Consider the following 110,862-nt stretch of genomic DNA (forward strand, 5'->3'; position numbering starts at 1 on the left):
GGACCGGTGATCAGGAACGCATTCAGCGTGATGCGGGGATCCTGCGCGCGAAAGCCGGCGGCCTGAAGGGCGCCGGCCTCCGCACGCGCGATCCCGGTGACGAGATCCAGCGACCCTTGCAGGTAGCCGTCGTTCATCACCGTGATCGTCAGATCACCCAAGCTCCACCGCAGCACACCGGCAAGCGGATTCTGAGCATTCGACACGCGCGTCTCCGTGACAGGCCCCAAGGGTTCGCGAAGGCGTCCGCTCAGACGCGACGACGCTTGCGCGGACGGCAGCCGTTATGCGGGATCGACGTCACGTCGCGGATCGACGTCACGGTGAAGCCAGCGGCCTGCAGGGCGCGCAGCGCGGACTCACGACCCGAACCCGGACCCGAGACCTCGACCTCGAGGGTACGCATGCCATGCTCGGCGGCCTTGCGGGCAGCGTCCTCGGCGGCGACCTGGGCGGCGTAGGGGGTCGACTTGCGCGAGCCCTTGAAGCCCATGGCGCCGGCCGACGACCAGGAGATCGTGTTGCCCTGCGCGTCGGTGATGGTGACCATCGTGTTGTTGAACGAGGCGTTCACGTGCGCAACGCCCGAGACGATATTCTTGCGTTCGCGGCGACGAACGCGGGTTGCTTCCTTGGCCATCTGTACTCTCTCGTCCTTCAAGCGCGCCCGTCATTCCAGGCGCTCGGGATGTTTCTGCGGTGATGGCGGCGCGATCCGCGATGACCGAGCCGCCAAACGGGCTCCCGACTGCGGAACACCCGACGCGACGTGAGGAGGCCGAGCACCGCTCGGCCTCCCAATGCCAAAAAATTACTTCTTCTTGCCGGCGATCGGCTTGGACTTGCCCTTGCGGGTGCGCGCGTTGGTGTGCGTGCGCTGGCCGCGGACGGGCAGGTTGCGGCGGTGGCGCAGGCCACGGTAGCAGCCGAGATCCATCAGGCGCTTGATGTTCATCGAGACTTCGCGGCGCAGATCGCCCTCGACGAGGTAGTCGAGGTCGATGGTCTCGCGGATCGACAGCACTTCGGCGTCGGTCAGCTGGTTCACGCGGCGCTCGGCCGGGATGCCGACCTTGCCGGTGATCTCTTCGGCCTTCTTGGGGCCGATGCCGTGGATGTACTGAAGCGCGATGACGACGCGCTTGTTTGTCGGGATGTTAACGCCAGCGATACGAGCCAAGGTGTCTCTCCATGGGGCGCCGAAATCCATCGGTGCCGGGGTGTGACGCGCGTCCGGTGGAGACCGGCCCCTGCGCGCCGTCCAAAACGACAAATCGGCCCGCACCGGCCTCCTGAGAGGCGATCCGGACCCATTTCCCTGAACGAAGACCGGCCCACTAGCGCGGGCCGGCCGAACTGTCAATGCCAAGTCGCGACGATGCGGCCGTAACGGCCGGTGTGCCGCAGCTAGGAGGCGGACGTCGCCGCGTAGCGCTCGAGGATGTCGGTGAGGTCACCCGTCACCGACTCCACCGGCTTCATACCGTCGATCTTCTGCAGGAGGCCGGTGCCGGCATAGTAGTCGGACAGCGGCGCGGTCTGCTTCCGGTAGGCTTCGAGGCGCGTCTTGAAGACCTCGGGCGTATCGTCCTTGCGTACGGGCTGGCCACGGGCCGCCGTCTCCTCCGCACGCTTGGCGATGCGACCGACCAGGGCATTCTCGTCGACCACGAACTCCACCACGGCGTCGAGGGCGATGCCCTTCTGCGCCAGCATGGCATCGAGGGCCTTCGCCTGTTCGACGGTGCGGGGGAAGCCGTCGAGGATGAAGCCCGCCTTGGCATCGGCCTCCTCGATCCGGTCGGCGACGATACCGACCACGATGGCGTCCGAGACGAGGCCGCCCGACTCCATGACCGCCTTCGCCTCCAGGCCCACCGGCGTGCCGGCGGAAACGGCGGAGCGCAGCATGTCGCCCGTCGACAGCTGCGGGATGCCATAGCGTGCCACGATCCGCTCGGACTGCGTCCCCTTCCCCGCACCGGGGGGCCCAAGCAGGATGATGCGCATGGTGTCGTTTCCTCAGGTCTGAAGTTCTGGGATGCCCCGCAGCTTCCGCGCGACGCGGGGGTCCACAAGTGTCCGACAAAAGCGACGACCGGTGAGTGACCGGTCGTTGGGCACGCTCAACGACGCCGGGTCGCCCCGCGCAGCTTGGCCTTCTTCACGAGGCCCTCGTACTGGTGCGCCATCAGGTGCCCGTGGATCTGCGCCACCGTGTCCATCGTCACGGAGACGACGATGAGGAGCGAGGTGCCGCCGAATCCGATGCTGGCCGAGGAATACGACGCTAGGATCTCGGGGACCAGGCAGACGAAGGTCAGGTACAGCGCACCGATCAGGGTGATGCGCGTCAGCACCTTGTCGATGAAGGTCGCGGTACGCTCACCGGGCCGAATGCCCGGGATGAAGCCGCCATGCTTCTTCAGGTTGTCCGCCGTTTCCTGCGGATTGAACACCACGGCGGTGTAGAAGAACGCGAAGAAGATGATCAGGGCCGCGTAGAGCACCATGTAGAGCGGCCGCCCGTGGCCGATATACGTGGTGATCGTCGCGAGGATGCCGGTGCCGCCGTTATTGGCCGAGAAGCTGGCGACGGTAGCGGGCAGGAGCAGCAGCGAGGAGGCGAAGATCGGTGGGATCACACCGGCGGTGTTGAGCTTGAGGGGCAGGAACGAGGTCTGGCCCTCGTACATGCGGTTGCCGACCTGACGCTTTGGGTAGTTGATCAGGAGGCGGCGCTGAGCGCGCTCCATGAACACGATGAAGTAGACCAGCGCGATGGCGGCCACACCCATGCCGAGGATGACGGCCGACGAGAGCGCGCCGGTCCGGCTGAGTTCCAGGGCGCCGACGATGGCCACCGGGAGGTGGGCGACGATGCCCGCGAAGATGATCAGCGAAGAGCCGTTGCCGATACCGCGCGAGGTGATCTGCTCACCGATCCACATCAGGAACAGGGTGCCGCCGGTCAGCGTGATGACCGTGGAGAGGATGAAGAACGGACCGGGCTCGATGGCCGCGCTCGAACTCTGGAGGCCGAAGGCGATGCCCCAGCTCTGGACCAGGGCGAGCACCACCGTCAGATAGCGGGTGTACTGGTTGATGACCTTACGGCCGGACTCACCCTCCTTCTTCAGCGCTTCGAGGCTCGGGATCACCGAGGTGAGCAGCTGGATGATGATGGAGGCCGAGATGTACGGCATGATGTTCAGCGCGAAGATCGCCATGCGCTCGACGGCGCCGCCGGAGAACATGTTGAACAGGCCGAGCACGCCGCCCGCCTGTTGCTGGAAGTTCCGCGCGAACTGATCCGGGTCGATGCCGGGAATCGGGATGTACGTGCCCAGGCGGAACACGATGAGCGCACCCAGCGTGAACCAGATGCGCTTCTTGAGCTCGTCGGCCTTCGCGATGGCCCCGAAATTGAGGTTCGCGGCAAGCTGCTCGGCGGCTGAGGCCATGGCACCGGTTCCTGAAATCGATACTGACGGGAGCGGATCATCGTCTCGGGAGAGACGATCACGCTCCTTGAAAAAACGGGAACGGCGGCCGCGCGCGAGGTCGCACGGGCCGCCGCTCAGAGCTTCGACTTAAAGTCAGACGCGGGGCTACGCAACCACGCGGGCAGGCTTGCCGCGGGTCGAGACGCCGTCACCGTAGGTCACGGTGACCGTGCCGCCGGCCTTCTCGACACCCTCGATCGCCGACTTCGACGCGCGGGTGACCTCGAAGGTCAGCTTCGCGGTGAGCTCGCCGACGCCGAGGAGCTTCACGCCGTCACGGGCGCGGGCGCAGATGCCGGCGGCGATCAGGGTGTCGACGGTCACGGTGGCGCCCGCCTCGATGCGGCCGGCGTCGACAGCCTGCTGGACGCGACCGAGGTTCACCTCGTTCAGGTCAGTGGAGTACAGGTTGTTGAAGCCGCGCTTCGGAAGGCGACGATGCAGCGGCATCTGACCGCCCTCGAAGCCCTTGATGGAGACGCCGGTGCGGGCCTTCTGACCCTTCACGCCGCGTCCCGCGGTTTTGCCCTTGCCGGAGCCGATGCCCCGACCGACGCGCATCCGGTTCTTGGTGGCGCCGTCGTTGTCGCGGAGTTCGTTGAGTTTCATGATGCCCTCCCTCAGGCCGCGTCGCTGACGACGCGCACGAGGTGCTGCACCTTGCGGATCATGCCGCGCACGGAGGGCGTATCCTCCAGCTCGGAAACCCGGTGCAGCTTGTTCAGCTTCAGGCCGATCAGCGTCGCGCGCTGATCACCCTCGCGGCGGATGGGCGAGCCGATCTGCTCGACCCGGAGTGTCTTCTGTGCCATCGGACCCTCCCCTTACGCCACAGCTGCTTCGGACATGTCGGACGGATCGGCATCGCGACGACGGGCCTGGAGGGCCGACACCTTGAGACCGCGACGGGCCGCGACGGCGCGCGGGCTGTCTTCGTTCTTGAGCGCCTCGAAGGTGGCGCGCACGAGGTTGTAGGGGTTCGAAGAGCCGAGGCTCTTGGCCACCACGTCCTGCATGCCGAGCGTCTCGAAGACGGCGCGCATCGGGCCGCCGGCGATGATGCCGGTACCCTGGGGGGCGGCGCGCAGGATGACCTTGCCAGCGCCGTGACGACCGTAGACGTCGTGATGCAGCGTACGGCCCTCGCGAAGCGCCACACGGACGAGTCCTCGCTTGGCGGCTTCCGTCGCCTTGCGGATCGCCTCAGGCACTTCGCGTGCCTTACCGTGGCCGAAACCGACGCGGCCCTTCTGGTCGCCGACGACGACGAGGGCTGCGAAGCCGAAGCGACGGCCGCCCTTCACCACCTTGGCGACGCGGTTGATGTGGACAAGCTTGTCCACGAACTCGCTGTCGCGCTCTTCGCGCTCATCGCGGCGGCCGCGGCCCCCGCCTTCACGTTCACGTGCCATACTGAATGTCCATCTCACTGGCGCGGGTGGCGGACCCGCTCGCTTGAATCGTCTGGAACGGAGGGCGGATCAAACCGCCCTCCTCCGCCAATCTTAGAACTCGAGGCCACCCTCACGGGCGGCATCGGCGAGCGCCTTGACGCGCCCGTGATAGAGGTAGCCCGAGCGATCGAAGATCACCTGGGTGACGCCAGCAGCCTTGGCGCGCTCGGCGACGAGCTTGCCGACAGCCTGGGCGGCCGACACGTCGGCACCGGTCTTGAGGCCGCTGCGAAGATCCTTCTCGAGGCTCGAGGCCGCGGCGAGGGTCTTGCCCGCCGCGTCGTCGATGACCTGGACGTAGATCTGCTTGGAGGAACGGAACACCGAGAGCCGGGGCCGTCCATTGGCCGCCGCCCGCAGCGCGCGGCGCACACGCGCCTTGCGGCGGTCGAGTGCATCGATTTTGCGTGACATGTTCGGCGGCCCTTACTTCTTCTTGCCTTCCTTGCGGAAGATGAACTCGCCCGCGTACTTCACGCCCTTGCCCTTGTAGGGCTCCGGGCCGCGATAGTCGCGGATCTCGGCGGCCACCTGGCCGACCACCTGCCGGTCGATACCGGTGATGACGATTTCGGTGGGCTTCGGCACCGCGATCGTGATCCCGGCCGGGATCTCGTACTCGATGTCGTGGCTGTAGCCGAGCGAGAGCTTCAGTGCCTTGCCGGCCATCGCGGCGCGGTAACCCACGCCGGTGATCTCAAGCTTCTTCTCGAAGCCCTTGGAGACGCCCTCGACGAGGTTCGCAACTTGGGCCCGGGAGGTGCCCCACAGCGAGCGAGCCTCCTTGGTCTGGTTCTTGGGCTGCACCGAGACGGCGCCGTCCTCGAACTTCACGTCGACCACGTTGGGAACGACGTACTGGAGCTCGCCCTTGGAGCCCTTCATCTTCACCGTTTGACCGGTCACCGTGGCCGTCACACCGGACGGGACGGGAACGGGCTTCTTGCCTACGCGAGACATCGCCTTGATTCCTCCAGGTCCGAGATCAGAACACCTTGCAGAGCACTTCGCCGCCGACGTTGCGCTCGCGCGCCTCGTGGTCGGCCATGACGCCCTGCGGGGTGGACACGATGGTGACGCCGAGACCGTCGGCGACACGCGGCAGCTCGCCGACCGACGAGTAGACGCGGCGGCCGGGCTTCGACACGCGCTGGATCGAGCGGATGACGGGCTGGCCGTCGTAGTACTTCAGCTCGATCGCGAACTCGGTCCGGCCGTTGCCGTAATCCGTGGTCGCGTAGTCGCGGATGTAGCCCTCGGACTTGAGGACGTCGAGCACGCTGGCGCGCAGGCGGGAGCCGGGCGTCTGAACGACGTTGCGGCGACGCTGCTGACCGTTGCGGATGCGGGTGAGCATATCACCCACGGGATCGTTGACCATGGTGGTTGCTCCTTACCAGCTCGACTTGACGAGACCGGGGATCAGACCCTGGTTGCCGAGTTCGCGCAGCGCGATGCGCGAGATGCCCATCTTGCGATAGAAGGCGCGCGGACGGCCAGTCATGCCGCAACGGTTGCGGATGCGGGTGGACGACGAATTGCGGGGGAGTTCCGCGAGCTTGAGGCGCGCCTCGAAGCGCTCCTCCATTTCGAGGGACTCGTCGTTCGCCGTAGCGAGCAGCGCCTTGCGCTTGGGAGCGTAGAGCTTCACCAGCGCCTGGCGGTGCTTGTTCTTCTCGATCGAACTTTTCTTTGCCATTTCTCTCTCCGGTGTCCGCGTCTGAGACCCTAACGGGGGCTCACTGCCGGAACGGGAATCGGAACTGCGTGAGGAGCGCGCGCGCCTCAGCATCGGTGCGGGCCGTCGTCTGGATGACGATGTCCATGCCCCAGGTGGCCTCGGCCTTGTCGTACGAGATCTCCGGGAACACGAGGTGCTCCTTCAGGCCCAGGGCATAGTTGCCGTTGCCATCGAAGGAACGCGGGTTCAGGCCGCGGAAATCGCGGACGCGCGGGAGCGCGATCGTGATCAGGCGATCCATGAACTCGTACATGCGCTGCTTGCGCAGCGTCACCTTGCAGCCGATCGGCATCCCTTCGCGGACCTTGAAGGTCGCGATGGCCTTGCGGGCCTTGGTGATGACCGGCTTCTGGCCGGCGATGAGGGCCAGGTCGCCGGCGGCGACGGAGGCCTTCTTCGAATCGGCGGTCGACTCACCGACGCCCATGTTGATCACGATCTTTTCGATGACCGGGACCTGCATCGGGTTCTTGTAGCCGAACTCTTCGATCAGCTTCTGGCGCACCACTTCGTCGTAGTGCTTGCGCAGGCGCGGGACGTACCCGTCAACGTTCTTCTCAGCCATCGATCAGATCCCCCGAGCGCTTGGCGAACCGGACTTTGCGGCCGTCGTCGAGAATGCGGAAACCAACGCGCGTGGGCTGACCGTCCTTCGGGTCGGCCACAGCGATGTTGGACAGGTGAATCGCAGCTTCCTTGGAGACGATGCCGCCTTCCTGGTTCTGCGTCTGCTTCTGGTGCTTCTTGACCAAGTTGATACCGCGCACGAAAGCACGGTCTTCCTTGGGGAGAACCTGAATGACCTCGCCCGAACGACCCTTGTCGCGACCGGTGAGGACGACGACCTTGTCGCCTTTCTTGACCTTGGCGGCCATTACAGCACCTCCGGCGCGAGCGAGATGATCTTCATGTGGTTGCGGGCGCGCAGCTCGCGCGGAACCGGTCCGAAGATGCGGGTGCCGATCGGCTCCTTCTGATTGTTGATCAGAACGGCAGCGTTCTTGTCGAAGCGGATCACCGAACCGTCGGGACGCTTCACTTCCTTCGCCGTGCGAACGACGACCGCCTTCATGACGTCGCCCTTCTTCACGCGGCCCCGGGGAATCGCTTCCTTGACGGAGACCACGATGATGTCGCCGACACCGGCGTACTTACGCTTCGACCCGCCCAGAACCTTGATGCACATCACGCGGCGCGCACCAGAGTTGTCGGCGACGTCCAGATTCGTCTGCATCTGGATCACGGGCAGTGACCTTTCCATTGTTTCAGGCGGGTTTCCGCACGCGGACGGTATTGTCCGGCGGACGACGCCTGATGGGGATCTGATGTCCCCGGCTCATATGAAGCACCGCGCAATCGGTGTGGTGAAACACCGGCGCGGTCGCCGCGTACGAAGAGTGCGAACACCCTTCTCACATGTCGCGAAGGCATGGCCACTACACGAGTCGGCCGAGGCACGCAAGAACTTCCTCGCATACACCCCTTCGGAACCGGCAATGTTGGCCGGGCACGGGTCTCCCGTGATCCGGTGCTCCAAGAGCCGGGCGTATCCGGACGCCAGAGGCATTCGGACAAAAAAACGGGCGCAGAACTCTGCGCCCGCCTCATCGACCGTTCATGACGGTCAGGCTTCGGCGGCCACCGCTTCCGGGGCGGACGCACCCTCGACCAGTTTCCAGGTCTTCGTCTTGGAAAACGGGCGGCACTCCTCGATCGACACGGTCTGACCGACCTTGGCGACGTTGGCTTCGTCGTGGGCGTGGTAGTTCTTGGAGCGACGGACGGTCTTCTTCATCACCGGATGGGTGAAGCGGCGCTCCACCTTCACGACGATGGTCTTCTCGCCCTTGTCGCTGACGACGACGCCCTGCAATACGCGCTTCGGCATGGTGTACTCCTCAGGCCTGCGCGGACTTCAGCGTCTTCTGACGCTGAAGCGTACGGACGCGGGCGATATCGCGGCGGACTTCGCGGACCCGCGCGACGTTCTCGAGCTGGCCGGTGGCGCCCTGGAAGCGCAGGTTGAACTGCTCCTTCTTCAGGTTCAGCAGCTCATCGTTCAGCTGATCGGGCGACAGGGCGGCGAGATCCGACTGTCTCTGCGACGACTTCATGATCCCCTCCCTCAGTCAGCGATGCGCTGAACGACGCGCGTGCGGATCGGGAGTTTGGCCGCGCCGAGGCGCAGGGCCTCCTTCGCGACATCCTCGGCCACGCCGTCGACTTCGAACATGATACGTCCGGGATGCACGCGGGCAGCCCAGAACTCGGGTGCGCCCTTACCGGAGCCCATGCGGACTTCGGTGGGCTTTGCCGTGACCGGAACGTCCGGGAAGATCCGGATCCAGACACGGCCCTGGCGCTTCATCTCGCGGGTGATCGCGCGGCGGGCCGCCTCGATCTGGCGCGCGGTGATGCGCTCGGGCTCGACGGCCTTCAGGCCGAAGGTCCCGAAGTTGAGGTCGAAGCCGCCCTTGGCCGCACCGTGGATGCGACCCTTGAACTGCTTACGGAACCTGGTCTTCTTGGGTTGCAACATGGCAGCCTCTCAACACCTTTCTCAGGGTGACGGGGTCACGGGCACGCCGTTAGGCGTGCTCGCGCCGGCCGCGCTCGCGGCCACCCTCACCATCGCGCTCGCGACGGCCGCCCGAACGGCCACCCTCTTCCTGCGCCTTCTTATCCTGTGCCATCGGGTCGTGCTCGAGGATCTCGCCCTTGAACACCCACACCTTGATCCCGCACGTCCCGTAGGTCGTGAAAGCGGTGGCGACACCGTAATCGACGTCGGCGCGCAGCGTATGCAGCGGCACGCGACCCTCGCGGTACCATTCCTGGCGCGCGATCTCGGCGCCGCCGAGACGGCCCGAGCAGTTGATGCGGATGCCCTCGGCACCGAGACGCATCGCCGACTGCACGGCACGCTTCATGGCGCGACGGAAAGCGACGCGGCGCTCGAGCTGCTGCGCGATCGAGTCGGCCACCAGGGTGGCGTCGATCTCGGGCTTGCGCACCTCGACGATGTTGATCGTGACTTCCGCCTTGGTCAGGGTACCGACCAGCTTGCGGAGCTTCTCGATATCCGCGCCCTTCTTGCCGATGACCACGCCCGGACGACCCGAGTGAATGGTGACGCGGCACTTCCGGTGCGGTCGTTCGATGACGATCTTCGAGACGGCAGCCTGCTTGAGCTGCTTCATGAGGGCGGCGCGGATCGCGACGTCCTCGTGCATGAGCTTGGCGTATTCACCCTTCTGGGCGAACCAGCGGGAGTCCCAGGTCCGGTTGATACCGAGCCGCAGACCGATCGGATTGACTTTCTGGCCCATCAGGTCCTCCTCACGCCGCTTCGGCGGTCGGGACTTCGCGCACCACGATGGTGAGGTTCGCGAAGGGCTTCAGGATACGGGCGCCGCGGCCGCGGGCACGAGCGTGGAAGCGCTTGAGCACGAGAGCCTTGCCGACGAACGCCTGGGAGACGACGAGATCGTCGACGTCCAGGTTATGGTTGTTCTCGGCATTGGCGATGGCGCTCTCGAGGCACTTCTTGACCTCGCGGGCGATCCGCTTGCGGGAGAATTCGAGATCGGCCAGGGCCGACTCGACCTTCTTGCCGCGAATGAGCTGCGCGACGAGATTGAGCTTCTGCGGGCTGACGCGCAGCATGCGCGCGACGGCCTGGGCCTCGTTCTCGGGGAGCGCGCGGGGAGTGGCGGGCTTACCCATGATCAGCGCCTCTTCGACTTCTTGTCGGCTGCGTGACCGTGGAAGGTGCGGGTCGGCGAGAACTCACCGAACTTGTGGCCGACCATTTCCTCGGAGACGTAGACCGGGATGTGCTTCTGTCCGTTGTGCACACCGAAGGTGAGCCCGACGAACTGCGGCAGGATCGTGGAGCGGCGGCTCCAGATCTTGATGACTTCGTTACGGCTGGAACCGCGAGCGGCTTCGGCCTTCTTGAGGAGGTAGCCGTCGATGAACGGCCCCTTCCAGAGCGAGCGTGCCATGGGCGTTACTTCTTACGGTTATGACGGCTGGACAGGATGAAGACGTCGGTCCGCTTGTTCGAGCGGGTCTTCTTCCCCTTCGTGGGAACGCCCCACGGCGTGACCGGGTTACGGCCGCCGGAGGTCCGTCCCTCGCCGCCGCCGTGCGGGTGGTCGACCGGGTTCATGGCAACGCCGCGAACGTGCGGGCGCTTGCCGAGCCAGCGATTGCGGCCGGCCTTGCCGAGCGAGATGTTCATGTGGTCCGGGTTGGAGACCGCGCCGACGCTGGCGAAGCACTGACCGTGGACCAGACGCTGCTCACCCGAGTTCAGGCGGAGCGTGACGTAACCCTGATCGCGTCCGACGATCTGGGCATAGTTGCCGGCGGAGCGGGCGATCGCGCCGCCCTTGCCGATCTTGAGCTCGACGTTGTGGACGATCGTGCCCACCGGCATGTTGCCGACCGGACCGGCATTGCCGGGCTTGATGTCGACCTGCTCGGCCGCGATCACTTTGTCGCCCGGCGACAGGCGCTGCGGAGCCAGGATGTAGCTCTGCGTACCGTCGGGGAATGCGATCAGCGCGATGAACGCGGTGCGGTTGGGATCGTACTCGATCCGCTCGACCGTGGCGGCCACGCCCATCTGCTCGCGACGCTTGAAGTCCACGTTGCGAAGCGTGCGCTTGTGACCGCCGCCACGGAAGCGGACCGTGATGCGGCCGAGGTTGTTGCGGCCGCCGGACGACGACTTGCCCTCGGTGAGCTTCTTGACCGGCTTGCCCTTGTAGAGCTCACGGCGGTCGACGAGCACGAGCTGGCGAAGGCTCGGCGTGACCGGTTTGAATGTCTTCAAGGCCATCGGTGGTAATCCTTAACCCGACTTGTCTCAGAGGCCGGTCGTGACGTCGATCGTTTCACCCTCGGCGAGAGTCACGATCGCTTTCTTCACGTCCGAACGCTGTCCGCGAAGCCCGCGGAAAATTTTCTTCTTGCCCTTGGTAACGAGCGTGTTCACGCCCGTGACCTTGACGTCGAACAGCTTCTCGACCGCTTCCTTGATCTGCGGCTTCGTCGCCTTCGGGGCAACCCGGAAAACGACCTTGTTCTGCTCGGTGAGGTTCGTCGCCTTCTCGGTGATGACCGGGGAGACGATGATGTCGTAGTGGCGCGGATCGGCACTCATTGGAAACGCGCCTCCAGCGCATCGATCGCTGCGCGCGTCAGCACGAGCTTGTCGCGACGCAGGATGTCGTAGACGTTGATGCCCTGGATCGGCAGCACGTCGATCTGCGGGATGTTGCGGGCGGCGCGTGCAAAGTTCACGTCCACCTCGGCACCGCCGATGATCAGTGCGCTCGACAGGCCCATCTTCTCGAAGCGCTCGACGAGCGCCTTGGTCTTGCCCTCGGTCAGCTTCACGTCGTCGACGATGATGAGGGTCGAATCCTTCACCTTGGCCGAGAGCGCGTGCTTTAGGGCGAGCGCACGGACCTTCTTCGGAAGATCGTGAGCATGGCTGCGCACGACCGGACCGAAGGCACGTCCACCGCCGCGGAACTGCGGAGCGGAGGCGGCACCGTGACGGGCGTTACCCGTGCCCTTCTGCTTGTAGAGCTTCTTGCGGGTCCGGTTCACGTCCGAACGGTTCTTGACCGCATGGGTTCCGGCCTGACGCTTGGCGAGCTGCCAGCGCACCATGCGCTGAAGCAGGTCGACGCGGGGCTCGAGACCGAAGATGGTCTCGTTGAGGTCGACCGACCCGGCGCCCTCGCCGTCGAGGGTGGTGATATCGAGCTTCATCACGCGTTCTCCTCGGAAGCGGGAGCCTCGGGAGCCGGCGCTTCGGTGGCCGGGGCGGAAGCGCCAAGCTCACGGAACTTGCCAGGCTGCGGAACGTCGGCGGGGAGCTTGCGCTTCACCGCGTCGCGGATCTGGATCCAGCCGCCGGCGACACCGGGGACGGCGCCTTCGACGAGGATGAGGCCACGCTCCGGGTCCGTACGCACGACGCGCAGGTTCTGGGTGGTGACCCGGTCGACGCCCATGTGGCCGGGCATCTTCTTGTTCTTGAAGGTCTTGCCCGGATCCTGGCGGCCACCGGTCGAACCGATCGAGCGGTGCGAGATGGACACGCCGTGGGTGGCGCGCAGACCGCCGAAGTTCCAGCGCTTCATACCGCCGGCGAAACCCTTACCCGTGGTGGTGCCCGTCACGTCGACGAACTGGCCCGGGATGAAGTGATCGGCCGTGATCTCGGCGCCGACCGGGATCAGCTTGTCCTCGGACACGCGGAACTCGGCGAGCTTCTGCTTGGGCTCGACCTTGGCGACCGCGAACCGGCCGCGCTCGGCAGCCGACACGTTCTTCACCTTGGCCTTACCGACGCCGACCTGAAGGGCGACGTAGCCGTTCTTCTCGACGGTACGGTGGGCAACCACCTGGCATTGATCGATTTTGAGCACTGTGACGGGCACATGTTCCCCAGCATCTGTAAAGATGCGGGTCATGCCGACCTTCTGTGCGATGACGCCTGAGCGCATAGGTGTCTCCCTCGCGCGATTCTACGGTAAGCTCTAAATCCCCGCGGGGACTTAGAGCTTGATCTCCACGTCCACGCCGGCGGCGAGGTCGAGCTTCATCAGCGCGTCCACGGTCTGCGGCGTCGGATCGACGATATCGAGGACGCGCTTGTGGGTGCGCATCTCGAACTGCTCGCGCGACTTTTTGTCGATGTGCGGCGAGCGGTTGACGGTGAACTTCTCGATATGCGTCGGCAGCGGAATCGGACCACGGATGGTGGCGCCGGTGCGCTTAGCCGTCGAGACGATCTCGCGGGTCGACGCATCGAGAATGCGATGGTCGAACGCCTTGAGGCGGATGCGAATATTCTGACCGTTCATGACCTGAAACCTTGGCGGGACAATGGAGGGGCGGGCGCGAGGACCCGCCCCTCAATCGTTCCCTGCGGACGTGTTCGTTTGGGACGGACGCTTACTCGTTGATGGCGGCGACGACGCCTGCGCCGACGGTACGGCCGCCTTCACGGATGGCGAAGCGCAGCTTCTCTTCCATGGCGACCGGCACGATCAGGGTGACGTCCATGGTCACGCTGTCGCCGGGCATCACCATCTCGGTGCCCTCGGGGAGCACGCACACGCCGGTCACGTCCGTGGTGCGGAAGTAGAACTGCGGGCGGTAGTTGGTGAAGAACGGCGTGTGGCGGCCGCCCTCCTCCTTGGTGAGGATGTAGGCCTCGGCCTTGAACTTGGTGTGGGGCTTGACCGAGCCGGGCTTGCAGACGACCTGGCCGCGCTCGACGTCCTCGCGCTTGGTGCCGCGCAGGAGCACGCCGACGTTGTCGCCGGCCTGGCCCTGGTCGAGGAGCTTGCGGAACATCTCGACGCCCGTGACCGTCGTGGTCTGGGTGTCGCGGATGCCCACGATCTCCACGGTCTCGCCGACCTTGACGATGCCGCGCTCGACGCGACCCGTCACCACCGTGCCGCGGCCCGAGATCGAGAACACGTCCTCGATGGGCATCAGGAACGGCTTGTCGATCGGGCGCTCCGGCTGCGGGATGTAGGCGTCCACCGACGCCATCAGCGCCAGCACGGCGTCGTGGCCGACAGCCTTGTCGCCGTTGTCCAGCGCCACCTTGGCCGAACCCTTGGTGATCGGGATGTCGTCGCCGGGGAAGTCGTACTTCGAGAGGAGCTCGCGCACCTCCATCTCGACGAGCTCGAGGAGCTCGGCGTCGTCGACCAGATCCACCTTGTTGAGGAACACCACCAGCGCCGGCACGCCGACCTGGCGGGCGAGCAGGATGTGCTCGCGGGTCTGGGGCATCGGGCCGTCGGCCGCCGACACCACCAGGATCGCGCCGTCCATCTGCGCCGCGCCCGTGATCATGTTCTTCACGTAGTCGGCGTGGCCCGGGCAATCCACGTGCGCGTAGTGACGGTTGGCCGTCTCGTACTCCACGTGCGCCGTCGAGATCGTGATCCCGCGCGCCTTCTCCTCCGGCGCCTTGTCGATCTGGTCGTAGGCCGTGAACGTCGCCCCGCCCGACTCCGCCAGGACCTTCGTGATCGCCGCCGTCAGCGACGTCTTGCCGTGATCAACGTGACCAATCGTGCCGATGTTGCAGTGCGGCTTCGTACGCGCAAATTTCTCTTTGGCCATGATAGCCTCCGTCCAATCTGGTGTTGCAAGTGAAGCGGTGCGGGTGGCGCCCCAAAGGGCGCCGCCGTCTTAGGCGTACTTGGCGACGACCTTCTCGGCCTCGCCGCGCGGCACCTCTTCGTAATGGTCGAACTGCATCGTGAAGTTCGCGCGGCCCTGCGAAAAGGACCGGAGCTGGTTCACGTAGCCGAACATGTTGGCCAGCGGCACCATCGCGTTGATGACGTTCGCATTGCCGCGCATGTCCTGGCCCTGGATCTGGCCACGGCGGGAGTTGAGATCGCCGATTACCGAACCGGTGTATTCCTCCGGCGAGACGACTTCGACCTTCATCACCGGCTCGAGGAGCACCGAACCGCCCTTCTGGAGGGCTTCACGGAGCGCCGCGCGGGAGGCGATTTCGAAGGCCAGGGCCGACGAGTCGACGTCGTGGTAGGCGCCGTCGATCAGCTCGACCTTGATGTCGACGACCGGGAAGCCCGCCAGGATGCCGGCGCCGAGGACCGAGTTGAGGCCCTTCTCGACGCCCGGGATGTACTCCTTCGGCACCGTGCCGCCGATGATCTTCGAGGAGAACTCGAAACCCTTGCCGGGCTCGTTGGGCTCCACGATGAACTTCACCCGCGCGAACTGGCCGGTACCACCGGTCTGCTTCTTGTGGGTGTAGTCGATCTCGGTGCGCTTCGTGAGCTTCTCACGGTAGGCGACCTGCGGCTGGCCGATATTCGCGTCGACCATGTAGGTGCGGCGCAGGATGTCGACCTTGATGTCGAGGTGGAGCTCGCCCATCCCGCGAAGGATGGTCTGGCCCGACTCCTGGTCCGTGGAGACCCGGAACGACGGATCTTCCGCGGCGAGCTTGGCGAGGGCGATACCGAGCTTCTCCTGATCGGCCTTCGACTTCGGCTCGACGGCGATCTCGATCACCGGCTCAGGGAACTCCATCTTTTCGAGGATGACGGCGTCCTTCGGGTCGCACAGGGTGTCACCGGTGCGGGTCTCCTTGAGGCCAGCCAGGGCCACGATGTCGCCCGTGAAGGCTTCCTTCACGTCCTCGCGGTTGTTGGCGTGCATGAGAAGCATGCGGCCGACACGCTCCTTCTTGTCGCGCGAGGAGTTGAGCACGTTGGCGCCCGACTCGATCTTGCCCGAGTAGACGCGGCAGAACGTGATCGTGCCGACGTGCGGATCGTCCATGATCTTGAAGGCGAGCATGGAGAAAGGATCGGAATCGGCCGGGTGACGGACGGTCTCTTCCTCGGTCTTGAAGTCGAGGCCCTTGATCTCGCCGCGATCTGCGGGAGACGGCAGGTAGTCGACGACGGCGTCGAGCAGGGGCTGGACGCCCTTGTTCTTGAAGGCCGAGCCGCAGAGCACGGGATGGAAGGCGCGGCGCTGCACGGCGGTGCGCACGAGGCGGTGCATCGTGGCCTGATCCGGCTCGACGCCGTCCAGGTACGCCGCCATCGCGTCGTCATCCATCTCGACGCAGGCCTCGACGAGCTTGATGCGGTACTCCGCAGCTTGGTCGGCGAGGTCAGCCGGAATCTCGGTCTCGGAGAAATCCGCGCCGAGCTTCTCGGACGTCCAGACGATGGCCTTCATCTTGATCAGGTCGATGACGCCCTTGAAGGTCGTCTCGGCGCCGATCGGCAGCTGGAGGCAGACCGGCTTGCCGGCGACGCGATCGATGATGTCGGCGACGCACTTGAAGAAGTCGGCGCCGATCTTGTCCATCTTGTTGACGAACACGACGCGCGGGACGTCGTACTTGTCGGCCTGACGCCAGACGGTCTCGGTCTGGGGCTCGACGCCCTGGTTGCCGTCGAGCACGCAGACGGCGCCGTCGAGCACGCGGAGCGAACGCTCCACCTCGATGGTGAAATCCACGTGGCCGGGGGTGTCGATGATGTTCAGGCGCTTGTCGCGCCAGAAGCAGGTGGTCGCCGCGGACGTGATCGTGATGCCACGCTCCTGCTCCTGCGTCATCCAATCCATCGTCGCGGCGCCGTCATGGACTTCGCCGATCTTATGGGACTTGCCGGTGTAGTAGAGGATCCGCTCGGTGGTCGTGGTCTTGCCGGCATCGATGTGGGCCATGATGCCGAAGTTGCGGTAGTCCTCGATCGCGTGAGTGCGGGGCATCGGATTGCTCCTGAAAGGGTCCGGGTCCGCTTACCAGCGGTAGTGCGAGAAGGCGCGGTTGGCTTCCGCCATCCGGTGGGTGTCTTCCCGCTTCTTCACGGCGTTTCCGCGATTGTTCGCGGCATCGAGCAGCTCGGCGGACAGGCGCTCGACCATGGTGCGATCGTTGCGGCCACGGGCGGCCTGGATCAGCCAACGAATGGCAAGTGCCTGGCGGCGCTCGGTGCGCACTTCGACGGGGACCTGGTAGGTCGCACCGCCGACGCGGCGGGAGCGCACTTCGATCGCCGGGGCGACGTTGTCGAGGGCGGCGCGGAACACCTCGATGGGGTTCGCGCGGGCGCGGTTCTCGACGATGTCGAAGGCGCCGTAGACGATCCGCTCAGCGGTGGACTTCTTGCCCTCGTACATGATCGAATTCATGAACTTGGTGAGCACGATGTCCCCGTACTTCGGGTCCGGGATGATCTCACGCTTCTCGGCAGAATGGCGGCGGGACATCGCTCGCTCCGTCTTAAACTTGGTCTTCTTGAAACCACCCTGCGCAGGCCGCCTTGAGCCTCTTCGAGGCCGGCGACATCCTTACAGGGTGCGCGAATATCAGTCTTACTTCGGGCGCTTGGCGCCGTACTTCGAACGGCGCTGCTTACGACCCTTCACGCCCTGCGTGTCGAGCACGCCGCGAAGGATGTGATAGCGCACGCCGGGAAGATCCTTCACGCGGCCGCCGCGGATCATCACCACGGAGTGCTCCTGAAGGTTGTGACCCTCGCCCGGGATGTAACCGATGACCTCGAAGCCGTTGGTGAGACGAACCTTCGCGACCTTGCGGAGCGCGGAGTTCGGCTTCTTCGGGGTCGTCGTATAGACGCGGGTGCAGACGCCACGCTTCTGCGGGCAGGCGTCGAGCGCCGGCACCTTGTTGCGGCTCTTCTGCGCCTTGCGCGGCTGAGCGATCAGCTGGTTGATCGTCGGCATGCCAATCCTCTCGAAACGCGTCACCGTCGGTGACCGTCGAAATCCAAATCTCGTTGTGGTCGGCCCCGGCATCGCACAGAGCTGTGCGACGAAACGCAAAACCGCGCCCCAGGCTGATCTCAGCCTTTGGCGCGCCGTTGCAAGCAGAGGATCACCTGCATTGAAGCAAGCGATCATGCCGGACTGACACGTGTTCGTTCGTTGAAGTCGGATGCGTCTAGGAAGCCTGGATCGAGGCTCTGGGCCTCGCGATCGTTTGCTGCCTACGGCCAGCCGTTCAATGAGGGCCTGATAGAGGTGGATTCGCCCTGCGTCAACCCATTTCGTTACGAGATCATGACGTTACCGGCGTCTGCGAGTGGGGATCGTATGGTGAGGACGCAACAAAAAAGGGGCGCCCGGCGGGGGCGGCCCTTCTGACTGTGAGCAGTGATCCTGCGTCTTACTCGGCCGCTGGCGGCAGCTCGGAGAGGGGCTGGGCCCCGCTTTCGGCGGCCTTCTGCTGAAGGATCAGGTTGTCGCGGCGGCGTGCCACGGCCCGGATCTCGGCCGCCATGGAGCCTGTACCGGCCGGGATGAGCGAGCCGACGATGACGTTCTCCTTGAGGCCTTCCAGGTAGTCGATCTTGCCGTTGACCGCTGCTTCCGTGAGGACGCGGGTGGTTTCCTGGAACGAGGCCGCCGAGATGAACGACTTCGTCTGCAAGCTCGCCTTCGTGATGCCGAGCAGCACGGGGACGCCCACGACGGGCTTCTTGCCCTCGGCAAGCAGCTTCTCGTTGATGTCCGCCAGCTCCGTCCGGTCGATCTGATCGCCCGTCAGGATGTCGGAATCCCCACCATCGGTGATCTCGACCTTCTGCAGCATCTGCCGGACGATGACCTCGATGTGCTTGTCGTTGATCGACACGCCCTGGAGGCGGTAGACCTCCTGGATCTCGTTGACGAGGTAGGCAGCGAGCTCCTCCACGCCCTTGATCGCCAGGATGTCGTGCGGCGCCGGGTTCCCGTCGACGATGTAGTCGCCGAGTTCCACCACGTCCCCGTCCTGCAGGTGGATGTGCTTGCCCTTCGGGATCAGGTACTCGACCGCCTCCGAACCGTCATGCGGCGTCAGCGTCAGGCGACGCTTGTTCTTGTAGTCGCGCCCGAACTGGATCGTGCCCGACTTCTCCGCGATGATAGCCGCGTCCTTCGGACGACGGGCCTCGAACAGCTCCGCCACTCGCGGCAGACCGCCGGTGATGTCGCGGGTCTTGGCCGAGTCGGTGGAGACACGCGCGAGGATGTCGCCCGCCTTCACCTTCGCACCCGGATCGTAGCCGATGATGGCGTCGACCGGCAGGAAGTAGCGCGCGTCCGAGCCACGCGGCAGCTTCATCGGCTTGCCGTCGTCATCGAGCACCAACATCGCCGGCTTGAGGTCGGCGGTGCGGGCGGTCCCTCGCCAGTCGATGACAACGCGCTTGGCGATGCCGGTCGACTCGTCGGTGGTCTCGGTGATGGACTGACCGTCGATGAGGTCCTCGTAGGCGACCACACCGTCCGTCTCGGTGATGATGGGACGGGTGTAGGGGTCCCATTCGGCGATGCGCTGACCGCGCTTGACCTTGTCACCGTCGTCCACCCGCAGCTTCGCGCCGTATTGCAGGCGGTGCACCGCACGCTCCGCGCCGTCCGAGCCGACGATCACGACGGCGACGTTACGGCCGGTGGCAATGAGATCGCCATCCGAGTTCCGGGCGAGCGCCCGGTTGCGGATCTTGATCGAGCCCTCGAAGCTCGACTCGATGAAGGACGAGTCGGCGATCTGGGCCGCACCACCGATGTGGAAGGTGCGCATGGTGAGCTGGGTGCCCGGCTCGCCGATCGACTGCGCCGCGATGACGCCGACCGCTTCGCCCATGTTGACGGGCGTGCCACGAGCCAGATCGCGCCCGTAGCAGGTGGCGCAGACGCCGCTCTTGGTGGCGCAGACGAGCACCGAGCGGATCTTCACCTCCTGGATCCCGGCCGCCTGGATGGCGGGCAGGTGTTTCTCCTCGATTGTCTCGTTGGTCTTCACGATCACGGTGCCGTCCTGGGCCACCAGATCCTCTGCCGTGGCACGGCCGAGGATACGGATCGCCAGCGGAGCCACGACCTGGCCCGCATCCACGATGGCGCGCATGCGAATGCCGTTGGTGGTGCCGCAATCGGTCTCGCGGATGACGGCATCCTGCGCCACGTCGACGAGGCGACGGGTGAGGTAACCGGAATTGGCGGTCTTGAGCGCGGTATCGGCCAAACCCTTACGGGCGCCGTGGGTCGAGTTGAAGTACTCGAGCACGTCGAGGCCTTCCTTGAAGTTCGAGATGATCGGCGTCTCGATGATCTCGCCCGAGGGCTTCGCCATCAGGCCGCGCATGGCGGCGAGCTGCTTCATCTGGGCCGGCGAACCACGGGCGCCGGAATGGCTCATCATGTAGATCGAGTTGACCTGCTTGTCGGCGCCGTGCTCGTCCTTCTGCACGGTGGAGATGCGCAGCATCATCTCGGCGGCGAGCTTGTCCGAGCACTTGGCCCAGGCATCCACCACCTTGTTGTACTTCTCGCCCTGAGTGATCAGGCCGTCGTTGTACTGCTGCTCGTAGTCCTTCACCAGCGCGCGGGTGTCGTCCACGATCGGCCACTTGTTGTCTGGCACGACCATGTCGTCCTTGCCGAACGAGATGCCGGCCTTGAACGCGTGGTTGAAGCCGAGCGCCATGATGCGATCACAGAAGATCACCGACTCCTTCTGACCGCAGTGGCGGTAGACGGTGTCGATCATCGCGGAGATCTCCTTCTTCGTCATCAGCTTGTTGACGACGTCGTAGGGGACGTTCTTGTGCAGCGGCAGGGCGGTCGAGAGGATCACGCGGCCGGGAGTGGTGTCGTAGGTCTTGGTCAGCGGCTCGCCATCCGGCCCGATGCCGTTCCACCGCCAGCGGATCTTGGTGTGCAGCTTGACGGTCTTGGCCGCCAGCGCGTGCTCCAGTTCGCCGATGTTGCCGAACACGCCCTGCATCGGGTTCTGCTTGTTCGTCGGATCGAAGGCGCCGATGGCTCCTTCGGCGACGATCGACAGGTAGTAGAGCCCCAGCACGATATCCTGAGAAGGCACGATGATCGGCTGGCCGTTGGCCGGGTGAAGGATGTTGTTGGTCGACATCATCAGGACGCGCGCCTCCAGCTGAGCCTCGAGGCTCAGGGGAACGTGCACGGCCATCTGGTCGCCGTCGAAGTCGGCGTTGAACGCGGCGCAGACCAGCGGGTGAAGCTGGATCGCCTTGCCCTCGATCAGCTTGGGCTCGAAGGCCTGGATTCCGAGCCGGTGCAGCGTCGGCGCGCGGTTGAGCATGACGGGATGCTCGCGGATGACCTCGTCCAGGATATCCCAGACTTCCGGCTTCTCCTTCTCGACGAGCTTCTTGGCCTGCTTGACGGTGGCCGAGAAACCCTTGGCGTCGAGGCGCGCGTAGATGAAGGGCTTGAACAGCTCGAGCGCCATCTTCTTCGGCAGGCCGCACTGGTGCAGCTTGAGCTCCGGACCCACCACGATGACCGAGCGGCCGGAATAGTCGACGCGCTTGCCGAGCAGGTTCTGGCGGAAGCGGCCCTGCTTGCCCTTCAGCATGTCGGCGAGCGACTTCAACGGACGCTTGTTGGCACCCGTGATGACGCGACCGCGACGGCCGTTATCGAACAGCGCATCCACCGCCTCCTGAAGCATGCGCTTCTCGTTGCGGATGATGATGTCCGGCGCGCGCAGCTCGATCAGCCGCTTCAGACGGTTGTTGCGGTTGATGACGCGGCGGTAGAGGTCATTGAGATCGGACGTGGCGAAGCGGCCGCCGTCGAGGGGGACGAGCGGGCGCAGGTCCGGCGGGATCACCGGCACCACGGTGAGGATCATCCACTCGGGCTTGTTGCCCGACATCTGGAAGGCTTCGATGATCTTCAGGCGCTTGAGGAGCTTCTTGGGCTTCAGCTCGGAGGTCGTGGTGGCGATCTCCTCGCGCAGCGCGTCCGCGATGCCGTCGAGGTCGAGTTCCTGCAGGATCCGACGGATGGCCTCGGCGCCGATCATGGCGGTGAAGCTGTCCTCGCCGTACTCCTCCTGGGCGCGCAGGTACTCCTCCTCCGACAGGAGCTGACGCTCCTTGAGGGGGGTGAGGCCCGGCTCGATGACGCAGTAGGACTCGAAGTACAGGATCCGCTCGAGGTCCTTCAGCGCCATGTCGAGCAGGAGGCCGATGCGGCTCGGCAGCGACTTCAGGAACCAGATGTGAGCGACGGGCGCAGCGAGCTCGATATGGCCCATGCGGTCGCGCCGGACGCGCGCGAGGGTGACCTCGACGCCGCACTTCTCACAGATGACGCCCTTGTACTTCATGCGCTTGTACTTGCCGCACAAGCACTCGTAATCCTTGATGGGTCCGAAGATGCGCGCGCAGAACAGGCCGTCACGCTCGGGCTTGAACGTGCGATAGTTGATCGTCTCGGGCTTCTTGATCTCGCCGAAAGACCACGAGAGGATCTTCTCGGGCGACGAGATCGAGATCTTGATCTGGTCGAAGCTCTGGGGCTGAGCCTGCTGGTTGAAAAGATTCATGACCTCTTGGTTCATGATCTACTCCTGCTGACGAGGCGCACCCTCCGCCGAGGGGCTGACCGCGTGCTGAAAACGGATGCGGTGCAACGACCGGCCGGATCGTCGCTCACCGTAGTCTGGGAGGCGCTGCCCCTCCCCGCTCCGACCGCGCCGGGGGTGAACCCGGCGCGGGAGCGTGCGCGGTGGTTATTCGGCCGCCTCGGCGGGCGGCTCGATCTGGTCGTTTGCGTTCTTCTTCGAGGAGGTGAGCTCGACGTTGAGACCGAGCGAGCGCATTTCCTTGACGAGCACGTTGAACGACTCGGGGATGCCGGCTTCGAAGGTGTCGTCGCCGCGCACGATGGCCTCGTAGACCTTGGTGCGGCCGGCGACGTCGTCCGACTTGACCGTGAGCATCTCCTGCAGCGTGTACGCGGCGCCGTAGGCTTCGAGCGCCCAGACCTCCATCTCGCCGAAGCGCTGACCGCCGAACTGCGCCTTTCCACCCAGCGGCTGCTGGGTGACCAGGGAGTACGGGCCGATCGACCGGGCGTGGATCTTGTCGTCCACGAGGTGGTGCAGCTTCAGCATGTAGATGTAGCCCATCGTCACCTTGCGATCGAAGGGCTCGCCCGTGCGGCCGTCATAGAGCGTCGACTGGGCTGACCGGTCGAGACCGGCCATCTCCAGCATCTGCTCGATGTCGGCTTCCTTGGCGCCGTTGAACACCGGGGTCGCCATCGGTACGCCGCGGCGCACGTTGTTGGCGGCCTCGGCCAGCTCGTCGTCGGACAGGCCTTCGAGCTCGGACGGCGAGTAGATCGCCTTCATCTCGTCCCGGAGGGGCTCGATATCCTGGTTGCGCAGGTAAGCATCCACCGCCTGGCCGACCTTGCGGCCGAGCCCGGCCGCGGCCCAGCCGAGGTGCGTCTCGAGGATCTGGCCGACGTTCATGCGCGAGGGCACGCCGAGCGGGTTGAGCACGATGTCGGCATGCGTCCCGTCCTCCAGGAACGGCATGTCCTCGATCGGCACGATCCGCGAGACGACACCCTTGTTGCCGTGACGGCCGGCCATCTTGTCGCCGGGCTGGATCTTGCGCTTCACCGCCACGAAGACCTTGACCATCTTCATGACGCCGGGCGGCAGCTCGTCGCCGCGCTGCAGCTTCTCGACCTTGTCGAGGAAGCGCTGCTCGAGGCGCTTCTTCGACTCGTCGTACTGCTTCTGCATCGCTTCCATCTCGGTCATGAGACGGTCGTCGATGACGGCGAACTGCCACCACTGCGAACGCGGGTACTCGCTGAGGAGCTCACGGTTGAGCGTGGTCTCCTTCTTGAAGCCCTTCGGCCCGGCGATGGGAGCCTGGCCGATCAGGACGGTGGCCAGACGCGCGTAGGTGTTGCGATCCAGGATCGCCTGCTCGTCGTCGCGATCCTTGGCGAGGCGCTCGATCTCCTCGCGCTCGATGGCCTGGGCGCGCTCGTCCTTGTCGACGCCGTGGCGGTTGAACACCCGGACTTCGACGATGGTGCCCGTCACGCCCGGGGGAACCCGGAGCGAGGTGTCGCGCACGTCGGACGCCTTCTCACCGAAGATGGCGCGCAGGAGCTTCTCCTCCGGCGTCATCGGGCTCTCGCCCTTCGGCGTGATCTTGCCGCACAGGATGTCGCCCGCGTGAACCTCGGCGCCGATATAGACGATACCGGCTTCGTCGAGGTTCTTGAGCGCCTCTTCCGAGACGTTCGGGATGTCGCGGGTGATTTCTTCCGGACCGAGCTTGGTGTCTCGGGCCATCACCTCGAACTCCTCGATGTGGATCGAGGTGAACACGTCATCCTTCACGATCCGCTCGGAGAGCAGGATCGAGTCCTCGAAGTTGTAGCCGTTCCACGGCATGAACGCGACGAGCACGTTCCGGCCCAGCGCCAGCTCACCGAACTCCGTCGAGGGACCGTCGGCGATGATCTCGCCCTTCTTCACGGCCTCGCCGACGCGCACCAGCGGCTTCTGCGTGATGCAGGTCGACTGGTTGGAGCGCTGGAACTTCTGCAGGCGGTAGATGTCGACGCCGGGCTTGTTGGCATCGGCCTCTTCCGTGGCGCGGATGACGATACGGGTGGCGTCCACCTGATCGACGATGCCGGTGCGGCGAGCCGCGATGGCCGCGCCGGAGTCTCGAGCCACCACCGCTTCCATGCCGGTGCCGACGAAGGGCGCGTCGGCGCGAACGAGCGGCACCGCCTGGCGCTGCATGTTCGAGCCCATCAGCGCGCGGTTCGCGTCGTCGTTCTCGAGGAACGGGATGAGCGCGGCCGCGACCGAGACGAGCTGCTTCGGCGACACGTCCATGAGGTCGACGCGATCCGGCGGCACGACGATGACGTCGCCGGCGCGGCGGCAGACCACGAGATCCTCGATGAGCTTGAAGTTCTCATCCATCTGCGCGTTGGCCTGCGCGACGTAGTACTTCGCCTCTTCCATGGCGGACAGGTAGGCGACGTCGGTGGTGACGACGCCGTCCTTCACCCGCCGGAACGGGGTCTCGATGAAGCCGTACTTGTTCACGCGGGCGAAGGTCGCCAGAGAGTTGATCAGGCCGATGTTCGGGCCTTCCGGCGTCTCAATCGGGCAGATACGGCCGTAGTGCGTCGGGTGCACGTCGCGCACCTCGAAGCCGGCGCGCTCGCGGGTCAGACCGCCCGGGCCAAGCGCCGAGAGGCGACGCTTGTGCGTCACTTCCGAGAGCGGATTGGTCTGGTCCATGAACTGCGAGAGCTGCGACGAACCGAAGAACTCGCGCACGGCCGCCGCGGCGGGCTTCGCGTTGATGAGGTCCTGCGGCATCACGGTGTCGATGTCGACGGAGGACATCCGCTCCTTGATGGCACGCTCCATGCGGAGCAGACCGAGGCGGTACTGGTTCTCCATCAGCTCGCCCACCGAGCGCACCCGGCGGTTGCCGAGGTGATCGATGTCGTCGATCTCGCCCTTGCCGTCGCGCAGGTCCACGAGCGCCTTGACGACCGCGAGCATATCCTCGCGACGCAGGGTCCGCACCGTGTCGGCGGCGTCGAGGTCCAGGCGCATGTTCATCTTCACGCGGCCGACCGCCGAGAGGTCGTAGCGCTCGGCATCGAAGAACAGCGAGTGGAACATCGCCTCGGCGGTATCGAGCGTCGGCGGCTCGCCGGGACGCATGACCCGGTAGATGTCGAACAGCGCGCCTTCGCGGGCGGAGTTCTTATCGACCGCCAGCGTGTTACGGATGTAGGGGCCGACATTGATGTGATCGATGTCGAGGACCGGGATCTCCGAGACGCCGACATCCTCCAGGCTCTTGAGAAGCTTGTCGGAGATCTCATCGCCGGCTTCCGCCCAGATCTCGCCGGTCTTCGGATTGACGAGGTCCTCGGCGATGTACTGGCCGATCAGATCCTCGTCGGTGGCCTTGAGGAAGTTGACGCCGCGCTCGGCGATCTGCCGGGCGTTGCGGGCGTTCAGCTTCTTGCCGGCCTCGAGCACGACCTCGCCGGACTCGGCGTCGATCAGGTCGACGGACGCCTTGAAGCCCTTCAGGCGCTCGGCATCGTAGGGCACGCGCCATTCGGCGCCGTCGCGATCGTAGATCACGCGGTTGTAGAAGGTCGACAGGATCTCTTCGCCGTCGAGGCCGAGTGCGAACAGCAGCGACGTCACGGGCAGCTTGCGCTTCCGGTCGATGCGGACGTGCACGATGTCCTTGGCGTCGAACTCGACGTCGAGCCAGGAGCCGCGATACGGGATGATGCGGGCAGCGAACAGGAGCTTGCCCGAGGAGTGGGTCTTGCCCTTGTCGTGGTCGAAGAACACACCCGGCGAGCGGTGCATCTGGGAGACGATGACGCGCTCGGTGCCGTTGACGATGAAGGTGCCGTTCTCCGTCATCAGGGGCATGTCGCCCATGTAGACGTCCTGCTCCTTGATGTCCTTGACGGACTTGGCGCCGGTATCCGGATCGACATCGAACACGATGAGACGCAGCGTGACCTTCAGCGGAGCCGCGAAGGTGATGCCGCGCTGGCGGCACTCGTCGACGTCGTATTTCGGCTGCTCGAACGTGTACTTCACGAACTCGAGGAGTGCCGTGGAGGAGAAGTCCGAGATCGGGAAGACCGACTTGAACACGGTCTGCAGGCCTTCGTCGCCCCGTCCGCCTTCCGGCTCGTCCATCATCAGGAACTGGTCGTACGACGCCTTCTGAACCTCGATGAGGTTCGGCATCTCGGCGACTTCCTTGATCTTACCGAAGAACTTGCGAATCCGCTTGCGACCGACCAGCGTGTTGGCCATGGGTGACCTCGCTCCTACGTCCCGCGTACCGGGCGCCCGGGGAAGGCGTCTGCCTCCCGCGACCAGGCAAAGGGCCCGTCCCGCCGGACGACGCCCACCCGAACTGAAAATTCCGTGGTCCTTGCGCGGACCGGTCGGGCCGCCTGAAGCGACCGTGGCCCACGGGCGTGAACCCGCGGGCCTTCGGTGCCGTCAGGCCCTGTTGGACCTGACGGAAAGTGATGGACCGGTGCGGCCCACCGAAGAGTCTTACTTGAGCTCGACCTTGGCGCCAGCCTTCTCGAGCTGGGCCTTGAGCTTCTCGGCCTCTTCCTTGTTGACAGACTCCTTGACGGCCTTCGGGGCGCCCTCAACGAGGTCCTTGGCTTCCTTGAGGCCGAGGCCGGTGATCGCGCGGACCTCCTTGATGACCTCGATCTTCTTGTCGCCGGCAGCGGTGAGCATGACCGTGAACTCGGTCTGCTCCTCAGCAGCGGCGGCCGGGCCAGCAGCCGGGCCAGCGGCGACGGCGACGGCAGCGGCGGCCGAGACGCCCCACTTCTCTTCGAGCATCTTGGCGAGGTCGGCGGCCTCGAGAACGGTCAGCGAGGACAGGTCGTCGACGAGCTTGGCGAGATCAGCCATGGTTGTATTCCTTCAGATATCGGTTTGAACGGATGGGTTGAGAAGGGCGATGCGGCCTCAGGCCGCTTCGCTCTGAGCCTCGTCCTTGGTGGCATAGGCCCCGAACACGCGGGCGAGCTTGGCCGCCGGTGCGTTGACGACCTGGGCGATCTTGGTCGCGGGAGCCTGGACAAGGCCCACGATCTTGGCGCGCAGTTCGTCGAGGGACGGGAGCGAGGCGAGGGCCTTCACACCGTCCGGGTTCAGGGCAGTCGTGCCCATGGCGCCGCCGAGGATCACGAGCTTGTCGTTGGCCTTGGCGAAGTCCACCGCAACCTTGGCGGCCGCGACCGGATCGCTCGAATAAGCGAGCAGGGTCGGACCCTTCAGGAGGGGCTTGATGGAGGCGACGTCCGTGCCATCGAGAGCGATGTTGGCGAGGCGGTTCTTGGTGACCTTCACGGTGGCACCGGCCTGCTTCATCTGCGAGCGCAGCTTCTGCATGTCGGCGACCGTGAGGCCCTTGTAGTGGGCCACGACGACCACGGACGTGTTCGCGAACACGCCGTTGAGCGTCGAGACGAGATCAGCTTTGGCTGTCCTGTCCACTGGGGCTCTCTCCGGTTGGCGGAACCCGAGAATGGGTCCGCCGGTTGCACATGCCGCCCGGGACGGAACTCGGCTCGATGAAAGCCGGAACGTCCTTGGCGACGCTTCACGGCCCTGTCCCCTATCGGCCCCCGGAACGGGTGGACGACACGGGTGAGATGGTTCAAACCGATGCCTCGGCCTGTTCGCGGAATGCGAACCGGCGAGGGGTGTAGAAATTCGGTTTATCCCAGTCTGTGCAGGCTTGGGGATTAAGCCGGTGACCCGGCGCCTGCAGTCTCGGACAGGACATGGCCGGACGAAGCCCCGAAGGGCTTTTCGCCCCTCAAAGCCTTCCGGCCATCACCGCCTGGTTGCCCAGGCGATCTCTCGTTTGGAATACGACCGATCGGTCGATTCCTTTCGTATGTCTGAAAACGTTGAAGGGGTCTATAGAGCCTTGCAAGCAGCCTGCCAAGGGCTTGCGTGCGATTATTCCGCCCCGGCTGTCGATTTCGCTTGACGCGGTTCGAGGGTGAGCGGGCGGCTCGTTCGTCGGCCCCGTGCGGGAGATGATGTCGCGCGCAAGGGGCGATGAGGGGGCGCTATCGGTCGACCGCACCCCCTCTCCCGGTTGGGTTCTAGGTGGGCAGGAACCGGCGTGCCGCGCGCCACCAGGGCTCGCGGGCCTCGTGCTTCTGCTCCGCCTTGGCCGCGTAGAACGACGCATTATGCTCACCGCGCAGGGCCTCGCGGGTGAAGCGGATGAGGTGGTGGGCGACGAAGCCCATGTTGAACACCGCTTCGATCTGCCCGCGCCGCAGCGCATGGCCCGCGGCCTTCCAGAACACACCCCGGTAATCCGAGAGCAGGCCAACACGCACCGCGATGTTGAAGCCGAGCACGAGGCCGCGCCGCAGGTTGGTGCGGGTGAGCTTGCCCTTCACCGGCGTCTTGATCCGGTTCGGGTAGGTCACCTCTACCTGGTGCCGGAAGCGCTCGAAGATCTGCGCCGGCTCATAGGCGTGGGCGATGGCCCGACGCCAACTCGCCACCACATCGTCGTGCGGCCGCTTGAACAGTACGTTGGATTCCAGCGCCGCGTCGTGGACGAGGCGGTTCTCACGGGTGAGGCGGTCCCAGAGCGGGGTCTTGGGCAGGGCCTGGAGCAGGTTCATCGTCAGCACCGGCACCGCCGACTTGTCGATGAAGTCGATCAGCTTCTGCTCGGACTGGTCGGTGTCGGTGTCGAGGCCGAGGATGATGCCGGAGGTCACCTCCAGGCCGAAGCGGTTGAGGGTCTCGATCGCCTCGTACATCGGCACGGCGGCGTTGTGCTTCTTGTCGATCCCCGCGAGCGCATCCTCCTCCGGCGTCTCGATGCCGACGAAGACGGTCATGAAGTTGGCCTGGCGCATCAGTTCCAGGATGTCGGGCTGCTTGGCCATGTTCAGCGTCGCCTCGCAGGCGAACTGAAGCGGATAGCTGTGCTTGCGCTGCCATTCCACCAAGTGGGGCAGCATGTCCTTCGTGGCCTTGCGGTTGCCGATGAAGTTGTCGTCGACGAAGTACACCACCGCCGGGTGGCCCGGCTGGGCGATGATCGCGTCGAGCTCGCCGAGCATCTGCTCGGGGCTCTTCAGGCGGGGCTGGCGCCCGTAGAGCTGCGGGATGTCGCAGAACTCGCAGCGGTAAGGACAGCCCGAGGAGAATTGCAGCGATCCGATGAGGTAGCGCTTCAGGGGCGCCGCCTCGTAGGCCGGGGCCGGGAAGTCCGAGAGCGGCAGGCGCTCCTTGGTCTCCAGGCGGACCTGCGCGGCCGGGAGCGAGACGTCGCGGTCGAGCATCGCGACCAGTTCGTCGGTGGCGTCACCGATTTCGCCGAGATGCAGGTAGTCGAATTCTGGGTACTGCTCGGGGGAGCCGGACACCGAGGGGCCGCCCAGCACCGTCACCTTACCGGCGGCGTGCGCCCGGGCGTAGATGTCCCGGATCTGCGGGGCCTGGATGTGCATGCCGGATACGAACACCGCGTCGGCCCAGGCGAAATCCGCTGGCCCGGCCCGGACGATGTTCTCGTCGATGAACCGGTATTCCCATGCTTCCGGCATATAAGCCGCGATCAGCAGGAGGCCTTGCGGGGGCATGAAGGCCTTCACGCCCCCCATCAGGGGGTAGGCGTGAGAGAAGGTCCCGAAGGACGGCGTGTAGGCGGGAAAGACGCACAGGATGCGTCGCTTCGAGGTGACGGAGAGGGTGCATCGCATGGAAGCCTACCTAGCACAGCCATCCGCCATGGCGTCCCCCTCGCATGTTGATTTCTCGCGTCACCGGTCGATTCCACTGGGCTTTTCCGGCCCCTTGGAGCTGGCCCTCACGCGCCTTTGAACGACGGGCGCGACCGGATGCCGGCTCAAGACCTACGTCCGGGGTCCAGGGCCCAGCTATTCGACCTGGGAATCCTCTCCATCGGCGGCCAGGCGGCGCAGGATCTGCAGCGCGAGGGTGAGTCTGGCCATCGTGGGTGAGGCAAGGGCGAGCCGAACCCCGTTCGGCGCGGCCGCCTCGTCGATCGCGAAGGCGCTGGCCGGCGAGACCGCCACGCCGTTGCGTGCTGCCGCCGCCGCGAAACGCTCGGCATTCCAGGCTGCCGGAAGGCCGAGCCAGAGGTGATAGGCCCTCGGGTCCCCCTGGATGTCGAGGCCGCTGAGCACCTCCCGGGCCAAGTCCTGACGCGCCACCGCATCCGCACGCTTCGCCTTGCCGATTCGGCCGGCCAGGCCGTCGTCGATCACCCGAAGGGCGATCGCCAGGGGCAGTCCGCCGACGGTCCAGGCTCCGTTGCGGATGGTGCGCACCAACCCCTCCACGAGGGCGGGCGGTGCGGCCACGAAGCCGAGGCTCAGTCCGGGGGCCAACCGCTTCGAGAGGCTGTCCACGAGGATCACGCGGTCCGGCGCGAGGGCGGCCAGGGGTTCCTCGTCGCAGAGGAAGCCGTAGACCGCATCCTCGATGCAGACGAGGTCGTGCTGGACGAGGAGATCCGCCACCGCCCGCCGACGCCGGGGGCTCATGGTGTACCCGAGCGGGCTCTGTAGGACCGTCTGCAGGTAGAGGCCCCGGAGCGGCGCCGCGGCCAGCGCCCGCGCGATGGCATCCGGCCTGACGCCCTCCGCATCCACCGCGAGCGGAACCAGCTCCAGACCGAGGCGTCCCGCCATGCCCTTGATCACCGGGTAGGTCAGGGCTTCGACGCCGATCCGCTCGCCAGGGCGCGCGAGAGCCGACAGCGCAGCCGCGATCCCCTGTCGTCCCGCCCCGGTGAACAGCACCGAATCCGGGTCGGCGGACCAGCCGCCCCGTCCGAAGAAGGCCGCCGCCGACGCACGGGCTCGCCGGGTCGCGGTCGCCCGCAGGGGTGGAAAGGCGGCCTGCAGCGCGTTCGGGTCCAGGACGGCGCTGAGGCTCGCTGCGAGGTCGGCGGCCTGATGGGGCAGGATCGAGAAGACGTGCTCGAGATTGATCAGCCCCTCCTCGGACCCGGTCGGGTCCGGTGCGGCCGCCGCATCGCGGATGAAGGTGCCCCGGCCGACCTCGCCGGTTACGAGCCCCCGCCGGGTCAGATCGGCATAGACCCGGCTCGCGGTCGAGACGGCGATCCCGCGCTCATGGGCAAACTGCCGTTGCGGCGGCAATCGGGTGCCGGGGGCGAGGCGTCCGGCCGCGATGTCCGCAGCGACCCCATCGGAAATGCTTCGGTAGTCGGTCACACCAAAATTGCTCCGAGTGCAATAAATCCATTGAACCGAGTCATTATTGATCCGATGAGGTCGATTGTACCGATAGGAGTTCCCCGATGACGACGCTCGACCGCCTGCCGACGAGCTGTACCCTATGCCTTCCCGGTTTCGAAATCCGGATCACCCGGAGTTCCATGACGAGGGTCGGACGGTGCATCGCGGTCTTGGCCCTTTGGCACCGGCGACTAGAGGGGCGCCGGTCCATCCGGGCGATGACATCGGAGCAAATCAGAGATCTCGACCTCGATTGTATCGCATTGCGCCGAGAGGCCGAGAAGCCATTCTGGCGTGCTTAGGCACAGCGAATCGTTCGGGGGTCCATCCGAGAGATCGCTTCGGAACCCGGAGCGTCTCGATCGTCATCCGGGCGAAGGAATGCGCCGTCACGTGCTTCGTCGCTGCTGCCTTCGCAGCCGCTCTCGCGGCGGGCGCGTTCCGCCCGGCCAGTCCGGAGCCGCGCGCAGGCCCTGTGCAGCCTCCTCGGCGGCCTCCACCGCGGATGGGGGGCGACGAGCGGGCTCGGCTGCAGCTTCGGCACGCTGCTCTCCGGCATCATGGGCGGCGCGGTCTCGGGATGGGTCTTCGAGGCGGCGATGTTCGCCGGCCTCACGGCAACCCTGCTCACCGGCCGGCGGCTGGTGCTCCTGCCAAAGAGCCCGACACACGAAAACGCCCGGCCGCGAGGCCGGGCGTTTCCTTTAGGTCGCGATCACGCCGAGGCGTGGATCAGGCGGTCAGCACCGTCGAGGGCTCGACGCGCACGCCCGGACCCATGGAGGAGGTCACGGCGACGCGCTGGACGTACTGGCCCTTGGCGCCGGCGGGCTTAGCCTTGGAGACCGCGTCGGCGAACGCCTTGATGTTCTCGACGAGCTTGTCGGCATCGAACGAGACCTTGCCGATACCGGCGTGGATGATGCCGGCCTTCTCGACGCGGAACTCGACGGAGCCGCCCTTGGCGCCGGCGACGGCACCCTTCACGTCCATGGTCACGGTTCCGACCTTCGGGTTCGGCATCAGGCCGCGCGGGCCGAGCACCTTGCCGAGACGGCCGACGAGCGGCATCAGGTCGGGGGTCGCGATGCAGCGATCGAACTCGATCTTGCCGCTCTGAACGATCTCGAGGAGGTCCTCGGCACCGACGATGTCGGCACCGGCGGCCTTGGCCTCGTCGGCCTTTGCGCCGCGGGCGAACACCGCCACCCGTACCGTACGGCCGGAGCCGTTGGGCAGGTTGCAGACGCCGCGGACCATCTGGTCGGCGTGACGCGGGTCGACGCCGAGGTTCATCGAGATCTCGACGGTCTCGTCGAACTTGGCGCTGGCCTTCTCCTTCACGAGCTTGATCGCTTCGTCGATGGAGTAGAGCTTGAGCGCGTCGATGCCCTCGCGGGCGGCGCGGATGCGCTTGCCTTCGTGTGCCATTGTGCCCTCCCCTTAAGCGACGACGTCGAGGCCCATGGCCCGCGCGGAGCCACGGATCATGGCGACGGCGGCGTCAACCGAGTCGCAGTTCAGGTCGGGCATCTTCTTCTCGGCGATCTCGCGCAGCTGCGCTTCGGTCACCTTGCCGACCGTCGGGCCCTTGCCCGGGGTCTTCGAGCCGGAAGCCGGCTTCTTGCCGATCTTCAGGCCAGCGGCCTTCTTGAGGAAGAAGGTGACCGGCGGCTGCTTCATCTCGAAGGTGAAGGAGCGGTCCTGATACGCCGTGATGACGACCGGGATCGGGGTGCCCTTCTCGATCTGAGAGGTCTTCGCGTTGAAGGCCTTGCAGAATTCCATGATGTTCAGGCCGCGCTGACCGAGCGCGGGGCCGATGGGCGGCGACGGGTTCGCGGCGCCGGCCGGAACCTGAAGCTTCACGTAGCCCGTGATCTTCTTTGCCATAGGGACTGCTCCCAAAGAATGCCCGATACCCGGCTGGCCTCAGCGCGGATGGAGCGGGCGGTTGCAGGTCGCGGTGCGGCCCGTGGACCCCGGCGGCGAACCGGGCAGGCCTCCCGCGCGTGACGCCGTTCCGGAGAACGACGGTTTCGCACCCGGCTACGCGCCGGGCGGAACGCTTGGATCAGTCACCGGTGACCGATCGAAAACGATGACATCAGACCTTCTCGACCTGGCCGTATTCCAGCTCGACCGGCGTGGCGCGGCCGAAGATCGAGACGGCGACCTTGAGACGCGAGCGGCTCTCGTCGATCTCCTCGACGGTACCGTTGAACGACGCGAAGGGGCCGTCGGAGACGCGCACCGTCTCGCCGATCTCGAAGGAGACGGACGGCTTCGGACGATCGACGCCCTCGGCGACCTGGCCCTTGATGCGCTCGGCCTCGGCATCGGGGATCGGAACCGGCTTCGACTTGTCGGCGCCGAGGAAGCCCGTCACCTTCGGGGTGTTCTTGATCAGGTGGTAGACCTCGTCGGTCAGGTCGCACTTCACCAGCACGTAGCCGGGGAAGAACTTGCGCTCGGCATCAACCTTGCGGCCGCGACGGACCTCCACGACCTTCTCGGTCGGGACCATGACCTCGTCGAACAGCTCCATCAGGCCACGCTGGGCGGCCTGATCCTTGATGGACTGCGCGACCTTGTTCTCGAAATTCGAGTAGGCGTGGACGATGTACCAGCGCTTCGACACGGTTCTCACCAAATCCTTGAGTCGTCGGCCCGTCGCGCGTCAGGCGCGCCTGGGCCGAGAAGTTGTTAGGCGCCGACCCCGAGGATCAGGGTCACGAGATAGCGCAGCGCCTGGTCCACCACCGTGAAGAAGATGCTCGCCACCACTACCATGATGAACACCATCACGGTGGTCACCACGGTCTCCTTGCGGGTCGGCCACGTGACCTTGCGGCCCTCGTCACGAACCTGAGCCAGGAACTCCGCCGGTCCGACACGCTTGGGCGCGGGACGCGCGGGCGGGGTCGCCCGGGGGGGCGTCGGCGTGGCGGAGCCGCGCGGCGGGGTGCGCGCGAGGTCCACTTTCTTCGATGCTTCGTTCGATGCCATGGCGCCAACAACAGGGAGATCGGCCCGAGCTTCGGGAAAGCGCGACCCGACGGCTCCCGGGGGAACCTGCATCGACGGCCTTCATCGATCTCGGAAGGCGACCGCTCTAACGCAAGTCACCGGGCTTGTCGACTGCGCCCGGCCGGACTTCGCGGATAAGCGATCTGCTGAAAGGGAGGTGGGCTGGGAGGGTCGACAAGTCTGACGCGGCCAAATGGCAGGAGTGGAGGGACTCGAACCCGCAACCTCCGGTTTTGGAGACCGGCGCTCTGACCAGTTGAGCTACACTCCTATGCGAAGGACAAGTCCTCCGCCGCGGCGCTGCTATAGACCGGCTCGTTTCGCTTCGCAATGGTCAAACGACGTGCCGCCGGCAAACTTCGCGGGGCACGGCACGCGTGCCGATCGTACGGAGCCGGAGTCTGGAAAGCGGACGGAACGCCGGGCTCTGAAAACGACGACGCCCGGGGAGGCCCCGGGCGTCGCGTGTGCGCGTCGGTCGGACGGGGCGGACGTCCGCCCCGGCGACGCTTACTCGTTGATGGCGGCGACGACGCCTGCGCCGACGGTACGGCCGCCTTCACGGATGGCGAAGCGCAGCTTCTCTTCCATGGCGACCGGCACGATCAGGGTGACGTCCATGGTCACGCTGTCGCCGGGCATCACCATCTCGGTGCCCTCGGGGAGCACGCACACGCCGGTCACGTCCGTGGTGCGGAAGTAGAACTGCGGGCGGTAGTTGGTGAAGAACGGCGTGTGGCGGCCGCCCTCCTCCTTGGTGAGGATGTAGGCCTCGGCCTTGAACTTGGTGTGGGGCTTGACCGAGCCGGGCTTGCAGACGACCTGGCCGCGCTCGACGTCCTCGCGCTTGGTGCCGCGCAGGAGCACGCCGACGTTGTCGCCGGCCTGGCCCTGGTCGAGGAGCTTGCGGAACATCTCGACGCCCGTGACCGTCGTGGTCTGGGTGTCGCGGATGCCCACGATCTCCACGGTCTCGCCGACCTTGACGATGCCGCGCTCGACGCGACCCGTCACCACCGTGCCGCGGCCCGAGATCGAGAACACGTCCTCGATGGGCATCAGGAACGGCTTGTCGATCGGGCGCTCCGGCTGCGGGATGTAGGCGTCCACCGACGCCATCAGCGCCAGCACGGCGTCGTGGCCGACAGCCTTGTCGCCGTTGTCCAGCGCCACCTTGGCCGAACCCTTGGTGATCGGGATGTCGTCGCCGGGGAAGTCGTACTTCGAGAGGAGCTCGCGCACCTCCATCTCGACGAGCTCGAGGAGCTCGGCGTCGTCGACCAGATCCACCTTGTTGAGGAACACCACCAGCGCCGGCACGCCGACCTGGCGGGCGAGCAGGATGTGCTCGCGGGTCTGGGGCATCGGGCCGTCGGCCGCCGACACCACCAGGATCGCGCCGTCCATCTGCGCCGCGCCCGTGATCATGTTCTTCACGTAGTCGGCGTGGCCCGGGCAATCCACGTGCGCGTAGTGACGGTTGGCCGTCTCGTACTCCACGTGCGCCGTCGAGATCGTGATCCCGCGCGCCTTCTCCTCCGGCGCCTTGTCGATCTGGTCGTAGGCCGTGAACGTCGCCCCGCCCGACTCCGCCAGGACCTTCGTGATCGCCGCCGTCAGCGACGTCTTGCCGTGATCAACGTGACCAATCGTGCCGATGTTGCAGTGCGGCTTCGTACGCGCAAATTTCTCTTTGGCCATCGTCTCTTTCCTGCGGCAAGCTCACACGAGCGGTCGCCCGGGCTGAAGCTCGACGGGGCGTCGAGCCGGGCGAAAGACGGGGGCTCGCTTAGAGGCTTGCCGTCCTTTGATCAAGGGCTTTGGCGGATCGGCCGGGTGTGCGGGGCGCCGAACCCCCTACTGGACCGGGCGCCGGACCGGCGAGGCGGCGAGCAGGGCGGCCTTGTCGAGGCCCAGCGCCGTCGCGATCTCGGTGAGTGCCCGGGCTTCGACGTCCAGGATACCGTCGAGGTCGGCCACATCCGCCGCGATCAGGAACGTCGCCTCGCGCTCCTCCGCGCTGCGCCCCTCGATGGCGCCGATCAGGCGCAGGTTCTCGGCCCGTCCGGTGCGGGTGCGCGCGCGGGCGATGCCTTCGTAGAGTTCGCTCTCCAGCATGAGCCGGTCGTAGCCCTTCTCGAGGATGGGGTTGGCCTGCATGCCGGCGAGCGCCGTGTCGAACTCCTCGCTCGCCACCTCCCCATCCGCAACGATCACGTTGGCGGCCGCCGAGACCATGGCCTGCATCAGCGCCTTGTCGCCCGCATAGGCGGTCACGGTCTGGCTGAAGCGGCTGACGATGTCCTGGAAGATGTTCATCGCGACGAAATTCCTGCCGATGCTGTTCGGGCGGCGCTGGGGCGGAGGGGATAAGCCCTGGGACGACGCGGGACGAGGCTTTGCCGTTCCCGGCGCCGATGACAAGCGTCTCCGGCGCGTGCGCTTCAGAACATCGCCACCAGGGCGATGCCCACCACCATCAGCAGGCCGCCCAGGATGCGCCAGAGGCTGGCGGGGTGCTGCGTGAATCCGATCCAACCGAAGTGATCGAGCAGGATCGAGGTGACGACGCCGGCGGTCACGAGGAGGCCGAGATACGGGGCGGCGCCGATCCGTTGTGCCACGAAGAGCTGCGACAGGATCAGCAACGCGCCGATCATGCCGCCCAGCCAGGCCCAGGGCGGCACGGCGCGGATGTCGCTCAGCGACGGCAGGGCGAAGCGGCCGAGCACCAGCCCCAGCCCGAGCAGGGTGACGGCGCCGACGAGGGCGACCACGATGCCGGCCGCGAAGGGTTGGGCCAGGGTCTTGGACAGGGTCGCGTTCGTCCCCGCCTGCAGCGCGTTGGCGACGCCGGCCAGCAGCGCGAAACCGTAGAGGAACCACATGGACGATCCTGACGTAACGGGGAGAGGCCGGACCGCATCGCGCGGTTGGCGGGGCTGTTCGCTGCATCCTGCGCCGGGCGCCCGGATCGTCTATTGAACGCAGCTTGGACCGGGCCGGGGCCCGTGGGGATGTGACGGGTCGTGGCATGGACGGGATGAGGACGCCTTCCGGGGATGCGTCGGGGGCGGATGCACGGGCCGGTCGCACGAGCCCGGCAGGGGATCTGCGCTTGCGGCTGCGGGAGGCGACGGACGCGGCCCATCGCCGCCTCGATGCCGGGTTCGCGGCCCACGACCTGAGCCGGAAGGAGGATTACGCGGTCTTCCTGTCGGCGATGCACAGGGCCTTCGTCCCCCTCGAAGCCTGGCTGGACGGTGCCGATCCCGGGTTCCTGCCGCCGGACTGGTCCGCTCGCCGGCGCGCCGATGCGCTCCGCGCGGACCTGGAAGGGCTCGGCGTTGGGAGCGAACGTGGCGCGGAGACGGCATCGACCCTGTCCGGCGCCGGGGCACCGGGGCTTCTCTACGTGCTCGAAGGGTCGCGGCTCGGAGGGCAGGTGCTGCTCCGTCAGGTTCTCGCCAGTCCGGACCCGGTGGTGCGCGCGAATGCGCGATTCCTGCGGCATGGGGAGGGGATGCGTCTCTGGCCGAGCTTCGTCGCCTGGCTCGGGACGCGCCCGGCCTCGGAGCACGACGCGGCGATCCAGGGCGCCCTGTGGGCCTTCGCCCGGTTCGAGGCGGCCCAGCGGGCGGTGGATTAGGCCCGCCCCACCGCGAGCGCCTGCCGCAGGGTGTCGGCGGTGTAGGGCTTCTTCATCAGAGGCACGGCCCCGAGTTCGGGCGGTATCCGGAAGCTCTCGCCGTAGCCCGTGGCGAAGGCGAAGGGCACGCCGAGGGCCGAGAGGCGCCGGGCCACGGGCAGGCTCGTCTCCGACCCGAGATTGACGTCGAGCAGGGCGAAGCTCGGACGACCTGCCTCGATCTGCCGCAGGGCGTCGTGCACCGAGGCGGCCATGTCCACCGCCTTCGCGCCGAGGGTGCCGAGGAGCTCTTCGGCCTCCAGGGCGATGATCATGTTGTCCTCGACCACCAGGACGCTGCCCGTCAGGAGTGCCGCATCCGGCTTCGCGGCGCGTTCCCGCGCGCGATGCGTCGGTATGGGCGGTGCGACGGGTGCGGGCCGGACATACCGCGCCGGGACCGCGAAGCGGCCGCGAACGCCGGTGAGTTCGTACGAGATCTCCGCCTCGCCCTCCAACTCGTAGGGGATGGAGCGTTCGATCAGCGTTGTGCCGAAGCCGCGCCGGGTCGGCGGCTTCACCGGAGGGCCATCGTCCTCGCGCCAGTGGATGACGAGGCACTCCGACGCGTCGCGCCGCCACGTCACGTCGACCCGGCCGGATTCTACCGAGAGCGCGCCGTACTTGGCCGAGTTCGTCATCAGTTCGTGGATGACCAGGGCGAGGGTCGAGAAGGCCTGCGGCTCGAGCAGGACGTCGACGCCGTCCAGGTTCAGGCGGTCGGCCCGCTCGCCGAGATAGGCCCCCGCCTCCAGGGTGATGAGGTCGCGCAACGACCCCGGCCCCCAGTTCGTGGTGGTGATCTGGTCGTGCGCGCGCGCCAGTGCCTGGATGCGGTCGCCGATCACGCCCGCGAAATCCTCGATGCTGTCGGTCCGCGACCGGCTCTGGGCGACGATGCCGCGGATGAGGTTGAGGATGTTGCGTACGCGGTGGTTGAGCTCCGCGATCAGCAGTTCCTGGCGCTCCTGCGCGGTCTTGCGCTCCTTCTCGGCGGAATCGGTGAGGCGCAGGATCACTTCGAGAAGCGTGATGCGCAGGGCCTCGGCGATGCGCAGGTCCGCAGCACTCCAGGGCGTCGACTGCCCGCGCACGACCTCCGTCCAGGCCTCGAAGCTCTTGCGCGGCGTCAGGCGCAGGCCGTTCGGACCCAGGGTCGCGGGTTTCTCCGGATTGCCGGCCCAGGTCACGGTGCGGGCGATCTCGCGGCGGAAGAACACCAGGAAGTCGCGCGGTGCCCGCGAGATCGGAACGGCGAGGAGGCCGGCGGCGCGCTCGGTGTAGTCCGCCGCCGGCGGATAGACGGCACCGATCTCGTGGGTGGCGAAGGCCCGGCTCGTCGCCGTCCGGTTGAGGAAGCGCACGAGGCCGGTGAACTCTTCCGCCGTGGGCGTCGCGCCCCGCAGCGTGACCTCGCCGTTCACCCAGACGCCGATGCCGTCGCAGGTGACGATGGCGGCGATGTCGTCGAGGAACCCGGTGATGTTCTCGAGGCTGGTGCCGCCGGAGGCGAGGGCACCCATCAGCCGATCGTGCAGGGCCCGCGAACTCGCCTCGTAGGCCGTCTCCGCCTCCCGCTCACGACTCTCCAGGATCAGCGAGAACATCTGCCCGAACAGCTCGGCGCCGGTCCGGCGCTCCAGCGAGATGTGGCGCGGCTCGGTGTGGTGGCAGGCGAACAGGCCCCAGAGCTTGCCGCCGCGCAGGATCGACACCGACAGGGAGGCCGCGACCCCCATGTTGCGCAGGTATTCGAGATGAATCGGCGAGACCGTGCGCAGGCTGCTCATCGACAGGTCGAGAGGGCGTCCCTCCGGGTCGCGCGGGGGCAGCACCGGCACGGGTTCGGCATCGACATCGGCGATGATGCGCAGCCAGTTCCGCTCGTAGAGCGCACGCGCCTGCTTCGGGATGTCGGAGGCGGGGTAGTGCAGGCCGAGATAGGGCTCCAGGCTGGAGCGGGCGGATTCGGCGATCACCACCCCCGAGCCGTCCGGATCGAAGCGGTAGACCATCACCCGGTCGAAGCCCGTCAGCGCCCGCATCTGCCGAACGGCTTCGCGGCAGAAGGGATCGAAGCCGGTCGTCTGCTGGAGCCGGCCGACCATGCTGCGCACGAGATTGCCGGCGCTCAGGTGCTCGGAGACGCTGCGTTCGGCTTCGATGACGATGCTGCCGCCGGAGATGTGGAGGGCGAGGTCGAAGGCCGCGCCCCCCGCCTGCAGGACGGTGCCGAAGATCCGGTCGATGGCGTCGGGACCGCGCAGGGCCTGGAGGTGGCCCCGGATCAGGTGGATCGCCTCGACATCCAGGATCTCGGAGAGAGGCAGGCCGAGGAGGTCGCCGTCACCGTGCCCGAGCCAGGCGGCCGCGTTCGCGGAGGCTCGCACCACGATCCAGTCGGAGGAGACGGCGATGAGGAAACCGAAGGGCTGGACCGCGCCGAGGATGTGGATCGGCTCGCGGTCGCAGGACGTCAGGTCCACGAGCTCGGCGCGCTGTTCAGGGTCCGTCATCAAGCCAATCGATTCGCCGCCGTCATGGCCCACAGGCGCGAGCATCAGAGACAACGAGCGAATAGCGGGAAAGTCTCCCGGGTTAAGCCGGGTGAATTGGACTTCCCCTCGCCTGTGGCACGAATATCACGGCACCGCTCCGCGCCGCCGGAGCGGGCGCCGTACGATCCCCGAGGCTTGCCTCAGCGGTTTGTCGCGCCCCTGCGCGCTGTGGCGGCCAGGAGGGTAGACAGGAGAGCGGCGCCGATCAGATAGGCGGCGAGGATCAGAGCCCCGCCCTCCAGCCACAGCCCGGCTCGCCCCGGGACCAAGCCCGCGAGGGCGAGCCCCCCGGACAGGCCCGTGGCGGCGACCAGGGCGAGGGCACCCCAGCGTGCCATGCGCCCCCGGGGCGGGCCGGTCAGCCAGCCGATGCCCGCGCCGAGGAGGAGGCTCGCGGCCACGGCCGGCCAGAGCAGGGTTGCGAGAAGTGTCACGGCCTTGGCCTCGGATGGCGATCAGGAGTGGGGAATGAGGCCGATGCCCCGCGCTGCAGGGCGGGGCGCCGTTCCGGCGGGCGCGGCCACGACCTGATCCGGGCGGAGGCCCGCCTGAAGCAGGTACTCGACGATCGCCAGCGCCCGCTGCCGGGCGAGATCCGGCTCGGGCTCGGCGGGCTTCGCGTCGGGTTTGCCGGTTTCGGATTTGCCCGTATCAGGCTTGCCCGTGTCGTTTTTGCTCGTGTCGGTTTTGCCAGCAGCGGATTTCGGGGAAGGCTTGGCCGGCTGCGTCCCCCCGGCTTTGGCTTTGTCAGCCTGGGGCTTGGTTGGTTCCTTGCCCGGTTCCTTGCCCGGTTCCTTCGCCTGTTCCTTGCCCGCATCCACCGAGGCGGTGCTTTCCACCGCCGTATCGACGGTCGGCTTCGGCGCGGGCGCTGCCCCGGCCGGATCGGCGTGGCCCGTTACCGTCAGGCGCAGGGACGGGCAGGGTCCGGCCAGCCCGGCGATCCCGTCGAGGCGGGGATAGAAGTCCGGCTTCAAGGTCGCACTACCGGGCGAGAAGGTGGGCCCCGGCTCCGTGAGGTGGGGCGCCAGCGCCGCCGCGCAGGCCTCGGGCGTGCGCCCGGAAGTCTCCCCGGGCGTGGTCACGGAGACGGTCGCGCTCCAGCCTTCCGGCAACGCGGCCGGAAGGTCGCTCCGGATGCGCCGCCCCCCCTGCGGATACAGGCTCTCGCCGGTCAGCGTCACGGCCCGGTCGGCGATGCGGATCTCCCCTCGCGCCAGGAGCGCGAGCGACCCGATGGCGGCCTGCAGCGCCCGGGTCAGGTCGGCCGGCGCGCCCTGCCCCAGGCGGGTCCGGTCCACCAGCCGTTCACGGAAGAGGCGGGGGCGCAGGTTCGCGAGCAGCGCCTCCCGGACTCCCGCATCCGGCAGGTGGCCCGTGAGCGTGACGCTGTCGGCCTCCCGCCGGAGTGCGATTCGGTAGGGCGAGAGCGGCCGCGTCGTCAGGGCGACGCCGCCACGCCGGAGGCCGGCCGGCAGGGCGTCCCGCAGCAGCGCGTCGATCTCCGGGGCGGCCTGAGCATCGAGGGCGATGCCGCTCACCGAGACGGCGGCATCCGCCACGGTGACGCTGCCCTCCTGGATCAGGCCGGCGAGTTGCAGGGCGAACGGCGCCATCGTGGCGGGATCGACGGCCGTGGGAAGTCCGCGCGCGGTGCGCATCCGGTCTTCGGCCCGCCCCGTCTCGGAGATCTGCGCCGCCTGTGCGCGGATCGCACCCCGCGCGGCCTCCGAGACCACGTGGCCCGACAGGTCGATGTCGCCGCCGGGTAGCCGCGAGACCACGAACCGGAAATCCGGAACCGTGGCGGGCAGGATCTCGATCCGGCCGAGGGTGTAGCCGGCCGGCGGATCGGCGAGCGCCGCCCGCAGGGCCTCGGCGTCGGCGACCGAGGCGGCCTCGCCCGCGATGGAAAGGCGCGTGTCCTCCAGCATCACCCGGCTCCCTGGCGTCAGGGCCCGCAGGCGTGCCAGGGCGTAGGTGGCGGCGGTGGGAAAGTCGGGCGGGCTCCCCAGGGCCGCTCGGGCCTGGTCGCGCAGGGGCGTTCCCGGTTCCAGGGCGGGGCCGAGCCGGTCGGCCAGCGCGCCGGCCCCGATCTCGGCCGGCCGGTAACCGGAGACGTCGATCCCGTCGCGGGCCCGGGTCGCGACCCAGACGAAGGGGGATGCGAGCTCGACCACCCCCACCGGCCCCACGAGACGCCGTACGCCCGCGACCCGCGCGAGCCGCGCGTGGGCGGCGTCGCGGATGGCGGCATCCGGGGCCTCCCCGCCGACGACGAGATCGCGACCGTCCGCGGCGACCCGCAGCCAGGGCTCGGCCCCGGTTACGGCGGTATCACGGGCGATCGCGTCGGCCTCGCCCGCGAGGCCGGCCTCGATGCGGTGCACGATCCAGGCGTTCGCGAGGGCGGAGATGAGCGCGAGGCCGGGCAGGCCGGCGATCCAGCCGATGCGGCGGCAACGGTCTCGGAGGTCAGAGGCGGCGGACACGTCGAACCCCGGTGGTGCGCGATGGGCGCGTCCCGCGACTTCCACACCCGCTTCACGGCATCATGAAGGCCGACGGGCCCCGCTTCGGCCGCCGTTCGGCGGGATCCTCAGGCGTCCCGCAACATCTCCAGTTCGAGCCAGCGATCCTCGGACCTAGAGAGTTCCGCTTCCGCCGCGGCCAGTAGGTCCGAGGCCTTGGAGAAGCGCGCCGGATCGCGGGCGTAGAGACCGGGATCCGCCAGGACCTCGCGCAGCTTGGCGATGTCCGATTCCAGCTTCTTCATCCGGTCGGGCAGGGTCTTCAACTCGTGCTGGTCCTTGAAGCCGAGCTTGGGCTTGCCAGCCGGGGCGGCGGCCTCCCCTGCCTTCGTGCGCTCCCTGGCGCCCCCGCCGGCGTCGGATTTGCCGGCGCGGGCAGCGCTGCGGGCCTGCACACCCTCCCCGCGCTGGGCGACCATGTCGGTGTAGCCGCCCGCATACTCCACCCAGCGGCCCTCCCCCTCGCTGACCAGCACGCTGCCGACGACCCGGTCGAGGAAGTCGCGGTCGTGGCTCACCAGGATCAGGGTGCCGGAGTAATCCGCCAGCATCTCCTGCAGCAGGTCGAGGGTTTCGAGGTCGAGGTCGTTGGTGGGCTCGTCCAGCACCAGGAGGTTGGCCGGCTGCGCCAGGGCGCGGGCGATGAGCAGGCGGTTGCGCTCGCCGCCGGAGAGCACGCTGACGGGGGTGCGCGCCTGCTCCGGCGCGAACAGGAAGTCCTTGAGGTAGCCGACGACGTGGCGGCTGACGCCGCCGACGATCACCGAGTCGCCGCTGCCGCCGGTCAGCACCTCGGTGACCGTCATGCTGGGCTCCAGCACCGCGCGGGCCTGGTCGAGGAGCATCATCTTCAGGTTGGTGCCGAGCGTCACGCTGCCCGAATCCGGGGCCGCCTGCCCGGTGAGCAGGTTAATCAGCGTGGTCTTGCCGGCGCCGTTCGCGCCGACGATGCCGAGGCGGTCGCCGCGCATCACCCGGAGCGAGAGGTCGTCGACGATCCTGCGCGGGCCGTAGGCCTTCGCCGCGTGCTTGGCCTCGATCACCAGGGCGCCGGAGCTCTCCGCCTCGGTGGAGGTCATCGTCGCGGTGCCCACCGGGCGGCGGTCGTCGCGGCGTTCCTTGCGCAGGGCATGGAGGTTGCCGAGCCGGCGCACGTTGCGCTTGCGCCGCGCCGTGACGCCGTAGCGCAGCCAGTGCTCCTCGTCGGCGATCTTGCGCTCGAGCTTGTGCCGATCGCGCTCCTCCTCCTCGAAGAAGGCGTCGCGCCAGGTTTCGAAGGTGGAGAAGCCCTGCTCGATGCGGCGGGTGACCCCGCGATCGAGCCAGACGGTCGTCTTCGACAGGGCCGAGAGGAAGCGCCGGTCGTGGCTGATGAGCACGAGGGCGCCGCGCACACTCTTCAGCTCCGATTCCAGCCACTCGATGGCCGGCAGGTCGAGGTGGTTGGTGGGCTCGTCGAGGAGCAGGATGTCGGGCTCGGGCGCCAGCGCCTGGGCGAGCGCGACCCGCCTCCCCTCACCGCCCGACAGGCTCTTCGGGTTTTCCGCCCCCGTGAGCCCCAGGCTCTCCAGGAGGTAGCGGGCGCGGTAGGCGTCGTCGTCGTGGTTCAGGCCGGATTCCACGAAATCCAGGGTCGTCTCGAAACCTGAGAAGTCCGGTTCCTGCGCAAGGTAGCGGATCGTGGTGCCGGGCTGGATGAAGCGCGTTCCCCGGTCGGGCTCCACGAGCCCGGCGGCGATCTTCATCAGCGTGGACTTGCCCGAACCGTTGCGCCCGACGAGGCAGGTGCGCTCGCCGGGCGAGATCGCGAGTTCCGCGCGCTCGATGAGCGGCGTCCCGCCGAAGGTGAGGGCGACGTCTTGCAGGGTCAGGAGCGGAGGAGCGGCCATGGGCCGGCTTATGGCAGCGACCGCGCCTCCGAACAAACCCGCAATCGCCCCCGCGCTCACATCGTCGGGTTGGCCGGGCCCGTCGGCATCGGGTCGGGGGCGATGGCCGGGCCGATATCGGGATCGTTGACCGGGATCTCGGCCGGCGTCACGTCCGGCGCCTCCGTGGGCGTCGGCCCCGGCACGTCGGTGCCGGGCGTATCGGGCCCGGGCAGCGGGGTGTCGGGCACCTCGTAGGGCGTATCCGGCACCGGGGCTTCCGGGATGGGTCCGGGATTCGACATCGCTGCGCCTCTCAAAGCCTGACGGGACGGACCGACGGAACGGTCCGCCGCCTGTCGCGGTTCCGAGGGGCGAGCCAGCCTCCGGAGGGCGCCTTACTTCTTGGTCAGGAGGAGATTGCCTTCCTTGCCGACCTTCTTCTGGATCTGCTGGGCGAAGAGGGCGAGCAGCAGGGGCAGCCGGACCTCGACGCGGACGGTCTCGGGCCGGATATCCACCTGCCCGTCCACCTTCTGGCCCAACGCCGCCATCGCGAAGTCGAGGCGGTCGCCGGTCCAGGCCATCTTCTCGACGGCGATGCCCGCCTTGGCGAACAGCCCGTCGGCCTGCGTGATCCCGTCCGAGATCCGGCGACGGGCCTCCGCCAGTCCGAGATCATGGGGGATTTCGACGATCAGCGGCTTTGCCATGGGTCCTCGCGCCTTCGGTTCCGCCGGCGAGATGGGGCCGGCCGGCTGATCCCACAACGCCGGCCAGCCCGATTCGCTCAGTTCACGACGCTCAAGGCCACGTAGGTCGTGCCGCCCATGCCGAGCGCGCGGGCGGAGCCCTTGGCGAGATCGATGATCCGACCGCGTACGAACGGGCCGCGATCGTTGATGCGCACCACCACGGAGCGGCCATTGCGCTTGTTCTCGACCCGGACCCGGGTTCCGAACGGCAGGCTGCGATGGGCGGCCGTCATCCCGTTCGGATTGAAGCGCTCGCCATTGGCCGTCCGGTGGCCGCTCCCGTACCAGGAGGCCGCGCCACTCTGGGCGCTGGCCGGCTGCATGGTGGCGAGGGTCACGACGGTTCCCAGGATGGCGACGGTTCCACGAACAGGCTTGATGGTCATCCGCATTCCCTTTGTTGTTTCGGATGGCCGGCAAAATGAAGCGGAACAGGGCCAAAATGAGACCTGTCGAATGTGGCAATAGCTGCCTTTTTTCAGGCTATAAGGATATTTTAATCACTGGTTGTGTGTGGCGATATTGTCGTTGAATTCCCAACATTTCGCTGCTGTCGAGACGTTTGTTGCGCCCTCCGGATCCCGCTGGAATCGGGGCGAGACACAATCGTGAGGCGCGAAGAGATGAAGTCAGCGTTGCGCTGAGCGAAACCCTGCCTTGCGCACGGCCTGAACCGCCGGGAAGAGATGAATCTTCTCTACTCGGCTTCCGGAGCCGCATCGACAGCTCGTACACCGACCCTTCGCAGGGCCGTGTTCGGTTCTTGGGTCAGCAGTGTCGTCCGCGACGGCACCTGAAAAAGTCCATCGACAGGTCGCGGGTAGACTTGGCGCTTGTTCGACGGTGGGTGCCAGCGATCTTACGCGTGCAACCCGGCAAAAATTGCAGCCCCAAATCGAGACGGCGGGTCGTCCGCCCGGCAACCCGTCCTTTACGTTAACGGGGCCAAGGTCTGCCGGTCAGTCGCGTAACCGGTGTTTGCCATGGCTTCCCAGCGTACCGCGGTTGCCGACACCGTCGCCCGGAAAAGTGTCTCGCGTACCGGGCGGCCCGTGTCGGCGCCGCGGATGGGTCTCGTACCCCCCGCGTCCCGTCTTCCCCTCGACGAAATCCTCGTCGGCGACTGCATCGCCGCCATGAACGCCCTGCCGGCGGGAAGCGTGGACTGCGTCTTCGCCGATCCGCCCTACAATCTGCAGCTCGGCGAGGGCTCGCTCCTGCGTCCCGACCAAAGCCGCGTCGACGCCGTCGACGACGACTGGGACAAGTTCTCCACCTTCGCGGCCTACGACGCCTTCACCCGCGACTGGCTCGCCGCCGCGCGCCGGGTGATGAAGCCGAACGCCACCCTGTGGGTCATCGGCTCCTACCACAACATCTTCCGGGTCGGGACCGCGCTCCAGGACCTCGGATACTGGATCCTCAACGACATCGTCTGGCGGAAAGCCAACCCGATGCCGAACTTCCGGGGCAAGCGCTTCACGAACGCGCACGAGACCCTGATCTGGGCCTCCCGCTCGGCGGAGTCGAAGGGCTACACCTTCCACTATGAGGCGCTGAAGGGCGGCAACGACGACGTCCAGATGCGCTCGGACTGGTTCATCCCCCTCTGCACCGGCGACGAGCGCCTCAAGGGCGCCGATGGCCAGAAGGTGCACCCGACCCAGAAGCCGGAGGCGCTGCTGGCCCGCACCCTCCTCTCGGCGACCAATCCGGGCGACGTGGTGCTCGATCCGTTCTTCGGCACCGGCACCACGGGGGCGGTGGCCAAGCGCCTCGGGCGCCGCTTCATCGGCATCGAGCGCGAGACGGTCTACGCGCAGGCCGCCCGCGCCCGCATCGACGCCGTCGAGCCCCTCTCGCAGGCGGCGCTGCTGGTGGCCCCGACGAAGCGTGCCGAGCCCCGCGTCGCCTTCCTCAGCGTGATCGAAGCCGGGCACATCCAGGCCGGCGAGACGCTGACCGATGCCCGCGGCCGCCACAGCGCCATCGTGCGCCCCGACGGAACCCTGATGGCCGGGCCCGCGACGGGCTCGATCCACAAGATCGGCGCCCTGGTCCAGGGGCTTCCCGCCTGCAACGGCTGGGACTTCTGGCACGCCAGCCGCGACGGCCGGCCGGTCCTGATCGACGTGTTTCGCGCACGGATGCGGGCCGCCATGGGTTCGGCGGCCTAAGCCGCCGATGCGACCTCGGGCGCGGGTTTCTCCTCTCTCGCAGGAGGGAAGCACCGTGTCCGGAGAGATACCCCCTCGTTCCGGTTGCCCCAGGATCACCCTCCCCTAACGGGGGGCTGGCATTCCTCAACGGGGACGGGTCTTCGGTCTGCCCCGCTTGCGCGCGGCCGGAGGGACGTCCGCCGGCTCCTCGAACAGCCCCTCCCCGTCTTCGTGTGGCGGCGTGGCGATCACGCGCGGCGCCGGCTTCGGCACCGGGCGGAAACGCGGCTGTTCCGCCGGTGCCTCGGGCTCCGGTTCGGCGAAGAGCGGCGTGTCCGCCACCGCCCGCATCGCCTTCGGCCGACCGGGCTTGGCGGCCTTCGCGGTCTCGGGCTTCGGGTCGAACGCGTGGGCGAGCACCTTCTTCATCACCCCCGGCAGCGGCTCCGTCTCGAGGTCGCGGCGGGGCGTGAAGCGCATGCCGGACGGGGTGGGCGTGCTGAGCGCCACCCGGGCCACGAACACCGTCAGTTCCAGGGGGAAATGCGTGAAGCCGTGGCGCACCAGCCCCGGCAGGCGCTTCCAGCGGGCATCGAGGGGGGCGTCGAGGAGGGCCTGGGCCGGGTCGTAATCCGGCTCCCAGGGACTCATGGGCGGTTCCGCCATGGCGCCGAGCAGGCCCTCCGGCGGGCGCGTGCGCAGCAGGACCGCCTCGTCGCCGCTGCGGATCGCCACGAAGGCCGCGCCCCGGCGCAGGGCGCCCTTCACCGCCCGCACCTTGCGGGGAAAGGTCTCCTGAAGGCCGAGCGCCCGCGCCCGGCACGGCGCCATCCAGGGGCACAGGGCACAGGCCGGACGCTTCGGCGTGCAGATCGTGGCGCCGAGATCCATCACGGCCTGCGCGAAATCGCCGGGGCGCACCGCCGGCACCAGGGCCTGCGTCACCGTACGGATCTCGGGCCGGGCCGCCGGCAGGGCCGTCTCGATGGCGAAAAGCCGGGTCATCACCCGCTCGACATTGCCGTCCACCGCCGCCTCCGGCCGGTCGAAGGCGATGGCCGCGACGGCGCCCGCCGTGTAGGCGCCGATGCCCGGCAGCTTGCGCAAGCCGGCCGCCGTGTCCGGAAAGGCGCCGGCCGCCGCCACGGCCTTGGCGCAGGCATGGAGGTTGCGGGCGCGGGAATAATAGCCGAGGCCGGCCCAGGCCGACATCACCGCCTCTTCCGGCGCGGCCGCCAGGGCGTCCACCGTGGGAAATCGCGCGAGGAACGCGTGAAAGTAGGGTTTGACGGCCGCGATCGTGGTCTGCTGCAGCATCACCTCCGAGAGCCAGACCCGGTATGGGTCCGGGACCTCACCGGGCAGGGCCCGCCAGGGCAGCACGCGGCGGTGCCGGTCGTACCAGGTCAGCAGGTCCGTGGCCGTTGGGTCGGAGGGCGTGGTGTGGGGCACGGGCACCGGCGCATGAGGGGAGCGCCCGTCCATAGCCGCCCGGACATCATGGTCAAAGGCCCCGGCCGCAAAGGCGCGGCTTCGGCCAGCCGGAACGGTGTGCTAACCAGTATGCCGCCAGGATCGACGCACCGAGTCCCCCGGTTCAACCCTTCGGAAGAAGCGCATGGCGCGTGCCAAACCCCTCGCCGAATTGCTGGAGGAGTGTATCGGCCCGGCCTTCGCGGCGCAGGGCTTCGCCTCGACCGACATCCTGGCGGCTTGGCCCGAGATCGTCGGGGAGCGCCTGGCCCGGTACTGCCAGCCCTCGAAGATCGAATGGCCGCGCCGGCGCCGACGCGACGAGGACGGCCGTTCCGAACCCGGCACCCTGGTGGTCCGGGTCGAGGGCGTGTTCGCCATCGAACTCCAGCATCTCGCCCCCGTGGTGATCCAGCGTGTCAACGCGCATTACGGCTGGGCCTGCGTGGGCAAGATCGTGATGCGCCAGGGCCGGGTCGACCGGGCGGGACGCCGCGTCCCCGCCCCGGTGGTGGACCCCGTCCGCCGCGGCGAAGTGGCGCTCGCGGTGGGGACCATCGAGCACGACGCCCTGCGCGACGCCCTCGATCGCCTCGGCATCGCCATCGTGGCGACCGCGCCCCGGCGCTAAGCCCGCTTGGCGGAAGCGGTTTCGGGTTCTGTCGAACGGAACGGGTTTGCGGCGAAATCGCCGTCGGTTCGCGGTGGCATGCCGACCGGAACCGACGCCGTTGACGCTTCGCGCGACTTGTCAGGAGGCGTGCAGGATTCTACCGCATCCGGAACCGAACCTGGTCTGCGAGCGGAGCCCGTCCCGATCATGATCACCCGACGTGACGCCCTGAAAGCCACCGGCCTCGCTGTCGGCGCGGCGATTCTCCTGCCCCGGTTCACCCTGCCGGCCCTGGCGGAGGAGGCGAACCTCTCGACGCTGCTGGAGCCCGGCCCCCTCGGGGATGTCTGGCTCGGCCCGAAGGACGCCAAGGTGACGATCATCGAGTACGCCTCGATGACCTGTTCGCACTGCGCGGCGTTCCACCGCGTGACCTACCCGCTCCTCAAGGAGCGCTACATCGACACCAACAAGGTGCGCTTCACGCTCCGCGAGTTCCCCCTCGATCCCCTGGCCACCGCCGCCTTCATGCTGGCGCGGTGCGACGGCGAGGCCAAGTACTATCCCATCACCGACCTGCTCTTCGACCAGCAGGCCGCCTGGGCCTACGTGCAGAAGCCGCAATCGCCGGTGGACGCGCTGGAGCAGATGCTGCGCCAAGCCGGATTCTCGAAGGAGAAGTTCGAGGCCTGCCTGAAGGATCAGAAGCTGTACAGCGCGGTCAACGCGGTGAAGCAGAAGGGCATGGACACCTTCAAGGTCGATTCGACCCCGACCTTCTTCATCAACGGCGAGCGCTACAAGGGCGAGATGACCATCGAGGGCATGGAGAAGGTCATCAAGCCGATCCTCGGCGCCTGACGGCCCAGCGTGACGGCTTCCGGCCCCGGTTCGCGGAACACCGGGGAGCGGATCCGTGGAACACCGAATTTCTTAAGCCGGTCAAGATCTTAACGGCGATCGTCGGCGCCTTGACACCCAAGGTGGGCGAAACTATGGTGCGCCCCGCTTGAAGGGGCGTTCCGACCGGTTCCCCCCGCTCTCGCCAATGTGAGTTCTCGCGGTGAGCGGCAACGAAACGGGGGACGAAGGCGGGGACGGGCGGAAGAAAGCACTGGACGCGGACCTCTCCGAGAGGCTCAAACGTCTTGAGACGCAGATCGAGCGGAAGCGGCCCAGCGCCTCTCCCGGTCATTCCACGCGTCCCGGCCCCGCGGCCGGGCCTTCTCCCCTCGGCCAGGCGATGCGGCTCTCGACGGAGTTCATCGCGGGCGTCCTGGCGGGAGGCATCCTGGGCTGGATGTTCGATCACTACCTGGGGACGAAACCCTGGGGGCTGATCGTTCTGCTGATGCTGGGCTTCGCGACCGGCGTCTACAACGTCATGCGCGCCTCGGGGGCTCTCTCCAAGGCGCCGACGAAGGAACGGGACCGCTAGCGGTTCCGAGGGGGAACGCCGCTCGCGCGGCCGGACCCCGTGTCAACAATGCCGCTCAGGCGGCACCGGTGGTGGCGGGCCGTCTGGCTGGCCGAGATTCAGAAGGACGGGAGCGGCAATGGCCGTAAAGATGGATCCGATCCACCAGTTCGAGCTCAAGCCGCTGGTCTCCTTCGGTCATATCGGCAACCAGGAGATCGCGTTCACGCAGTCGGCCCTGTACATGTTCGCCGCCGTCGGGATCATCGCGCTGATCACCGTGGTGGCGACCGCCCGCCGCTCGGTGGTGCCCGGCCGCATGCAGTCGATGGCCGAGGTATTCTACGAGTTCATCGGCTCGACCCTGCGCCAGTCCGCCGGCCACGGCTCCGAGCGGTTCATGCCGCTGATCTTCTCGCTCTTCATGTTCGTGCTCGTGCTGAACATGCTCGGCATGATCCCCTACGCCTTCGCGGTCACCAGCCACATCATCGTCACCTTCGCGCTGGCCTTCCTCGTGATCGGCACCGTGATCGTGTACGGCTTCATGGCCCATGGCACGAAGTTCCTGAAGGTGTTCGTCCCCTCCGGCGTGCCCGGCTGGCTGCTGCCGATGATCGTGGCCATCGAGATCGTCTCCTTCATCTCGCGCCCCATCAGCCTCGCGGTGCGTCTCTTCGCCAACGTGCTTGCCGGCCACATCGCCCTCAAGATCTTCGCGGGCTTCGTGCCGGCCCTGCTCGCCGCTGGCGCCTGGGGGGCGATCTCCCCGCTGCCGCTGGCGCTCAGCGTCGCCGTCACGGCCCTCGAATTCCTCGTCGCCGGTCTGCAGGCCTACGTCTTCGCGACGCTCGCCTCGATCTATCTCAGCGACGCGCTGCATCCCGGCCACTGAGGCCGGGGCATCCCGGCCCTCGTGGCCGGGGCACCTCCTTCCGTCCCCGGTTCGCGCTCGCGGCCCGGATTCCTCTCCACGCAACGACCGAACCGACTCCAGGAGCATTTTGATGGATCCCTTAGCTGCCAAGTACATCGGTGCCGGCCTCGCCTGTCTCGGCATGGCGGGCGCCGCCATCGGCCTCGGCAACCTCTTCGGCCAGTTCTACGCCGGCGCGCTCCGCAACCCGTCGGCCGCCGACGGCCAGCGCGGCAACCTGCTCCTCGGCTTCGCCCTCACGGAAGCGCTCGGCATCTTCTCGCTGCTCGTCGCGCTGCTGCTCCTGTTCGCCGTCTAAGCCACGCGCGAACCGATACTGGACCGGACGCGGTACGCCCGAGGGCGTGCGAGACGCGTCCGGTTCATCCTCCTGATTTTACGCGAAGGACGTCATGGCTCAGCCGGCCCATTCGACCGCAACGCATGAAGGCTTCGCCGCGACGCCGGCCTCCGAGCATGGCGGCGGCTTCCCGCCCTTCGAGAGCCACACCTTCGCGTCCCAGCTGATCTGGTTGGCGCTGGCCTTCGGGCTGCTCTACTACCTGATGGACAAGATCGCGCTGCCGCGCATCCAGGGCATCCTGCACGACCGCGCCGTGCGCCTGTCGAGCGACCTGGACGAGGCCCAGCGCCTGAAGGCCGAGGCGGATGCCGCCGGAGCGGCCTACGAGAAATCCCTGAGCGACGCGCAGGCCAAGGCCCAGGCGATCGCCCTCGAGACCCGCACGGCCCTGGCGCAGGAAGCCGAGACCAAGCGCAAGGCCCTCGAGGCCGAGCTGAACACCCGCATCGCCGCCTCCGAGGCCACGCTGCGCACCCGCACGGCGGAGGCCATGGGCAACGTCCGCGGCATCGCCGGCGAGACCGCTTCTGCCATCGTCGAGCGCCTGACTGGGCGCAGCCCGGACGAGGCCGCCCTGGCCAAGGCCCTGGACAGCGTCGCGCTGCCGCACTGAGGCGGGACGCGAGACCAAACCTGACCGGTGGACCCGAGGGCTGAAGACCTCGGGGCTCCCGCCGGACACATCGAGTTGGGACGACGAGCATGTTGTTGGAAGCCGAATTCTGGGTCGCAGTCGCCTTCGTCCTGTTCATGGCCGTGGTCTGGAAGGTCGGCGGCTTCGACCAGATTACCAAGGGGCTGGACGGCCGCGCCAAGCGCGTCCGGCACGAGCTCGACGAGGCCCGCCGCCTGCGCGAGGAAGCGGCCGGCGTGCTCGCCGACTACAAGAAGCGCCGCACCCAGGCCGAGCGTGAGGCCGAGGCCATCGTCGCCTCCGCCCGCGAGGAGGCTCAGCGCATCGCCGACGAGGGTCACGCCCGCCTGAACGATTTCATCGCCCGCCGGACGAAGTCGGCCGAGACCAAGATCGCCCAGGCCGAGGTCCAGGCCACGGCCCAGGTCCGCGCAGCCGCCGCCGACGCCGCCGTGAAGGTCTCCGAGGTCATCCTGCGTGAGCGCATGCAGGGCGATGCCGCCCAGGACCTCGTCCGCCGGAGCCTCGGTGAGGTGCGGACCCGCCTGCAGGCCTGAGGGCCGCTCGAACCCCATCCGAAGAAGCCGCCGCGAGGCGGCTTTTTCGTTTTCCAGGGCCATGAACCGGGCCCATGAACCCGAAGCACCCGCCCCCGAGCCCCGGCCCGGCCGCGCCATCGTCACGCCGCAGCGGAGCCCCGATGCAGCCGATCATTTCCATCCAGAACCTGTCCAAGGTCTATGCCTCGGGCTTGAAGGCCCTCGACGACATCAACCTCGACATCGCCGAGGGCGAGATCTTCGCGCTGCTGGGCCCCAACGGCGCCGGCAAGACGACGCTGATCAGTATCGTCTGCGGCATCGTCACGGCGAGCACGGGGCGCATCCTCGCCGGTGGGCACGACATCGCGACCGCCTATCGCGGGGCACGGCGGCTGATCGGGCTGGTGCCGCAGGAACTCACCACCGACGCCTTCGAGACGGTGTGGGCGACCACGAGCTTCAGCCGGGGCCTCTACGGCCTCAAGCCCGATCCGGCTCATATCGAGCGGATTCTGCGCGACCTCTCCCTGTGGGAGAAGCGCGACGCCCGGATCATGACCCTGTCGGGCGGCATGAAGCGGCGGGTTCTCATCGCCAAGGCGCTGAGCCACGAGCCGCGCATCCTGTTCCTCGATGAACCCACCGCCGGCGTCGACGTGGAACTGCGCCGCGACATGTGGCGCCTGGTGCGGTCGCTGCGCGACCAGGGCGTCACCATCATCCTCACCACCCACTACATCGAGGAGGCCGAGGAGATGGCCGACCGAATCGGGGTGATCCGCAAGGGCCGGATCATCCTGGTGGAGGAGAAGGCCGAACTCATGCGCAAGCTCGGCAAGAAGCAGCTGACGCTCAACCTCCAGGAGCCGGTCACGAGCCTGCCCGCCTCGCTGGCGCGGCACGACCTCAGCCTGAGCGCGGATGGGCAGGACCTCGTCTACACCTACGACACCAAGACCTCCGACCCCAAAACCTCCGACACCAAGACTCCCGACACCGAGGGCGAGCGCACCGGCATCACCGCCCTCCTGGCCGACCTCGCGGAGGCCGGCATCCGCTTCCGCGACCTCCAGACCAGCCAATCGTCGCTCGAAGAGATCTTCGTCGACCTCGTGAGGGAACGCGCATGAACTGGTACGCGGTCCGCGCCATCTACGGCTTCGAGATGGCGCGCTTCTGGCGCACGGCCCTGCAGAGCATCGTCGCCCCCGTCATCGCCACCTCGCTCTACTTCGTGGTGTTCGGGGCCGCGATCGGCTCCCGCATCACCGCCGTGGACGGGGTTGCCTACGGCGCCTTCATCGTGCCCGGCCTGATGATGCTGTCGCTCCTGACGCAAAGCATCGCCAACGCCTCGTTCGGCATCTACTTCCCGCGCTTTGCCGGCACGATCTACGAGATCCTCTCGGCCCCGGTCTCACCGCTGGAGATCGTGCTCGGCTATGTCGGGGCGGCAGCGTCGAAATCGATCCTGATCAGCCTGATCATCCTCGCGACCGCTGCCCTGTTCGTGCCCCTGCGCATCGAACACCCCTTCGTGATGGTGCTGTTCCTGCTGCTCACGGCGGTGACGTTCAGCCTGTTCGGCTTCCTCATCGGCCTCTGGGCGGACGGGTTCGAGAAGCTGCAGCTGGTGCCGCTTCTCGTCGTCACCCCGCTGACCTTCCTCGGCGGCAGCTTCTACGCCATCGAGATGCTGCCCCCGTTCTGGCGGGCGCTGAGCCTCGCCAATCCGGTGGTCTACCTCATCAGCGGGTTCCGCTGGTCGTTCTTCGGCACCTCCGACGTCGGCATCGGGATCAGCATCACCATGGCGCTGGTCTTCCTCGGCCTCTGCCTTGCCGGCGTCACCTGGATCTTCCGTACCGGGTATCGCCTGAAGAGTTGAGCGCACCCCAGCCGACCGCACCCAGGATCCGCATCCGGTCGTGGCTTTCGGTTCGGGGCGCCGAATGGCGTCCGGGCTCAGGCGCGCGCGGCGAGAAAGTCCAGCACGCCCGTGCGGTGTCCCCGATCGCCCACTGCCGTGCTGTGGTCGCGGTTGGGCAGTTCCAGGGCCTTGGCGTTCGGCATCAGGGCCGCGAGCGCCGGGCCGGATCCAGAGACTGTGTCGAGGGTGCCGGTGGTGACGAGGGTCGGTGCCTCGATCTGTGCCACCTCGGCCCGCGACAGGGCCTGGCGAGAGCCGCGCATGCAGGCGGCCAGCGCCCGCAGATCGCTCTTGGTCTGCTCCGCGAAAGTCCGGAAGGCGGCAGCGGTGGGGTTCGGGGCGGGAGCACCCGGCTCCGCCTCAAGGGCTTCGGCGATGCCGTCCGGCAGGCCCCGTCCTTCCACGAGGTGCAGACCAAGACCGCCGAGCAGCACCGAGCGCACGCGCTCCGGCGCGTCGAGGGCGAGGAAGGCGGCAATGCGCGCGCCCATCGAGTAGCCCATGATGTCGGCTTGACCGATGCCGAGGTGGTCGAGGAGCCGGCGCGCGTCCTGCGCCATGATGTCGGAGCCGTAGGCCTCCGGGTCGTAGAGCTTCTGGCTCTCGCCGTGGCCCCGATTGTCCAATGCGATGGTTCGATAGCCGGCCTGGGTCAGGGTTCGGACCCAGAGCGTGTTCACCCAATTCACCGCGTGGTTCGAGGCGAAGCCGTGGATCAGCAGGATCGGATCGCCGGACCCGCCGACCGCCGGCACGTCGATATAGGCGATGGCGACACCGTCGGAATCGAAGCTCTGCATGGGCTCTGGCCTTATCGGTCGGGGCATGTCCCTGCCTCCTTGGACCGGCGGCGGCGCGGACGGAAGCCCCACCGTGACGCTCCGAGTAAAATGAAAGCGGCGGCAGGTTGCCCTGCCGCCGCGTTGTCCTCTCTGGATTGAGCTCGGGATCAGAAGGTGATGCCGGTCTCGATCATGTAGCGCTCCTGCGAGGTCTTCAGGCCGTCGCGGCCGAAGCCGGTACCGAAGCCGGGGACGATGAGGCTGATATCGTAGAGCTGAACGGTCGAGAATTCACCGCGGACGAAGAAGCGATCGAAGGTGAAGGTCGGCGTCACGGTGAAGGAGAAGGCCGAACTGCCGGGACCATAGAGGAGGCTCGATCGGCTGAAGTCCCCACGGGTTCCGCTCTGGGTGATGTACTCGAGGCGGCCGGCCAGGGAGAAGTTGTCTGTGAAGGCATAAGCAGCCAGCAGCGCGGCGCCGAACGTTTCGGCCCCGGCAACGGGGACGGCGGGGAAATCGTTCCGCTCGACACTGGTGTACTGGACGTACGGCGTCACGATCCAGGGACCGTCAGCGTAGGTGTAGTTGACGCTGATGATGCTGCTGTTCTGAAGCGTCGCGGGGGTGGCGAACTGGTTGCGGAAGCTGCGTTCCGAGAAGTCGAACTTGTTATAGGTTGAGAAATGCGTGCCGCCGTTGATGCCTACAGTGTTGGCGGCGTCGAGCTTGTAGGTGATTGCGCCCGTGACCCAGTTGAGCTCACCCGAGAAGAAGCCGTCCGTCGCGGCGAACGAGGCCGCCAAGGGGCCGTCCGAGTAGTTGATCTGCACGCCGTGGTTGATCACGTTCTCCTGCGCGAAGAGGAGGCCGCGCGAGATGTTCAGGTTCTGGAAGGTGAAGGGCAGTTCCGAGCCGATCAGCGTCGGCATGCGGCCGCCCTGGACCGACCAGTTGTCGTTGATCACGTACTTGCCGAAGGCGATCGGAGCGGGCGAGAAGAGCAGGTTGGTCTGATCGAAGGCACTGAAGATCGGCGCGCCCAGGCCCGGGATCGAATAGGCGCCGACGGCGGCGTAGAATTGGAAGGGGCCATCGGCCTTCTGGATGAAGCCCATCAGGTTCGAGAAGTCAGCGCGCGCATAGCGATCGGCGGCGATGCCGGGGAGCGCGATGGTGGTCACGGCGCTCTGATCGTAGAAGTACCCGCTGATCGCGCCGCCGACATAGATGTCGCCGAACGCACCCAGCGTCAGGCAGGCGGGGTTCGGGTTCTGCTTGATGAATCCGCCATAGGCCGGGAACGTGATCTCCGCCTTGCAGGCCGCCGGTGCCGGGGCGATAGCCACGGGGGTCTTCAGGTCGGCGGCATAGGCGCAGACCGAGGACAGCAGCACGGCCGTGAGGGCCAGGAGCGGGCGGTTGATCGTCATGTTCGGAACTCTGCGGAAGGATCGGCGTTAAGCTCAAGGTCTCAAAGGTTCCGCGTTGCGGCAAAGCTAACCTTTGTGCATCCGCCTGTTTTTAGGGCAGATTGGACCCGTTCCACCGGGATTGGGTCGCGGTGTTGCCACAATGGAACAGGTTGTGCCGCTCCCTGCGGGTCGGTCGTCAACCATGTCCCGGCTTGCCGCCGCGTCCGCGCCCTGGCATCAGCAGGCGCGATGAAAGACATTCGACCCTACGGCACCTACGCACCCACGGGCCTCGTCGCCCGCATCGCCGAGCAGACCGGGCGGCTCTCCTACGGGAGCTGGGGCGGGCGGCGGCTGTCCTTGTTCCTGCGACGCATCGCGATCGGCCTGCTGCGCGGGGCGCCCCTCGACGTGGAGCGCTACGGCGCCCGCATGCGGCTCTACCCGTATAACAACAACTGCGAGAAGAAGGTGCTCTTCACGCCGCAATTCTTCGATCCCGAGGAGCGCGACATCCTCCGGGCGAAGCTGCGGCCCGGCTGCACCTTCCTGGATATCGGCGCGAATATCGGCGCCTACGCGCTGTCGGTGGCAGCTTTTGCGGGTCCGGGGGCCCGCATCCTCGCCATCGAGCCGCAGCCGGACGTGTTCGATCGCCTGACCTACAACATCGCCCAGAACCCGTTCGGAACGGTGAAGGCCCTGGCCTGTGCCGTGGCCGACAAGGCCGGCGAGCTCACGCTCTTCGTCGATCCGCGCAACCGGGGCGAATCCAGCCTGAAGATCGTGGGCACGAACGAGGGCGCGCAGATCCGCGTGCCCGCGCTGCCGCTTCTCGAACTCGCCCGCAGCGAGGGCATCGACCGTATCGATGCCATGAAACTCGATGTGGAGGGGGCCGAGGACCTGATCCTCGAACCGTTCCTGCGCGAGGCGCCGGTCTCCCTGCATCCGCGCCTGCTCATCGTGGAGAACGGCACGGACCAGTGGCAGATCGACCTGCCCGCGCTGCTGGAGCAGCACGGCTACCGGCAGACGGGGCGCACCCGCCTGAACCTCATCTTCGAACGCGCGTCATGACAGGGCGGCGACCGCCCCGATGACCAGGGCGGCGAGGCTCGGATAGAAGGTCAGGCCGAAACCGAGGGCGCGGGCGGCCGCGCCGCGCCCGTAGCCGGCCCAGAACAGGAGCCGGCCGGCACAGAACAGGCCCGCCAGCACCGGCACCACGAGGGCATAGGCCTCGAGGGTGACGGCGACGAGGACGTGGGCGAAGACCGCGAGGCCTGCCTGTTCCCCTGTATTCCCCAGAATCGCCCTTGCGATCCTGACGCTCCGCCCGGCGGTGGGGGCCGTTCCGGCGCCGATATCCTCAGGGGATCCGAAGCGCAGCCGGGCAACGTTCGCGACCGCCGCCGCGAACCAAACCACGACGACGACGTCGACACGCAGGGCGAAGGCGATCCGCTCGCCGGCGCCCGCCGCCGGGTTCGACGGGCCGGCGAACCCGAAGGCGAGGCCCAAGGCGACGGCTCCGATCAGAGCCGCCCCGGCCGCGCCCCGGCGGACCCCGCGCTGCTCGCGCAGGAAGACCCGATCATCATCCATCGCCGACCTCCCGCGAAGGTGTGCGAACCTACGCCCGCGCGATCGCATCGGCGACAGGGATCGCATCGGCCACCGTGATCCCGGCCGGGTCGATCCGGCAGCGATGGGCATGGACGGCGACCCCCGCCGCGCGGGCGGCCTGGAACGCCCGGTCGAAGGCGGGGTCGAGGTCGCGGGCGGTGTCGAAGCGGGCGGCCCGCATCTGCACCACGATGACGACCATGGCGCGCCCGCCCGCCCGCACCACCGCCGCGAGGTCGTCCATGTGGCGCGCGCTCCGGGCCGCGACGCAATCGGGGAACTCGGCGAGGCCGGGCGCGCGCATGAGGTGGCAGTTCTTCACCTCCACGTGGCCAGGCGGCATCCCCTCCCCGCTCGCGAGGAAGTCGACCCGGCTTCCCTGTCCATAGCGGACCTCCGGGCGAAGGCGCGTGTACCCCGCCAGCGGCGGCAGGGCCCCCTGCGCGAAGGCCTCGGCCACCAGGGCGTTGGGGCGCATCGTGTTGATGCCGACCCATTGCGGCCCGCCGGGCAGGTCCGCCTCGACGAGTTCCCAGGAGAAGCCGAGCTTGCGCGCCGGGTTCGTGGACGCCGACAGCAGGGCGCGGGACCCCGGGGCGAGCAGGCCGAGCATCGCGCCCGGATTGGCGCAGTGGGCCGTGACGAGCGAGCCGTCGCCCAGTTCCATATCGGCCAGGAAGCGCTTGTAGCGGCGCACGAGGCGCGCCTCGATCAGGGGCGCGGAAAAGCGCATCGGAGCCTCCGGAGCGTGAAAAAAGTTCGATTCCCGTCATCCGTCGACACGGAATCGGGCGCCCGCGCGGTGCGCGGGCTGGTCAGTGCCCATCGGATGCGACAAACTTCGACGGGCGCGCCCGGGGTCTCTTCGGGCATGTCGCTGTTCGTCCGTGAGGCCGCCATGTTCAACCTGTTCGACATCCTCCAGGCGCAGGCGGGCGCCAATGTCCAGGGTCTCGGACGGCAGTTCGGGCTGACGCCGGATCAGAGCCTGCGGGCGATGGAGGCGCTCCTGCCCGCGCTGACCATGGGGCTGCAGCGCAACGCGGCCAACGATCCCATGGGCATTGCCCATCTGTTCAACCTCGTGGGCCCGACGCCGCCGCCGGCCCAGTCGCCGCAGATGGAGATTCTGGTCAAGCAGCTCTTCGGCTCGTCGCATCTCAATCAGGCCATCCTTCAGCAGGCCGCCACCGTGAGCGGCGTCGCCACACCGGCCCTGAAGCAGATGCTTCCGGTCATGGCCGGCATGGTCGTGGCGGGCATCGTCCACGTCATGGTCAACCAGGCTCCGGCCCCCGCGCCGCAGCCGGCGCCCCAGCCCTTCGGGTTCACGCCCCAGGCCTGGTCGGAGATGATGCAGGCGTTCCTGCGATCCGGCGGGGCCGCCCTGCCCGCCGCAAGCGTACCTCAGGCCCGGAAGGCTCCGCCCCGCCTGACCATGGCGGCGAAGCCCGAGCCGGCCCCTCGGGACGCGGCCGCGACGGACGCGCCCTTCGCGGTGATGCAGCAGATGTTCCAGACCGGTTTGGAGGTGCAGCAGGAGAACGCCCGCGCGATGCAGCGCCTGTTCGATACCTTCTGGCAGGCCCCGCAGGACGGAGGTTCGGGTACCGACCGGCCGGCCGCGAAGGGACCGTTCGATCCAAAGCCCGGTGCGTCGAAGTCGGGGTTCGGTCGCGGGGGGCGCTAGGCCGGCGCCGGACACGGTCCTGGGACGCCCCGAGCATTCACCGCCATCCTGCCGGTCGAGGCGCGACGCTCAGAAGGCTCCGGCGAGGCTGTTGCCGATATAATTGTACATCAGCGTCATCCGCTCTGCGAAGAGCTTCAGCGAGCCGGCGATGACCAGAAAGGTCAGCCCGGCGATGAGGCCGTATTCGATGGCCGTCGCCCCGGCGCGGTCGGTCCAGAACCGGAGCACGCTCAGGCGCACGGACCGTCCGCTTTCGGCGCGGTGTCTGGAAACGGTCGTGTCCAGTCTGGCCATGGGTGCGGGTGGTCTTTCGCCGAGGTCGATCGGGCGAACGAATAGCACCGGTTCCTTGCGAAGCCTTTAAACCGGTCCCCGACAAATCGAGCCACCGTGGCGGAAGCCCGCGAGAGCTTCCGCCACGATGAGGAAGCCGATCCCCGACGCGATCGCGACCGGGGAGCGGACCGGCCCTCAGGCCTTGCCGGATTCCTTGCGCAGGGCGTCGATCCGCTGGGAGGCCTCGGCCTTGTCGAGGTCCGGGTCGAACGCCTCAGGCTCCTTGGCCTCCTCGGAAAGCGTCTTGAGGTAGGACGCCTGGGCGCCCGTCATCGGCTCGCCGCCCGTCGTCCACTGGCTCGGATCCTTGATCTGGTTCGAGGTGTCCTTCGGGTCGGTCTTCGGGTTGGCGTCCGCCTCGGAATGCTGGGTCTTGGCCATGTCTGCCCTCGTGTTCCTGAAATGTTCTGGTGAACGTCCCGCCTGCCCCGGAGTTCCGCCTCGTGCCCGCCGGGAACGACACCGTCCCGTGGCGGGATGTCTCAGGGCGGAGCGGCGGCCGGGGAAGGCCGGGCCTCGCGATCACCCGTGGGCGCGGGGGCGGCATGGCTTGACGGCCCCGGCTCCGCCTGGAACATGTCAACAACACTGACGTAACTGCAGGTCGCCCCGACGTGACAGCCCGCGCGATGCACGATGCCGATCAGACGCTGCCGTCGGCCGGGTCCGGCGACGATCTCATCGAACTCCTGTTCTTCGCCTACCGGGACTTCGTTGGCGACCCGGATCGCATCCTGGCGCAGTACGGCTTCGGGCGCGCGCATCACCGGGTCCTGCACTTCGTGGATCGCTACCCAGGCCTCACGATCGCCGAACTCCTCGAAATCCTGCGCATCACCAAGCAGAGCCTGAACCGGGTGCTCAAGGATTTGATCGGGCAGGATTACATCCTCCAGAAGACCGGTACGAGCGACCGCCGCCAGCGGCTGCTGTTCTGCACCAGCGCAGGCCGGTCCCTGGCCGACGATCTCATCCGGGTCCAGAGCCGCCGCGTGGCGCGGGCGCTCGCCGATTCCGAGTCCGGCCACGAGACGCCCCTCTCGGCCGAGAGCTTCCTGTTCGGGATGATCGAGCCCGAGGAGCGCGCGGCCGTGCGCCGCCTGATGGCCCGGCGCGTCCGGAGCGCCGCTTGATGGCGGCGCCGGGCCCCCGTGCGGGCGTCGAGCTGCCCGATCACGCGCCGCACGTTCTCGTGGTCGACGACGACCGCCGCGTGCGGGAATTGCTGGCGCGTTTCCTCTGCGAGCAGGGGTTTCGCGTCACCTCCGCCGGGAACGTGCCGGAAGCGCGCACCAAGGCGCAGTGCTTCGTCTTCGACGCCCTGGTCCTCGACGTGATGATGCCGGGCGAGAGCGGTTTCGACTATGCCCGCGAGGTGCGCCGGTCCTCGCGGGTGCCGATCCTGATGCTGACCGCCCGCTCCAACCCCAACGACCGGGTAATGGGGCTCGAGATCGGCGCCGACGATTACCTGCCCAAGCCCTTCGAGCCGCGCGAACTCATCCTGCGCCTGACCAACATCATCAAGCGGCGCAGCGTGGACGAGGGGGGGCGCGCCCTGAGCCACGACACCGTCACCTTCGGGCCCTTCTCCTACCGGATCGATCGCGGCGAGTTGCGGCGCGAGGACGAGACCATCCGCATCACCGAGCGCGAGCGCGAGATCCTCACCATCCTGGCGGAGGCCAAGGGCGGCAACGTGGAGCGCGAGGCGCTGGCCGGCGGCGGGGGGCTCGCCGCCGAACGCAGCATCGACGTGCAGATCAACCGCCTGCGCCGCAAGACCGAGGTCGACCCGGCCAATCCCCTGTTCCTGCAGACGGTGCGGGGCGTCGGTTACCGCCTCGCGGTCGACTGACCGCCCCATGGATGCGTGATCGCATGGCCGCCACAGGCCCGTTGCGGCGGACGGCCTCCTGGCTTGCCGCCCTGCCCCGCCCCCGCCGCCTCTGGCGCATTCTCTCCCGGGCGGTGGGCGACGTGCTGCCCAAGGGCCTCTATGCCCGCTCGCTGATCATCATCATCGCGCCGGTGGTGCTGCTCCAGTCGGTGATCGCCTACACCTTCATGGAGCGCCACTGGCAACTCGTGACGCGCCGACTCTCGGCCGCCGTCACCGCCGACGTCGCCGCGCTGATCGACGTCTACGAGAGCTACCCGCAGGACAAGGATTCCGAGACCCTCAGCCGGATCGCCGGCGAGCGGCTCAACCTCGACGTCGACATCCTCAAGGCGGCCAAGCTCCCGCCCGCTGGACCGCGCCCGTTCTTCTCCATCCTCGACGAGGCGCTCTCGGACGAGATCCGGCGTCAGATCCGCCGGCCCTACTGGATCGACACGGTCGGACGTTCCAGTCTCATCGAGATCCGGGTTTCGATCCCCGACGGGGTGATGCGCGTCACCGCCCGGCGCAGCATGGCGTATGCCTCGAACTCGCACATCTTCCTGCTCTGGATGAGCGGGTCGTCCCTGGTTCTGCTCGGCGTGGCGATCCTGTTCCTGCGCAACCAGATCAAGCCGATCCTGCGGCTCGCGGCGGTGGCCGAGAGCTTCGGCAAGGGCCGCGAGATCGAGTTCCGGCCGCGCGGCGCCCGCGAGGTTCGCCAGGCCGGCCACGCCTTCATCGAGATGAAGCGGCGCATCGAGCGGGCGATGGAGCAGCGCACGACGATGCTCAACGGGGTCAGCCACGACCTGCGCACCATCATCACCCGGTTCAAGCTCTCGCTGGCGCTGGTCGAGCAGACGCCCGAGGTGGAGGACCTGCAGCGCGACGTCGATGAGATGAGCCGGATGCTCGAAGCCTACCTCGCCTTCGCGCGGGGTGATTCCGGCGAGGCGGCGGTGCCCACCGACATGCGGATCCTGCTGGAGGACCTGCGCACCGACGTGGAGCGCCTCGGCGCCCATGTCGTGGCCGTGGAGATGGAGGACCACCCGCACGTGACGCTGCGACCGGACGCGATCCGGCGCTGCCTCTTCAACCTCGCCGCCAATGCCGCCCGCTACGGCGAGACCGTGGCCATCACCGGGCGGCGCGAGGCCCGCGCCTTCCTGGTCTCCATCGACGACGACGGGCCGGGCATCCCGCAGGACCAGCGCGAGGAGGTATTCAAGCCCTTCGTGCGCCTCGACGACGCGCGCCAGGACGCCGGCGGCTCCGGACTCGGCCTCTCCATCGCCCGCGACATCGCCCGCGCCCATGGCGGCGACGTCAACCTGCACGACAGCCCCCTCGGGGGCCTGCGCGCCACGGTGCGGATCCCGGCCTGAATCGGGCTCTTCGACCGCAGGACAGCGTGAGCGCACACGCTTGGCGCGGTCCGCCCCCCGATGCTATGAGGGGCACAGTGAACGCCACACGGTCCGGTGAACCGGGTTCCGATAAGAGGTCCGCCCCCATGAACAACCCGCTGATCCCGCTCCTGGCCCTCCTGCTTCTGCCGATCGGTGCCATTGGGCTGGTGCTCTACACAGACGCGGGGATCGAGCCGGCGCTGTTCTACGCCACCGTGAAGACCTTCGTGGTGCTGTTCGTCGTCGCCGGCGGCCTCTGCTTCGCCGCGAGCCGCCTCGCCGCCCGTACCGAGGGCTGATCCCTCCCCCATCGTGACGAAACGAAAAGGCCCGGACCGTGAGGTCCGGGCCTTTTCGTTTCGGTTCGACCCCCGGCCTATTCCGCCGCGATGCGGGGCGGGAACGGCTTCGGGTCGTTGGCCGTGGGCGCCTGCGGCAGGGCGAACGCACCCTCGGTCGGCTCGTCCACCGCACCGATGAAGCGGCCGAAGACACGCGTGAACAGGCGCGAGAGGTCGTCCACCAGGATGAAGATCGCCGGGACGAAGATCAGCGACAGTCCGGTCGAGACGATGAGGCCCCCGATCACCGCCACCGCCATGGGGGCGCGGAACTCGCCGCCGATCCCGAGGGCCATGGCGGAGGGCACCATGCCGGCGGCCATCGCGATGGTGGTCATCACGATGGGCCGGGCGCGCTTGCGGCCCGCATCCACGATGGCGGTGGCCCGGTCGACGCCGCGGGCCATCTCCTCGACGGCGAAGTCCACCAGCATGATGGCGTTCTTCGTCACCACGCCCATCAGCATCAGGATTCCGATCACGACGGGCATCGAGATCGGCATCTGGAAGATCAGGAGGCCGAGGATCGCGCCGCCGATGGAGAGCGGCAGCGAGAACAGGATGGTCAGCGGCTGCAGGAAGTTGCCGAAGAGCAGAACGAGGACGCCGAACACCATCATCAGGCCGGCGCCCATGGCCAGCGCGAAGCCCTCGAAGACCTCGCCCATCACCTCCGCGTCGCCGGTCTGGCGGATGGTCACGCCGGACGGAAGATCCTTGGCGGTGGGAAGGTCGAGGATCGCCGCGATGAGCGAGCCCAGCGCATCCGAGCCCTCCATGTCGGCCTCCAGCGCCACCCGGATCGCGCGGTCGTAGCGGTCGATGGCGGTGGGCCCGCGCCCGAGGCTGAGGTCCGCCACGGTGGAGAGCGGCACGGCGCCCCCGCCCTTGACCGGAACCTTGAGGGTCTCGATCTGCGAGAGGTCGCCGCGCAGGCGCTCGGGCAGTTGCACCCGGATCGGCACCTGACGGTCGATGGTGTTGAACTTGGCCAGATTCGCGCCGATGTCGCCGATGGTGCCCACCCGCACGGTCTCGGCGATGAGGTCGGTGGAGACGCCGAGATCGGCCGCGACCCCGGCCTTCGGGCGGATGCGGATCTCGGTGCGGTCGAGGGGGGCGGTGGAGAGCACGTTGGCGAGGTGGGGGATGCCCGCCGCCTCGCGCTGGAGCCGGGCCGCCGTGTCGGCCACCACCGCCTTGTCGGGCCCTGAGACGATCAGGGTGACGTCGCGCTGGCCCCCCTCGCGCAGGGCCCAGAACCGGATGTCGGGCTCCGCGTGCAGGATCCCCCGCACGGCGACGTCGATCTGCTTCTGGCTGCGGTGGCGGGTGTTCTTCGGCGTCAGGTTGATGGTGAAGGTGGCGAGCCGCACCTCCTTCTTTCCGGGCAACTGGCGCCCGCCATCCACGAAGACGCTGCGCACCTCCGGCAGGCTCCGGATGCGCTCCACGAGGCTGTCGGTGACCTGCGTGGTGTCCGCGAGCCGGGCGCCGGGGGGCAGTTCGACCACGAAGATCGTGCGGGCCGCGTCCTCCGCCGGCAGAAAGCCCGCCGGGAGCAGTCCGGTGGAGAGGATGGATCCGGCAAAGCACGCGAGCCCCAGCACCAGCGTAATGAACTTGTGGCGCACCGACCACGCCACCACGCGGGTATAGGCCCGCATCACCGCGCCCTCGCGGGTGTGGTCGGGGCCGTGGTCGCGCAGGAAGTAGGCCGCGAGCAGCGGCGTGATCAGACGCGCCACCAGCAGCGACATGAACACGGCCGCCGCGATGGTGAGGCCGAACTGCTTGAAGTACTGCCCGGCGATGCCGCTCATGAAGGAGACGGGGGCGAAGATCGCGATGATCGTCGCCGTGATGGCGATGACCGCGAGCCCGATCTCGTCGGCCGCCTCCAGGGCGGCGCGGTAGGGGGATTTCCCCATGCGCATGTGCCGGACGATGTTCTCGATCTCGACGATGGCATCGTCCACGAGGATGCCGGTCACGAGCGTGATGGCCAGCAGGCTGACGGCGTTGAGCGAGAAGCCGAGGCTGCTCATGACCCAGAAGGTCGGCAGCACCGAGAGCGGCAGGGCGATCGAGGCGATCAGCGTCGCGCGCCAGTCGCGCAGGAACAGGAACACCACGATCACGGCGAGCGCCGCGCCTTCGACCAGGCTCAGCATCGCCGAATGGTAGTTGCCCACCGTGTTGGTGACGGAGGTATCGATCACGTCGAAGCGCACACCCGGATGCCGCTCGGCGAGCTCGGCGATGCGCTTGGCGACCCCCACCGCCACTTCGGCGTCGCTGGCGCCGGTCGAGCGCGAGATCGCGAAGGCGACCACGGGCTCGCCGTTGAAGCGCGCGAAGGTGCGCGGCTCCTCCGCGCCGTCGACCAGGGTGGCGAGTTCGTCGAGGCGGACCTTGCGGCCGCCCGGCACGATGATCGAGGTCTCGGCCAGGGACTCCAGGCTCGCCGCACCGGCGAGCGTGCGGATCGACTGCTCCTGGCCGCCGAGTTCGCCGCGCCCACCCGCCATGTCGGCGGCGGTCAGGCGCAACTGGCGGTTCACGTCGGCCGCCGTGATGCCGAGCGCCAGCAGGCGATCGGGCTTCAGCGTGACGCGCACCTCCCGGGCGACGCCGCCGAGGCGCTCGACCCCGCCCACGCCCTTCACGCTCTGGACCTGCCGCGCGATGACGTCGTCGATGAGCCAGGACAGGTCCTCCGGCGTCATCGCGGGCGCCGAGGCGCCGTAGATCATGATGGGCAGCCCCGCGATCTCGACGCGGTTGATGATCGGCTCCTCGATGGTGCGCGGCAGGTTCACCCGGACCTTCGAGATGGCGTCCTTGACGTCGTTGACCGCCCGGTCGCTGTTCACCTCCAGGCGGAACTCGATGGTGGTGCTGGAGACGCCTTCCGAGATCGTCGAGATGACGTGCTTGACGCCCTTCACCCCCGCCACCGCGTCCTCGACCACCTTGGTGACCTGGGTCTGCAGCTCGGAGGGCGCCGCCCCCGATTGCAGCACCTGCACGGAGACGATGGGGATGTCGATGTTGGGAAAGCGCGTGATCGGCAGGGCCCGGAAGCTGACGAGTCCGAGGACCATCAGCACCAGGAAGAGCACGAGGGAGGGGATCGGCTTGCGGATCGCCCAGGCGGAGATGTTCAGGCGCATGGCTCGGTCCGATCAGCGCGCGGCATCGGCGGCCCTGCCCGGCGGGACGACCGCGCGGACGCGGTCCCCGTCGCGCAGGAAGCTGCTGGCGCGGGCGACCACGGTCTCCCCCGCCGCCAGACCCGAGCGGATTTCCATGAGCCCGTCGGTGGAGAGGCCCGGAACCACGCTGCGCGCCTCGACGCGCGCGTCGGCCACGACGAACACGCTCGCACCCCCATCCGCCGCGTAGAGCACGGCCGAGAGCGGGACCGCCACGCTGGTCCGCCGCGCGACCTCGACCTTGCCGCGCGCGAAGGCGCCGATCCTCAGGGTCGGATCGGGATCGAGGCTGATCCGGACCCGTCCGAGCCGGGTGGTGCGGTCGATCTCGGGATCGATCCGGCGCACCCGCCCCTTGAGGATGCGGCCCGCCTCGCCCTCGAGGCGTACGGGATCGCCCACATGGAGGCGCGGCATCCAGACTTCCGGCACCTCGCCCTCCAGTTCGATCTCGCCGCGCGCGATCATGCGGAACATCGGCTCGCCCGTGGCGCTGGCGGTGGCGCCGACCCGGGCGGTGCGGCGGGTCACGATCCCGGCCTCCGGGGCGCGGATCTCGGTGCGAGCCCGCCGCAGGGCGATCTCGGCCCCTTGCGCCCGCGCGGTGGCGAGGTCCGCCTCGGCGAGTTGCAGCCCGCCCCGCGCGGCGGCGAGGCGCCCCTCGCTGCCCTGCGCGGTGGAGACGCGCTGCTCCAGGGTCGCCGCCGTGGCGTTGCCCGTGCGCAGGAGGCTGCGGGCCCGCTCCAGCGAGAGGTTCGCTTCCACCTGGGCGGCTTCCGCCTGCACGATCTGGCTGCGGGCCTGGAGGATGGCGGCCTGCGCCTTGGCGATGCCGGCGGCGTTGGCCGCCTCCTGCGTGACGATCATCTCCAGGGAGAGGCGGGCCAGGGGCTGGCCGCGCGCCACCTCGGCGCCCTCCTCCACCAGGAGCTCGGTGATCCGGGTGCCCTCGATTTCGGGGGCGACGAGGATCTCGTCGCGGGGCACCAGGGTTCCGGTGACGACCGCCTGCTCCACCATCTCGCGCCGCGCCGCCGCCGCGACCGTGACGGCGGGGGCGATCGCCATCGGGTCCGGGATGACCGGGCTCTCGGCCGCCCGGGCCGCCGGGGGGAGCGCGGCCAGGATCGCGCCGAGGAGCGCGAGGCCGGCACGGAGCGAAGGGGGGCGGGACATCGGGCTTCGCGTCTCCGGAACGGGAGCCGGATGCCTGCGGGGCGAGGCCGGCGTTTTCAAGGCGTCTGATCCAATCATGCGATCCGGCCGCTCAGGTACCGGCAAGTCTTCCATCGACCAGTCTCCTACCGGCAAGTCTTCCGCCCTCAGAAGTCCGCCGGGTCGAGACGTTCGGCGTGTCGAGAGGACGGGTCCGGTCTTGCTCCACCAGGCGGGAACCCCCGCAAACCCTGTACGTTGACAATCCAGCAGACGAGACCCGAGCCGAGGTTCACGAACCATGAGCATCTTCGAGATTCGCCAGAAGACCAACGGTGCCGTCCTCTGGACCGGCAGTGCATCGGACGAGACGTCGGCCCTGGACGCGATGGCGCGCGCCGCCGGCTACGTCGACTTCGCCTCGCTTCCGGCCGACATCCGCGAGACCTGCCCGGTCGCCCGCTCCATCGACTGACGATCCGCCTTAACTGTCGAAGTCGCTTCAAGGCTTTGAAAACCCCCTCGCTTCCCAACCGGAGGCGGGGGGTTTTTCGTTTGGGCCGGTTCAGGCCTCGGGATGGTTCTCGGTGAACCAGGCATAAGCGCCCGCGATCCCGTCGCGCAGGCCGATCCGGGCCTGCCAGCCGAGATCGTTCAGGCGGCTCGTGTCGAGGAGCTTGCGCGGCGTTCCGTCGGGCTTCGTGGCGTCGAAGGTGAGATCCCCCGACCAGCCCAGGACCTCGGCGATGGTCTCGGCGAGCGCGCGGATGCTGACCTCCTGGCCCGAGCCGACATTGACCGGGCCGCCGTCCGAATAGGTCTTCATCAGGAAGACGCAGGCATCGGCCAGATCGTCCACGTGCAGGAATTCCCGCAGGGGCGTTCCGCTGCCCCACAGGGTGATGCTGCCGGTCCCGTCGCGCCGGGCCTCGTGAACCTTGCGCAGCAGGGCCGGCAGGACGTGGCTGCCCTGGCGGTCGTAATTGTCGCCCGGCCCGTAGAGATTGGTCGGCATGGCGGAGATGAAGTCCGCCCCGTGCTGGCGTCGATAGGCCTGGCACAGCTTCACGCCCGCGATCTTGGCGATGGCATACCACTCGTTGGTCGGTTCGAGGGGGCCGGTCAGCAGGGCGCTTTCCGCCAGGGGCTGGGGAGCGAGGCGCGGATAGATGCAGGACGACCCGAGGAACAGCAGCTTCTCCACGCCGACCGCGTGGGCGCTCTGGATCAGGTTCGCCTCGATCATGAGGTTGTCGTAGAGGAAGTCGGCCGGGTAGCTGTCGTTGGCGGCGATGCCCCCGACCTTGGCGGCGGCGACGAACACCGCCTGCGGACGCTCCGCCGCCATCCAGCCCTCGACCTCCGCCTGGCGGCGCAGGTCCACCGTGGCGCGCGAGGGCGTGAGCACCGTACAATCCTCGGCGGCGAGCCGGCGGACCAGGGCCGAACCCACCATGCCGCGATGGCCCGCCACGAGGACGCGCTTGCCAGATAAGTCGTAACCGCCGGTCATCCCCGAGCCTCTCCATCCCCGCGCCGCGCGGCCTCGCCCGGCCCGAAGGCGCCGGCACAGGGCCCGGCCTCCGTTCGCGCGCCAGGGAACCGGAATCCGCGCGTCCTGTACAGATCCGGACCGGCGCCCGGCCGACGTGCGTCCGGGATGAGCGCGGGAATCACCGCACAGGATGAATCTCGGGTCAGCGAACCGCGCGTTCCCCCTTGCGGAGGGCCACGGCATCACGATGCGCCGGCCCGCGGGTCAGGCGGCGATCTGCGTCCCGAGGGAGAGGTAGCCGGGGTCGAATTCGCCCAGCGACTGGAGGCCCGGCAGGTCGCGGATCATCAGGCTGCGCGAGCGCAGTTCGATCAGGCCCTGGCGCTTGAGTTCCTGCAGCGTGCGGTTGACGTGGACGGTGGACAGGCCGGTGGTATCGGCCAGATCCAGCTGCGAGACGGGAAGGTCGTAGCTGTCGCCGTGCGCCAGTCCGACGGCGCGAAACCGCATCAGCAACTCGCAGAACAGGTGGGCGATGCGTTCGATGGCCGAGCGGGAGCCGACATTCACCAGCCACTCGCGCAGGGTGGCGTCGTCCACCAGGGTGGCTCGGCGCATGGCCCGGACGATGTTTCCCGGATTCGCGGTCAGCCGATCGATGGTCTCGACGTCGAGGCGCACCACGCGGCAGGTCGAGAGGGTCGAGAGCCCTTGATCCATCCGCGGCCGCAGGGCGAGGTCGAGGTCGCAGAAGTCGCCCGGGATCATGTAGGCGGTAATCTGGCGAGCACCCGAGGGCCGGAGCTTGAAGCGGCAGGCCATGCCGTCGAGGATGACGAACAGGCCGTTCGGGACGTCTCCTTCCCGGATCAGGTCGGTCCGGGCCGGCACGACGAAGGCACCGTCGCAGAGCTGGGCCAACCAGGCCCGGTCCTCCGCCCCGAGGGTTCCGAAGCCTTCGAGCTTGCGCGTCAGGGGGTCGGACGCGACCTGCATCTCGCGGCGCATGAGGGGATGGGGCGCGTGACCCGGGCGACGGTTCATCGGCATCGGGATTCACACGGCCGGCAGGGTGCCCGGGGATGGCCGTCGTCGACGCCCTGTTCCGCCCTGCCACTCATGGTAACTCGGCCTCTCCCCAGGGTGCCGACCACAACGCGCGGAGCCGGGAAGTCTCTCGATGCATGAGACGGACTGGCGGAGACGGTCTCGGCCCCGCGGGCCGATGAAACCTTGAACGTCTGCCGAACAGCCTGCCGTAATTGTCCAGAAACTCCGTCCACCAGTGCATCTATAAATCCGAACGGATCGCGTTGAACACCGTCCGTCAACTCTTGGTGTTGTGCCCGACATTGCAGGAATGTCGGATACCCGACATATCCTCCCTCGGGGTTGCTTTTGTCCCATATCGTACCGATAGTAACGCGGTCAATTGCATATATTCCTTTATCCGGGCTGATTAGAGACTATTTGTGCTCCCGCCCGCAGGGGCCGGGTCTTGTTGGCGCTAGAGCAATCCGCCGTTCGCAACCGCCTGCTGAGACGTCTCTCGGCCGACGATTTCGCCCTGCTCCAGCCCCATCTGAGACCCTTCGTGACGGGCATGCGCCAGGGCCTGATCCTGCCGCACATGCCGATCACGGAATTGTACTTTCCCGAAGCCGGATACGCTTCGATCACCACGGCCGGGCCCAGTCGGATCGAGGTCGGGATCATCGGCCCCGAGGGCCTGGTCGGGGCGACACCCCTGCTCCTGGGCAGCGACCGGACGCCCTACGACCATTTCGTGCAGAATGCGGGCGAGATGATCGCGATCTCCGCCGCCGAACTCCTGGCGGCCACGGAGGCGAGCCCGACCCTGCGCCGCCTGCTGCTGTGCTTCGTCCAGACCCTGCTGATCCAGACCGCGCAGACCGCCTTCGCCAACGCGAGCTACAACATCGAGGTCCGCCTCGGCCGCTGGCTCCTGATGTGCCACGACCGGGTGAACGGCGACGAACTCACCGTGACCCACGATTTCCTGTCGTTCATGCTGGGCGTCCAGCGCACGACGGTCACGCTGGCCCTGCAACTGCTCGAAGGCAATCGTCTGATCAAGGCGCGGCGCGGGCGGATCGCCATCCTCGACCGAGCCGGCCTGCGGGCCATCGCCGGGGAGAGCTACGGCGTTCCGGAAGCCGAGTACGCGCGCCTCATCGGCGAGATCTGACCCGACCCCCACCGTTCTGCGAACGTGCATCCTGCTCCCTGTGGATTACGGGGATGACAACGGCCGCGCACCTTGAGGCCCGGCCCTTGACGGATCGCCCGCTGCATGGATCGGCCCGGCGCGGTTTCGGTGCCCGGTTCGCGGACGAGGCTGAACCCGATGCCGCCGGGCCGGTTCACCCGTTGCGCATCATGCGTTCCTCCCTGGACTTGGCCCGTCCGGCGCCCCGCCGTGGCGGGCCTTTTCTCGTCCGGTTCCGTAATTTGATCAATTCATGATGTCGCGGGTTGATAAAATTCCGAACGAAAGCTTGAGCGCGACGACGGAATAGTCTCGCTCCGTACGGTATCGCGCACCAGAGATGACAAAGTCTTCCTATTAACCTGTGTTGATGCAGGCGTTCTAGGGTTTTGCACAACTCTAGGCATCGAAGGACGCGCGCCCTGGTCGCCTCCGCTTGCCCGAGAAGACACTGGATGACATCGCTGACAGGATCCGCTGCCCAATCTCCCGCCCAATCCGCCGCTGTGGTCGCGCAGGCTCCCCTGCTCGCCCCCGGGATCCGGCGATCCCTCGGGCAGCACCTGCGCGACGCCTACGCCGCCCTGGAGACCGAGCAGCCCGACGGCTTCGCCGTGCTGCTCGCCCGGCTCGAAGCGGTCCTCGCCGCTCGCGGCGAGACCCTGACGGCGGAGGTCCGCCAGGGCTTGCAGGACCATGCGGCGGGCCTGCGCAAATACGCCCTCTCGCTCACGCGCGATTCCGCCCGGGCCGACGACCTCGTGCAGGACACGATGCTGCGGGCCTGGATGTACCGCGAGAGCTTCACGCCGGGGACCAATGTCTGCGGCTGGCTGACCATCATCATGCGCAACACGTTCTACTCGGGCCAGCGTAAGCGCGTGCACGAGGTCGAGGACACCGACGGCAGCTACGCGGCGCAGCTGGTGACCCTGCCGGCGCAGGGCGCCGTCCTCGACCTGGAGGACGTGAACGCGGCGATCGGCCGGCTCTCGACGACGCTGCGCCAGGCGCTGACGCTGGTGGCCATCGACAACATGACCTACGACGAGGCCGCCACCGTGATGGGCTGCAAGATCGGCACGGTGAAGAGCCGGGTCTGGCGCGCCCGCGAGAGCCTCGCCGCGCTCGTCGGCTATTCCGCCGACGAGATTGGGCCGGATCGCCTCGCCAGTTCGGTCCTCGGCGATGCGGGCCTGCGCTCGCGGGCCTGAGGCGCGAAGGGTCTACAGGCGCGTCCCGCGCGGGATGCGCGGGGTCTACAGAAGAGTCCCGCGCAGGATCAGCATCGCCACCGAGAAGTAGATGACGAGCCCCGTGACGTCGACCAGCGTGGCGACGAAGGGGGCCGAGGCGGTGGCCGGGTCGAAGCCGAGGCGTTGCAGCAGGAACGGCAGCATCGACCCGGTCAGCGACCCGAAGGTGACGATGCCCACCAGCGCCGCCCCCACGGTGGCGGCCACCAGCATCCAGTGCTCGCCGTAATCGTAGAGCCCGGCCTTCTGCCAGACGACGATGCGCAGGATGCCGATCGCGCCGAGGATCGTGCCGAGCACGAGGCCGGTGGGCAGTTCGCGGATCGCCACCCGCCACCAGTCGCGCAGGCGCACCTCGTGCAGGGCCAGGGCGCGGATGAGCAGGGAGGTGGCCTGGCTGCCGGAATTGCCGCCCGAACTCATGATGAGCGGGATGAACAGGGTCAGCACGATGGCCTTTTCGAGTTCGCCCTCGAAGCCCTGCATGGCGGTCGCGGTCATCATCTCGCCGAGGAACAGGGCGCAGAGCCAGCCGGCCCGCTTCCGGATCATCGTGCCGAATCCGATGTCCATGTAGGGTTCGGGCAAGGCCTCCATCCCGCCGAATCGCTGAACGTCCTGCGTCTGCTTCTCCACCATGGCGTCGATCATGTCGTCCACCGTGACGATGCCGATGACGTGGCCGACCGCGTCGATGACGGGCAGCGCCAGAAGGTCGTATTTCGAGATCAGCCGGGCCGCCTCCTCGCGGCTCGCGGTGGGCGAGACCGCCAGCGGACGGCGGTTCGGGGCCACCGAGAGCACGTTGTCCTCCGGCTCGCCCGCGATGAGCCGGCGTAAGGGCACCGCCTTGGTCAGCGCGCGGGTGCGCGGATCGAGGACGAAGATCGCGTAGATGGTCTCGCGGGTCTTCTCCACCTGCCGGACGTGGTCGAGGGTCTGCCGGACGGTCCAGTTGCCCGGCACCGCCACGAATTCCGTGGTCATCAGCGAGCCGACGGTCTCCTCGCCGTAGCTGCTCAGGCGGTCGACGGCGCCGCGCGTCTCGGCGTCGAGGCGCGCGCGCAGGTCCGAGCGCCCGGGCTCCTCGATCTCGCGAAAGATGTCGGTGATGCGGTCGGCCGACATTCCCGAGAGGAAGCCGGCGACCCGGTCGCGCGGCAGCATCTCGATGATGTCGGCGGCGCAGTCGAGTTCGGGCTGGTCCAGCACCTCGATCGCCCGCTCCAGGGAGAGGCCGAGCAGGATGGCGGCGGCGACCTCGGGCGCCTCCTCGTTCAGGGCCTCGACGATGTCGGGCGCCCGCTCGTCCGAGAGACGGGCGGCGAGCACGGCCGGGTCGATGCCGGTCGGGAAGGGGGCGATCTCGTTCATGGGCTCAACCTCGGCTTTCGGCCTGATCCGGCCGTGGGCGAGCCGGTCCGGACCGGCCGCCGCGCGGGCCTCGGGCGAGCCTCAGCGTCGGGGGACGGAACCGGACACGGCCGCGCACGGCACGGGCGATCGTTCGGGATGGTCGCTGGGCATGGGGTTCGTCGGTGGAGGCCGGGGCGCGGGCGAGGCCTTGAATCAGGCCGCGCGCCGCCCGGCGGCGCGTGAGTGCGCCGCGCCTCCGCGGTCGTCAAGCGTGAAACGCGGCCGCGCGTGACGACGGCGGTACGGCGTCGCTCTTCGGAGCCCGGGTGAGCCGGAGGATCGCCCTGGTTTCAGGGCGGCCGGCACCATATCTCTGATTGCAGGCGGCATTTCGCCGGCCTCGCGGCCTCTCCGGCCCGACACCCACGATCATATGAGAAATATAAGTGTAGTGCCCACTTGTGTTGTGCCCAACACAACGACATATCAAGGGTGTTGACAGCCAAGGAGTTCCCCATGACCTGGTCCGCCCCCATCGTGTCCGAGATCTGCGTCGGCATGGAAGTTACGAGCTACGAGTCCGCCGAGATCGATCCCTTCAACTAAGGGTTTTCCCTCGGTTCCAGCGCCGCGAGCCCCCGGATTCCGGCGCCCATCAATCAACCGCCATGAGGAGAGACGTCATGAAGTGGTCCGCCCCCATCGTTTCCGAGATCTGCGTCGGCATGGAAGTCACCAGCTACGAGTCCGCCGAGATCGATCCCTTCAACTAAGGGTGATCGCGGGTTCCGCGCACGGAACCTGCTGGTCCGGGAGGGGCGCTATCCGAGAGGGTGGCGCCCCTTTCGTTTGCGCGCCCTCAGAGTGCGAGGCCGAGTTGCTCCGGCTCCGGTGCCGGCCCGTGTTCGAGGGCCGAGAGCGAGACGCCGAGCAGGCGCACGCTGCGCCGGAGCGGGAAGGCTTCCCGCAGGAGGGCGAGCACGATGCGCTCCAGGTCCGACCGGTCCGGCACGAAGCCGGGCAGCGAGCGGGCCCGGGTGATCTGCTCGAAATCCGAGAACTTCACCTTCAGCGTCACGGTGCGCGCCCGGACCTCCCGGGCGGCGGCCGCACCCCAGACCTTGTCGAGGAGGGGCGCGAGGCGACCTGCGAGCACGGCGTAATCGGCGGAATCGTCCGAGAAGGTGTTCTCGGCCCCGATGGACTTGCGCACCCGGTTGACCCGCACCGGCCGTGTGTCGAGGCCCCGCGCGACGCCGTAATAGTAGGGTGCCGAGGCGCCGAACCGTGCGACCAGGCTCTCCAGGCTCTGGGCCCGCAGGTCGCGCCCGGTGAGAATGCCGAGCGCCTTCATGCGCGCTTCCGTCACCGGCCCGACCCCGTGGAAGCGCCCGATCGGCAGATCCTCCACGAAGGCCGGGCCCATCGCGGGGGTGATCACGAACAGGGCGTCGGGCTTGCGGAAGTCGGAAGCGACCTTCGCCAGGAACTTGTTGTAGGACACCCCCGCCGAAGCGACGAGACCGGTGCGCTCGCGAATCGCCGCCCGGATCGCGCGCGCGACCTCCGTGGCCGTGGCCAGCCCCTGTCGATTGTGGGTCACGTCGAGATAGGCCTCGTCGAGGGCGACGGGCTCGATCAGGTCCGTATGCTCGGCGAACACCGCCCGGATCTGCTCCGAGATGCCCCGGTAGACATCGAAGCGCGGCTTCACGAAGACGAGGTTGGGGCAGAGCCGGCGCGCCGTCACCGAGGGCATGGCCGAGCGCACGCCGAAGACCCGCGCCTCGTAGCTCGCCGCCGCCACCACGCCGCGTTCGCGCGAGCCGCCCACCGCCACCGGACGCCCCCGAAGCGCGGGGTCGTCGCGCTGCTCCACGGAGGCGTAGAACGCGTCCATGTCGATGTGGATGATCTTTCGGGGCTGGCCGGCCTCGTCCGGGTCCATCGCGGGCGGGTCTCCTCGCGCGATCTGTTCGTGGTCTGTTCGCACCATCCCGGTTCGGCCCGCGGAATCAAGCCGGGCGTCGCAGCGGTCCACCGTCGAACCGACGCGGCGGAGGCTGTGCGACGGGACCAGGAGGCGGGCGAGCGGGATCCCGCTCCCGCCGGTTTTTAGCGTCCCCCCTCTGCACCGCGCGGCGTCGCTGGACGCGCGGTCTCGCGAACGGCCCCCGGCCGCTCCGGGGCTCGCCGTCGCGGTCCACCTGCCGCATAAGGGCCACGACAGAGCCGCCCGGGGCGGCGATTCGCCCGAGGACCGATTGACCGTGAACGTCACCCAGATCACCCACCACGACCTCGACGGCTACGGCGCCTCCACGGTGGTCGGCCAGTTCGCCGATGTGTCGCGCATCGTTCACGTGCCGCGCTATTCGGATGTCGGCCCCGTGGTCGAGACCGAACTGAAGCGCCTCGGCAAGGCGGCGAGCCCCGAGATGATCGTGATGACCGACCTCGGCCTGGAGGCGGTGGCGGTCAGCTTCATCAAGAGCTTCGCCGCCCTCAACCGCCGCCGCGACGAGGCCGCCCGCCACCGCCTGATCGTGCTCGACCACCACGCCTCGTCGGTGGATCAGCTCCGCGAGCAGAAGCTCGAGCCGCAGCCCCACCCCGAGGCGCCGGGCGTGCAGCGCTTCGACCTCGAGGACCCGAACATCGTGGTGCTCATCGACGAGGCGCGCTGCGCCACCCGCATGGCCTACGAGCACCGTGCCCTCTACGCCACCCGCGAGGCCGACGCGGACCCGATCCTCGGCGCCCTGGTGACGGCGGTGGACGCGGTCGACCTCTGGCGCAAGGACCGGCCCGAGTTCCGCGCGGGCCTGAGCCTCGACGAGGTGTTCTGGGACAACGTCTCGAACCTCGTCCCCATCGGCCATCCCTGGCACGACCGCTTCGTGAGCGACCTGCTCCTCGGCGTGGCGCGGCTGCTCGCCGACGGCGCCACCCCGGCGGGCATCGAGGGCCAGGTGGGTGCGCTGCGCACCGCCATCCTCGACCGCTACCTCGCCGACGACGCGACCGACGACCGCACGCTCACCACCCGCATGCGGATCGCCCGCGTGCTCGCCCGCTCGGAGCTGTTCCATCCCCTCTCGGACGGCACGCTGATGTCGTTCGGCCTCGATGCCGGCACCTTCCAGCGCGTCTCGGACCTCATCATGGCGAGCGGCCGGGCCAGCCGCGTCCTCAATGTGCAGCGGGCAGGCACGATGTCGTTCCGCTCCAACAACGAGACGGCGCTCGACGGCGCCCGGCGCTTCCGGGGCGGCGGCCACAAGGACGCCGCCGGCGGCAAGCTGACGAGCGGCACCGCCTTTTCCCTAGCGGATGCCATCGCGCAGGTGGAGCCGGTGCTGAACCCCCCTGCCCCCGACCCCTCGGCGAGCCCCTTCGCGGCGCTGAAGAACTGGAAGGGCTGAGACGAGTCCGTCCGGCTCCCGGGCCGGACATCCGCCCCCGAGCGACGTGCCGTCGCGCCCGGATCGCCGGCGCGCCGGCCGGGGTTACCCTCACGACAGAGGGGGGACATCCGATGGGGATACCGGCCGATACGACGGACCGTCCGGCCTGGCTCGGGCGCGCGCATCCGCGCGTCGAGGGGCCGGCCAAGGTCACCGGCGCGGCGCGCTACGCCTCCGACACCCGCCTGCCGAACCTCGCCCATGCCGCCCTCGTCACGAGCACCATCCCGCGTGGACGGATCACCGGCTTCGACCTCGCGGCCGCGCGCGCCGTGCCGGGCACCCTCGGCATCTTCACCCATCGGGACTTCGCCGGGTCGATCCGGCCGGTGGATCACCTCATGGCGGGAGGCTACGCCAATAGCGGCCACCGTCCCCTCGGTTCGGACGCGGTCGCCTATGCGGGCCAGATCGTCGCCCTGGTGGTGGCCGAGAGCGTGGAGGCGGCCAGCGCGGCGGCCGCCCGCGTCGTCGTCGGCTACGAGCCCGCCCCCTTCGCGGACGGCCTCGATTCGGAGGGTGCCGAGACCGTGCGGCTCGCCGATCTCAAGCCGAAGCACCACGATCCCGCCTGCGGGGACGCCGATGCGGGGCTGGCGCGCGCCGATGCGGTCGTCGCGGCGCGCTACGAGACGCCGATCCAGCACCACAACCCCATCGAGCTGTACACCACCACCTGCGCCTGGGACGGACCCCGCCTCACGGTCTACGAGCCCTCGCGCTACCTCGGCGCCGTCCGGCACGGTCTCGCCGCGCAACTCGGCCTCGATCCGGCCGACATCCGCGTGGTGGCCGGGCTGATCGGCGGCCATTTCGGCTCGAAGCTCGCCCTTGCGCAGTACACGGCCCCGGTGGCGCTGGCGGCCAGGGCCCTGGGCCGTCCGGTCGCCCTGGTGCCGAGCCGGCGCGACACCTTCACCATCGCCAATTACCGGCCCGAGACCCGCCACGACATCCGGCTCGGCGCGACGGCCGACGGGCGCTTCACGGCCCTCGTCCACAAGGCCACGGTGATCGCCTCGCGGTTCGACCCCTTCGCGATGGAGGGCACCGACGTCACCGCCAGCCTCTATGCCTGCCCGAACGTGCGCACCGACGAGCGCGCCGTGCGGGTCGACCGCAACACGCCGGGGCCGATGCGCGCTCCCCCCGAGGTGCCCTACCTCTTCGCCCTGGAGAGCGCCGTCGACGAGATGGCGCATGCGCTGCGGCTCGACCCCATCGCCTTGCGCCGGCGCAACGACACCGCAACCGATCCGATCTCGGGCAAGCCCTTCTCCTCGCGCCCGCTCATGGCCTGCTTCGACGCCGGCGCCGAGGCCTTCGGCTGGGCGGAGCGGGACCCCGAGCCCGGCCGGATGCGGGAGGGGGCCTGGTGCATCGGCCTCGGCTGCGCGGCCTCCGTGCGCCCGGTTAAGATCGCCCCCGCCACGATGCGGGTCGCGCTCTCGGCCGGGGGGCGGGCCACGGTCGCCACCGCGCACCACGAGATCGGCAACGGCATCACGACGCTTCTCGCGCTCGGCGCCGCCGAGTGGCTCGGGATCGAACCGGAGGCGGTGACGGTGCGGCTGGGCGATACGGATCTGCCCGCCGCCGGCCTCTCGGGCGGATCCGCCACCACCACGAGCCTGCTCCACACCCTCGCGCAGGGATGCGAGGCGCTGCGTGCGCGCCTCGTCGCGGCGGCGGTCGCCGCGGACGCTCCCCTGGCGGGTGCCGATCCGGCCGGGTGCCGGCTCGCGGACCGCGCCCTGGCGGCGGCGGACGGACGCCGCGCGCCGCTCGACGGACTCCTGGCGCGCACGGGCGAGATCGCCGAGACCGTCGCCTTCACGCCCGAGGGGTCGGGGCCGGAGGCCCTGGCGGCCATGGAGGCGGGCCGCATGGCCCTCGGAACGGGAGCCGGCGAGAAGGCCGTGTCCTGGGCTTTCGGGGCGCAGTTCGCCCGCGTGCGGGTCCATGCGGAGACCGGCGAGGTCCGGGTCGACCGCCTGCTCGGCGCCTTTGCGGCGGGACGCATCCTCAACCCGCTCACCGCCCGGAGCCAACTCACGGGCGGCATGCTCTGGGGCCTCGGCTCGGCGCTTCTCGAAGAGACGATCCTCGACCGGGGCCATTATCGCAACGCGGATCTCGCCGAGTACCTCGTCGCCACCGCCGCCGACACCCCCGAGATCGAGGCGCTGTTCGTGCCCGACCCGGACGCGGCCGTGAACCCGCTTGGGCTCAAGGGTCTGGGCGAACTCGGGATCATCGGCGTCAACGCGGCTATCGCCAACGCGGTCTTCAACGCGACGGGCCGCCGCATCCGCGCGCTGCCGATCCGGGTCGAGGATCTGCTGTGACCCGGGCGCTGATCCGCACGTTGGCCCCGAATCAAAGGCGGTCGCGGATCTGATCGGTCCAGAAGCGCGCGCAGGTCCGGTGTTCCGGACCTGCGTCTTCCTTGGAGGATGGGAGCGCTTCTCCGCTCAGAGACGGTAGCGGATCTGGTCGGTCCAGAAGCGCTCCAGCCGGCTGAGTGCCACGTTGAGGCGGCCGAAATCGTCGTCCGAGATGCCGCCGATCGGCTGGATGGTACGGGCGTGCTTGTCGTAGAGGCTCTGGATGATGTCGTGGACCTGACGCCCCTTGTCGGTGAGGCTGATGCGCACCGAGCGGCGATCCGTCTTCGAGCGGGCGTGGTGGAGGTAGCCGGCCTCGACGAGCTTCTTGACGTTGTAGGAGACGTTCGAGCCGAGATAGTAGCCCTTGGTGCGCAGTTCGCTCGCGGTCAGCTCCTTGTCGCCGATGTTGTAGAGGAGCAGCGCCTGGACGCTGTTCACGTCCTCGCGGTCGCGACGCTCGAACTCGTCCTTGATCACGTCGAGAAGCCGGCGGTGCAGGCGCTCCACGAGGTGCAGGGCTTCCAGGTACGCGTCGTGGGCCGATGCGGTTTCGGGGGCGGTTTTGGTCTCGCTGACCTTGGCGGCTTGGGACTTCATCATGAGCCTCATCGGTCTGTTCGCTTCGGGGCCGGTGTTCTTCGCCACCGCTCATGAAGCCAACCTAGGAGTCGCAGATGAAAGACGGTTTAAGCGATAGGATGAATTTGCGATTTACCTCTCTGGGTAAATGCAAGATGAAGCGATCCCCGTAACGCCCCGTTTACCGGATCTCCCGGGCCGCCAGGAAAGATAAGATAAAATACATCGCAATAATCCCGCCCTGTATAGCCAGGTAGGGCGTCGACATCGGCAGCAGTTGCGGCGTCAGGATCGCGAGGGTGAGCGTGCTGGTGGCGGCCAGCAGCCAGACCACGCCGCCCCAGGCGCTGGTGAGCCAGAGGCCGACCGCCGCCATCGCGTCGATCACCGCGAAGTAGACGATCACGCTCTGGCGACCGATCGGCTCCGATTCGAAGGGCCGGGCGCCGGGCAGCACGTCGAGGATGCTGGCCCAGGTCGCCACCGCCTTGGCCAGCCAGAACAGGGCGGTGACGCGCATGAACCAGATCAGGACCACGTCCCAGCCGCTCTGCGGCGACTGCGGCACCCGCTCGATCCGGTCCCCCCCGCCCTCGCCGCCCCGGCCCCGCGCCTCGCGGGGGCCGCCCAGCTTCGTCAATCCGCGCATGCCGGGCCTCTCGTCACCGCTCGAAATCGGGTTCGGGTGCGTCACCCGGCGCGAAGGCCGCGGCGATCGTGCCGGGGTCGACGGCCCCCAGGGTCGCGGGCGACCAGGCCGGCGCGCCGTCCTTGTCGATCACGGCGGCGCGCACGCCTTCGAAGAAGTCGTGTCCGCGCATCAGGGCGCTGACCATGCGGTACTCGGTGCGCAGCGCGTCGGGGAAGGTCAGGGTCGCGCCCCGGCGCATCTGCTCGCGCACCAGCACGAGGCTGGTGGGGGAGCGCGTGCGCATCAGCGCGGCCGTCTCCGTCGCGAAGGCGGACCCGTCCGCATCGAGGCGCGCCAGGATGTCGGGTACGGTGTCGGCGCCGAAGCAGGCGTCGATGCGGGCGCGTTCGCGGACCAGCACCCCCGGGTCCGGCACCGGCCGGGCGCGGTCGGCGAGCACCGGGTCGATCGGCCCGCCCCCGGCGAGGGCGTCCACGAGGGCGTCGAAATCGGCGGCCGCCGCGTGGTGCGTGGCCAGCCCCACCGCGTGCGCGTCGCCGGGGCCGATCCGGGTGCCCGTCAGGGCGAGATAGGTGCCGGTGAGGCCGGGCAGGCGCGGCAGCACGTAGGTCATGCCGACATCCGGAAACAGCCCGATGCCCACCTCCGGCATCGCGAAGCTGTAGCTCTCGGAGGAGACCCGGTGGCTGCCATGCACCGAGATGCCGTTGCCCCCGCCCATCACGAGGCCCTCGATCAGGCTGACGATGGGTTTGGGTAAGTGCTTCACGGCGGCGTCGAGGCCGTACTCGGCGCGCCAGAACGCATCGACGCCCGCGTGGTCGCCGGCCGTGGCGAGGGCATGGATCTCGCGGATGTCGCCCCCGGCGCAGAAGGCCCGCCCACCCCGACCGCGCAGGACGAGGCGGGTCACGGCGGCATCCTCGGCCCAGGCCGCGAGTTGCGCCCGCATCGCCTCGAGCATCGCGCGCGTGAGGGCGTTCAGGGCGCGCGGCCGGTTCAGGGTCACGAGGCCCACCGCCCCGCGCCGCTCGAACAGGATCTCCGCCTCGCCTGAATCCGCCATCGTCGCTCCCGCCTGGATCGCCTGCTTAGACGAGGTTTTGGCGCGCGGCGTCAATCGGCACCCGGGCGCCGGGCCCGAGCCGCCGTCCCCAGCCGACGGATCACCGCCTGCAAAGGGATCTCCGCCTGCAAAGGGATCATGGCAGGTCTTCCTGCGTCGGCAGCGCGGGTTTCGAAGGCTTTTGCGGATGTGTTACGCCCCGCATGTGCCATGGTCCCAGGGCCGAAACCCATCGAGTTCGCCGAATGATGACCCATGATCCCGCGACGCCCCGTCCCCTCGCCGTCGAGACCGCGCGGGACGCGGCCCGACCGGCGCCCCTGGGGATCACCCAGCGCCCGCGTCGCAACCGCAAGGCCGAGTGGTCGCGCCGCCTCGTGCGCGAGCATACGCTCACCGTCGACGACCTGATCTGGCCGCTCTTCGTGATCGAGGGCTCGGGCCGGCGCGAGCCCATCGCGTCGATGCCGGGCGTGGAGCGCCTCAGCGTCGACGAGGTCGTGCGCGATGCCGAGAAGGCCGCCCGCGCCGGTATCCCGGCGATCTCGTTCTTTCCCTACACCGAGCCGGGCTTGCGCGATCCCACGGGGTCCGAGTCGCTGAACCGCGAAAACCTCGTGTGCCGGGCGGTGCGCGCCGTGAAGAAGGCGGTGCCGGAACTCGGGCTGATGACCGACGTCGCCCTCGACCCCTATACCAGCCACGGCCATGACGGGCTCCTCGAGGACGGCGCGATCCTCAACGACGAGACCGTGGCCCTCCTCGTGGAGCAGAGCCTGATCCAGGCCGAGGCCGGCACCGACATCATCGCGCCCTCCGACATGATGGACGGGCGCGTCGGCGCGATCCGGGCGGGCCTCGACCGGGCGGGCTTTCGCGATGTTCAGATCATGGCCTACGCGGCCAAGTACGCGAGCGCGTTCTACGGCCCGTTCCGCGACGCCATCGGCACGCAGGCCGCGCTGGTGGGCGACAAGCGCACCTACCAGATGGACCCGGGCAATTCCGACGAGGCGATCCGCGAGGTCGCCCTCGATCTCGCCGAGGGCGCCGATTCCGTGATGGTGAAGCCCGGCCTGCCCTATCTCGACATCATCCGCCGGGTGAAGGATGAGTTCGCGGTGCCGACCTTCGCCTATCAGGTCTCGGGCGAGTACGCGATGATCGAGGCCGCCGCCCGCAACGGCTGGCTCGACGGGGAGCGGGCCATGGTCGAGAGCCTGCTGGCCTTCAAGCGCGCGGGCGCCGATGGCGTGCTCACCTACTACGCCCTGCGGGTCGCCGAGCGGCTGCGCGCCGGGGCGTGAGGGTCGGCGCGTCCGCGCGCTGGCTCGCCGCCCTCGCGCTCGGCCTCGGCGCCTGCGAGAGCTCGGTGGACCGCCAGCGCGCCACGATTTGCCGGCGCGTCGTGCCGGCGGTGGCGCCCTCGCAGGCGGGCATCCGGCTCCTGCGCGTCGGCACGGGGGCGCATGCCGACGAGGTGCGGGTCGATTACGCGGTCTCGGGGCGGCCGGGGCAGGCCGCACGCCAGCGCTGGGTCGCCTGTGGCTTCGGCCCCGGCGCCGAACTCCTCGGGCTGTCCACCGAGTCCGGCCCGGTCAGCGGCGCCAGCCTCTACCTGCTGCGGCACTACTACCTCGACACGCCGGAGGCCGCCGCCGCCGATCCCGCCGCGCGAAACCCCGATCCGCCCTGAATCGATCTTGAGAGTTGTGCGGCGCACGCCCACATTTCGGGACGGAACGACAGCCGCTCCATTCCGCGAGCGCCGTTCAGGAGCGCCCCCATGCGCGAGACGCAAAGCCCCTACGCCGATCGCTACGCGGCCGGCTACGCCCCCCAGTTTCCGGTCCCCTACGTCCGGGGCAGCCTCGGGGCGCGCTTCGTCGCCTACCTCCTCGACATCCTGTTCATCTTCGGCTTCACGGCCTTCCTGATGCTGGCGATCACGGTGGTCGGCGTGCTCACCTTCGGCCTCGGCTGGACGCTGTTCGCGATCCTCCCCGCCAGCGGCATCCTCTACAGCGCCATCACGGTGGGGGGCGCGGGCCAGGGCACCTGGGGCATGCGGATGATGGGCCTGCGCGTCGTGGCCCCCGAGAGCGGCGCCCGCGTCGATTACCTCACCGCCGCGATCCACGCGCTGCTGTTCTACGTGGCCGTGGCCTCCGCGTTCGTGCTCTGGATGCTCGATGTCGGCATCGGCCTCGTGCGCGCCGACCGCCGCCTCGGGCATGACCTGCTCCTCGGCCTCGCCGTGGTGCGCGCGGACTGAGGGGACGCGGCGTCCCGCCCGGGGCTCCGGGCGGGGGCAGGGTTCGACCAGGATCAAGTCCTCGGCATGGATCAAGTCCTCGGGAAGGATCAAGTCCTGGGGAAGGATCAGGGCCGGGATCGGGCTGCGACGAAGGTTTCGCACGAAATCGTTCCGAGGACCGCAGGGGGTGTTGAGCCGGCCCACGATGCGGATACACTCAAGTCTCGGCCCGCGTTTCGCAGGCCCCGCGCGGCGAGCGACAGACAAGCGTGACGAGCCATTCCCGGGATACCCCGCAATTCTACCTGACGGCCCCCTCGCCGTGCCCGTACCTGCCGGGGCAGGAGGAGCGGAAGGTGTTCACGCACCTCGTCGGCCGTCGCGCCCGCGACCTCAACGAGATCCTGACGCAGGGCGGCTTCCGCCGCTCGCAGACCATCGCCTATCGGCCGGCCTGCGAATCCTGCCGCGCCTGCATCTCGGTGCGGGTGGTGGTGTCCGATTTCCGGCCATCGGGCAGCCAGCGCCGCATCCTCCAGCGCAACCACGACCTTGTGGGCAACCCGGAGCCCAACCGCCCGGCCTCCGAGCAATACGCCCTCTTCCGGCGCTACCTCGACGCCCGCCACGGCGACGGCGGCATGGTCGACATGACCGTCCTCGACTACGCGATGATGATCGAGGACAGCCACGTCGACACCCACCTCGTGGCCTATCGCCGGCGCGGCCCCGACACCGCGATCAACGGGCGCGGCACCGGCCCGACCGTCGCCCTGTGCCTCACCGACGTCCTCGCGGACGGCCTCTCGATGGTCTACTCGTTCTACGATCCGTCCGAGGCGCATCGCTCGCTCGGCACCTTCATGATCCTCGACCACATCCGGCGCGCGGCCGAACTCGGCCTGCCCTACCTCTACCTCGGCTACTGGGTCGAGGGATCGCGCAAGATGGACTACAAGGCCCGTTTCACCCCGCAGGAGCGCCTGATGGGGCCGGGCTGGCAGCGGGTGGAGTGAGCCACCCGCCGCCGCGACTCAGAACCGCGCGATGATCTGCGCGCGGATGGTGCGCGGCGCACCGGGCTGGATGTTGTTGTTGCCGTCGGCGGTGGCGATGTAGCGCCGGTCGAACGCGTTCTCGATGTTGATCTGCGCGCGCCAGAACTCGTTCACCTTGTAGAACAGGCCCAGGTCGAAGCGGGTGATGCCGGGCAGGCGCACCGTGTTGTCCGAGGACGCGAAGGTGTGTCCGGTCTGGATGTAGCCGACGCCGAAGGAGAGTTCGGGCGTGACCTCGAACTTGTTCCAGAGAGTGAAGGCGTTGAAGGGCACGAGCCCGACGGTGTTGCCCCGCATGATCGTGGTCGAGACGTTGCTGACGATGCGGGCATCCGTGAAGGCGTAGCCGCCCGCCACCTGCCACCAGTCGGTGACGTAGCCGTTGGCCCCGATCTCCGCCCCTTGGGTGGTCGTCTGGCCGCTGGTGAGGAAGAATCCGAGACGGTTCGGATCGGCGATGCGCTGGTTGAAGCGGTCGAGGTTGTACAGGGCGCCCGTGAGCTGGAGCAGCGGCGAGACGTCGTACTTCACGCCGACCTCCGCGTTCTCGAAACGCTCCGGCTGCGCGATGGCGAGCCCCGGCGTCAGGGACCCGAACTGGTCGCCGGACGAGGGCAGGTAGGAGACGCTGTAGCTGCCGTAGAAGGCGAGGTTCTCCAGCGGCTTCAGGACCACGCCGGCGCGCGGAGAGACGAGGTCGTCGACCCGGTTGGTCTGCACCGGGACGGGCGCCCGCGCGTTCAGGTTGTTCGACGTGAAGTCGAAATGGTCGTAGCGCAGGCCGCCGATGACCTGCAGGTGCGGGCCGATCTCGATCTGGTCCTGGGCGTAGACCGCCGCCAGCCCGAGGTCGTAGCGGGTGTTGTTGCCGGTGGTGTTGCGGAAGGCGACGGGCGCGCGGGTGACCGAGGCCAGCGGATTGACCACGAGGGTCTGGGTGCCGTTGGGGAAGAACCCCTCCTCGCGGAAGGCGCGGCCCTCCTGGTAGCCGAGTTCGAAGCCGGCCAGCAGGGTGTGCCGCAGGACGCCCGTGTCGAACTTGTAGGTGAGATCGTTCTGGCTGAAGTAGTTCGTCCGCGGCGTCTCGTTGTTGTACGCCGTGATGTTGACGGCGGTGCCGGCCGCGTTGACCGCCCCGCCCGGGAAGACGTTCTGGTAGAACTTCTGGTAGTCCGCGAAGCGCAGGGTGCTGTGCAGCGCCACGCCGGACTCGAACAGGTGGTCGAGGGTCGCGGTGGCGATGTGGGCGTCGACGCGGGCGTAGCTCAGGTCCGGATTGCCGAAATACGTGGCGGTGTTCTGGCGGTAGCGGTAGGGCCGCCCGAACTGCGAGGGGATGCCGCGATCCGTGGTCCGCTCGTCGTGGAAGTACTCGTAGGACAGCTTGAGCGTCGTGACCGGGCTCAACAGGAACGTCATCGTCGGGTTGATGCCGTAGCGGCGGATGTCGCCGAAGTCGCGATAGGTGCCCGTATCCTCGAACATGCCGTTGAGGCGGAAGTACACGCTGTCGCTGATCCGGTCGCCCACATCGACCGCCACGCGCTTGTTCCCGAACTGGCCGCCCTGGGCCACGATCTCGCGGATCGGGATGCCGTCGGCCTCCTTCAGGACGCGGTTGATGACGCCGCCGCCGCCGCCGCGCCCGAACACCAGGGCGTTGGGGCCCTTGAGCACCTCGATCCGCTGCGTGTTGTAGAGGTCGCGGAAGTACTGCACGTCGTCGCGCACGCCGTTGACGTAGAAATCGGCGTTGGAGCGCTGGCCACGGATCACGAGGTCGTCGCGGTTGCCCTCGCCCTGGTGCGGGATGATGCCCGGGACGTAGCGCACGGCCTCCTCGATCGATTGGAAGCCCTGGTCGCGGATCTGGGCCTGGGTCACGACGGTGACGGATTGCGGCGTGTCGATGAGCGGCGTGGTGGTCTTCGTCGCGCTGCGCGTCTCCCGCGTCAGGTAGCCCACCGTATTGCCGCGCAGGCCTTCGACGCTCAACTGATCCAGGGTGACCGCGGTGTCCGCCGGGAGGATGGCCGGTTGCGCCAGGGCGATCCCCGGCAGCGCGGTTCCGCACAACAGGGTCGCGAGGACACGCGACGTTGCTGCAATCTTCATAATCGATTCCACCGGCTCTCGGATCACGTCTTGTTGATCTTGTGCCCCTCGGTCGATCCAGGGACTGATTTGTCCCATGATCTCCAAGTACGGGCCAAGCAAGCGGTCGGAGCGGTCGATCCCGTTATTTGTCTTATAACGGCTCTAAGAAGCCATCGAAATCATTCGGCAACATGTTCGTAACATTTAGCAAAGTTGTTTCCGGCTTAATCCTGGATCGATTCTAAAAACGGTCGATCCAGGAGGGATTGTGGCCGGATTGCAACAGCGTCGCAGCGCGCGCCGGCTCAGAACCGCGCCACGACCTGCGCCCGGATCAGGCGCGGCGCGCCCGGCGAGATGTTGCTGTTGCCGTCGGCGGTGGCGATGTAGCCCCGGTCGAACAGGTTCTCGATGTTGATCTGCGCCCGCACCCCGTCGGTGACCTGATAGAACAGGCCGAGATCGAAGCGCGTGTAGCCCGGCAGCCGGACCGTGTTGTCGGCGCTGGCGAAGCTATGGCCCTGGTGGATCGTGCCGAGGCCGATCGAGAATCCCGGTGTCACGCTGAACTTGTTCCACACCGTGACCGCGTTGAAGGGCACGACGGCGACCCGGTTGCCCGGGACGATGAGGGCCGAGCCGAAGCCGCTGACGATGCGCGCATCCGTGAAGGCGTAGCCGCCCGCGACCTGCCACCAGTCGGTGAGATAGCCGTTCGCGCCGATCTCGACGCCCCGCGCGTTGGTCTGGCCGCTGAGCAGGAAGAAACCGGGACGGTTCGGGTCCGAGAGGCGCTGGTTGTAGCGGTCGAGGTCGTACAGGGCGCCGGTGAGCTGGAGCGCCGGCGTCACGTCCCACTTCACGCCGACCTCGCGGTTCTCGAAGCGCTCCGGCGGGGCGATGGCCAGCCTCTCCGACAAGGCGGTGAACTGGTCCCCGGCGGAGGGCAGGTAGGAGACGCTGTAATTGGCATAGAAGGCCAGGGCGTCGAACGGCTTGAGGACCGCGCCGATCCGGGGCGACAGTAGGTTGTCCACCCGGGTGTTGCCGACCTGCGTGCGCCGGTCGGTGGAACTGAAGTCGAAGTGATCGAAGCGCAGGCCGCCGATGATCTGCAGGTGCGGGCCGATCTCGATCTGGTCCTGGGCGTAGACCGCCGCCAGCCCGAGGTCGTAGCGGCTGTTCGCGCCCGAGGCGATGTTGCGGAAGCTCACCGGAACCCGCGAGAGGGGCGAGAGCGGGTTGACCACGAGGGTCTGCGTGCCGGTCGTGGCGAAGAACCCGTCCTCCCGGTAGGTGATCCCCGACTGGTGGCCGAGCTCGAAGCCGGCGAGCAGCGTGTGCGCCAGGGGGCCGGTGGTGAAGCGGTAGGTGAAATCGTTCTGGTTGAAGAGGTTCGTGCGCGGCGTGTCGTTGTTGAAGGCGCTGAGTTCGACCCGCGTCCCGGCGGCATTCACGCTGCCGCCCGTCCGGATGCTCGGATAGACGATCTGAGAGAACTTGTCGTAATCGGCGAAGCGGACCTGGCTGCGCATCTCCACGCCGGAGGCGAAGCGATGCTCGAGCACGGCGGTCGCGATGTGGGCGTCGACCCGGGCGGTGCTCAGGTCCGGATTGCCGAAGAAGGTGCGGATGTTCTCGCGGTAGCGATAGGGCCGCCCGTTCTGGGAGGGGATGCCCCGATCGGCGGTGCGCTCGTCGTGGAAGTACTCGTAGGACAGCTTGAGGGTCGTGTCGGGCCCGAGCAGCAGGGTCGCGGTGGGGTTGATGCCCCAGCGCCGGAGATCCACGAAGTTGCGGAACGTCCCGCTATCCTCGAACAGGCCGTTGAGGCGGAAGAAGGCGCTGTCCGAGATCCGGTCGCCCACATCGAGGGCGAGGCGCTTGGTCCCGTACGACCCGGTCTGGAGGACGACCTCGCGCAGCGGGATGCCGTTGGCCTCCTTGAGGACGCGGTTGACCACGCCGCCGCCGCCGCCGCGCCCGAAGATCATCGCGTTCGGTCCCTTCAGGACCTCGACGCGCTCGACGTTGTAGAGGTCGCGGAAGTACTGCCCGTCGTCGCGGATGCCGTTGACGTAGAAGTCGGCGCTCGATTGCTGGCCGCGGATCACGATCTCGTCCCGGTTCGCCGCGCCCTGGTGCAGGAACACCCCCGGCACGTAGCGCAGGGCCTCGGTCACGCCCTGGTGGCCCTGGTCCTGGATCTGCTCCCGCGTGACGACCGTCACCGCCTGCGGCGTGTCGATCAGGGCCGTGTCCGTCTTGGTGGCGCTGCGGGCCCGCACCGTGCGGTAGCCGGTGCTCGCCGCGCCGGTCCCTTCCACGCTGAGCAGGTCGAGGCTGACTTCGCCTTGTGCGGCTCCGGCCGGTGCCGCCTCCTGCGCGAGCGCGCCGCGCCCGCCGGCGAGGCACGTCTCTCCCATCAGGATCGCGAGAAGACCAAGGTTACGCGTGCTGAACATCGAGCGGCTGATCCTGTCTATCCGAAGTATCGTTCCTGCTGATGGCATTATCCATGACGATCAGTGGAGATATATTGATACTTCGAAAGCATAGTCGATCACGGCTCGGCGCTGCGAGGGATAAGTTCCGGGTCTCCTCTTTCATTATAATAAGTACAGGTTCAGGCTGTACGCTATCGATCTGGTATTGCGTCGAAAACCGAGGTTTGCGCTGGCTCCCTCCCCGGAGCGCGGGCGACACGATCGATGCGTGTGACGCGCGAAAGACACACTTTTGGCGGGCGTTCGCGTTCGATCCTGGCGCGTTGAGCGCCATGCGCGCCCGTGCTAGGCGCCAGCTTCGATGTCCTGACGCGTGGCAACCCGAGGCGCCGCATGATCCCCCGCTACAGCCGCCCCGAGATGACCGCGATCTGGTCGCCCGAATCCCGCTTCCGGATCTGGTTCGAGATCGAGGCCCACGCCACCACGGCCCTGGCCGAACTCGGCGTCGTGCCGAAGGAGGCCGCCGACACGATCTGGGAGAAGGGCCGCGACGCGGTCTTCGACGTGGCCCGCATCGACGCCATCGAGGCGGTGACCAAGCACGACGTCATCGCCTTCCTCACGCATCTGGCGGAGATCGTCGGCCCCGAGGCGCGCTTCGTCCACCAGGGCATGACCTCGTCGGACGTGCTCGACACCTGCCTCAACGTCCAGCTCGTGCGCGCCGCCGATCTCCTCATCAAGGACGTCGACGCCCTGCTCGCCGCCCTCAAGCGCCGGGCCTTCGAGCACAAGCTGACGCCGACCATCGGCCGCTCGCACGGCATCCATGCCGAGCCCGTCACCTTCGGCCTCAAGCTGGCGCAGGCCTATGCGGAGTTCGAGCGCAACCGCGCGCGCCTCGCCGCCGCACGGGAAGAAATCGCCACTTGCGCGATCTCGGGCGCGGTCGGCACCTTCGCCAACATCGACCCGCGCGTGGAAGAGTACGTCGCCAAGGCCATGGGCCTGACGCCGGAGCCGGTCTCGACCCAGGTCATCCCGCGCGACCGTCACGCCATGTTCTTTGCGATCCTGGGCGTGGTCGCCTCTTCGGTGGAGCGCCTCTCCATCGAGGTGCGCCACCTCCAGCGCACGGAGGTGCTGGAAGCGGAGGAGTTCTTCTCCGAGGGCCAGAAGGGCTCCTCGGCGATGCCCCACAAGCGCAATCCGGTGCTCACCGAGAACCTCACGGGCCTCGCCCGCATGGTGCGCAGCTACGCCCTGCCCGCCATGGAGAACGTGGCGCTCTGGCACGAGCGCGACATCTCGCACTCCTCGGTGGAGCGCATGATCGGCCCCGACGCCACCGTGACCCTGGACTTCGCGCTGGCCCGCCTCACCGGCGTCATCGACAAGCTGCTGATCTATCCCGAGACCATGCAGCGCAACCTCGACAAGCTCGGCGGCCTCGTCCACTCGCAACGGGTGCTGCTGGCCCTGACCCAGGCCGGCGTCTCGCGGGAGGATGCCTACCGCCTCGTGCAGCGCAACGCGATGCCGGTCTGGCGCGGCGAGGGCGACTTCCTCGCGCTCCTCAAGGCCGATGCCGACGTCACCGCCGAACTCACCCCCGAGCAGATCGAGGAGTGCTTCGACCTCGGCTACCACTTCAAGCACGTGGACACGATCTTTTCGCGGGTCTTCGGGGCCGCCTGACCGCATCCGCGCACGGATCCTGCGTCCATCCCTAACCTTCGGTCAGTTGAGGTCAGCCCCGTGTCCCATCCACGTATCGTCTACCTGAACGGCGAGTTCCTGCCCTTCGCCGAGGCGCGCGTGCCGATCATGGATCGGGGCTTCCTCTTCGCCGACGGGATCTACGAGGTCTCGGCGGTGCTCGACGGACGCCTCGTCGACAACGAAGCCCATCTCGCCCGGCTCGACCGTTCGCTGGGCGAGATCGACATCGCCAACCCGCACAGCATGTCCGCGTGGATCGGCCTGCAGACCGAGCTCGTCGCCCGCAACGGCCTCACCGAGGGGCTGGTCTACATGCAGGTGACGCGCGGCGTGCACGAGCGCGACTTCGCCTACCCGCCGGCCGGCACCGCGCCCACCGTGATGATGTTCACGCAGGCCAAGACCGTCGCGAAGAACCCCCTCGCCGAGACGGGCGCCAAGATCATCACCGTGCCGGATCTCCGCTGGAAGCGCCGGGACATCAAGTCGGTGGCGCTGCTGGCCCAGGTGCTCGCCAAGCAGCAGGCCGCCGCCGCCGGGGTCGCCGAGGCCTGGATGGTCGAGGACGACGCGGTCACCGAGGGCTCGTCCTCCACGGCCTTCATCGTCACCAAGGCTGGCGCCCTCGTCACCCGCCCGCTCTCCACAGCCCTCCTGCCGGGCATCACCCGCAAGGCGGTGCTGCGGCTCGCCGAGGAAGCCGGCCTCGCGCTGGAGGAGCGCCTCTTCAGCGTCTCCGAGGCGAAGGACGCGGCCGAAGCCTTCTACACCAGCGCCTCGGCCTTCGTGATGCCGGTGGTCTCCATTGACGGCCACGCGGTCGGCGAGGGCCGCCCCGGCCCGCACACCCGGCGCCTGCGTGAACTCTACCTCGCCATGGCCCGCGAGAGCGCCTGACCGCTCCGGTCGGTGCTCGGGGTCTTTCCCCCTCTCCTCCCCGGCGGATCTCGGGCTTGCCCGATATCCGTCGAGCTTGCGGGGAGGCGTTGGAGGTGGGGGCACCAACTCCATCGATCGTGGCGGGCGGTGACACCCCCAGTCCTAACCTCTTCCCGCGAGGGGGAGAGGGACGCGGTCCGCCCGCAAAGGCAGATGGGGGAAGGCCATTCCCACCCCAGCACGTTACGACCTCGGCAGGAACGCTTCGGCGCCGGGCCTGTTCTCCCTCCGACCTCGCATCCGAGACAGGGAGACTCCATGCGCTCGATCCTCACCCTCGCGGTCGGCTTCGGCCTGATCGCCGGCGCGGCCTTTGCCCAGTCCCCCGACGCACCGCTGAAGGGCCGTGACAGCGACCCGGCCCTGCCGCCGCCGAACCAGACGATCCCCGACAAGATCCGCCCCTCGGACGAGTCGGCCGACAAGGGGACCCTGAGCGAGAAGCTCGAGAAGAGCGACGGCGTGATCAAGCCGCCGGGCAACGCGGCCCCCGGCATGGTGGTGACGCCGCCCGACCCGAACCCCGGTGGCATGCCGGTGATCAAGCCCGGTGACCTGCCCGGCCGGCCGCCCGGAACCGAGGCCCGCTGAGGCGGCATACCCGCCCATCCGGGCGCAGGCGGCCCCCTTGCTTGATTTCCGCGCACGGATCGCGGAAAGACCCGAAGACAGCGAAAGCGGTCCGCCCGACAGGTCGGGCCGCTTTCGCGCGGGCACGCACAGGTCTTATGTGAATGGCAAACGTCGTCGTCGTAGGCGCCCAGTGGGGTGACGAAGGCAAGGGCAAGATCGTCGACTGGCTCTCCGAGCAGGCCGACGTGGTGGTCCGCTTCCAGGGCGGGCACAATGCCGGCCACACGCTGGTCATCGACGGCGTCACCTACAAGCTGGCGCTGCTGCCCTCCGGCGTCGTGCGCGGCGGCAAGCTCTCGGTGATCGGCAACGGCGTCGTGGTCGATCCCTGGCACCTCGTGGACGAGATCGCCCGCCTCCAGGCGCAGGGCGTCGAGATCTCGCCCCGCACCCTGCGGATCGCCGACAACGCCACCCTGATCCTGCCGCTGCACCGCGAACTCGACCATTTCCGCGAGACCTCGAACGCCGGCCTGAAGATCGGCACGACGAAGCGCGGCATCGGCCCTGCTTATGAGGACAAGGTCGGCCGGCGCGCGATCCGGGTGGTCGACCTCGCCGACGAGCACACCCTCGAAGCCAAGATCGAGCGGGTGCTCACCCACCACAACGCCCTGCGCCGGGGTCTCGGCATCGCCGAGGTGGATGCGGGCGCGCTGCTCGCCGAGCTGAAGGCGATCGCGCCCACCATCCTGCCGTTCGCCGAGCCGGTCTGGAAGCTCCTCGACGACGAGCGCCGTGCGGGCAAGCGCATCCTGTTCGAGGGCGCGCAAGGGGCGCTCCTCGACGTCGACCACGGCACCTACCCCTTCGTGACCTCCTCCAACATCGTGGCCGCCCAGGCCGCGACGGGCTCCGGCATGGGCCCGTCCGCGATCGGCTACGTGCTCGGCATCGCCAAGGCCTACACCACCCGGGTCGGCGAAGGCCCCTTCCCCACCGAGCTCTTCGACGAGATCGGCGAGACGATCGGCGCCAAGGGCCGCGAGTTCGGCGTGAATACCGGTCGCAAGCGCCGCTGCGGCTGGTTCGACGCGGTGCTGGTGCGCCAGACCGTGCGGACCTCCGGCATCGACGGCATCGCGCTGACCAAGCTCGACATCCTCGACGGCTTCGAGACCATCAAGGTCTGCACCGGCTACCGCCTCGACGGCGAGGTGGTGGATCACCTGCCCGCCAACCAGGCGGCGCAGGCCAAGGTCGAGCCGATCTACGAAACCATCGAGGGCTGGTCGGGCACCACGGCGGGCGCCCGCTCCTGGGCGGACCTGCCCGCGCAGGCGATCAAGTACGTGCGTCGGATCGAGGAACTGATCGGGGCGCCCGTCGCCCTGCTCTCGACTTCGCCGGAGCGCAACGACACCATCCTCATGCACAACCCCTTCGAGGACTGAGGCGTTTGGCGCTTGCCGTGAGCGTGGCCGCGCGCGGATGATGCGGCCACGTCGCGATCGACCGTGCGGCGGTCGCCGCGTCGCCCGGCGCGCCATCCCGGGCGACGGCGCGAGGGGGCGGCCCGCGAGCCGCCGGCGAGAGAAGCGGACCTGAGGCACGATGGCCGACTATTACCCACTGCTGGCGCGGGCACTCGACGCGATGCCGGACCGCTCGGCGGCCCTGCGTCACGCGGTCTACGAGCGCGCGCGCGGCGCGCTCATCGGGCAGCTGCGCTCCCTCGATCCGCCCCTGTCGGAAGACGACATCGACCTGGAGCGCAACGCCCTCGAAGCCGCCATCCTGCGCCTCGAGCAGGAGCACGGCGCGCCGGCCCCCCCGCCCGAGCCGCCGGCGCCGCCCGATCCGTTCATCCCGATCCCGGCGAACGACGTCACCGACCTGCCCGAGCCCAGCCGGCCGGAGCCGCTTCCCGAGCCGGAGCCGCTTCCGGAATCGAAGCCGCTTCCGGAGCCGGTCGCCCCCGAGCCCGTCGGGTCGGAGCCGCCTCCCCCCGCACCGCTGCCGCCCGAGCCGGCGCCCCCGCCGCCGGAGGCGAGCGTCACCGCCGCATTGCCCCGGGCGACCCTGCCGCCCGCCCCGGTGGAGCCGCCGGTGGCGCCCGCCGCCCCGGATCCGGTCGCGCCGGCGATCCGCATCCAGGCGCGCAAGGGCAAGGCGCCGCCCTTCATGGACCCGGAGCCGGCGGAACCTGCCGCCGCGCCCGACGCGGAGACCTCCGCCGAGCCGGCGGCGGACGGGAACGGTCAGCGCCAGCGCCCCCGGATCGACGTGGTCGCCCCCCGCCAGGGGCGCTCGCGCCTGCTGCGCAACCTCCTCGTCGGCAGCATCCTCGTCGTCGTCATCGGCCTCATCGCGGTGGCGGCCTTTCTCCTGCGCGACAAGCCGGCCGACCTGAAGCCGATCGCGGCGGAAACCCAGGAGAATGCCGGGGACGGCGCGGATTCGAAATTCGCGGACCGGGTGGGTGGCGAGGCCGCGCCCGCCGAACGCGCCGCGCCGGCCCGGCCCGCCGCCCCTGCCGCGACGCCCGCGCAGGGACAGTCCGACCTCGCCGTCGCCCAGCGCGCCGTCCTCTACGAGGAGGCCGCCGGGGGGGGCAGCGCGACGCCGAACGCCACGCAGGGGCGGGTGAGCTGGCGCCTCGACACGGTGCCGGGCGAGCAGGGCCAGCCCCTCGAGACGGTGGTCCGCGCCCGGGCCGACTTCCCGGATGCCGGCCTGTCCCTGGCCCTGACCCTGCGCCGGAACCTCGACGCCACCCTGCCGGCCTCCCACACCATCGAACTGGTCTTCACGCCGAGCGGGCCGACGGCCGCCCAGCGCAACGTCCAGGATATCGGCCTGCTCCAGGGCAAGGACGAGGAAAGCGCGCGGGGCTCGCCCGTCTCCGGCCTGCCGGTCCGGGTCCGCGAGAACCTGTTCCTCATCGGCCTGTCCTCGCTGCCGAACGACATCGAGCGCAACACCGACATCCTGTTGCGCAAGAGCTGGTTCGACGTGACCCTGAAGTTCAGCTCGGGCCTGCGCGGGATCGTGGCCTTCGAGAAGGGAAACGCCGGCACACAGGTGCTGCAGAAGGCCTTCGACCAGTGGCGCTGAGGGTCGGGCGCCCGTCGCCGCACGCATGAAAAAGGCCCCCGGCGCGTTCCGCCGGGGGCCTTTTTTCGATCCGGGCCCGCGAGGAGCCGTCCCGCATCGGTCTGTCAGGCATGAGCCTCGATGCGGGCGGTGCCGGCGCGCGGCGCCTCGCGGGTGGCGAGGTTGCGCTTGACCGCCTCCTGGATCTTCTCGAACGCCCGCACCTCGATCTGCCGCACGCGCTCACGCGACACGCCGAACTCGCCGGAGAGATCCTCCAGGGTGATCGGGTCGTCGGCGAGGCGGCGCGCCTCGAAGATGCGGCGCTCGCGCGGGTTCAGCACCGAGAGCGCGTCGCGCAGGGCCGAGAGGCGGTTCTGCCCCTCCTCCTCGCGGGCGAGCACGGTCTCCTGGCTCGGGCTGTTGTCCACCAGCCAGTCCTGCCACTCGCCCTCGCCCTCCTCGCGCAGGGGCGCGTTGAGCGAGGTGTCGCCGGACAGGCGGCGGTTCATGTCGATCACCTCCTGCTCGGGCACACCGAGCTTGACGGCGATCTGCGCGACCTGATCCGGCTTGAGGTCGCCCTCGTCCAGCGCCGAGATGCGGCCCTTGGCCTTGCGCAGGTTGAAGAACAGCTTCTTCTGGTTGGCGGTGGTGCCCATCTTCACGAGCGACCACGAGCGCAGGATGTATTCCTGGATCGCCGCCTTGATCCACCACATCGCATAGGTGGCGAGCCGGAAGCCTTTGTCCGGCTCGAAGCGCTTGACCGCCTGCATCAGCCCGACATTGCCCTCGGACACGACCTCGCCGATGGGCAGGCCGTAGCCGCGATAGCCCATGGCGATCTTCGCCACGAGGCGCAGGTGGGACGTGACGAGACGGTGGGCGGCGCCACGGTCGCCCTTCTCGCGCCAGTCCTTGGCGAGCGTGAACTCCTCGTTCGGCTCGAGCATCGGGAACTTGCGGATCTCGTCGAGGTAGCGGGAGAGGCCACCTTCGGTGGCGAGCACTGGCAATGCGCCGGCCATGATCTTACCTCCTTGGTTGGACCCCCGAAGGGCGGTCCGAAGCGAACCGCCGCTCCCTTGAGCCGGCCGTTCGATTCCCCATCTTAGCGGGAAATCGGCGGGCTCGGGAAGGCGACGCGCAGCACGAAGTTTGCGTCAACGCGTGGGATCTCGCTTGGGTCGGTGATGACACGAAAAGCCGCAGTCGGGGGTGTCCTGGCGCACGCCTGGGCTTGACTGTTGCGGTCCCGCTACGCGCCAGCGCGCAAAGCCGTCATCAGGGCCCGCATGTCCGGGGGCAGCGGGCTCTCGAAATGCAGCGTCTCCCCGCTGCGCGGATGCGCGAAGCCGAGCACGCTGGCATGCAGGGCCTGGCGCCCGAGGGCGTCGAGGGCCCCGCGCGCCTCCGGGGACAGACGGCTCACCTTGGTCTTGAACGCGCCGCCATAGACGGAATCGCCGAGCAGCGGGTGGCCGCGATGGCTGAGATGCACGCGGATCTGGTGCGTGCGCCCCGTCTCCAGGATGCAGCGCACCCGGGCGACCGTCCCTTCGGGGCCGAAGGTCTCCTCCACCCGGTAATGCGTGATCGCGTGGCGTCCCGTCTCTCCGCGCACCACGGCGATCTTCTCGCGGTTGCGGACGCTGCGGGCGAGGTTCGCCTCGATGGTGCCGTGGTGCGGCTCCGGCACGCCCCAGACCAGGGCCAGGTAGGCCCGCTCCAGCGGCCCCGTGCGGCCGTGATCGGCGAACTGCGCCGTCAGCCCGGCATGGGCGCGGTCGTTCTTGGCCACCACGAGCAGCCCGCTCGTGTCCTTGTCGAGGCGGTGGACGATACCGGGCCGGCGCACGCCGCCGATCCCCGACAGGCTCTCCCCGCAATGAGCGATGAGCCCGTTCACCAGCGTGCCCGAATCGTGCCCGGGGGCCGGATGCACCACGAGTCCCGCCGGCTTGTCGATCACGATGAGGTCGTCGTCCTCGTACACGATCGCGAGGTCGAGGCGTTCGGCCACCGGCTCGGCCGCCACCGCCTCCGGCACCGCGACGAGGAGGTCGGCGCCGGGGCCCACCTTCACCGAGGGGTCGAGGCTGACGGCTCCGTTCCAGCGCACGTGCCCGGCGCGGATCAGGTCCTGCAGGCGCGAGCGCGAGACATCGGGAAAGGCCCGGGCCAGGGCCCGGTCCAGGCGCTCGGGCGCCGCGTCGTCGCCGAGGGTCGCGCGGCGGTCTTCCGTTACCGGCAAGGCATGGTCCTTCGATCCGAAAGTGTCGGTTGGGCGACGATACCGCCATTTCGGGACTTGTGGCGCCGCGCGACCCTCGCTATACGATCGCCCATCGGCCGGGAAGCACGGATCGCCGCAGCGATCACCGAACGCCTCCCACCGGTCCGCGCCCATCGTCTAGCGGTTAGGACAGGTCCCTCTCACGGATCAGACCGGGGTTCGATTCCCCGTGGGCGCGCCAACAATTTCAGCCACTCAGCTTCATTTCGCATCTCGTCTCACACTGCCGACTCGCATAGCGGTTTGAGAGTGACGACTGTCGCTCGAGATCCCGCCCTTCTCAGCAGTCTGCGCGAGCGCGTCACAGATGCGGCTGGTCCGGATCGTGCGCTGTTTGCCGAGGTGTGGTTCGCCTGCACCGGAAAGCAGTCACCGGACACGAAAGCCCGCTTCGCAATCCTGCTTGATGCGAAGGCTTGGACAGATGCTGCTCTCTTGCTGACACGCTCAGCCTTGCCGGAGTGGCGCATCTCCGTGGCGGCTGTAGCCGGATCTATCCTGGTGGAGATCAGGGTGCCGCAGGCCGCGACGAGAGTGGGCACGGCCGCGCCTCAGATGGCCGACCGATCGGACGGGCTTGGTTGGGTGATCCTCGCAGCAGTCCTGGACGAATTGCTCGCAGAACGACTGACGCCTTGATGCGCTGGGACGCGACAGCTCTATCGGGATAACGTCTTTAACAGGCGTCACTCCGATCGCTTCAAGGCACCCCAATGAAAATCGCCGTCCTATCGCTGGCAGCCATCAGCCTGCTCATGGTGGACCGTGCGGACGCGCAGAGCCTTCAGCCTCCACCCGATGGCCCGAGCACGAGAGAAGCCCCTCGTACGAAGCGTGAGCGGGCTCTCGACTTGGATGGGAAGCCTCGTGGTCAGAGGGAGCTGTCGGCTCCTGACGAGGACGGGTACTCGACCGAGGAGCCGGATGACGACGAGGACGACGATCTCGGCGAGGCCCTTCGAGAAGTCCGACCGGGGGCGCCGCGGCCGCTCTGAATGCGGCCGCCCCTCGTGCTTACCTGGCCGCTTACCTTCGCGGCCGCAGGGGTCCGCGCCAAGCCCGCATCCACCCTGGACGGGCTGTGCCGTTGCTCGGCCCGTATGGTCGACCGATACGCCGACTAAGCCGGGGCGTTCGGTTGGACCACTCTGGAGGCCTGGGACGCACACCCTGCGGCCGGTGGCCTCTATCTCGTCAGGTGCCGAAGGGACGACGGAAGTGCACATGCCCGACAAGCGAGATCGCAAAACCACGCCGCTGGCCAACGATACGCCAGACCGGTCTCCCGCTGGCATGCGCGCAACGGCCGATCGCATCGATGAGCGATCCTCGCAAGGGTTCTACGTCCCTCCCTCGGCTGCCATCCTCAACGCCGAGGCGCTGCGAACCCTCGCGTGCGACCATGAGAAGGGGTGACGTCAGCGCAGGCCAGGAACGTCGCCGGACGGGCGGGGTTCGTCCGGCATGGAACCTTACATTCTCGCCCTGGCGGGCTTCGGCACGCTGGTCCTCCTCACCGCTTGGCTGCCGATGGTGCTCAAGCAACTGCCGCTCTCCCTTCCCATCTGCTGCGTCGGGATCGGGGCGATCCTTCCGACGCTGCTCGATTTGTCTGGCACCAGCCTTCATCCGCAGGAACACCTCGGCCTGGTCGAACGCCTGAGCGAGTTCGTGGTGATCGTCTCGCTGATGGGCGCAGGGCTCAAGCTCGACCGCCTCATCGGCTGGAAGCGCTGGATCGTGACCTGGCGCCTTCTCGGCATCGCCATGCCCCTCACTATCCTGGTCCTGGTCGGGCTGGCCTCCGGACTCCTCGAGCTCGGTCCGGCGGCGGCCCTGCTTCTTGCGGCGTCGCTTGCCCCGACCGATCCCGTGCTCGCCTCGGACGTCCAGGTCGGCCCCCCGCAGCAAGGGCAAGAGGACGAGATGCGCTTCGCCCTGACCTCGGAAGCGGGCCTCAACGACGGTCTCGCCTTTCCTTTCGTTCACCTCGCCATCGCGCTTGCGGCGGCCGAGGGCTTCGGGGCGTGGCAGTTCGGTTCCTGGTTCACGGTCGACGTCCTCTGGAAGATCGGCGTCGGAATCGCCCTGGGCGCCGGGGTCGGGCGGGGCATGGGCTGGCTCACGTTCCACCTGCCCAACAATGCCCGGCTGTCGCGGACCGGCGACGGTCTCGTGGCGCTCGGCATCACCTGCCTGACCTATGCCGTCGTCGAGGTCGCGCACGGCTACGGCTTCATCGGCGTCTTCGTCGCCGCCCTGGCGCTTCGGTCCGCCCATCGCGGGCATGACTATCACCACAAGATGCACGATTACGCCGAGGAGCTTGAGAGGCTGCTCATGATGGTGCTGCTGGTCGGCTTCGGCGCCGCGCTCGCCGGTGGCGGCCTTCTGAAGGCGCTGACGTGGCAGGGCGTCGCCTTTGCGCTCCTGGCTCTGTTCGTCGTGCGCCCCGTCTGTGGTTGGCTCAGCCTGCTGGGGTCGGACCGTCCCGCGGTCGAACGGGCGGTCATCAGCTTCTTCGGTATCAGGGGGCTGGGGACGATCTACTATATGGCCTACGGGATGCACCACGCCGCCTTCGAGCAGGCCGAGCTCCTCTGGAGCGTCGCGGGCCTGACCATCCTGATCTCCATCCTGCTCCACGGGGTGACCGTGACACCGACGCTCCGCTTCATCGACCGCCGCAGCGGTCGCGACACGGAAAGCGCGCAAATGGGTCTTCCTCTGACGACCTGACCACGGCTGATGGACCCGGGGGCCTGCTCAGTTCGGATAGAGGTTGCCAAGGAAGGCGCGCAACTCGATGCGCCGAAGGTCGGCCTCGACGGCACTCACGGCCGCATCGCAGATCTCACCGGCGTCCCGAAGCTCGCTCAGGCGCCGGCGTGCGGCCAGGAGCGCCCGACGCCGCAACTCGTCCTTGGTGGAGGACGAACAAGCCTGCGTCGGCACCCCACGCCGGACTTGGGTCGGTCCCGGCCTGAGCCGACGGTACCAGTTCACGGCGCCGCCTCAGAGCAACTCGGTTGCGGCCGGAACCGGCATGCTCGCGAGACCCTTCGCTGCCCCGACCCAGTTCGCGAGACCAACCAGGCAGAGGCCGCCCAGAAGGGCCACCCCCACCACCGCCAGCACGAGGTCGGACGTGCGCATATCGCTACGGACCTGCCGGTCGATGGACGCCATGCGAGCCCGACGGATCTTGGATCGGTCGACAATCATCTTCGCTCCCTTCGCGTTGTTCTCAACCGGGCAGACGGAGGGGCTCCCGGTATCATCCGTCCCCGAGTCACCGCGACGCGACCGGCGGCCGCCGGCCGAGGCTCCCGCCAGATGGGACCGTCCTCCGCCTGCGGGCGCATGCCCGATGCCCGGACTTTCGACTGTCATGTCAGCTTCGAGACCGTGAGGTCACGCTCGCCAACGTCGGTGAAGGAGCCGGTTCCGACCGACCCTTCAGGACGCTCATGGAACCGTCCGTCTCCAGGACGACGGCATCCACGTCGGCAAGATCTTCGGCTCCGAAGCCCCGGGCTCGTCGCGAGTTCCTACGATGACATGAGCGCCACCGAGGCCGCCGCCGTAGCGCGCGACGTCCTCGACGGAGCACACCCGTGTCGAAGGCGAACGCGGCCTATTGTTCATCGCAGAGGGAAGCGTTCCCCGCCGTCTTCCGCCCCAGTCGCGTGCAAGCCGCGCCGTTCGTGCCAATGCTGTTCTCATGCCGCTCCTCTTGGGTTCGACCCCGTCGAGGTCCGTACCGGGTCGAGGGCAGGGTCCGAGGATCGTGGTTAAGCAATCCTAAACAGGCAACTGCTGGCTTGGGTCGGTTGCGAAGGCGCACGGAGGCGGTGTCAGGGCTATCCCGACACGGCTGCGGTCTTCCCGGACTGCCGATCCACCGCCGATGCACCAGATCATTCGTCAGGCGGCAGGCGGTTGCCCTGACAGGCATCGCCGCCGGTTCCGGACGGACATCCACCGAGCGGATTACCGAACCGGATCGCCCCCTCGTCGGGAGCCGTCCCGCCGCCCTTGCGGCGCACGCCCCTGTCCTCCTGAGCCCTCATGGAGTTGCATCCGATGAAACACCTCGCAGTCGCCCTCGCGGCGGCCTCATCCCTCGTCCTGTTCTCGCCGGCGAGCGAGGCGCGTCCCTATGGCAGGGGGCATGGCTTCCACGGCCACCATAACGGTCTCCATGGCTTCCGGGGCGGGCACGGCTACCGTGGGGGCCGCATCCGGCACCATCATCGGCATTTCGGCGGATATCGCGGCGGCTTCCGCCCCGCGGGCTACCGATACGGCCGCCACTACGGCCGGTCCGGCTACCGGCGCGGTTATCCCGGCGTCGGTCTTGCCGCCGGCCTCGGGCTTGGCTTGGCCGCCGCCGCGGTCCGACCCGCCTACTATGGCCCCTCCTATGGCTACGGGTACGGGTACGCCCCGGTCGGATACGGCTACGGCGCCCGTCGTCCGGTCTATGGCTGCGGCTACTGAGCCGACCTCGAAGGGATCCAGCGCTCGCGGATCAGCGAGAGCGTTCGGCCCCCTCTCGGCCGGCTCACCGTGCGATGCCGGGCCTCTAAGATGAACCCCAGGAGAGCTTCATGAAGACCATCGTAGTCGGCGCACTTTTCGCCACCACCATGCTCGCGGCGCCTGCGCTCGCCCAGGATAAATCGGCGACGCCGTCGGACGGTCAGGCGAAGCCCATAGCGGCACCGCCGTCCGGTACGGCCATGCCGGCGACGTCCGGCGTCACGGGCGGATCTGGCGGCATGGTCATGGCCGATACGGCGACCGCCAAGATCAAGTTCATCACGGCCAAGCCCGCCGAGGTCACCGCGTCGAAGCTCGTGGGCAAGAACCTGTACAACAAGCAGAACGAGAACGTGGGCGAGATCGAGGACCTCGTGATCGACCAGGGCAAGACGGTCACAGGCGTGGTCGTCAGCGTCGGCGGCTTCCTCGGCATGGGCGAGCGCTACGTCATGGTGGACCCGTCCTCGATCTTCCTTCACCGCGCCGACGGGAAGCTGAAGGCCATGGTCGACGCCGACAAGGACGCGGTGAAGAACGCGCCCGAGTTCAAGTACGACAAGAACAAGTCCTGAGCGCAGGTCGCGGGGCGGCCTCGGTACGGTGCCGGGTCGCTCCGCGACGCGACCCAGTGGGATTGGCGCATCGGTCAAGCCAAGATCGGTCCTCGCGGTGTCGGGATTGCCCTGACACCTGTCGGTGAGAACGGCGGGCAAGGGGGATCAAGCTTGTCGGCTGTGAGGGAGCCAAGGCACCTTGCCACCGTCACGCTTTTCGAGATGACGGAGAGGCAAGCGCCGATGATCATGGACATCATCAAGCAGGGCGGTCGTGCCCGTACCACCGGACGTCCGAGGGATGCCTGTCCCTATCCAGCGGATTCACGCGAACGCCGGGCCTGGTTCGAGGGCTACGACGGGTCGACCTGGGAGATCTCAGCCCGGGTTCCCCATCCGAGCGTGACGCTCCGTGGGGTCGCAACCCACCCCGAGGGGCTGAGCGGTTCGGATCTCGCGCTGTCCGCGACTTGAGCCTTGGGTGCCGGAGAGCGGCCATAGGCGCCTTCCCGCCTCGGTCTCCTCCTGCCCCCGGCGGCTCCGCGATAGCGCGCATGAACCGGAAGGGGACGCACGATGGGCAGGCGAAGTCCGTCAGCGCCTTGGGTTCGGCCGTTGGGCCGGTTGGAGCGCGTGGTCACGGCCCTGGTGGAGGCGCGGCTTCATGATGGGTCGGACGGGCCACCGAACCTCGTGCAGCGTCTTCGCCACCTGGAACGAAGCGTGCTCGACGCGGACTGCGACCGCCAGGCTCTTCAGGTCATCGCCTCCGGGCGACGCCTCCTGGGTGATGCCGACGAAGCGGTCGCCTTGCCGAAGCCCTCAGGCCTCGCAATCGACGACGACGAACCTGCTTGAGCTTGCCGACCCGGAAGGCTCCCATGAGCTCTTGGCCGGGTGGCAGGGCGGACTTGCGAAGTGCCCCGGCGGGTCCCCTACCCATGGCGGAGCCCGTTCGAGCCGCAACGCATGATCTTCCTGAATAGAGGTGTCACCGACCAGACCGGCCAAGCGCAACTGAACCGCGGCAACGGCCGCACGTTCGTCGCGCTCGCCGTCGCGGCGGCCATTCCCGTGCTGCTGCTCAGCGGCTGGGTCGCGACCCTCATGGCCCAGCAGCAGCGCGACCTCAGCCGCAATGCCGCGGTGGCGAGTGCCACCCGCGTCGCGGAGCGCGTCGCCTCCGACATCGCCGCGCAGGTCGCCGTCCTGCAAGCGGAGGCCGCTTCCGCCACCCTCGACAAACCGGACCTCGCCACCTTCTACGCCGAGGCCGAGCGGCTCAAACGGGCCCATCCCCTATGGGAGACCGTCGAGCTCGCAACGCCAGACGGCGCCCAGGTCGTCAACCTCCTGCGCTCCCTCGACGACGTCCTCGGGCCGACGGCCGACCGGAAGAGCTTCGACGCAGTCGTGGCGACGCGTCATGCCGTGGTCGGGGGCATCGGACCCGTCGGGTTGATCTCCGGCAAGCGCCTCGTCGCGTTGCGGACGCCCGTGATACGGAACGGTGAGCTCCGCTACGTCCTGTCGGTCGGCCTCGCCACCAACGCGGTCAGTTCGATCCTACGCGATGCCGGCGCGCCGGAGGGCTGGGTCGGCACCATCGTGGACGCGGACGGAAACACCATCGCGCGCACGCGCGCCGAGGCGAAGGAACTCGGGCACCCTGCGAACGCCGCCCTCAGGGAGGCCATCCGCCGGAAGCCCCAGGGCTTCTACACCGGCTCGACGCTGGAGGGCTCCAACGTCGAGGTGGTCTACCGGACGCTGAAGGACACCGGGGGCTGGTCGGTGCATTTCGGTATGCCGGTCGACGCGTTGAACGCGCCCGTATCGCGGTCGTACCTCCTCCTGGGAAGCGGCAGCGCCCTCAGCATCGGCCTCGCCCTCGCGTTGGTCGGCCTGGTCGGCCGAGACATGGCACAGCGGCGGGCCGGCGAGCGGGCGAGGTTCGCGCTGGCGCTTAGGTCGAGCGAGGAGCAGGGCGCCGTGGCGGCCGAGGCCGCGGAACTCGGCACGTTGCGCTGGGACACGGTCCGGGGAAAGGTCATCGGGTCGCCACGGGCCGCCCACCTCCTCGCTTGGCGGGCGCAGGTCACGGGGGATGGCGAGACCGAGGCGGACGCCGGTGAGGTCATCGAAGCGGTGCACGCCAAAGATCGTGCACGTTTGACCGAGGAGCTCCACCGGAGCGCGGCCGGTGTTGCGATCCTGGACGTCGAGTTCCGCGTCGACGGCTCCGGACAAGAGCCAAGATGGGTGCGTTTGAACGGTCGCGCGCCGCGCCTGGACGAGGGTGCCCCGTCCGGATTGGTGTACGGCGTCGTCTCGGACATCGAGCCCCGCAAGCGCGCCGAGGCGGAGCGCCTCGAACTCCTCCGCCGCCTCGGCGAGGCGCAGGAGAACGAGCAGCGCCGGATCGCGCGCGAGCTTCACGACCAGGTCGGCCAGACCGTCACCGGTCTCTCGCTTGGACTGAAAGGCCTGGAGCGCCTGCTCGAAGGCAGCGACGCCCCAGCGGAGGCAGCGCGTCAGGTCCGCTGGCTGCAAACCCTCGCCGGGGAGATCGGACGCGACATCCACCGGGCCGCCGTGGACCTGCGTCCGACCGCCCTCGACGACCTCGGCTTGCGCGAGGCCCTCGTCACCCTTCTGCGCGAATGGGGCCTGCGCCATGGCACCCGTTCGGACCTGGAGTTCCGTGGCGAACCCGTACGGTTACCCGCCGCAACGGAGAGCGCGGTCTACCGGATCGTGCAGGAGGCGCTCACCAACGTGCTCAAGCACGCGCGTGCGGCCACCGTGAGCGTCTCGGTCGAGCATCGTTCGAAAGAGATCCAGGTGATCATCGAGGATGACGGTGTCGGCTTCGATCCGGAGGCCGTAGGGCAAACGCTGCAAAACGTCCCCTTGGCCAAGCCTCGGTTGGGTCTCTCCGGCATCCGTGAGCGTTTAGCCCTACTCGGGGGAACGCTGACGCTGGAATCGTCCGCAGGCGTCGGCACGACGTTGTTCGTTCGCATTCCGGTCCCGGAGGCCGCCTGACGCATGAGGGACTTGCCCATGGGCCACATCCGCATCGTCCTCGCCGACGACCATCCCATCGTCCTCGCCGGCATCCGGGCTTTGCTGAACGCGGACCCCGAACTGGAACTCGTGGGCGAGGCCACGAACGGCGGGGAGGCGCTGCCGTTGATCCGGTCCGTGGCGCCGGACGTCGCCGTGGTCGACGTCTCGATGCCTGGGCTCAACGGCCTCGAACTGACGGAACGGGTCACCGGCGCGTGCCCGGGCACCAAGATCCTCGTCCTCACGGTCCACGAGGACGCGGCCTACGTCCAGCCGATGCTGAAGGCGGGCGCAAAGGGCTATCTGCTGAAGCGTTCGGCCGCCGAGGACCTGCTGCGGGCGGTGCATGCCGTCGCCGCGGGCGGCGTCTACCTCGACCCGTCCGTCGCCGGGCATGCCCTGTCGGACGGCACGGCAATCGCGGGGGGCATCGGGTCGGCCGAGACCGGCGAGGCGCTCAGCCCGCGCGAGACGGAAACGCTGCGCCTGATCGCCCAGGGTTTCAGCAACAAGGAGATCGCCCGGCGCATCGATGTGAGCGTCAAGTCGGTCGAGACCTACAAGGCGCGGGCCGCCGAGAAGCTTGGGCTTCGTTCGCGTGCCGAGATCATCCGCTACGCCGCCTCGCATGGTTGGCTGGATGCGCTGACCCTGCGCTGACCCGGCTCCGACGCCTGACCCTGCCGGAACCCGTGTGTCCGAAGAGGCGCGTGCCGTCCGGACGCCCGGCCGACTGAACCGGACCGTGGGGAGCACCTTGTCCCCGTGACCGTTCCAGACCGAACCAGGACCATCGCGTGATCTCCATCTTCGACCTGATAGCGATGCTACTCACCCTGTCCGCCCTGTTCGGCTGGATCAACGGGCGCTTCATCCATATGCCACACAGCATCGGCATGCTGGTCCTGGGGCTCGTCGCCTCGCTGCTGCTGGTCCTCCTCGACGTCGCCTTCCCGAGCCAGCACCTCTACGAGGCGCTGACCGGCCCGTTGCAGCAGATCGACTTCACCGACGTGGTGATGAACGGAATGCTGGCCTTCCTGCTGTTCGCGGGCGCCATGACCCTCGACTTGAGCGCGTTGCGGGACAGGGCCTGGCCCGTCGCCACGCTCGCCCTCGTCGGGACTGTCATTTCAACGGCCCTCGTCGGCAGCGCCTTCTGGGCGGTGGCCCAATGGTCGGGGCATCCGGTCTCGCTGGCCTGGGCCCTGGTCTTCGGCGCGCTGATCAGCCCGACCGACCCCGTCGCGGTGCTCGCCACCCTCAAGAACGTGAAGGTGCCGCTCTCCCTGGAGATCGAGATGCAGGGCGAGGCGCTGTTCAACGACGGGGTCGGCATCGTCCTGTTCACAGTCCTCCTCGGCTTCGCGGCCGGCATCGGCGGGGAACCGTCGAGCGCCGCTGGCATCGCGCGCCTGCTCCTGCAGGAAGCCG

Annotated in this window: 117 protein-coding genes and 2 tRNA genes (2 of these 119 cut by a window edge); 45 read left to right on the forward strand and 74 right to left on the reverse strand. The window is 68.2% G+C overall.

The genetic code is table 11. The features are described 5' to 3' along the window. The 36 genes from OF380_RS26655 to OF380_RS26830 all read right to left on the reverse strand — a co-directional run. Positions 1-206, reverse strand: the 5' end (the start) of a protein-coding gene (locus OF380_RS26655; RefSeq protein WP_264048638.1) for an MBL fold metallo-hydrolase. It extends 670 nt beyond the left edge of the window; the window shows 206 of its 876 coding nt (coding positions 1-206); it begins with the start codon at positions 204-206; its stop codon lies beyond the left edge, outside the window. Between the two features lie 44 nt (positions 207-250). Then, the gene (gene rpsK, locus OF380_RS26660; protein ID WP_056091630.1) at positions 251-640 is read right to left on the reverse strand and encodes a 30S ribosomal protein S11; all 390 of its coding nucleotides are present in this window, start codon (positions 638-640) and stop codon (positions 251-253) included. A 171-nt stretch (positions 641-811) separates the two neighbouring features. Then, positions 812-1,180: a 30S ribosomal protein S13 gene (gene rpsM / locus OF380_RS26665; protein WP_264048639.1), complete on the reverse strand. Its 369-nt coding sequence runs from the start codon at positions 1,178-1,180 to the stop codon at positions 812-814. 227 nt (positions 1,181-1,407) lie between these two features. Continuing rightward, positions 1,408-2,010 carry an adenylate kinase gene (locus OF380_RS26670; RefSeq protein WP_264048640.1) on the reverse strand — a complete coding sequence of 201 codons (603 nt, stop codon included), beginning with the start codon at positions 2,008-2,010 and terminating at the stop codon, positions 1,408-1,410. Between the two features lie 116 nt (positions 2,011-2,126). Next, the gene (gene secY / locus OF380_RS26675; RefSeq protein WP_264048641.1) at positions 2,127-3,464 is read right to left on the reverse strand and encodes a preprotein translocase subunit SecY; all 1,338 of its coding nucleotides are present in this window, start codon (positions 3,462-3,464) and stop codon (positions 2,127-2,129) included. A 147-nt stretch (positions 3,465-3,611) separates the two neighbouring features. Continuing rightward, positions 3,612-4,115, reverse strand: coding sequence for a 50S ribosomal protein L15 (gene rplO, locus OF380_RS26680; protein ID WP_264048642.1), 504 nt, complete (start codon positions 4,113-4,115; stop codon positions 3,612-3,614). An 11-nt stretch (positions 4,116-4,126) separates the two neighbouring features. Beyond that, positions 4,127-4,318: a 50S ribosomal protein L30 gene (gene rpmD, locus OF380_RS26685; protein WP_056183534.1), complete on the reverse strand. Its 192-nt coding sequence runs from the start codon at positions 4,316-4,318 to the stop codon at positions 4,127-4,129. 12 nt (positions 4,319-4,330) lie between these two features. After that, complete coding sequence (rpsE, locus tag OF380_RS26690; protein ID WP_264048643.1) at positions 4,331-4,918, reverse strand: 30S ribosomal protein S5; 588 nt, start codon at positions 4,916-4,918, stop codon at positions 4,331-4,333. Between the two features lie 93 nt (positions 4,919-5,011). Beyond that, complete coding sequence (gene rplR, locus OF380_RS26695; protein ID WP_264048644.1) at positions 5,012-5,374, reverse strand: 50S ribosomal protein L18; 363 nt, start codon at positions 5,372-5,374, stop codon at positions 5,012-5,014. 12 nt (positions 5,375-5,386) lie between these two features. Continuing rightward, positions 5,387-5,920, reverse strand: a complete 534-nt coding sequence (rplF, locus tag OF380_RS26700) for a 50S ribosomal protein L6 (protein ID WP_264048645.1) — start codon at positions 5,918-5,920, stop codon at positions 5,387-5,389. Positions 5,921-5,945: 25 nt separating this feature from the next. Further along, positions 5,946-6,341, reverse strand: a complete 396-nt coding sequence (rpsH, locus tag OF380_RS26705; RefSeq protein ID WP_055881679.1) for a 30S ribosomal protein S8 — start codon at positions 6,339-6,341, stop codon at positions 5,946-5,948. Positions 6,342-6,353: 12 nt separating this feature from the next. Beyond that, positions 6,354-6,659, reverse strand: coding sequence for a 30S ribosomal protein S14 (gene rpsN / locus OF380_RS26710; RefSeq protein WP_264048647.1), 306 nt, complete (start codon positions 6,657-6,659; stop codon positions 6,354-6,356). A 40-nt stretch (positions 6,660-6,699) separates the two neighbouring features. Then, positions 6,700-7,266 (reverse strand): 50S ribosomal protein L5, encoded by a 567-nt coding sequence (gene rplE, locus OF380_RS26715; protein ID WP_264048648.1) that lies wholly within the window; start codon positions 7,264-7,266, stop codon positions 6,700-6,702. Next, a complete protein-coding gene (gene rplX / locus OF380_RS26720; protein WP_055949297.1) occupies positions 7,259-7,576 on the reverse strand; it encodes a 50S ribosomal protein L24 in 318 nt (105 codons plus the stop codon). Before rplX ends, rplE begins: the two co-directional genes overlap by 8 nt. After that, entirely contained in the window at positions 7,576-7,944 is a 369-nt protein-coding gene (gene rplN, locus OF380_RS26725; protein ID WP_055949294.1) for a 50S ribosomal protein L14, read from the reverse strand. The genes rplX and rplN overlap by 1 nt, the downstream gene beginning before the upstream one ends. Before the next feature lie 381 nt (positions 7,945-8,325). Continuing rightward, on the reverse strand, positions 8,326-8,589 hold the full coding sequence (gene rpsQ / locus OF380_RS26730) for a 30S ribosomal protein S17 (RefSeq protein ID WP_264048649.1): 264 nt from the start codon (positions 8,587-8,589) through the stop codon (positions 8,326-8,328). 10 nt (positions 8,590-8,599) lie between these two features. After that, positions 8,600-8,815: a 50S ribosomal protein L29 gene (gene rpmC, locus OF380_RS26735; protein WP_018044221.1), complete on the reverse strand. Its 216-nt coding sequence runs from the start codon at positions 8,813-8,815 to the stop codon at positions 8,600-8,602. Between the two features lie 11 nt (positions 8,816-8,826). Then, positions 8,827-9,240, reverse strand: a complete 414-nt coding sequence (gene rplP / locus OF380_RS26740) for a 50S ribosomal protein L16 (protein WP_055949287.1) — start codon at positions 9,238-9,240, stop codon at positions 8,827-8,829. A 49-nt stretch (positions 9,241-9,289) separates the two neighbouring features. After that, positions 9,290-10,030, reverse strand: coding sequence for a 30S ribosomal protein S3 (gene rpsC / locus OF380_RS26745; RefSeq protein WP_056481096.1), 741 nt, complete (start codon positions 10,028-10,030; stop codon positions 9,290-9,292). A 10-nt stretch (positions 10,031-10,040) separates the two neighbouring features. Further along, a complete protein-coding gene (rplV, locus tag OF380_RS26750) occupies positions 10,041-10,427 on the reverse strand; it encodes a 50S ribosomal protein L22 (RefSeq protein WP_244010538.1) in 387 nt (128 codons plus the stop codon). A 2-nt stretch (positions 10,428-10,429) separates the two neighbouring features. Beyond that, positions 10,430-10,708, reverse strand: a complete 279-nt coding sequence (rpsS, locus tag OF380_RS26755) for a 30S ribosomal protein S19 (RefSeq protein WP_055949278.1) — start codon at positions 10,706-10,708, stop codon at positions 10,430-10,432. 5 nt (positions 10,709-10,713) lie between these two features. Then, positions 10,714-11,550, reverse strand: a complete 837-nt coding sequence (gene rplB, locus OF380_RS26760; protein ID WP_264048651.1) for a 50S ribosomal protein L2 — start codon at positions 11,548-11,550, stop codon at positions 10,714-10,716. Positions 11,551-11,577: 27 nt separating this feature from the next. Further along, the gene (locus tag OF380_RS26765; RefSeq protein WP_056091577.1) at positions 11,578-11,874 is read right to left on the reverse strand and encodes a 50S ribosomal protein L23; all 297 of its coding nucleotides are present in this window, start codon (positions 11,872-11,874) and stop codon (positions 11,578-11,580) included. After that, complete coding sequence (gene rplD / locus OF380_RS26770) at positions 11,871-12,491, reverse strand: 50S ribosomal protein L4 (protein WP_264048652.1); 621 nt, start codon at positions 12,489-12,491, stop codon at positions 11,871-11,873. Before rplD ends, OF380_RS26765 begins: the two co-directional genes overlap by 4 nt. Further along, positions 12,491-13,231, reverse strand: coding sequence for a 50S ribosomal protein L3 (gene rplC, locus OF380_RS26775; RefSeq protein WP_056183512.1), 741 nt, complete (start codon positions 13,229-13,231; stop codon positions 12,491-12,493). The genes rplD and rplC overlap by 1 nt, the downstream gene beginning before the upstream one ends. Before the next feature lie 51 nt (positions 13,232-13,282). Beyond that, positions 13,283-13,591, reverse strand: coding sequence for a 30S ribosomal protein S10 (rpsJ, locus tag OF380_RS26780; protein WP_018044230.1), 309 nt, complete (start codon positions 13,589-13,591; stop codon positions 13,283-13,285). A 91-nt stretch (positions 13,592-13,682) separates the two neighbouring features. Then, positions 13,683-14,873: an elongation factor Tu gene (gene tuf, locus OF380_RS26785; RefSeq protein ID WP_056480538.1), complete on the reverse strand. Its 1,191-nt coding sequence runs from the start codon at positions 14,871-14,873 to the stop codon at positions 13,683-13,685. A 69-nt stretch (positions 14,874-14,942) separates the two neighbouring features. After that, positions 14,943-17,018, reverse strand: coding sequence for an elongation factor G (fusA, locus tag OF380_RS26790; RefSeq protein WP_056275823.1), 2,076 nt, complete (start codon positions 17,016-17,018; stop codon positions 14,943-14,945). A gap of 30 nt (positions 17,019-17,048) precedes the next feature. Further along, complete coding sequence (rpsG, locus tag OF380_RS26795; protein ID WP_056183508.1) at positions 17,049-17,519, reverse strand: 30S ribosomal protein S7; 471 nt, start codon at positions 17,517-17,519, stop codon at positions 17,049-17,051. Between the two features lie 105 nt (positions 17,520-17,624). Continuing rightward, positions 17,625-17,996 carry a 30S ribosomal protein S12 gene (rpsL, locus tag OF380_RS26800; protein ID WP_018044234.1) on the reverse strand — a complete coding sequence of 124 codons (372 nt, stop codon included), beginning with the start codon at positions 17,994-17,996 and terminating at the stop codon, positions 17,625-17,627. A 442-nt stretch (positions 17,997-18,438) separates the two neighbouring features. Next, the gene (rpoC, locus tag OF380_RS26805) at positions 18,439-22,647 is read right to left on the reverse strand and encodes a DNA-directed RNA polymerase subunit beta' (protein ID WP_264048656.1); all 4,209 of its coding nucleotides are present in this window, start codon (positions 22,645-22,647) and stop codon (positions 18,439-18,441) included. Positions 22,648-22,818: 171 nt separating this feature from the next. Continuing rightward, positions 22,819-26,943 (reverse strand): DNA-directed RNA polymerase subunit beta, encoded by a 4,125-nt coding sequence (rpoB, locus tag OF380_RS26810; RefSeq protein ID WP_264048657.1) that lies wholly within the window; start codon positions 26,941-26,943, stop codon positions 22,819-22,821. Positions 26,944-27,192: 249 nt separating this feature from the next. After that, a complete protein-coding gene (gene rplL, locus OF380_RS26815) occupies positions 27,193-27,567 on the reverse strand; it encodes a 50S ribosomal protein L7/L12 (protein WP_056183502.1) in 375 nt (124 codons plus the stop codon). 57 nt (positions 27,568-27,624) lie between these two features. Continuing rightward, the gene (gene rplJ / locus OF380_RS26820) at positions 27,625-28,155 is read right to left on the reverse strand and encodes a 50S ribosomal protein L10 (RefSeq protein WP_238274988.1); all 531 of its coding nucleotides are present in this window, start codon (positions 28,153-28,155) and stop codon (positions 27,625-27,627) included. 620 nt (positions 28,156-28,775) lie between these two features. Beyond that, positions 28,776-30,401, reverse strand: coding sequence for a B12-binding domain-containing radical SAM protein (locus tag OF380_RS26825; protein ID WP_264048658.1), 1,626 nt, complete (start codon positions 30,399-30,401; stop codon positions 28,776-28,778). 177 nt (positions 30,402-30,578) lie between these two features. Further along, positions 30,579-31,904 carry an aminotransferase-like domain-containing protein gene (locus OF380_RS26830; protein WP_264048659.1) on the reverse strand — a complete coding sequence of 442 codons (1,326 nt, stop codon included), beginning with the start codon at positions 31,902-31,904 and terminating at the stop codon, positions 30,579-30,581. A 497-nt stretch (positions 31,905-32,401) separates the two neighbouring features. On the opposite strand from OF380_RS26830, the gene OF380_RS26835 reads away from it, so the two are divergent. Further along, positions 32,402-32,764 (forward strand): YeeE/YedE family protein, encoded by a 363-nt coding sequence (locus OF380_RS26835; protein WP_264051504.1) that lies wholly within the window; start codon positions 32,402-32,404, stop codon positions 32,762-32,764. Here the strand turns inward: OF380_RS26835 and rplA are convergent. From rplA to OF380_RS26875, 8 genes are all read right to left on the reverse strand, one after another. Then, a complete protein-coding gene (gene rplA, locus OF380_RS26840; protein WP_264048660.1) occupies positions 32,661-33,359 on the reverse strand; it encodes a 50S ribosomal protein L1 in 699 nt (232 codons plus the stop codon). The genes OF380_RS26835 and rplA overlap by 104 nt on opposite strands. A gap of 12 nt (positions 33,360-33,371) precedes the next feature. Continuing rightward, the gene (gene rplK / locus OF380_RS26845) at positions 33,372-33,821 is read right to left on the reverse strand and encodes a 50S ribosomal protein L11 (RefSeq protein ID WP_018044245.1); all 450 of its coding nucleotides are present in this window, start codon (positions 33,819-33,821) and stop codon (positions 33,372-33,374) included. Between the two features lie 214 nt (positions 33,822-34,035). After that, positions 34,036-34,569, reverse strand: a complete 534-nt coding sequence (gene nusG / locus OF380_RS26850) for a transcription termination/antitermination protein NusG (RefSeq protein ID WP_056218143.1) — start codon at positions 34,567-34,569, stop codon at positions 34,036-34,038. Between the two features lie 65 nt (positions 34,570-34,634). After that, positions 34,635-34,937, reverse strand: a complete 303-nt coding sequence (gene secE / locus OF380_RS26855; protein WP_264048661.1) for a preprotein translocase subunit SecE — start codon at positions 34,935-34,937, stop codon at positions 34,635-34,637. A 215-nt stretch (positions 34,938-35,152) separates the two neighbouring features. Continuing rightward, positions 35,153-35,229: transfer RNA gene (locus OF380_RS26860), tRNA-Trp, on the reverse strand. Between the two features lie 239 nt (positions 35,230-35,468). Further along, complete coding sequence (tuf, locus tag OF380_RS26865) at positions 35,469-36,659, reverse strand: elongation factor Tu (protein WP_056480538.1); 1,191 nt, start codon at positions 36,657-36,659, stop codon at positions 35,469-35,471. A gap of 156 nt (positions 36,660-36,815) precedes the next feature. Then, positions 36,816-37,277 carry a tellurite resistance TerB family protein gene (locus tag OF380_RS26870; RefSeq protein ID WP_264048662.1) on the reverse strand — a complete coding sequence of 154 codons (462 nt, stop codon included), beginning with the start codon at positions 37,275-37,277 and terminating at the stop codon, positions 36,816-36,818. A gap of 125 nt (positions 37,278-37,402) precedes the next feature. Then, a complete protein-coding gene (locus tag OF380_RS26875) occupies positions 37,403-37,846 on the reverse strand; it encodes a DMT family transporter (RefSeq protein ID WP_264048663.1) in 444 nt (147 codons plus the stop codon). Positions 37,847-38,076: 230 nt separating this feature from the next. Here OF380_RS26875 and OF380_RS26880 point away from each other — a divergent pair, with 230 nt between their 5' ends. After that, positions 38,077-38,607 carry a biliverdin-producing heme oxygenase gene (locus OF380_RS26880; protein WP_264048664.1) on the forward strand — a complete coding sequence of 177 codons (531 nt, stop codon included), beginning with the start codon at positions 38,077-38,079 and terminating at the stop codon, positions 38,605-38,607. On the opposite strand, the gene OF380_RS26885 is transcribed toward OF380_RS26880, so the two are convergent. The 7 genes from OF380_RS26885 to OF380_RS26915 form a co-directional block, all read right to left on the reverse strand. Continuing rightward, the gene (locus OF380_RS26885) at positions 38,604-41,162 is read right to left on the reverse strand and encodes an HWE histidine kinase domain-containing protein (protein WP_264048665.1); all 2,559 of its coding nucleotides are present in this window, start codon (positions 41,160-41,162) and stop codon (positions 38,604-38,606) included. The two genes, OF380_RS26880 and OF380_RS26885, sit on opposite strands and share 4 nt — an antisense overlap. A 182-nt stretch (positions 41,163-41,344) precedes the next feature. Further along, positions 41,345-41,638: a hypothetical protein gene (locus OF380_RS26890; RefSeq protein ID WP_264048666.1), complete on the reverse strand. Its 294-nt coding sequence runs from the start codon at positions 41,636-41,638 to the stop codon at positions 41,345-41,347. Between the two features lie 21 nt (positions 41,639-41,659). Further along, positions 41,660-43,696 carry a hypothetical protein gene (locus OF380_RS26895; protein WP_264048667.1) on the reverse strand — a complete coding sequence of 679 codons (2,037 nt, stop codon included), beginning with the start codon at positions 43,694-43,696 and terminating at the stop codon, positions 41,660-41,662. A 107-nt stretch (positions 43,697-43,803) separates the two neighbouring features. Then, positions 43,804-45,624, reverse strand: coding sequence for an ABC-F family ATP-binding cassette domain-containing protein (locus OF380_RS26900; protein ID WP_264048668.1), 1,821 nt, complete (start codon positions 45,622-45,624; stop codon positions 43,804-43,806). A 56-nt stretch (positions 45,625-45,680) separates the two neighbouring features. Further along, on the reverse strand, positions 45,681-45,908 hold the full coding sequence (locus OF380_RS26905) for a hypothetical protein (protein WP_264048669.1): 228 nt from the start codon (positions 45,906-45,908) through the stop codon (positions 45,681-45,683). Between the two features lie 93 nt (positions 45,909-46,001). Beyond that, positions 46,002-46,316 carry a polyhydroxyalkanoic acid system family protein gene (locus tag OF380_RS26910; protein ID WP_264048670.1) on the reverse strand — a complete coding sequence of 105 codons (315 nt, stop codon included), beginning with the start codon at positions 46,314-46,316 and terminating at the stop codon, positions 46,002-46,004. Between the two features lie 77 nt (positions 46,317-46,393). After that, entirely contained in the window at positions 46,394-46,681 is a 288-nt protein-coding gene (locus tag OF380_RS26915) for a septal ring lytic transglycosylase RlpA family protein (protein ID WP_264051505.1), read from the reverse strand. A gap of 660 nt (positions 46,682-47,341) precedes the next feature. Here OF380_RS26915 and OF380_RS26920 point away from each other — a divergent pair. Beyond that, entirely contained in the window at positions 47,342-48,535 is a 1,194-nt protein-coding gene (locus OF380_RS26920; RefSeq protein WP_404810516.1) for a site-specific DNA-methyltransferase, read from the forward strand. 126 nt (positions 48,536-48,661) lie between these two features. On the opposite strand, the gene mutY is transcribed toward OF380_RS26920, so the two are convergent. After that, positions 48,662-50,002, reverse strand: a complete 1,341-nt coding sequence (mutY, locus tag OF380_RS26925) for an A/G-specific adenine glycosylase (RefSeq protein WP_264048672.1) — start codon at positions 50,000-50,002, stop codon at positions 48,662-48,664. 133 nt (positions 50,003-50,135) lie between these two features. On the opposite strand from mutY, the gene OF380_RS26930 reads away from it, so the two are divergent. From OF380_RS26930 to OF380_RS26970, 9 genes are all read left to right on the forward strand, one after another. Then, positions 50,136-50,621 carry a DUF721 domain-containing protein gene (locus tag OF380_RS26930; RefSeq protein ID WP_264048673.1) on the forward strand — a complete coding sequence of 162 codons (486 nt, stop codon included), beginning with the start codon at positions 50,136-50,138 and terminating at the stop codon, positions 50,619-50,621. Positions 50,622-50,810: 189 nt separating this feature from the next. Continuing rightward, on the forward strand, positions 50,811-51,464 hold the full coding sequence (locus tag OF380_RS26935; RefSeq protein ID WP_264048674.1) for a thioredoxin domain-containing protein: 654 nt from the start codon (positions 50,811-50,813) through the stop codon (positions 51,462-51,464). Between the two features lie 202 nt (positions 51,465-51,666). Next, entirely contained in the window at positions 51,667-52,041 is a 375-nt protein-coding gene (locus OF380_RS26940) for an AtpZ/AtpI family protein (protein ID WP_264048675.1), read from the forward strand. A gap of 118 nt (positions 52,042-52,159) precedes the next feature. Continuing rightward, a complete protein-coding gene (locus OF380_RS26945) occupies positions 52,160-52,915 on the forward strand; it encodes a F0F1 ATP synthase subunit A (RefSeq protein WP_243912368.1) in 756 nt (251 codons plus the stop codon). Between the two features lie 112 nt (positions 52,916-53,027). Continuing rightward, complete coding sequence (locus OF380_RS26950) at positions 53,028-53,255, forward strand: F0F1 ATP synthase subunit C (RefSeq protein ID WP_018044493.1); 228 nt, start codon at positions 53,028-53,030, stop codon at positions 53,253-53,255. Positions 53,256-53,349: 94 nt separating this feature from the next. After that, positions 53,350-53,913: a F0F1 ATP synthase subunit B family protein gene (locus OF380_RS26955; protein WP_264048679.1), complete on the forward strand. Its 564-nt coding sequence runs from the start codon at positions 53,350-53,352 to the stop codon at positions 53,911-53,913. A gap of 92 nt (positions 53,914-54,005) precedes the next feature. Beyond that, positions 54,006-54,491: a F0F1 ATP synthase subunit B family protein gene (locus OF380_RS26960; protein WP_264051506.1), complete on the forward strand. Its 486-nt coding sequence runs from the start codon at positions 54,006-54,008 to the stop codon at positions 54,489-54,491. Positions 54,492-54,634: 143 nt separating this feature from the next. Further along, positions 54,635-55,606 (forward strand): ABC transporter ATP-binding protein, encoded by a 972-nt coding sequence (locus OF380_RS26965; protein WP_264048680.1) that lies wholly within the window; start codon positions 54,635-54,637, stop codon positions 55,604-55,606. Next, the gene (locus OF380_RS26970; RefSeq protein WP_264048681.1) at positions 55,603-56,364 is read left to right on the forward strand and encodes an ABC transporter permease; all 762 of its coding nucleotides are present in this window, start codon (positions 55,603-55,605) and stop codon (positions 56,362-56,364) included. Before OF380_RS26965 ends, OF380_RS26970 begins: the two co-directional genes overlap by 4 nt. Positions 56,365-56,441: 77 nt before the next feature. Here OF380_RS26970 and OF380_RS26975 read toward each other — a convergent pair whose 3' ends face one another. Then, positions 56,442-57,206, reverse strand: coding sequence for an alpha/beta fold hydrolase (locus tag OF380_RS26975; RefSeq protein ID WP_264051507.1), 765 nt, complete (start codon positions 57,204-57,206; stop codon positions 56,442-56,444). A 149-nt stretch (positions 57,207-57,355) separates the two neighbouring features. Beyond that, positions 57,356-58,621 (reverse strand): porin, encoded by a 1,266-nt coding sequence (locus tag OF380_RS26980; RefSeq protein WP_264048683.1) that lies wholly within the window; start codon positions 58,619-58,621, stop codon positions 57,356-57,358. 231 nt (positions 58,622-58,852) lie between these two features. On the opposite strand from OF380_RS26980, the gene OF380_RS26985 reads away from it, so the two are divergent. Further along, on the forward strand, positions 58,853-59,683 hold the full coding sequence (locus OF380_RS26985; RefSeq protein ID WP_264048684.1) for an FkbM family methyltransferase: 831 nt from the start codon (positions 58,853-58,855) through the stop codon (positions 59,681-59,683). Here OF380_RS26985 and OF380_RS26990 read toward each other — a convergent pair. Further along, on the reverse strand, positions 59,678-60,211 hold the full coding sequence (locus tag OF380_RS26990) for an MAPEG family protein (protein WP_264048685.1): 534 nt from the start codon (positions 60,209-60,211) through the stop codon (positions 59,678-59,680). The genes OF380_RS26985 and OF380_RS26990 overlap by 6 nt on opposite strands. Before the next feature lie 28 nt (positions 60,212-60,239). Continuing rightward, positions 60,240-60,965, reverse strand: coding sequence for a DNA/RNA nuclease SfsA (gene sfsA, locus OF380_RS26995; RefSeq protein ID WP_264048686.1), 726 nt, complete (start codon positions 60,963-60,965; stop codon positions 60,240-60,242). Between the two features lie 138 nt (positions 60,966-61,103). On the opposite strand from sfsA, the gene OF380_RS27000 reads away from it, so the two are divergent. Continuing rightward, a complete protein-coding gene (locus OF380_RS27000) occupies positions 61,104-61,922 on the forward strand; it encodes a DUF937 domain-containing protein (RefSeq protein ID WP_264048687.1) in 819 nt (272 codons plus the stop codon). A gap of 69 nt (positions 61,923-61,991) precedes the next feature. Here OF380_RS27000 and OF380_RS27005 read toward each other — a convergent pair whose 3' ends face one another. Further along, a complete protein-coding gene (locus OF380_RS27005) occupies positions 61,992-62,165 on the reverse strand; it encodes a Flp family type IVb pilin (RefSeq protein ID WP_264048688.1) in 174 nt (57 codons plus the stop codon). Positions 62,166-62,396: 231 nt separating this feature from the next. Beyond that, complete coding sequence (locus tag OF380_RS27010) at positions 62,397-62,642, reverse strand: DUF3072 domain-containing protein (protein ID WP_264048689.1); 246 nt, start codon at positions 62,640-62,642, stop codon at positions 62,397-62,399. Between the two features lie 248 nt (positions 62,643-62,890). Here OF380_RS27010 and OF380_RS27015 point away from each other — a divergent pair, with 248 nt between their 5' ends. From OF380_RS27015 to OF380_RS27030, 4 genes are all read left to right on the forward strand, one after another. Next, complete coding sequence (locus OF380_RS27015; protein ID WP_264051508.1) at positions 62,891-63,394, forward strand: MarR family winged helix-turn-helix transcriptional regulator; 504 nt, start codon at positions 62,891-62,893, stop codon at positions 63,392-63,394. Next, a complete protein-coding gene (locus tag OF380_RS27020) occupies positions 63,394-64,119 on the forward strand; it encodes a response regulator (protein ID WP_264048690.1) in 726 nt (241 codons plus the stop codon). The genes OF380_RS27015 and OF380_RS27020 overlap by 1 nt, the downstream gene beginning before the upstream one ends. A 23-nt stretch (positions 64,120-64,142) precedes the next feature. Next, positions 64,143-65,534 (forward strand): ATP-binding protein, encoded by a 1,392-nt coding sequence (locus OF380_RS27025; protein WP_264048691.1) that lies wholly within the window; start codon positions 64,143-64,145, stop codon positions 65,532-65,534. A 128-nt stretch (positions 65,535-65,662) separates the two neighbouring features. Next, on the forward strand, positions 65,663-65,857 hold the full coding sequence (locus OF380_RS27030; protein ID WP_264048692.1) for a hypothetical protein: 195 nt from the start codon (positions 65,663-65,665) through the stop codon (positions 65,855-65,857). 77 nt (positions 65,858-65,934) lie between these two features. Here OF380_RS27030 and OF380_RS27035 read toward each other — a convergent pair whose 3' ends face one another. Then, positions 65,935-69,075, reverse strand: coding sequence for an efflux RND transporter permease subunit (locus OF380_RS27035; RefSeq protein WP_264048693.1), 3,141 nt, complete (start codon positions 69,073-69,075; stop codon positions 65,935-65,937). Between the two features lie 12 nt (positions 69,076-69,087). Further along, entirely contained in the window at positions 69,088-70,581 is a 1,494-nt protein-coding gene (locus tag OF380_RS27040) for an efflux RND transporter periplasmic adaptor subunit (protein ID WP_404810517.1), read from the reverse strand. Here OF380_RS27040 and OF380_RS27045 point away from each other — a divergent pair. Continuing rightward, the gene (locus tag OF380_RS27045) at positions 70,574-70,747 is read left to right on the forward strand and encodes a hypothetical protein (protein WP_264048695.1); all 174 of its coding nucleotides are present in this window, start codon (positions 70,574-70,576) and stop codon (positions 70,745-70,747) included. The genes OF380_RS27040 and OF380_RS27045 overlap by 8 nt on opposite strands. Before the next feature lie 90 nt (positions 70,748-70,837). On the opposite strand, the gene fcl is transcribed toward OF380_RS27045, so the two are convergent. Next, a complete protein-coding gene (gene fcl / locus OF380_RS27050) occupies positions 70,838-71,785 on the reverse strand; it encodes a GDP-L-fucose synthase (protein ID WP_264048696.1) in 948 nt (315 codons plus the stop codon). 246 nt (positions 71,786-72,031) lie between these two features. Next, on the reverse strand, positions 72,032-72,811 hold the full coding sequence (locus OF380_RS27055; protein ID WP_264048697.1) for a Crp/Fnr family transcriptional regulator: 780 nt from the start codon (positions 72,809-72,811) through the stop codon (positions 72,032-72,034). 454 nt (positions 72,812-73,265) lie between these two features. Between OF380_RS27055 and OF380_RS27060 the strand changes: the two genes are divergently transcribed. Then, positions 73,266-73,976: a Crp/Fnr family transcriptional regulator gene (locus OF380_RS27060; RefSeq protein ID WP_264048698.1), complete on the forward strand. Its 711-nt coding sequence runs from the start codon at positions 73,266-73,268 to the stop codon at positions 73,974-73,976. 476 nt (positions 73,977-74,452) lie between these two features. Next, positions 74,453-75,211 carry a sigma-70 family RNA polymerase sigma factor gene (locus OF380_RS27065; protein WP_264048699.1) on the forward strand — a complete coding sequence of 253 codons (759 nt, stop codon included), beginning with the start codon at positions 74,453-74,455 and terminating at the stop codon, positions 75,209-75,211. A 45-nt stretch (positions 75,212-75,256) separates the two neighbouring features. On the opposite strand, the gene mgtE is transcribed toward OF380_RS27065, so the two are convergent. Continuing rightward, on the reverse strand, positions 75,257-76,627 hold the full coding sequence (gene mgtE / locus OF380_RS27070; RefSeq protein WP_264048700.1) for a magnesium transporter: 1,371 nt from the start codon (positions 76,625-76,627) through the stop codon (positions 75,257-75,259). Between the two features lie 498 nt (positions 76,628-77,125). Here mgtE and pqqA (OF380_RS27075) point away from each other — a divergent pair, with 498 nt between their 5' ends. Together pqqA (OF380_RS27075) and pqqA (OF380_RS27080) are read left to right on the forward strand one after the other, a co-directional pair. Then, positions 77,126-77,215, forward strand: a complete 90-nt coding sequence (pqqA, locus tag OF380_RS27075) for a pyrroloquinoline quinone precursor peptide PqqA (RefSeq protein ID WP_264048701.1) — start codon at positions 77,126-77,128, stop codon at positions 77,213-77,215. A 77-nt stretch (positions 77,216-77,292) separates the two neighbouring features. Further along, entirely contained in the window at positions 77,293-77,382 is a 90-nt protein-coding gene (gene pqqA, locus OF380_RS27080; protein WP_056182869.1) for a pyrroloquinoline quinone precursor peptide PqqA, read from the forward strand. Between the two features lie 86 nt (positions 77,383-77,468). Here the strand turns inward: pqqA (OF380_RS27080) and dinB are convergent, their stop codons facing one another. Continuing rightward, a complete protein-coding gene (dinB, locus tag OF380_RS27085; protein WP_264048703.1) occupies positions 77,469-78,557 on the reverse strand; it encodes a DNA polymerase IV in 1,089 nt (362 codons plus the stop codon). Between the two features lie 322 nt (positions 78,558-78,879). On the opposite strand from dinB, the gene OF380_RS27090 reads away from it, so the two are divergent. Beyond that, complete coding sequence (locus OF380_RS27090) at positions 78,880-80,034, forward strand: dimethylmenaquinone methyltransferase (protein ID WP_264048705.1); 1,155 nt, start codon at positions 78,880-78,882, stop codon at positions 80,032-80,034. Between the two features lie 113 nt (positions 80,035-80,147). Further along, entirely contained in the window at positions 80,148-82,424 is a 2,277-nt protein-coding gene (locus OF380_RS27095; protein ID WP_264048706.1) for a xanthine dehydrogenase family protein molybdopterin-binding subunit, read from the forward strand. Between the two features lie 126 nt (positions 82,425-82,550). On the opposite strand, the gene ldtR is transcribed toward OF380_RS27095, so the two are convergent. The 3 genes from ldtR to OF380_RS27110 all read right to left on the reverse strand — a co-directional run bounded on the left by ldtR (position 82,551) and on the right by OF380_RS27110 (position 84,763). Beyond that, positions 82,551-83,063, reverse strand: coding sequence for a transcriptional regulator LdtR (gene ldtR, locus OF380_RS27100; protein ID WP_264051509.1), 513 nt, complete (start codon positions 83,061-83,063; stop codon positions 82,551-82,553). A 163-nt stretch (positions 83,064-83,226) separates the two neighbouring features. Continuing rightward, positions 83,227-83,694, reverse strand: coding sequence for a DUF6163 family protein (locus tag OF380_RS27105; protein WP_264048707.1), 468 nt, complete (start codon positions 83,692-83,694; stop codon positions 83,227-83,229). Between the two features lie 13 nt (positions 83,695-83,707). Next, positions 83,708-84,763, reverse strand: a complete 1,056-nt coding sequence (locus OF380_RS27110; RefSeq protein ID WP_264048708.1) for an enoyl-CoA hydratase/isomerase family protein — start codon at positions 84,761-84,763, stop codon at positions 83,708-83,710. Between the two features lie 248 nt (positions 84,764-85,011). On the opposite strand from OF380_RS27110, the gene hemB reads away from it, so the two are divergent. The 4 genes from hemB (at position 85,012) to OF380_RS27130 (ending at position 88,036) form a co-directional block, all read left to right on the forward strand. Continuing rightward, the gene (hemB, locus tag OF380_RS27115) at positions 85,012-86,070 is read left to right on the forward strand and encodes a porphobilinogen synthase (protein ID WP_264051510.1); all 1,059 of its coding nucleotides are present in this window, start codon (positions 85,012-85,014) and stop codon (positions 86,068-86,070) included. Then, positions 86,067-86,459 carry a hypothetical protein gene (locus OF380_RS27120; protein ID WP_264048709.1) on the forward strand — a complete coding sequence of 131 codons (393 nt, stop codon included), beginning with the start codon at positions 86,067-86,069 and terminating at the stop codon, positions 86,457-86,459. Before hemB ends, OF380_RS27120 begins: the two co-directional genes overlap by 4 nt. 90 nt (positions 86,460-86,549) lie before the next feature. Then, on the forward strand, positions 86,550-87,038 hold the full coding sequence (locus tag OF380_RS27125; RefSeq protein ID WP_264048710.1) for an RDD family protein: 489 nt from the start codon (positions 86,550-86,552) through the stop codon (positions 87,036-87,038). A gap of 251 nt (positions 87,039-87,289) precedes the next feature. Further along, the gene (locus OF380_RS27130) at positions 87,290-88,036 is read left to right on the forward strand and encodes an arginyltransferase (protein ID WP_264048711.1); all 747 of its coding nucleotides are present in this window, start codon (positions 87,290-87,292) and stop codon (positions 88,034-88,036) included. Positions 88,037-88,054: 18 nt separating this feature from the next. On the opposite strand, the gene OF380_RS27135 is transcribed toward OF380_RS27130, so the two are convergent. Together OF380_RS27135 and OF380_RS27140 are read right to left on the reverse strand one after the other, a co-directional pair. After that, the gene (locus OF380_RS27135; RefSeq protein ID WP_264048712.1) at positions 88,055-90,193 is read right to left on the reverse strand and encodes a TonB-dependent receptor; all 2,139 of its coding nucleotides are present in this window, start codon (positions 90,191-90,193) and stop codon (positions 88,055-88,057) included. Positions 90,194-90,480: 287 nt separating this feature from the next. After that, positions 90,481-92,640, reverse strand: a complete 2,160-nt coding sequence (locus OF380_RS27140; RefSeq protein ID WP_264048713.1) for a TonB-dependent receptor — start codon at positions 92,638-92,640, stop codon at positions 90,481-90,483. A 375-nt stretch (positions 92,641-93,015) separates the two neighbouring features. On the opposite strand from OF380_RS27140, the gene purB reads away from it, so the two are divergent. From purB to OF380_RS27165, 5 genes are all read left to right on the forward strand, one after another. Next, positions 93,016-94,323 (forward strand): adenylosuccinate lyase, encoded by a 1,308-nt coding sequence (gene purB / locus OF380_RS27145; RefSeq protein WP_264048715.1) that lies wholly within the window; start codon positions 93,016-93,018, stop codon positions 94,321-94,323. Between the two features lie 60 nt (positions 94,324-94,383). Beyond that, complete coding sequence (locus OF380_RS27150) at positions 94,384-95,244, forward strand: D-amino-acid transaminase (protein WP_264048716.1); 861 nt, start codon at positions 94,384-94,386, stop codon at positions 95,242-95,244. 300 nt (positions 95,245-95,544) lie between these two features. Then, entirely contained in the window at positions 95,545-95,877 is a 333-nt protein-coding gene (locus tag OF380_RS27155) for a hypothetical protein (protein WP_264048717.1), read from the forward strand. Between the two features lie 143 nt (positions 95,878-96,020). After that, entirely contained in the window at positions 96,021-97,313 is a 1,293-nt protein-coding gene (locus OF380_RS27160) for an adenylosuccinate synthase (protein ID WP_264048718.1), read from the forward strand. 160 nt (positions 97,314-97,473) lie between these two features. Further along, the gene (locus OF380_RS27165; RefSeq protein ID WP_264048719.1) at positions 97,474-98,976 is read left to right on the forward strand and encodes a histidine kinase; all 1,503 of its coding nucleotides are present in this window, start codon (positions 97,474-97,476) and stop codon (positions 98,974-98,976) included. 104 nt (positions 98,977-99,080) lie between these two features. On the opposite strand, the gene rpoH is transcribed toward OF380_RS27165, so the two are convergent. Both rpoH and OF380_RS27175 read right to left on the reverse strand, forming a co-directional pair. Further along, positions 99,081-99,986, reverse strand: a complete 906-nt coding sequence (gene rpoH / locus OF380_RS27170) for an RNA polymerase sigma factor RpoH (protein ID WP_264048720.1) — start codon at positions 99,984-99,986, stop codon at positions 99,081-99,083. 230 nt (positions 99,987-100,216) lie between these two features. Then, positions 100,217-101,212, reverse strand: coding sequence for an RluA family pseudouridine synthase (locus OF380_RS27175; protein WP_264048721.1), 996 nt, complete (start codon positions 101,210-101,212; stop codon positions 100,217-100,219). A gap of 148 nt (positions 101,213-101,360) precedes the next feature. Here OF380_RS27175 and OF380_RS27180 point away from each other — a divergent pair. From OF380_RS27180 to OF380_RS27195, 4 genes are all read left to right on the forward strand, one after another. Continuing rightward, positions 101,361-101,435, forward strand: a tRNA-Glu gene (locus OF380_RS27180). A 68-nt stretch (positions 101,436-101,503) separates the two neighbouring features. Further along, positions 101,504-101,893 carry a hypothetical protein gene (locus OF380_RS27185; RefSeq protein ID WP_264048722.1) on the forward strand — a complete coding sequence of 130 codons (390 nt, stop codon included), beginning with the start codon at positions 101,504-101,506 and terminating at the stop codon, positions 101,891-101,893. A 585-nt stretch (positions 101,894-102,478) separates the two neighbouring features. Beyond that, positions 102,479-102,670 (forward strand): hypothetical protein, encoded by a 192-nt coding sequence (locus OF380_RS27190; RefSeq protein ID WP_264048723.1) that lies wholly within the window; start codon positions 102,479-102,481, stop codon positions 102,668-102,670. Between the two features lie 48 nt (positions 102,671-102,718). Then, positions 102,719-103,993 carry a cation:proton antiporter gene (locus OF380_RS27195; protein ID WP_264048724.1) on the forward strand — a complete coding sequence of 425 codons (1,275 nt, stop codon included), beginning with the start codon at positions 102,719-102,721 and terminating at the stop codon, positions 103,991-103,993. Positions 103,994-104,020: 27 nt separating this feature from the next. Here OF380_RS27195 and OF380_RS27200 read toward each other — a convergent pair whose 3' ends face one another. The 3 genes from OF380_RS27200 to OF380_RS27210 all read right to left on the reverse strand — a co-directional run bounded on the left by OF380_RS27200 (position 104,021) and on the right by OF380_RS27210 (position 105,327). Further along, the gene (locus OF380_RS27200; RefSeq protein ID WP_264048725.1) at positions 104,021-104,260 is read right to left on the reverse strand and encodes a hypothetical protein; all 240 of its coding nucleotides are present in this window, start codon (positions 104,258-104,260) and stop codon (positions 104,021-104,023) included. A 9-nt stretch (positions 104,261-104,269) separates the two neighbouring features. Continuing rightward, positions 104,270-104,479, reverse strand: coding sequence for a hypothetical protein (locus tag OF380_RS27205; RefSeq protein ID WP_264048726.1), 210 nt, complete (start codon positions 104,477-104,479; stop codon positions 104,270-104,272). Positions 104,480-105,174: 695 nt separating this feature from the next. After that, entirely contained in the window at positions 105,175-105,327 is a 153-nt protein-coding gene (locus OF380_RS27210; RefSeq protein ID WP_264048727.1) for a hypothetical protein, read from the reverse strand. 13 nt (positions 105,328-105,340) lie between these two features. Here OF380_RS27210 and OF380_RS27215 point away from each other — a divergent pair, with 13 nt between their 5' ends. From OF380_RS27215 to OF380_RS27245, 7 genes are all read left to right on the forward strand, one after another. Further along, positions 105,341-105,757, forward strand: a complete 417-nt coding sequence (locus tag OF380_RS27215) for a hypothetical protein (RefSeq protein WP_264048728.1) — start codon at positions 105,341-105,343, stop codon at positions 105,755-105,757. 110 nt (positions 105,758-105,867) lie between these two features. Then, entirely contained in the window at positions 105,868-106,374 is a 507-nt protein-coding gene (locus OF380_RS27220) for a PRC-barrel domain-containing protein (RefSeq protein WP_264048729.1), read from the forward strand. Positions 106,375-106,599: 225 nt separating this feature from the next. After that, positions 106,600-106,830 carry a ribosome modulation factor gene (locus tag OF380_RS27225; protein WP_264051523.1) on the forward strand — a complete coding sequence of 77 codons (231 nt, stop codon included), beginning with the start codon at positions 106,600-106,602 and terminating at the stop codon, positions 106,828-106,830. Between the two features lie 159 nt (positions 106,831-106,989). Beyond that, a complete protein-coding gene (locus tag OF380_RS27230; protein WP_264048730.1) occupies positions 106,990-107,214 on the forward strand; it encodes a hypothetical protein in 225 nt (74 codons plus the stop codon). Positions 107,215-107,325: 111 nt separating this feature from the next. Then, positions 107,326-109,404: a sensor histidine kinase gene (locus OF380_RS27235; protein ID WP_264048731.1), complete on the forward strand. Its 2,079-nt coding sequence runs from the start codon at positions 107,326-107,328 to the stop codon at positions 109,402-109,404. 18 nt (positions 109,405-109,422) lie between these two features. Beyond that, a complete protein-coding gene (locus OF380_RS27240; RefSeq protein WP_264051511.1) occupies positions 109,423-110,088 on the forward strand; it encodes a response regulator in 666 nt (221 codons plus the stop codon). A 137-nt stretch (positions 110,089-110,225) separates the two neighbouring features. Then, positions 110,226-110,862 carry the 5' portion of a cation:proton antiporter gene (locus OF380_RS27245; protein ID WP_264048732.1) on the forward strand. 626 nt of this gene lie beyond the right edge of the window, so the window shows 637 of its 1,263 coding nt (coding positions 1-637); the start codon lies at positions 110,226-110,228; the stop codon falls past the right edge of the window.

It is taken from the genome of Methylobacterium sp. FF17 (assembly GCF_025813715.1).
In the GTDB taxonomy this organism is placed as follows: Bacteria; Pseudomonadota; Alphaproteobacteria; order Rhizobiales; family Beijerinckiaceae; genus Methylobacterium; species Methylobacterium flocculans.

Excerpts from the sequence above, each read along its gene's own strand:
- rpsK (WP_056091630.1), bottom strand. The coding sequence starts at position 640 with ATGGCCAAGGAAGCAACCCGCGTTCGTCGCCGCGAACGCAAGAATATC.
- OF380_RS26670 (WP_264048640.1), bottom strand. The coding sequence starts at position 2,010 with ATGCGCATCATCCTGCTTGGGCCCCCCGGTGCGGGGAAGGGGACGCAG.
- secY (WP_264048641.1), bottom strand. The coding sequence starts at position 3,464 with ATGGCCTCAGCCGCCGAGCAGCTTGCCGCGAACCTCAATTTCGGGGCC.
- rplO (WP_264048642.1), bottom strand. The coding sequence starts at position 4,115 with ATGAAACTCAACGAACTCCGCGACAACGACGGCGCCACCAAGAACCGG.
- rpmD (WP_056183534.1), bottom strand. The coding sequence starts at position 4,318 with ATGGCACAGAAGACACTCCGGGTCGAGCAGATCGGCTCGCCCATCCGC.
- rpsE (WP_264048643.1), bottom strand. The coding sequence starts at position 4,918 with ATGGCACGTGAACGTGAAGGCGGGGGCCGCGGCCGCCGCGATGAGCGC.
- rplR (WP_264048644.1), bottom strand. The coding sequence starts at position 5,374 with ATGTCACGCAAAATCGATGCACTCGACCGCCGCAAGGCGCGTGTGCGC.
- rplF (WP_264048645.1), bottom strand. The coding sequence starts at position 5,920 with ATGTCTCGCGTAGGCAAGAAGCCCGTTCCCGTCCCGTCCGGTGTGACG.
- rpsH (WP_055881679.1), bottom strand. The coding sequence starts at position 6,341 with ATGGTCAACGATCCCGTGGGTGATATGCTCACCCGCATCCGCAACGGT.
- rpsN (WP_264048647.1), bottom strand. The coding sequence starts at position 6,659 with ATGGCAAAGAAAAGTTCGATCGAGAAGAACAAGCACCGCCAGGCGCTG.
- rplE (WP_264048648.1), bottom strand. The coding sequence starts at position 7,266 with ATGGCTGAGAAGAACGTTGACGGGTACGTCCCGCGCCTGCGCAAGCAC.
- rplX (WP_055949297.1), bottom strand. The coding sequence starts at position 7,576 with ATGGCCGCCAAGGTCAAGAAAGGCGACAAGGTCGTCGTCCTCACCGGT.
- rpsQ (WP_264048649.1), bottom strand. The coding sequence starts at position 8,589 with ATGCCGAAGCGCGTATTGCAGGGCGTCGTCGTCAGCGACAAGGGCGAG.
- rpmC (WP_018044221.1), bottom strand. The coding sequence starts at position 8,815 with ATGAAGTCGTCGCAGAGACAGTCGGATCTCGCCGCCCTGTCGCCCGAT.
- rplP (WP_055949287.1), bottom strand. The coding sequence starts at position 9,240 with ATGTTGCAACCCAAGAAGACCAGGTTCCGTAAGCAGTTCAAGGGTCGC.
- rpsC (WP_056481096.1), bottom strand. The coding sequence starts at position 10,030 with ATGGGCCAGAAAGTCAATCCGATCGGTCTGCGGCTCGGTATCAACCGG.
- rplV (WP_244010538.1), bottom strand. The coding sequence starts at position 10,427 with ATGGGTAAGCCCGCCACTCCCCGCGCGCTCCCCGAGAACGAGGCCCAG.
- rpsS (WP_055949278.1), bottom strand. The coding sequence starts at position 10,708 with ATGGCACGCTCGCTCTGGAAGGGGCCGTTCATCGACGGCTACCTCCTC.
- rplB (WP_264048651.1), bottom strand. The coding sequence starts at position 11,550 with ATGGCCTTGAAGACATTCAAACCGGTCACGCCGAGCCTTCGCCAGCTC.
- OF380_RS26765 (WP_056091577.1), bottom strand. The coding sequence starts at position 11,874 with ATGAGTGCCGATCCGCGCCACTACGACATCATCGTCTCCCCGGTCATC.
- rplD (WP_264048652.1), bottom strand. The coding sequence starts at position 12,491 with ATGAAGCTCGATATCACCACCCTCGACGGCGAGGGCGCCGGGTCGGTC.
- rplC (WP_056183512.1), bottom strand. The coding sequence starts at position 13,231 with ATGCGCTCAGGCGTCATCGCACAGAAGGTCGGCATGACCCGCATCTTT.
- rpsJ (WP_018044230.1), bottom strand. The coding sequence starts at position 13,591 with ATGAACGGTCAGAATATTCGCATCCGCCTCAAGGCGTTCGACCATCGC.
- tuf (WP_056480538.1), bottom strand. The coding sequence starts at position 14,873 with ATGGCCAAAGAGAAATTTGCGCGTACGAAGCCGCACTGCAACATCGGC.
- fusA (WP_056275823.1), bottom strand. The coding sequence starts at position 17,018 with ATGCCCCGCACTCACGCGATCGAGGACTACCGCAACTTCGGCATCATG.
- rpsG (WP_056183508.1), bottom strand. The coding sequence starts at position 17,519 with ATGTCCCGCCGCCATTCTGCCGAGAAGCGTGAGATCATCCCGGACCCG.
- rpsL (WP_018044234.1), bottom strand. The coding sequence starts at position 17,996 with ATGCCGACGATCAACCAGCTGATCGCTCAGCCGCGCAAGGCGCAGAAG.
- rpoC (WP_264048656.1), bottom strand. The coding sequence starts at position 22,647 with ATGAACCAAGAGGTCATGAATCTTTTCAACCAGCAGGCTCAGCCCCAG.
- rpoB (WP_264048657.1), bottom strand. The coding sequence starts at position 26,943 with ATGGCCAACACGCTGGTCGGTCGCAAGCGGATTCGCAAGTTCTTCGGT.
- rplL (WP_056183502.1), bottom strand. The coding sequence starts at position 27,567 with ATGGCTGATCTCGCCAAGCTCGTCGACGACCTGTCCTCGCTGACCGTT.
- OF380_RS26825 (WP_264048658.1), bottom strand. The coding sequence starts at position 30,401 with ATGCGATGCACCCTCTCCGTCACCTCGAAGCGACGCATCCTGTGCGTC.
- rplA (WP_264048660.1), bottom strand. The coding sequence starts at position 33,359 with ATGGCACACGAAGGCAAGCGCATCCGCGCCGCCCGCGAGGGCATCGAC.
- rplK (WP_018044245.1), bottom strand. The coding sequence starts at position 33,821 with ATGGCAAAGAAGATCACGGGCTACGTGAAGCTTCAGGTTCCGGCCGGC.
- secE (WP_264048661.1), bottom strand. The coding sequence starts at position 34,937 with ATGGCATCGAACGAAGCATCGAAGAAAGTGGACCTCGCGCGCACCCCG.
- tuf (WP_056480538.1), bottom strand. The coding sequence starts at position 36,659 with ATGGCCAAAGAGAAATTTGCGCGTACGAAGCCGCACTGCAACATCGGC.
- OF380_RS26870 (WP_264048662.1), bottom strand. The coding sequence starts at position 37,277 with ATGAACATCTTCCAGGACATCGTCAGCCGCTTCAGCCAGACCGTGACC.
- OF380_RS26875 (WP_264048663.1), bottom strand. The coding sequence starts at position 37,846 with ATGTGGTTCCTCTACGGTTTCGCGCTGCTGGCCGGCGTCGCCAACGCG.
- OF380_RS26885 (WP_264048665.1), bottom strand. The coding sequence starts at position 41,162 with ATGACGGACCCTGAACAGCGCGCCGAGCTCGTGGACCTGACGTCCTGC.
- OF380_RS26900 (WP_264048668.1), bottom strand. The coding sequence starts at position 45,624 with ATGGCCGCTCCTCCGCTCCTGACCCTGCAAGACGTCGCCCTCACCTTC.
- OF380_RS26905 (WP_264048669.1), bottom strand. The coding sequence starts at position 45,908 with ATGTCGAATCCCGGACCCATCCCGGAAGCCCCGGTGCCGGATACGCCC.
- OF380_RS26910 (WP_264048670.1), bottom strand. The coding sequence starts at position 46,316 with ATGGCAAAGCCGCTGATCGTCGAAATCCCCCATGATCTCGGACTGGCG.
- OF380_RS26915 (WP_264051505.1), bottom strand. The coding sequence starts at position 46,681 with ATGCAGCCGGCCAGCGCCCAGAGTGGCGCGGCCTCCTGGTACGGGAGC.
- OF380_RS26920 (WP_404810516.1), top strand. The coding sequence starts at position 47,342 with ATGGCTTCCCAGCGTACCGCGGTTGCCGACACCGTCGCCCGGAAAAGT.
- mutY (WP_264048672.1), bottom strand. The coding sequence starts at position 50,002 with ATGGACGGGCGCTCCCCTCATGCGCCGGTGCCCGTGCCCCACACCACG.
- OF380_RS26930 (WP_264048673.1), top strand. The coding sequence starts at position 50,136 with ATGGCGCGTGCCAAACCCCTCGCCGAATTGCTGGAGGAGTGTATCGGC.
- OF380_RS26935 (WP_264048674.1), top strand. The coding sequence starts at position 50,811 with ATGATCACCCGACGTGACGCCCTGAAAGCCACCGGCCTCGCTGTCGGC.
- OF380_RS26945 (WP_243912368.1), top strand. The coding sequence starts at position 52,160 with ATGGCCGTAAAGATGGATCCGATCCACCAGTTCGAGCTCAAGCCGCTG.
- OF380_RS26950 (WP_018044493.1), top strand. The coding sequence starts at position 53,028 with ATGGATCCCTTAGCTGCCAAGTACATCGGTGCCGGCCTCGCCTGTCTC.
- OF380_RS26955 (WP_264048679.1), top strand. The coding sequence starts at position 53,350 with ATGGCTCAGCCGGCCCATTCGACCGCAACGCATGAAGGCTTCGCCGCG.
- OF380_RS26965 (WP_264048680.1), top strand. The coding sequence starts at position 54,635 with ATGCAGCCGATCATTTCCATCCAGAACCTGTCCAAGGTCTATGCCTCG.
- OF380_RS26970 (WP_264048681.1), top strand. The coding sequence starts at position 55,603 with ATGAACTGGTACGCGGTCCGCGCCATCTACGGCTTCGAGATGGCGCGC.
- OF380_RS26975 (WP_264051507.1), bottom strand. The coding sequence starts at position 57,206 with ATGCAGAGCTTCGATTCCGACGGTGTCGCCATCGCCTATATCGACGTG.
- OF380_RS26980 (WP_264048683.1), bottom strand. The coding sequence starts at position 58,621 with ATGACGATCAACCGCCCGCTCCTGGCCCTCACGGCCGTGCTGCTGTCC.
- OF380_RS26985 (WP_264048684.1), top strand. The coding sequence starts at position 58,853 with ATGAAAGACATTCGACCCTACGGCACCTACGCACCCACGGGCCTCGTC.
- OF380_RS26990 (WP_264048685.1), bottom strand. The coding sequence starts at position 60,211 with ATGGATGATGATCGGGTCTTCCTGCGCGAGCAGCGCGGGGTCCGCCGG.
- sfsA (WP_264048686.1), bottom strand. The coding sequence starts at position 60,965 with ATGCGCTTTTCCGCGCCCCTGATCGAGGCGCGCCTCGTGCGCCGCTAC.
- OF380_RS27000 (WP_264048687.1), top strand. The coding sequence starts at position 61,104 with ATGTCGCTGTTCGTCCGTGAGGCCGCCATGTTCAACCTGTTCGACATC.
- OF380_RS27010 (WP_264048689.1), bottom strand. The coding sequence starts at position 62,642 with ATGGCCAAGACCCAGCATTCCGAGGCGGACGCCAACCCGAAGACCGAC.
- OF380_RS27015 (WP_264051508.1), top strand. The coding sequence starts at position 62,891 with ATGCACGATGCCGATCAGACGCTGCCGTCGGCCGGGTCCGGCGACGAT.
- OF380_RS27020 (WP_264048690.1), top strand. The coding sequence starts at position 63,394 with ATGGCGGCGCCGGGCCCCCGTGCGGGCGTCGAGCTGCCCGATCACGCG.
- OF380_RS27025 (WP_264048691.1), top strand. The coding sequence starts at position 64,143 with ATGGCCGCCACAGGCCCGTTGCGGCGGACGGCCTCCTGGCTTGCCGCC.
- OF380_RS27030 (WP_264048692.1), top strand. The coding sequence starts at position 65,663 with ATGAACAACCCGCTGATCCCGCTCCTGGCCCTCCTGCTTCTGCCGATC.
- OF380_RS27035 (WP_264048693.1), bottom strand. The coding sequence starts at position 69,075 with ATGCGCCTGAACATCTCCGCCTGGGCGATCCGCAAGCCGATCCCCTCC.
- OF380_RS27045 (WP_264048695.1), top strand. The coding sequence starts at position 70,574 with ATGAGCATCTTCGAGATTCGCCAGAAGACCAACGGTGCCGTCCTCTGG.
- OF380_RS27040 (WP_404810517.1), bottom strand. The coding sequence starts at position 70,581 with ATGCTCATGGTTCGTGAACCTCGGCTCGGGTCTCGTCTGCTGGATTGT.
- fcl (WP_264048696.1), bottom strand. The coding sequence starts at position 71,785 with ATGACCGGCGGTTACGACTTATCTGGCAAGCGCGTCCTCGTGGCGGGC.
- OF380_RS27055 (WP_264048697.1), bottom strand. The coding sequence starts at position 72,811 with ATGAACCGTCGCCCGGGTCACGCGCCCCATCCCCTCATGCGCCGCGAG.
- OF380_RS27065 (WP_264048699.1), top strand. The coding sequence starts at position 74,453 with ATGACATCGCTGACAGGATCCGCTGCCCAATCTCCCGCCCAATCCGCC.
- mgtE (WP_264048700.1), bottom strand. The coding sequence starts at position 76,627 with ATGAACGAGATCGCCCCCTTCCCGACCGGCATCGACCCGGCCGTGCTC.
- pqqA (WP_264048701.1), top strand. The coding sequence starts at position 77,126 with ATGACCTGGTCCGCCCCCATCGTGTCCGAGATCTGCGTCGGCATGGAA.
- pqqA (WP_056182869.1), top strand. The coding sequence starts at position 77,293 with ATGAAGTGGTCCGCCCCCATCGTTTCCGAGATCTGCGTCGGCATGGAA.
- dinB (WP_264048703.1), bottom strand. The coding sequence starts at position 78,557 with ATGGACCCGGACGAGGCCGGCCAGCCCCGAAAGATCATCCACATCGAC.
- OF380_RS27095 (WP_264048706.1), top strand. The coding sequence starts at position 80,148 with ATGGGGATACCGGCCGATACGACGGACCGTCCGGCCTGGCTCGGGCGC.
- ldtR (WP_264051509.1), bottom strand. The coding sequence starts at position 83,063 with ATGAAGTCCCAAGCCGCCAAGGTCAGCGAGACCAAAACCGCCCCCGAA.
- OF380_RS27105 (WP_264048707.1), bottom strand. The coding sequence starts at position 83,694 with ATGCGCGGATTGACGAAGCTGGGCGGCCCCCGCGAGGCGCGGGGCCGG.
- OF380_RS27110 (WP_264048708.1), bottom strand. The coding sequence starts at position 84,763 with ATGGCGGATTCAGGCGAGGCGGAGATCCTGTTCGAGCGGCGCGGGGCG.
- hemB (WP_264051510.1), top strand. The coding sequence starts at position 85,012 with ATGACCCATGATCCCGCGACGCCCCGTCCCCTCGCCGTCGAGACCGCG.
- OF380_RS27125 (WP_264048710.1), top strand. The coding sequence starts at position 86,550 with ATGCGCGAGACGCAAAGCCCCTACGCCGATCGCTACGCGGCCGGCTAC.
- OF380_RS27135 (WP_264048712.1), bottom strand. The coding sequence starts at position 90,193 with ATGAAGATTGCAGCAACGTCGCGTGTCCTCGCGACCCTGTTGTGCGGA.
- OF380_RS27140 (WP_264048713.1), bottom strand. The coding sequence starts at position 92,640 with ATGTTCAGCACGCGTAACCTTGGTCTTCTCGCGATCCTGATGGGAGAG.
- purB (WP_264048715.1), top strand. The coding sequence starts at position 93,016 with ATGATCCCCCGCTACAGCCGCCCCGAGATGACCGCGATCTGGTCGCCC.
- OF380_RS27155 (WP_264048717.1), top strand. The coding sequence starts at position 95,545 with ATGCGCTCGATCCTCACCCTCGCGGTCGGCTTCGGCCTGATCGCCGGC.
- OF380_RS27160 (WP_264048718.1), top strand. The coding sequence starts at position 96,021 with ATGGCAAACGTCGTCGTCGTAGGCGCCCAGTGGGGTGACGAAGGCAAG.
- OF380_RS27165 (WP_264048719.1), top strand. The coding sequence starts at position 97,474 with ATGGCCGACTATTACCCACTGCTGGCGCGGGCACTCGACGCGATGCCG.
- rpoH (WP_264048720.1), bottom strand. The coding sequence starts at position 99,986 with ATGGCCGGCGCATTGCCAGTGCTCGCCACCGAAGGTGGCCTCTCCCGC.
- OF380_RS27190 (WP_264048723.1), top strand. The coding sequence starts at position 102,479 with ATGCCCGACAAGCGAGATCGCAAAACCACGCCGCTGGCCAACGATACG.
- OF380_RS27195 (WP_264048724.1), top strand. The coding sequence starts at position 102,719 with ATGGAACCTTACATTCTCGCCCTGGCGGGCTTCGGCACGCTGGTCCTC.
- OF380_RS27205 (WP_264048726.1), bottom strand. The coding sequence starts at position 104,479 with ATGATTGTCGACCGATCCAAGATCCGTCGGGCTCGCATGGCGTCCATC.
- OF380_RS27210 (WP_264048727.1), bottom strand. The coding sequence starts at position 105,327 with ATGAGGGCTCAGGAGGACAGGGGCGTGCGCCGCAAGGGCGGCGGGACG.
- OF380_RS27215 (WP_264048728.1), top strand. The coding sequence starts at position 105,341 with ATGAAACACCTCGCAGTCGCCCTCGCGGCGGCCTCATCCCTCGTCCTG.
- OF380_RS27220 (WP_264048729.1), top strand. The coding sequence starts at position 105,868 with ATGAAGACCATCGTAGTCGGCGCACTTTTCGCCACCACCATGCTCGCG.
- OF380_RS27225 (WP_264051523.1), top strand. The coding sequence starts at position 106,600 with ATGATCATGGACATCATCAAGCAGGGCGGTCGTGCCCGTACCACCGGA.
- OF380_RS27235 (WP_264048731.1), top strand. The coding sequence starts at position 107,326 with ATGATCTTCCTGAATAGAGGTGTCACCGACCAGACCGGCCAAGCGCAA.
- OF380_RS27240 (WP_264051511.1), top strand. The coding sequence starts at position 109,423 with ATGGGCCACATCCGCATCGTCCTCGCCGACGACCATCCCATCGTCCTC.